Below are 113,941 nucleotides of genomic sequence, written 5' to 3' on the forward strand. Positions count from 1 at the left end.
CCGCGCTGTGCCAGCAGCGCGACTCGGCACGCCACGCGCTCGCGGTGCTGGTCGGCCGCACGCCTGACCAGCCGCCAGCCGATCTGACGCTCGCCGATCTGCACCTGCCCGAGCAGGTGCCCGTCGTCGTGCCGTCGGACCTGCTGCAAAGCCGCCCGGACATCCAGGCGGCCGACGCGGGGCTGAAGGCGGCCGCGGCCGAAGTGGGCCTCGCGACCGCGCAGATGTTCCCGCAGCTGTCGCTGTCGGCCGCGATGGGCAAAGGCGGCTTCAGCTGGCCGACGATGCTGTCGGGCGCCGGCGCGATCTGGAACGTCGGCGCGTCGCTGAGCCAGCCGATCTTCCATGGCGGCGCGCTGCTCGCGCAGCGCCGCGCGGCGAAGGCGACCTACGAGGCCGCCGTCGACCAGTACAAGCAGGCCGTGCTCGGCGCGTTCCAGAACGTCGCCGATTCGCTCGCCGCGCTCGAGCACGACGCGGAGGCGCTCGATGCGTCGTCCCGTGCCGCGCTGTCCGCGCGCGGCGCGTACGACGACGCGGCGGCCCGCGTGCGGCTCGGCGCGCTGCCGCCGTCGGCCGCGCGCGCCAGCGAGCTGCAGTATCGCAATGCACGGCTCGACGAGATCCGCGCGACCGGCGCACGGTTCGCGGACACCGCGCGGCTTTACCAGGCAATGGGCACGCCGCCGGTCGACAAGGCCGGCCAGTCCGGGAAGACCGGCAACGCGGCCGACGCTTCCGCCACCGGCCAGCAAGCGCGCGCCACCGGCGCCGACACCCCGCCGTTGCCGCAATAAGCCCGCCCTGCCATCGGGTGCGCGGAATTCCCCCGCGCACCCGATTCCCGATCTTCCGCTTGACCCTCACGTAGCGTAACGTTCGAGACTCCTGTGTGCGACCCGAATGGAGGAACGAATGCGACTGAAAGTGGGAGAACTGGCGAAACGCAGCGGGCTGACCGTCCGCACGCTTCATCACTATCACGCGATCGGTCTGCTGACGCCTTCGGCGCGCGCCGACAACGGCTACCGGCTGTACGACCGCCACGACATCGCCCGGCTCCATCAGATCCAGGCGCTGCGTCGCTTCGGCCTGTCGCTCACCGAAATCGGCGACCACTTGAACCAGCCCGACACGCCGCTCGTCGAGATCGTCGCGAAGCAGATCGCGCTGCTCGACCGTCAGCTCGCGCAGACCGCGCAGTTGCGCGAGCGGCTCGTGAACCTGCACGCGCAGCTCGCTGCGGGCACGGAGCCGGAGCTGGCCGATTGGCTCACCACACTGGAGTTGATGACCGTGTACGACAAATACTTTTCCGAGGAAGAACTCGCGCGCCTGCCGATGTACCAGAAGAGCCAGACGGGCGACGCCGAATGGATCGCACTCGTCGATGAAGTTCGCGCGCTGCACGACGCGGGCGTGCCCGCCGAGGACGAACGCACCCGTGCGCTCGCCAGCCGCTGGATGGCGCTGCTCGTGCGCGACACGAACAACGATCCGCGGCTGCTGGCGAAGCTGAACCTGATGCACGAACACGAACCGGCGATGCAGTCGAAGATCGGCATTTCGACCGCGCTGCGCGACTATGTGTTGCGCGCGTCGTCGGAAACCAAGATGAGGATCTTCGAGAAGTATCTTGCGCCGGACGAGATCCGCTTCATGCGGGCCCACTACGGCGAAAGCGCGATGGCATGGCCGCAACTGATGGGCGACGTGCGCGACGCGATCGATGCGGGCGCCCGGCCGGATTCACCGGAAGGCCGCGCGCTCGCGCAGCGCTGGCTCACGCTGTTCTGCAGCTATGCGGGTAACGATCCGGCCACGCATGCGAAATTCCGCCAGGCGATGATGAACGAGCCGTCGCTGACGAAGGATTCGTGGATCGACGACACGTTGATCGGCTTCGTGCGGGAGGCGATGGCGCAGCTGGCGCCGGCGCGCTGAGCAGGTTGAGCGCATGAGGTTGCGGGCGGCAGGCGGGTTTTCCGCGTGCCGCCCGCTTCACCGAGCGGCGCGCGTCGCACGCACGTCACCTCGGCACCTGGAAGTTGCGGTACGTCAGTCCACCTCGCCGACACCGTCATCGCTGAACGCGAGCAGGTCGCCTGGCTGGCAGTCGAGATAGCGGCAGATCGCCTCGAGCGTTGCGAAGCGAATGCCCTTGACCTTCCCTTGCTTGAGCAGCGACAGATTCTGTTCGGTGATGCCGACGGCCGCCGCGAGATCCTTCGAGCGGACCTTGCGCGTCGCGAGCATCACATCGAGCCTGACCACGATCGACATGGCGCGCCTCAGACGAACTGCCGATGCTCGGCGTCGAGCGTACTCGCCTGCCGGAGGATGTGTGCGATCACGGCAATGCAAGCCGCGGTGAATAGCGCGACGACGTACGGCAGACCGAAGCCGATGCTGACCATCCGCTGGCCGACCGGTTCGAGCATCGTCGCCCACATACTGAGAAGCGGTTCGCACAGTACGCTCAGCAATACCCACAGGCCGATCGCGCGGCCGGTCTTGCCGAGATGGCCGGCCGCTTGCGCGGAGAAGTAGTCGCGCTGCGCATACGTGCGGAACAGCAGACGCAGGTGACGCAGGCCGTTCGCAAGCGCGACGAGCGGTACGCCCGACAACAGAAAACCGCCGACCTTCTGCCACCACGGGAACGCAGCGACGTCGACGTTCAGGTTGGAGATCACCGAGTCGGACAAGCCGAATGCAAACCCGGGCCCAGTTCGACTCAGGATCAACGACGGAAAGGCCCAGAACGCTGCGTTAAGCACCAACAAGCCGACGATCAATGACAGCGTGACGGCAGCCATGCACTGGCTGATACGGGCAATACGATCGGAATGCATGCGAAGTCCTCGGCGGGAAATGAACGTGCGTTGAGTGTACACCGGAAATTATCGTAAAACGATAATTAATCATCGCACATCCATTATTTCTTATCGTACAGCACGCTCGATTCACCTCGACAGGCGCATGTCGAACGCACCGTCACGACCGCCGCGCGCGTCCCTACCGATAGTCGCGCACGCTGATCCCGTGCCAGTGCTTCGTCATGTAGCGCAGAAACTCCGGTTGGGCTTTCAGGTCCGCATTCGGCACGGGCGCCGCGCCGCCGTCCATGAACTTGCCGTTGACCGTGACCGTCTCCTCGCCGCGCAGGACGTACTTCGTGCCCTGGTCGATCAGGAAGTATTTGACCTGGTCGGCGCTCACGTCGCCGCGACAGCCGATCTTGTACGCGAACAGGAACCGCTTGCGGCCGTTGCCGAGCAGGTCGCGCATTTCGATCGACGCAGGTACGACGTGGAGAATCACGTCGACCGGGCAGGCCTTCACGTAATCGCGCACGGTCCAGTCGGGCCGGCCGTCGAGCGTCGCGGCGACCTTGAGTTCGACGTCGTCGCCGGACTCGGTTCTCGCGAGCGTCACCGCATGCACGCCGGCCGCGTCGGTCCACGTGTACTCGGCGGCGGCCTGCGCCAGGTTGCACAGTGCAGTGGCGGCAAGAAACAGGCAAGGCGAAAGGAAGCGGCTCTTCATCGGCGAAGTGGGGGCTGGATTGAACGCGTCATTATCGACAAAGCCGCGTGCCGCTGCCAGCCACCCGTCGCATGCGCACGCTCAGCGCTCGCGCGCCCCGAGCCCGAGCGCCTTCATCCGCCGGTACAACGTCCGCTCGCTCATTCCGACCTGCTCGGCGAGCGCCTTGCGCGTGCCGTCGAACGTGCGCGCGATCCGCACGAGTTCCGCATCCGACACGCCGCGCGCATCGACAGCCCGGTCCTGCGGCGCGGCCGATGCGGCGACCAGCTCGGCCGGCAGATGCTCGATGCGGATCGTCCCGTCGTCCGCGAACAGGCACGCGCGTTCGAGCACGTTGCGCAGCTCGCGGATGTTGCCCGGCCACGCATACGCATCGAGACACGCGAGCGCGCGCTCGGTCAGCACGAATGGCCGGGCCGCGAATGGCCGCGCGCCCGCGTCGCCCGCGCTGGCGCGCGTGTTCGCGATCCGCCGCAGGATCGATTCGGCCAGCAGCGCGACGTCCCCGCGCCGCTCGCGCAGCGCCGGCAACGGAATCGGAAACGCGTTGATCCGGTAGTAGAGGTCCTGCCGGAACCGGCCGTCGTCGATCATCTCGCGCAGCGGCTTGTGCGTGGCCGCGACCAGCCGGAAATCCGCGCGCAGCGCCTCGACGCCGCCCACGCGGCGGAACGTGCCCGATTCGATCAGTCGCAGCAGCTTCACCTGCATCGGCAGCGGCACGTCGCCGATCTCGTCGAGAAACAGCGTGCCGCCCTGCGCGGTCTCGACGAGGCCCGGCTTGCGCTGGTTCGCGCCGGTGAACGCGCCCTTCTCGTAACCGAACAGTTCGCTCTCGAACAGCGTCTCGGCGATCCCCGAACAATCGACGACGACGAACGGCCCCATCGCGCGGTCGCTCGCCTCGTGCAGCGCGCGGGCGAACAGCTCCTTGCCGGTGCCCGATTCGCCGAGCAGCAGCACCGGCAGCATCGAGGGCGCGACGCGCTGCAGTGCGCCGAGCGCCGCATTGAACGCGTCGGCGCCGCCGACGAGCCCTTCCGCACTCGGCTGCGCGGACGCGCTGCGCACCGTCGTCAGCCGCTCGACGTACGCGATCACATTGCCGTCGGCATCGAAGATCGGTCGCAATTCGACGTCGACATGCTCGGGGCCGCGCGGCGTGTGGTGGATGTGCAGCACGCGGTTCAGCCCGCGCGATTCGAGCGCCTGCTTCATCGGGCAATGCTCGCCGGCCTGGTCGCACGGCACGTCGTAATGATGCGAGACCTGGAAGCAGTGCCGGCCCACGTGCTCGACGCCCGCGACGCCGAACTGGCGCCGGTACGCATCGTTCGCCGCGAGGATGCGGTAGTCGGGATCGACGACGATCATCGGCTGCGGATCCTGCTCGAGATATGCGACGAGCGCGCGCACGTCGGGCATGGCGTCACGGCGCGGCGCGGGGACGATCGGGATGGTGTCGTGCGGATTCATGCGGACGCTCGGTGAAGGAGTGCCTGACGAACTGCCAGGCAGACTGCCAATTCTGCCACGACACTGCCAAACATGGCAGTCGGCAGCCGCAGCCGGGTGCCGCCAACACCCGCGCATCGCGGCAACCGCACCGAAAACCCGAGCCGAATCAAGTCCCTGGCGGATCGGCCAGTGCGTCGGCGCACGCTGGCACGCTTCTTGAATTACCCCTCCCGATTGCAGATGCAGAACCCGATCGAGGACACCCCGTGAGCGATGCCACCACGCTGTCGGTCGAAGGCTTTTTCGACCCGGCGACCCATACCGTCAGCTATCTGCTGCTCGATACCACGAGCCGCGCGTGCGCGTTGATCGACAGCGTGCTCGACTACGACCCGAAATCCGGCCGCACGCACACCGCGAGCGCCGACCGGCTGATCGCCCGCGTCGCCGAGCTCGGCGCGGACGTGCACTGGCTGCTGGAAACCCACGTGCACGCCGACCACCTGTCGGCCGCGCCGTACCTGAAGGAACACGTCGGCGGCCGGATCGCGATCGGCTCGCACGTGCGCCGCGTGCAGCACGTGTTCGGCACGCTGTTCAACGCGGGCCCCGGCTTCGCACAGGACGGCCGCCAGTTCGACCGGCTGCTCGACGACGGCGACACGCTCGCGCTCGGCGCGCTGACGATCCGCGCGTTGCATACGCCGGGCCACACGCCCGCATGCATGACCTACTGCATCGATGACGCGACACAGCGCGCGGCATTCGTCGGCGACACGCTGTTCATGCCCGACTACGGCACGGCCCGCTGCGATTTCCCCGGCGGCGACGCACGCACGCTGTACCGCTCGATCGCGCGCGTGCTCGGCCTGCCGCCCGACACGCGCCTGTACCTGTGCCACGACTACCAGCCGGGCGGCCGCGACGTGCAGTTCGAGACGACCGTGGCCGAGCAGCGCCGCGCGAACGTGCACGTGAAGGACGGTGTGACCGAGGACGATTTCGTCGCGATGCGCACCGCGCGCGACGCCACGCTCGCGATGCCCGTGCTGATGCTGCCGTCCGTGCAGGTCAACATGCGCGCCGGCCACCTGCCCGAGCCCGAAGACAACGGCGTGCGCTACCTCAAGATCCCGCTCGACGCGATCTGAGCGACACGCCCCGCCCCATCCGGAGACCTCGACATGACCATCCGCAAGCTGACCGACACGCTGTCGGTCTCGCCGCAGATCGCGGCGGCCGACCTGCCCGCGCTTCACGCGGCCGGCATCCGCGCGATCATCTGCAACCGCCCCGACGGCGAAGGCCCCGACCAGCCGACCGTCACCGAGATCCGCGCGGCCGCCGCGCCGCTCGGCATCGACGTGCATTACCTGCCGGTCGATACCGGCAAGGTGACCGACGATCAGGCCGCGCAGTTCGGCGCGCTCGTCGCGTCACTTGAAGGGCCGGTGCTCGCGTACTGCCGCAGCGGCACCCGCTCGGCCACGCTGTGGGCGCTGTCGCAAGCCGGCATGCGCCCGCTGAACGACATCGTCGCAACGGCCGCTGCGGCCGGCTACGACCTGCGCGCGCTCGCGTCGCGCGTCGCGCAAGGCGGCAGGCAGGCGGCACCGGCCGTCGACGCGCGGCACGACATCGTGATCGTCGGCGCGGGCGCAGCAGGCATCGCGGTTGCATCGAGCCTGCTCGCGCGTGACGCATCGCTCGACATCGCCGTAATCGATCCGGCCGACGTCCACTACTACCAACCGGGCTGGACGATGGTCGGCGCGGGCGTATTCCGGCCCGAGACCACCGCGCGACGGATGACCGACGTGCTGCCGCGCGGCGTGCACCGGATCCAGGCCGCCGTCGCGGGCTTCGAGCCCGACGCGCACACGGTCGTGCTCGACGGCTGCCGCCGCATCGGCTATCGCAAGCTCGTCGTGTGCCCGGGGCTCAAGCTCGACTGGCACGGGATCGAAGGCCTCGCCGATACGCTCGGCCGCAACGGCGTCACGTCGAACTACCGCTACGATCTCGCGCCGTACACGTGGGAACTCGTTCGCGCATTCCGCGGCGGCAACGCGCTCTTCACGCAGCCGCCGATGCCGATCAAGTGCGCGGGCGCGCCGCAGAAGGCGATGTACCTGTCGTGCGACCACTGGCGGCGCGCGGGCCGCCTCGAGGCCGCGAACGTCGAGTTCCTGAATGCGGGCGCCGCGTTGTTCGGCGTCGCCGACTACGTGCCCGCGCTGATGGAATACGTGAAAAGCTACGACATCGCGCTGTCGTTCGGCCACAACCTCGTGTCGATCGACGGGCCCGCGCGACGCGCGACGTTCGCGCGCGCGCTGCCGGACGGCGGCAAGGAAACCGTCGTGCGTGCGTTCGACATGATCCACGTCGTGCCGCCGCAGAAGGCGCCCGACTTCGTGCGGTCGAGCCCGCTCGCCGACGCGGCCGGCTGGATCGACGTCGATCCGGCGACACTGCGGCACAAGCAGTATCCGGACGTCTACGCGCTCGGCGACGCCACCAACACGACCAACGCGAAAACGGCCGCGGCCGCCCGCAAGCAGGCGCCGGTGGTCGCGCACAACCTGCTCGCATCGCTCGGCCGCGCGCACGGCGACGCCGCGTACGACGGCTACGGCTCGTGCCCGCTTACCGTCGAGCGCGGCAAGATCGTCCTCGCCGAGTTCCTGTACGGCGGCAAGGTCGCGCCGACCTTCCCCGCGTGGCTGATCGACGGCAAGCGCCCGTCGCGGCTCGCGTGGCTGCTCAAGGAACGCGTGCTGCCGCCGCTTTACTGGAAGGCGATGCTCAAGGGCCGCGAATGGCTCGCGAAGCCCACGATCGCACGTTGACCGGAGCCCGCTGACGTCATGCTGATTTCCCTCGTACTAGGCGGTTTCGTCGGTGCCGTGCTCGGCCTGACCGGCGCCGGCGGCGGCATCCTCGCGGTGCCGGCGCTCGTCGTCGGCATGAGCTGGCCGATGCAGCAGGCCACGCCCGTCGCGCTCGTCGCGGTGGCGGGCAGCGCCGCGCTCGGCGCGCTCGAAGGTTTCCGCCGCGGGCTCGTGCGCTATCGCGCGGCGCTGCTGATGGCCGTGGCCGGCGTGCCGCTGACCACGCTCGGCGTGCGGCTCGCGCACGTGCTGCCGCAACGCCTGCTGCTCGCACTGTTCGCGCTGACGATGCTGGTCGTCGCCGGCCGCCTGTTGTTGCAGGCGTTGCGGCAGGCGCCGGTCGACGCGGAAGCGTCGCCGCTGTGCGTCGGCCGCATCAACCCCGATACCGGCCGGCTCGTGTGGTCCTGGCCGGTTGGCGTCGCGCTGGCGTCGACCGGCGCGATGACGGGCCTGATGACGGGGTTGCTCGGCGTCGGCGGCGGCTTCGTGATCGTGCCGATGCTGCGCAAGTTCACGAACGTGTCGATGCACGGCGTCGTCGCGACGTCACTGATGGTGATCGCGCTCGTCGGCACCGGCGGCGTGTTCGCGACGCTCGTGTCGGGCACGCGCGCACCGCTCGACGTGACGCTGTGGTTCACCGTCGCGACCGCGCTCGGCATGGCCGCCGGCCGCGGCGCGGCGCGCCACCTCGCCGCGCGGCACGTGCAGGCCGGGTTCGCGGCCGTGCTCGTGTGCGTCGCGCTCGGGCTGCTGGCGAAGGCAGCGTTCGGCGCGTAAGGCGGCGCGCGACCGGGCGCGGGAATCGAACCCGCGTCCCGTCTACGATGCCGTTCATCTGTCGCAATCGCGTATAGACCGGCACCGATCCACACGCAGCGCCACCCAAACAAAACGCCCGGCCCGACTCGTCGTCGGCACCGGGCGTTTTTTACGGCAGCAATCACAACCCGAACGTCAGGCCGCGAACCCCGCCATCCGCTTGCGCTCCTGGCGCAGCATCACGAAGTTCGCGATCACGACCCCGGCCGTCACCGCGACGATGAACAGCGTCGCGAGCGCGTTCATCTCCGGGTTCAACCCCAGCCGCACACGCGAGAACACCACGAGCGGCAGCGTCGTCGAGCCGGGGCCCGACAGGAACGCCGACAGCACGAGGTCGTCGATCGACAGCGTGAACGACAGCAGCCAGCCCGCGATCAGCGCCTGCGAGATCAGCGGCAGCGTGATCGTGAAGAACACCTTCAGCGGTGTCGCGCCGAGATCGAGCGCGGCCTCTTCCAGCGACGGATTCAGCTCGCGCACGCGCGACTGCACGATGATCGCGACGTACGAGATGCACAGCATCACGTGGCCGAGCCAGATCGTGAACACGCCGCGCTCGGCCGGCCAGCCGATCCACTTCGCCAGCTCGATGAACAGCAGCAGCAGCGAGATCCCCTGGATCACCTCGGGAATCACGAGCGGCGCGTTGATCATCCCGCTGAACAGCGCGAAGCCGCGGAAGCGCCCCATCCGCGCGAGCACGAAGCCGGCCCACGTGCCGATGAACACCGACGCGAACGCGGTCAGCACGCCGATCTTCAGCGACAGCCACGCGGCCGTCAGCAGCTCGTCGTCCTCGACGAGCGCCGCGTACCAGCGGAACGAGAAGCCCGACCACACGGTGACGAGCTTCGACTCGTTGAACGAATAGACGATCAGGCTGATGATCGGGATGTACAGGAACGCGAAGCCGGCAAACAGCGCCGCGAACTGCAGGTAACGATTCGGCTTCATCGGCGGCCTCCCTGCTCCTTCGCCTGGAAGTGCTGGAACATCGCCATCGGTACGAGCAGCAGCAGCACCATCGCGCAGGTCACCGCCGACGCCATCGGCCAGTCTGCGTTGTTGAAGAACTCGTTCCACATCACGCGGCCGATCATCAGCGTGTTCGCGCCGCCCAACAGTTCGGGAATCACGTACTCGCCGACCGCCGGGATGAACACGAGCAGGCAGCCCGCGATGATCCCGTTCTTCGACAGCGGCAGCGTGATCTGCACGAACGCCTTCCACGGCTTGGCGCCCAGGTCGTACGCGGCTTCCAGCAGGCGCAGGTCCATCTTCACGAGGTGCGCGTAGAGCGGCATCACGAGGAACGGCAGGTACGAGTACACCATCCCGATGTACACCGCGTAGTTGGTGCGATACAGCTCGATCGGCGTATGCGTGAGGCCGATCCACATCAGGAAGTTGTTCAGCAGCCCGTTGTTCTTCAGGATGCCGATCCACGCATACACGCGGATCAGGAACGACGTCCAGAACGGCAGCATCACACCCATCATCAGCAGGTTGCGGGTCGCCGGGTTCGAGCGCGCGATGTAGTACGCCATCGGATAGCCGATCAGCAGACACAGCAGCGTCGTGATCGCGGCCACCCACACCGAATTCACGTAGGTCGCGAAATACAGGCTGTCCGTGAACAGGAACGCGTAGTGCGACAGGTTCAGCGCGACATGCACGACGCCGTCCGCGTACGACGCGAGCTCCGTGTACGGCGGGATGCCGAGCTGCAGCTCCGCGAAGCTGATCTTGACGACCAGCACGAACGGCACGAGGAAGAACAGCACGAGCCACGTGAACGGCCCGGCGACGACCGCCGTGGCGCCCGTCAGGTTGAAGCGCCGCACCGGCCACTCGAGCAGGGACTTGAACGCGGTCATGACGTCAGCACCACGCCGGCCGTCGCGCTCCAGCGCACGTAGATCTCGTCGCCGAGCGCCGGCGTCTCGAGCTCCGAAATCGCGAGGCTCGACACGTTCGCGATCACCGTCTTGCCGCCGTCGAGCTTCACGTGATACAGCGAGTAGCCGCCCATGTAGGCGACGTTGCTGATCCGGCCGCGCGCCCAGTTGAACGCGCCTTCGGGCGGCTTGCGCGTGAGCGCGATCCGTTCGGGGCGCACCGACACGGTGACCGGCATCCCGAGCGGGCCCGAGATCCCGTGGCTCACGTACAGCCGGCTCGGCAGCTCCGGCGACTCGATGTACACGTGGTCGGGCTCGTCCTCGACGGTCACGCCGTCGAACAGGTTCGTCGAGCCGATGAATTCGGCCGAGAAGCGGCTGTTCGGATATTCGTACACCTCGTTCGGCGAGCCGATCTGCACGATCTGCCCTTCGCTCATCACCGCGAGGCGATTGGCCATCGTCATCGCTTCTTCCTGGTCGTGCGTGACCATGATGCAGGTGACGCCGACCTTGTTCAGGATGTTGACGAGCTCGATCTGCGTGCGCTGGCGGATCTGCTTGTCGAGCGCGGACATCGGCTCGTCGAGCAGCAGCAGCTTCGGCCGCTTGACCAGCGAGCGCGCGAGCGCGACGCGCTGCTGCTGGCCGCCGGACAGCTGATGCGGCTTGCGCTTCGCGTACTTGCTCATCTGCACGAGTTCGAGCGCCGAAGCGACGCGCTCTTTCAGCTCGGCCTTCGGCGTGCCTTCCTGCTTGAGACCGAACGCGACGTTCGACTCGACCGACATGTGCGGGAACAGCGCATACGACTGGAACATCATGTTCACGGGCCGCTTGTACGGCGGCATCTGCGCGAGGTCCTCGCCGTCGATCAGGATCTTGCCCGACGTGACCGTCTCGAGGCCCGCGAGCATCCGCAGCAACGTCGACTTGCCGCAGCCCGAGCTGCCGAGCAGCGCGAACAGCTCGCCCTGGCGCACGGTCAGGTTGACGCTGCGCACGGCTTCGGTGTCGCCGAATTTCTTGACGACGTCGACGATCTGGACAAAGGACTCGGCGCGCGCATCGGCGCCGGAGGAGGAAACGGAGGACGGCGCGCCCGCGACCGGCGCACCCGACTGGCTATTCATGATGTGCTGCTTCTCTCCTGCGTTGAACGAACAAAGCCCCCGGGGGTACCAGGGGCTTCATGACTGCCGGGAACATCGGCTCGCGTCAGCGGCCCGACTTCAGCTCGGTCCACAGACGCGTCTGCAGACGCTGGATTTCAGGCGGCAGCGGCTTGAGCAGGAACAGCGTCTTCACGACGTCGGCCGGCGGATAGACTGCCGGGTCGTTCGCGACGTCGGGCCGCACGTACTTGCGGGCCTCTGCGTTGGCGCTCGGGTAGTACACCGCGTTCGTGATCGCCGCGTGCACCTTCGGATCCTCGATGTAGTTGATCCACTGCAGCGCGGCATCCTTGTTCTTCGCGTCCTTCGGGATCGCCATCACGTCGAACCACACCGGCGCGCCGCCCTTCGGAATGTAGTACTCGACCTTGTACGACTTCTTCGCCTCGATCGCGCGATGCTTCGCGATCACGACGTCGCCCGACCAGCCGAACGCGAAGCAGATGTCGCCGCCGACCAGGTCGTTGATGTAGCCCGACGAGTTGAATTGCGTGATGTACGGGCGGATCTTCTTCAGCACTTCCATCGCGGCCTTGTAGTCGGCCGGGTTCGTGCTCATCGGATCCTTGCCGATGTAGTGCAGCGTCGCCGCGAACATCTGGTCGGGGGCGTCGAGCACCGACACGCCGCAGGTCTTCAGCTTCGAGATGTTTTCCGGCTTGTACAGGATGTCCCAGTTGTCGAGCGGCACCTTGCCGAGCGCCTGCTGCGCCTTCGTCAGGTTGTACGCGAGACCGGTCGTGCCGTACGCCCAGGGCACCGAGTACTTGTTGCCCGGGTCCGCGCCGGCGACGAGCGCCATCAGTTGCGGATCGAGGTACTTGAGGTTCGGCAGCTTCGACTTGTCGAGCGGCGCGAAGATGCCGGCGGCGATCTGCTTGCCCGCGTAGTTGCTGGTCGGCACGACGATGTCGTAGCCCGAGCTGCCCGTCAGCAGCTTCGCCTGCAGCGTGTCGTCGCTGTCGTAGTTGTCGTAGCGGACCTTGACGCCCGTCTGCTTCTCGAAGTTCGGGATCGTGTCCTTCGCAATGTAGTCCGACCAGTTATAGACATTGAGCTGCGACTCCTTCGCCGCTGCCGCCGATGCACCCACGCACAGCGCGAGCGCTGCGAACCGGCCCACTACCTTTGCTTTCATCCCGTTCTCCCTCCGGCCGGACCGTGTGTCCGGCTGCCGTCTGCCTCGTCATGACGGCGCATTCTGGCGCGCCGCCCCTCGAAAACCCCGAAAACTACCATCATTCGCGCCCCGTCACAAAAAAATCATGCCGGTGTCGCGCAAACGGAACAGATTACCGCCGCCGGCCAGGCTGGCCGCCCGTGCGGCGGGGCGTTCCCGGGGAATTCTATCGGGTAATCGGCGGCTGTCCACCGGGAAAAACGGGCGGCGGCGCACCCGCGTCCGCCGGCCGGACGCGAACCGCCCGGCGGCCGTGCCCGAACCCCGCCGTACTGTCACGCCGCTGCACCGGTACGGCATGCCGGCGGCGCCCGTCCGACCGTTCGGCCGCGATGCATTAAAATGGCGGCTGACGATTCAACGGCGTGAACCCTTCCGATGGCCTCCAATCTCCACGACCTGCCCGACAGCCCCTGCATCGGCGTGTGCTCGACCCTCTTCGACGAAGTCTGCAAGGGCTGCGGCCGCACGGCTGCCGAAGTGTCGAACTGGGTGTTCCTGAGCGACGACGAAAAGCGCGCGGTGTGGGAGCGCATCTCGCGCGAAGGCACCGCGATGCGCTTCCAGTACGACAAGCTGTAAATCCGCCGCCGCCGCGCATAAAAAAAGCGGCATGCCGACCGACATGCCGCCAACCCCAACTCTGTTCTTTTCCCTTCGCGTCTAGAACTTCATCCCGACGCCCACGCCGACGATCAGCGGATCGATGTGCAGCGTGCCGATGCCCTTGTCGCCCAGCGTCGCATCGGTGCTCATCCAGATCTTCTTCACGTCGACGTTCATGAAGACCTTCTTCGTCAATTGCACGTCCACGCCGAACTGCAGCGCGGGGCCGAAGCTGCTCTTGTTGATCGACACGCCCTCGCCGCCCACGTTGAGCCCGTTGTTGTAGAAGTACGTGTAGTTCACGCCCGCGCCGACATACGGACGCACCTTGCCGGCATGGTTGAAGTGGTACTGCAGCAGCAGTGTCGGCGGCAGCACGCCCACGCCGCCGAGATTGCCGACGCTCGACGTCAACTGGTGCCGCGACGTACCCAGGATCAGCTCGACGCCGAGGTAGTCGCGGATCATGTACGTGAAGTCGAGCTCGGGCACGATCGCGTTGTTCACCCCGACGTTCAGCGCGCCCAGCGTATCGCTCGCGCGTTCGTTCGGTTGGATGCTGATCGCGCGCAGCCGGACCAGGACGTCGCCCTGGTTGATGCCGTCGCCCGGCGAGGCTGCGTGCGACAGCGAAGGCATTGCGGCGAAAGCGGCTGCAACAGCGGCAGCGGTGACACAAGTTCGAATCGTTTTATGCATGGTACGGACCCCCAAAGAATGGTTTCCATTCTCCCTGTAGGGTCTTTTCTTCATCTTGATATTCGTCAAGCCAGCGTAAACGTGGGGCGGTTTGCCGCAGGCTCCGTCGCAGCGCCCGTCAGCAACAGGTCGAGCAGATCGCGCACGCTGCGGATCGCACGGCCGAACGGCAACGCTTCGCGGCCGCGGAAGAACAGCCCGTTCGCGACGTCGCCGCGCAGCGCGGCCGCGAGCCGCGTGTCGATGCAGAAATGGCCGAACTTCTCGATGCCGTCGCGCAAGCCGCATACGCTCAGGCATTCGAGCGCGGTCGGGCAGCGCTGTTTCAGCGCGCCGAGCTTGGTGCGGATGCGCGTCTCGTTGCGCAGGTAACGATCGAGCCACGGCGTCTTCACCGCGCGCGCGGGCAACCCCGTCACGCTGACGAAGTCGACGATGTCCTCGGGCGTCGCGTCGGCCAGCACGCGCTTGAAGTGCGGATGCGCATCGCCCTCTTCCGTCACCGCGAACGGCGTCCCCACCTGCACGCCGTTCGCGCCGGCGTCGAACGCCGCACGCACCGCGTCGTGACTGTTGATCCCGCCCGCAACGATCAGCGGGATCGTTTCGCGCGCGAGGCCGAGCGTCGCCATCACCTGGGCGGTCTCGTCGAGCACGCGCGCGAAATCGAAGCGAGGGTCGTGCATGTCGTCGATCTGCGTGACGCCGAGATGGCCGCCGGCATGCGCCGGATGCTCGATCACGATCGCGTCGGGCAGGCGCCCCTTCTTCATCCACTTCTTCAGCACGAGCGCGATCCCGCGGCTGTCCGACAGGATCGGAATCAGCGCGATGTCGTGTCCCTGCGTGAGGTCGGGCAGGTCGAGCGGCAGGCCCGCGCCCATCACGATCGCGTCCGCCCCCTCGTCGCACGCCGCCCGCACGTAGTCGGCATGCGCGCTCACGGCCTTCATCACGTTGACCGCGATCATCCCGCGCCCTTCGCTGTAGGTCTTCGCGAGGCGGATCTCGCGTGCGAGCGCCTCGAGGTTCGCGGCCTCGAGCGTCGCGCGATCGGGTTGCGCGCGGCAACGCGCGAGCAGGTCCGCATGATGGTGGCGCAGGTCGATGCTCGCGATCGTGCCGACCGCGCCTTCTCGCGCGACGCTGCCCGCCAGCCGGTGCGCGGAGATGCCGACACCCATGCCGCCCTGCACGACGGGCAACAAGGTGCGGCCGCGAATCGTCAGCGGCGGAAAGGAAGTGCGTACGGTCATCTGAAACCTCGTCGGAACATCGGAACCGCGATGATCGACGATCCACCGACGCGCACCTTGACGGCCGTCAATAAAAAACGGCACGCGAGCGTGCCGTTTTCATGTCATGCCGCGAGAAACGCTCAGGCCGGCTTCGCGGGCTTGAGCTGCATCGACTTGTACTCGAGATATTCTTCGAGCCCGTACACGCCGTTCTCGCGGCCGTGCCCCGACTGCTTGTAGCCGCCGAACGGCGCGGCCATGTTCCAAGCGCCGCCGTTGATGTCGACCTGCCCGGTGCGGATGCGGCGCGCGATGCCCATCGCGCGTTCGTCGCTGCCGGCCCATACCGCGCCGCCGAGCCCGTACGGCGAATCGTTCGCGATCCGCACGGCCTCGTCTTCATCGCGATACGTGATGATCGACAGCACCGGCCCGAAGATTTCTTCCTGCGCGATCGTCGATTTCGGATCGACGCGGCCGAACACGGTCGGCTTCACGAAGAAGCCCTTCGTGAGCCCTTCCGGCAGGCCCATGCCGCCCGTCACGAGTTCGGCGCCTTCGTCGATCCCGCGCTGGATGTAGTCCTGCACGCGCTGCTGCTGCACGGCCGATGCCAGCGCGCCCAGGCGCGTCGCATCCTGCCGCGGATCGCCGGCGACGTAGGTTTCGGCCGCCGCCTTCGCGAGCTCACGTGCCTCGTCGTAGCGCGCTTCCGGCACCAGCATGCGCGTGTGCGCGGAGCAGGTCTGCCCCGCGTTCAGGTAGCACGCGTTGACCGTGCCCTTCACCGCCGTCGCGAAATCGGCATCGTCGAGGATCACCGACGCCGACTTGCCGCCCAGCTCGAGTGCAACGCGCTTGACGCCCGCGGCCGCCAGCTCGGCCACGCGCTTGCCGGCGCGCGTCGAGCCCGTGAACGACACCATGTCGACGTCCGGATCGGTGGCCAGCACTTCACCGACCACCGGGCCATAGCCGCACACGAGGTTGAACACGCCGGCCGGCAGCCCGGCTGCGTGAATCGCTTCGGCGAGCATGAACGCGTTCAGCGGCGCGACTTCGGACGGCTTCAGGACGACCGTGCAGCCGGCCGCGAGCGCCGGCGCAACTTTCAGCGTGATCTGGTTGAGCGGATAGTTCCACGGCGTGATCGCCGCGACGACGCCGACCGGCTCGCGCACGACGAGCGAGTTGCCGACCTGTGCCTCGAATTCGAACGACTCGGCGAGCTTCGCATACGCCTTCCAGTTGTAGATCGGGCCGCCGACCTGGATCGCGCGCGACAGCTTGATCGGCATCCCGACTTCGCCGGTGATCGACTGCGCGAGTTCCTCGCTGCGCGCCTGCAGATGCTCGACGATCTTGCGCAGGTAGCCCGCGCGTGTCGCGGGCGGCGTGGCCGCCCACGCGTCGAAGGCTGCGCGTGCCGCGCGGATCGCGTCCTGCGCGTCGGACGCGACGCCTTCCGGGATCCGGCCGATCACCGCCTCGGTGCCCGAGTCGATCACGTCGATCGTGCCGGTGCCGGCCGGTTTGCGCCATGCGCCGTCGATATAGAACTGGTCGTAGATTTTCATCGCTTTCCGCCTCCAGGAAAGCCGCCATTCTAGCGAGCGTTCCGGTCCGCCGGTGTGACGCGGCGTGACGATTGACAGCCATTCGAAAGGTCTTTAGCCTCGGCGCCTCATTCATCATAAGAAAGGAGAATGCCTTGAGCATCCTGACCAAAATCGAGGGCGGCTATCTTCAGGTATTGCGCGTGATCGTGCTGTTGTTCGCGACCGCAGTCCTGATCGGCGGGGTCATATTCGGCGTGGTCGCACTCGATGCGCGCCTGTCGAAACCGCCGAAGGTCGATTCGGCCATCCAGGTCGATCCTGCATCGTTCGCGTGGGAGAACGATGCGCCCGCCAAGGCCGCGCCGGCCGCCGCCGGCGCCGCAGCCAAGGACGACGATGCGTCGCCCGCGCTGCGCCTGTCGACGCAACTGTCCGGCATCGTGCAGAAGCACGGCCGGGCGGCCCTGTCGCCGGACTACGCGGTCGATCGCGACGCGTACGAGCCGTCGTTCCAGCGCGTGCTCGGCGACGACGACCATCCGGACGTCGCGTACTACGAGCAGCAGATCGCGTATCTCGACAAGGTGCTGTCGCGCACGGACGTCGCGGCCAGCGTCAAGAAGAAGGTCACCGGGCACGGCGACGAATATGCGCGCGAGCAGGCGTACACCGACGTCGTGTCGGCGGTCATGCGCGACTTCTCGCAGCGCTACGACGCACGCCGCACCGCGATCGACGACGAAAAGAAGGCCGCGGAAGAAACCGCTGCCGAGAACGGACAGACCGCGCGCTTCGCGGGCGTCGCCGCGCTCGTCGCGCTGTATTCGTTCGTGTCGCTCGCGGTGCTGATCATCCTGATCCGCGTCGAGCGCAGCATCCGCTCGATCGCGCGCGCCACGCACACGACGACCTGAGTTCGCTCATCGGCAGCCGGGCCCGCGCGCCGGGCTGCGGCGGGCCCGGCAACGGGCCCGCTTCATGGCGCCGGCGGCCGTTCCCCGGCCGCCTCATCCCGCGCCGCGCCTCACGCGCTTGCGCACTTTCCGTTCCCGCTGCCCGCTCACATCGCCGTCGGCGATCCTCGCCGGCGCGGCGTCCGTTTCACCACCGCCATGTCAGCATCCGCCCGGGTGCGCGGTCGGGCCCGCATCGTGCTATGTTTTTATTATCGGCACCGGCCCAATGCAACCGGCGCCGCCCGGAATCGACGTATTTCGTGAGCGCTGCCATGTCCGACGCACCCCATATCCTCGGCTCGCAAGACCGCCTGGAACTGCTTTGCTGGCTCACCTGCGGCAATCTCGGCGCGTTTTACCTCAACGAATCGTGGCCGGACGCCACGTTCCAGGTCCAGGCCGCTCACCGCTGGCTCGACCGCCATCATCGTCAGGCCGACTGGCTGGCCGTTGCCAAGCTCGCGGCGCTTGCGCAGGACATCGCGAAGCGGCATGCCGGGTTCGTCGATGCGTCATGGGCGCGCGACGCGGTCGAGGAAATCGTCGATACCGACGATCTCGACTATCGGGCGAAACTCGTGCAATGGGTCTACGAAGACTGCTGCAAGGCGCTCGCCGACAAGCGGCTGGCCGATTGAGTCCGTGCGTGCGGGCGTCGGCATCGCGCGGCCGCCCGCCTTCTCCTCGATGACGTGCGCGGGGCGGCCGGAATGGCCTGCGGAAGCGGTACGCATGGCACCGCCCTCTGCACCGCCCCGCGACGAATCGCTTACAGCAGTGACTTCGCCTGCGTCAGCACCTTGTCGCAGATCTGCTTGGTCACCTGCTGCTTCAGGCCGCCGCCGCTCAGGTCGAGCTTGCTGCCGTTGCCGGCATCGAGGACCCCGCTCGCGCCGCTGGTATAGCCGCTGTCGGACGATGCGTTGCCGCCGAGCTTGCCGATCAGCGCGTCCTTCACCGACGACGCACCGCCGGACGCCCCGCCGAGATAGTTGTTCTGGATGCAGAACTGCAACAGGCCAGCGACGTTCCCGGTGCTGCCCGGCGTCAGCGACGCACCGCCCCCGCCCGTCAATGCACCGCCGAGGCCGCCGAGATTGCCGAGCGCACCGCCCGCGCTGCCGCCTGAGTCGCCACCGCCGCCGACCTGCTTCAGGACATCGCCCAGCTGCGCATGCGCCACCGAAAACGGTGCGAGCAATCCGATCAGCGCGCCGGCAACGGTCGCGCGGTATAGACGTGCATTCATGTGAAGCCTCCCGGTTGTGATGGCATGAGTACCGCGAATCGAATCCAAGGATACTCAATCGAACCGTGCATGACAGCCTTCGAAGGCGGCCTGAAACGTCAGGCATCGTGATATCGCCGCAATTTGACAAAGCTTGACGGCGCACCGTGTGCGGAACGTCGGTTTGACGCAGGCTCGCGATCGCTGTGCCGGGTCGCCGGCGCACGTGAAGCGTCATAGAATCGTCGGGCCGGCCGTTCGGACCCTCCGGCCCGATCCCCATCCCGAACCTGAAGGATGCTCGCGTGATGCTTGCCCATCGACTTCTGCTGATCGCCGGCGCGTCGGCCGCGCTGCTTTGCGGTTCCGGCACCGCCCGCGCGGCGACGGCGACGGCCGCCGCCGCATGCCCGTCGCCTTCGTTCGACCGCTATCCGGCACTCGCGGCGAGCGCGCCACGCAAGCCGGCTGCGGCACCCCGCCTGACCACGAGAGAAACCCGCCTCTACCGCACCGTCATTCGCGACGAATTCACGCAACCGGCCAATTTTGCCGGCCACTACCGGGTCGCGATCTGGGGTTGCGGAACGGATTGCCGGAATTTCGCGATCGTCGACAAGTACACGGGCGCGACGTACACGATGCCCGGCGTGCAGGCCATCGCAGGCGTGATGGGCAACGACGAGGAGCGCGTCGATTTCCGTCCCGACAGCAGGCTGATGATCGTCGCGGGTTGCTTCAACGACGAATGCGACGACAACAGCGCGAAGGCCGCCCGGTTCTTCTACGAGTGGACCGGCACGCAGTTGCGTCGGATCGGCACCTGTCCGCTGGCGATCGAGCCGCTCCAGTAGCTGGCCGATGAGCGCGCCGGCCGCCACTCGCCGCGACTTGCGCTATCGTTGCTCCGGTATAACTTGAACGGCGCCCCCACCCGCAATGTCCATTCGCCTCAGTTTCGACGACGGGCCCGGTCCCTCGACACCCTTCTTGCTCGATGTTCTACATGCCGCGTCCTGCCAGGCGACCTTCTTCCTGCTCGGCCAGAATCTCGCAGGTGCACTCGACGTCGCGGCAAGAATGGCGAGCGAAGGCCACCTTCTCGGCAATCACACGCATTCGCACGCGAGGCCGGGCGCGCTGACAGACGACGCGCTAATCGACGAAATCGACGCAACCGACGCGCTGATCCGTGAAGCCTATCGTCGAGCCGGCGTTCCGGCGCCAGCCACGATTCCATTGCGCCTGCCTTACGGCCTGATGCCGGAGGACAGTCGCGCCGGCGTGCTGGCGCGGCTGCAGCGCGAACACACGGGCTGGACCGCGATACTGGACGACTGGCAGCGGCCGGCGCCGTCGCCGCAGGCGCTGTTCGACGCGATGTGCGCGCACGTCGACGCCAGCGCGGCACGGCAACATGACGTGCTGTTCTGCATGCACGACGGATCGCGGCGCGGCGAGGCGCGGCCCCATACGGTCGAAGCGGTGCGCCTGTTCCTGAATCGGCCGCGCTGACGAAGCAGCCGGTTAACGTCCCGGCGCCGCACCCTCCAGCAACTGCCACCAGCCGCCGAGAAAACCGATGCCCGGCCCCGGCGTCCACAGCCCGCGCTGTGCAGCTTCGAGATGAATCAGCGTCTGGTCCGCGCAGAACAGGGCCATCAGCGCATCGCGTCGGTCGTGCATCCAGTCCGGCACGTCATCGCGCCGCGTCGCCGCATAGGCTCGCAGGCCGGCGTCCCAGCGCCGTGCATCGAATACGAAGCGGTCGTCCCTGCCCGCATCGCGCGACAGCGCGAACAGCGCAAAAGCCGCTTCGAGCCACTGCGCGCCCTGCCCGACATCGTCGAAATCGAGCACGCCGTTCACCGCGTGCCCCACGTACAGCAAATTGCCCGCGTGATAGTCGCCGTGCAACCAATGCACCGTCCCCGTCAGCCAGCGGGCAGCACCGTCGAGATGCGCGCCGATCCGACGCATCGTCGTCTCGTAGTGGCCGCTCAAGCCACCCGGCAACGACGGCGCGGCACGCGCCGCTACACGTGCGTGGCGTGCCGACAGCCAGGCCAGCGGCGCCGATTCGGTCACGGGCATCACCGCCATCGCCGCATGCAGATGCGCGAGTGCACGCATCGCATCGATCGCGCCCGCCTCCGCATCGTCCGGCAGGCCGGGGCGGCCGTCGATATGCTCGAACAGATGCAGCCAGCTTCCATCAGGCAGTTGCACACCGGACTGGGCGTCCACGGTCGGCCGCAGCTTCGGCAGCACAGGCAGCGTCGGCGCCGTACGCGAGCGGCCGAGATGGCCGAGCATCGCCGCCTCGCGATGCACCTGCTCGATCGCCTTGCCGGGCCACGACACGCGCAGCACCGCGCGCCCCGCATCGCACTCGACGAGATACGTTTTGTTAGTATGGCCCGACGCCAGCGCCTGCAGGTGCGCCGGCCCGATGTTCCAGTACCGGTGAAGCCACGGTTCCAGCGTTTTCACGTCACTCCTACTCGTTGCATTGACCATGTCAGAGCGTCCCTCGGCCCGCATGCGGGACATCAATATCGAATGGCTGACGCGCGCTGCCGAATTCGACCATCTGTTCCAGACGCGCTGGCTCGGCGAGCGCTTCTTCCACCTGCCCGGCGACATGCTCGCGCTCCAGGAGCTGATCTGGCGCGAGCGTCCCGACTGCATCGTGCAGACCGGGATCGCGGCGGGCGGCGGCGTCGTATTCTCCGCGTCGATGCTGGAGCTCGCTGGCTTCAGCGGCCGCGTCGTCGCGATCGAACCGCGCCTGCGCGACGAGGTCAGGCAGCGCCTCCAATCGCACAGGCTCGCCCATCGGATGACGCTGATCGAAGGCGAATCATGCGCGGCCGACACGCTCGCATCGGTGCGTGCGCACATCGATGACGGCGCACGCGTGATGGCGATCCTCGATCTCACGCACACCCACACGCACGTGCTGCGCGAGCTCGAATGCTATGCGCCGCTCGTGACGCCCGGCAGTTACGCGATCGTGATGGACACCATCATGGAGTACCTGCCCGCGTCGATGTTCGACGGCAAGCCGTACGGCAAAGGCAACAACCCGGCCACCGCCGCGCATGAATTCCTCGCTCGCGACAAGCGCTTCGAGGTCGACTACGACATCGAGGACCGCGTCCTCATGACGCTGTCGCCCGGCGGCTTCCTGAAGCGAGTGCGCTGATCAGGCGCGCCGCCTCGGCAGAACCGTCGCACGACGCGTAGCTCGCGCGGATCCGCGCCGCCTGCTCGCGCAACGTCCCGGGCCGCAACAGGCGCTCGAGCGCAGCTGCGATGTCCGCCACGCCGGCCTGCTGCAGATCCAGCACGCACCCCGCGCCGGCCTGCTCGACGAAGTGCGCCGAATGGAACTGGTCATTGCAGAACGGCGACAGCAGCATCGGCACGCCGCACGCAAGCGACTCCATCACCGAATTCGCGCCGCCGTGACTGACGAACGCGTGCGTGCGCTGCAACAGCGCCAGTTGCGGCACGTAACGCACCGCGATCACACGCTCGTCGTCGGCCGGCAGCAGATCCGAATCGACCAGTTCGCCCACCGACAGCACCAGTTGCGCCGACGTCGCGCGCGTCGCCTCGATGACCTTCGCAAACACGTCGGGATGGTAGTAAAGCTGGCTGCCGAGCGACATGTAGACCAACGGACGATCCGCATCGACGCGATCCCACGGAAACGGCGTCTCGTCGCCGCGCGGGCCGGACGGCATTGCCGGGCCGACCAGCTCGACACCCGGCGGCGGCGCACCGACCAGCGCGTCGGTCGTGAACGCGAGCGTCAGGTGCGGCGAAAGGATGTCGCAACCGCGAAAGCGCGCATCGAGCCCGTAGCGCGCGAACAGCCGCGTGCGTTCCGGCGTGAGCCAGCGCACCGTGCGCAACAGTTCCGAATCGAGATCGTCCGGCAGCACCGGATTCAGCGAATTCGACATCGAGACCCACGGCAGCCCTTCCACCTCCGCTGCGATCGCCGCCGCATAGAGCAGCGGATCGATCACGACCACATCGGGCCGCCAGTCGCGCAGCACCGTGCGGATACCGTCCACCTGTGCGGGCGCGAGATCGATCAGCAGCGTGCGGATCCAGTGCCGCAGCCAGTCCGCGTCGCGGATGTTCGCGGCGAAGCTCGCGCCGCGCGACAGGTCGTGGCGCTCGGGCGTCTCGCGCGGCCCGACGAATTCGAAGCCGCCGGCACCGTCGAGCTGTGCGCTGAGATCGGCCGGCGCATAGAACGCGACGTCGCACCCGGCGGTACGCAGATGCTGGGCCGGGCCGATACACGGATTGACGTGCCCCTTTTCGGGCACCACGCAGAACAGGATGCGTTTCATGAACGATTCAGGTTGGGCGATGCGCGGCATCGAGGTGGTCGAAATGATCGAGGATCAGCGACAGCGTCGTCCACAGCACGCGTTCGGTATCCGCCTGCAGCGTGGGTGCGGCCAGGCCGAGCGTGTCGGCCAGTGCGTGTGTGCGGTCGCGATCGAGCAGCGCCGCGAGATCCATTGCCGGGGCGAGCCGCCCGCGCTTCGGGCCGTGCACGAGACGGTCCGGCAGGTTCAGGCGCGCACCCAGGTCGCGCAGGCATTGCTTGTCCGGGTCGGGCGCGATGCTCGTCAGATGCGCGACGACGGCAGCGTCGACGAACGGCGGATGCAGATCGACCGACGCCGCATCGAACAATGCATGGCATAGCGGCAGATAGTTGGCCGAATGGTCGCGTCGCAGCACCTGATCCGCGCCGTCGCCGGTGATGGCCACCTCGACGCCATCCCCGGCCATCGCCTCGGCGAGCAGCAGCTTCGCGACCGGATGCAGGTTGAACATCGGCTCCTCGACCGCATGCGTCGTTCTCGGCAGCGCCGCGACGAAATCGGCCTCGTTCGCGCGCACGATCTTCACGTTCGCCTGCATCTGCGCGGCCAGTTCAAGTGCGGCATCGCGCTCGCAATAGTCGGGCATGTCGGTCACGAGGACGTAGGACGTCACGTGCCGCTGTGCGCCGAGTTCGCGCAGCAACGCGAGCAGCAGCGCCGAATCGAGCCCGCCGCTCAGCGCCAGCGCAACGCGCTTGCCGCTGTCGAGCGCGCGCTGCAGCGATGCGCGCAGCACGGTTTCCAGATCGGCGTGATGCGGCTGCCCGGGTGCCGGCTGCACGGTCAGCCCTTGCGGCGAACGGATCAGCGCATGGCCGGGCGGCACCGCGCGCACGTCGCGCAACACGGTGCGGCCTACCAGCCGCTCGCCGCTCAGGTAACCGGCGATGGCCGCCGCGTCCGGCTCGCCGGCCGGTTGCCCCGACGCGTGCAGGACGGCCCGGATGCCGGACGCCGCCGCACCGCTGCGCGGATGGTAGTGAAGCCGGTCGAAGCCGAACCGGTCGCGCGTGCCGACGATCATGGATAACGCGCCTTCAAGGCGTCCACTTCAATACGTTTGAGGATGCGATGCGGCGCCACCGGCGCGCTGCCGCCCTGGCAATGCAGGCACGCTTCGAGCGGCGTCTCGCGTTGCAGATAGGCGAGCATCGCGTCGAGCATGCCAGCGTCATCGCGCAGCGGCAGGCCATCGGACTGAAAATCCTTCTCGCCCTGGTAGAGCGTATGGAAATGCGCGGGACGCGTGCACGTGTAGAACATGCCGTCGCGAATCATATGGCAGCGCTCGCGGATCCAGCAATCGTGATAAAGGCGCTGCGCTGCGTCACGATCGGTGCTGGGCTGCGCGCGGTTCATCGTCGTGAACACGTTCTGCACCTTCCAGTTCAGGCGCACGTCGAAGCGCGCGGCCTGGCGCTCGATGTGCGCGACCAGGTCGGGCGACAGCGACGGCTTCGGATAGCGCGAGATCGTCAGTGCGTCCACCGCCTGCCAGAACGCGTCGCTCATCTCGCCGAGCTTCAGGCCGTTCGTCGTGACGGAGATCACGGGCGCGATGCCCGTGGCGCGCACGCGCTGGACGAGTTCGACGAGTGCCGGATGCAGCAGCGGCTCGCCGCCGACCAGCTTGAACATGCGCGGGCGCAGCACCTTCGCCGCGCGGCGCAGATCGGCTTCGATCGATTCGGGGCTCGCATACCACTCGGGCAGCAGCGGCGACAGCGAGCAGCATTCGGCGCAGGTCAGGTTGCAGTGATCGACGATGTGCGCTTCCAGCGAGCGCGTCAGCACGCGCCCGTCTTCGACGCGGTAATCGCGATCCAGCGGCGGCGGAAACACATGCTGCCGCTCGGTGGGCGGCGTCGGCTTCGACATCCGGTTCAAATTCGCATTCACTTCAGCGTCCTGTTTCCACACAACGGGAAAAGAAATCGACCAGACGGTCGCGCGCATCCACCATCGCGGCGGCCATCGTCACCGCGCCGTTCAGATGCGATGCAAAGCGCGACGGATCGTCGAGCCAGCCTTGCACGATCCAGAGCTTGAGCGCGTGCTGCAAGCACGCGGCATCGACCGCCCACGCAATGCGCGCGGGATCGACCGGCCGCGTCCGCCGATAAGCCAGCACGAACGCTTCCGCCCGATGCGGCGCCTCCAGCGGCAGATGATTCAGGCAACGCACCAGCTCGTATTCGCGCGGCGCGCCGATCGACGCTTCCCAGTCGAGGATGAGCGGCGGCAGCGTGCCCGTGAACAGATAGTTGAACTGGTTGTAGTCGTTGTGGATCGGGTGCTGCGGATCGTCGGCGGGAAACGCGTCGATGCTGCCCGGATAGTAGCGGTCGAGCATGCGCAGCGCGAGATCGACGTAGCGGCGCAGGTTGTCGGCGGCGTGGTTCGAGCGTGCGCGATCGAGTGCGTCGTGCAGGCTGCGGCGCACCGCGTCCGCATCGATCGCGGTCAGGCGTGCGCGGATCGTGTCGAGTTGCGGCAAATGAAGCTGCTCGAGACTCAGATGCAACGCGGCCAGGCTCGCGCCGAGCGCATCCCATTCGGCCGGCGAAAACGTGTCGTAGGTTCTGAACTGCCCGGCTTCCCAGTGCGTCAGCATCGCGTGCGAGCCTTGTCCCGTCCACAGCGGCTCGCCGGACGTCGTGCGTTTCAGCGCCTGCACATGGAAACGCGCATCGCGATGCGTCTCGAAGTGCGCGAGCACGGCGGCCTCCTTGGCCGCACGCGCATGATGTTCGAGCGCGTAGAGCTTGACCGCGACGCCGCCGTCATCGGTCGGCAGGTGCCATACGCGTTCGCCGACCTGGCGCGGCGGCCCCATGCGGCCCAACGCGTAGGCCTCGCGGATCTCGTCGAAGGTCGCGGCGAGCGAGTCCATTCAGATGTGCTCGGCCGGCCCGTATCGATACGGATGACCGCTCAGGAACGTGTTGTGACCGACGTAGCGCACCTTGTACATCGCCGGGCGGAACAGCACCGAAGGGTCGTTGTTCGCGATGCCGAGCAGCGGATACAGGTTCTGCCGCACGAAGAACGCGTTGTTGCCCATGTCGTCGCAGCAGACGAGTTCATAGCCCTTCTGCCTGCCGAGATGGACGAGCGATTCGAGACTCGCGCCGTAATACGTCGAGCCGTCCCATTCGTGGTCCGGGTTGAAGCACATGACCCAGCGCTCGGGCGGCGTGTAGTACGGGTTGTATTCGATCACGACGATACGCGGCTGGAACGCTTGCAGGCCGCGCCAGACCCAGTAGTCGTTGCCGTCGATGTCGATCGACAGCAGGTCGAAGTCGGTTGGCGTGTTCGCATCGGCGAGCAACGTATCGATCGTGTCGGGCTGTACGCGGTCGTGGCGCAAGCGAACGCGGTCCACACCCGCGTAGTGGGCGGCCAGCTTGCCGAAGCGGTACGCACTCCCTTCCACCAGCACGCCGGACCAATCCCGTTCGCGCAGCAGCCGCGCGGTGTTGCTGTTGCGCAGCCCGTCGCTCGCGCCGATATCGACGCAGAAGCGGTTGGTCGGCGCGATCCGCTCCATCAGGCGCGACAAGATGCCTTCCTCGGTGCCCTGTGCATAGAGGCTTGGCGCAAGGCCGGATAAATCGAGCGGGAGAGGATGGTCCTGCATCGAGGGCGGCTCCGGGTCGGAATTGAGGGTGGTATCCGGAGCGTAATTTACCCGAAGTCGATTGCGAGGAGGAAACGGGAATGTGCGCCCCCGCGCTTCACCGGCACGGAAATGAAAAAGCCCGCATCGACAATACTGTCGATGCGGGCCCGATGCGCTTCTCGCGGCTTCGCGTTGCTATGCGCTCCAGCTTCGTACCACGGCCAGACCGCAACACATGAACGGAAGCGTCAGGACACTTACTCCTGCCCCTGACTCGTCAGGAACTCCTCGTAATTGCCGCCGAAGTCGAACAGCGTGCCGTCCGTACGCACTTCGATGATCCGGTTCGCCAGCCCGCTCACGAACTCGCGGTCGTGCGACACGAAAATCAGCGTGCCTTCGAACTGCTCGAGCGCGATCTGCAGCGACTCGATCGACTCCATGTCCATGTGGTTGGTCGGCTCGTCCATCAGCAGCACGTTGTGGCGGCCGAGCATCAGCTTGCCCCAGATCATGCGGCCCTTCTCGCCGCCCGACAGCACCTTCACCGACTTCTTGATGTCGTCCGACGTGAACAGCAGGCGGCCCAGCGTGCCGCGCACCATCGTTTCGTCGTCGCCGTCCTTGCGGTACTGGTCGATCCAGTCCATCAGCGTGATGTCGTTCGGGAACTCCTCGTACGTGTCCTGCGGCATGTAGCCGACGTTCGCGTTCTCGGACCACTTCACCGTGCCGTGCTCGAGCTCGAGCGCGCCGAGCAGCGAACGCAGCAGCGTCGTCTTGCCCGCGCCGTTCTCGCCGATGATCGCGATCCGCTCGCCCGGCTGCACCGACAGGTTGAAGTTCTGGAAGATCGTGCGCTCGTACTTCTTCGTGATCTCTTCAGCGACCACCGCGACGTTGTGCAGCTTCTTCTCGAACTCGAAACGGATGAACGGGTTCTGGCGCGACGACGGCTTGAATTCCTCGATCTTGATCTTGTCGATCTGCTTCGCACGGCTGGTCGCCTGACGGGCCTTCGACTTGTTCGCCGAGAAGCGGCGCACGAAGTCCTGCAGTTCCGCGACACGCTCCTTCGCACGCGTGTTCGCCGCGGCCTGGCGCTCGCGCGCCTGTGCCGACGCGAGCATGTAGTCGTCGTAGTTGCCCGGCCAGACCTTCAGCGTGCCGAAGTCCATGTCGGCCATGTGCGTGCACACCGAGTTCAGGAAGTGACGATCGTGCGAGATGATGATCATCGTCGAGTTGTACTCGTTGAGCGTTTGCTCGAGCCAACGAATCGAGTTGATGTCGAGGTTGTTGGTCGGTTCGTCGAGCAGCAGCACGTCCGGCTTCGAGAACAGCGCCTGCGCGAGCAGCACGCGCAGCTTCCAGCCCGGCGCGACGTCGCTCATCGTGCCGTTGTGGAATTTCTCCTCGATGCCGATGCCGAGCAGCAGCGCGCCCGCGCGCGCCTCGGCGTCGTAGCCGCCGTATTCGGCGAACTTGCCTTCGAGCTCGGCGGCGTGCATGTAGTCGTCGTCGGTGGCTTCCGGGTTCGCGTAGATCGCGTCACGCTCGGTCATGGCGGCCCACATTTCGGTGTGGCCCATCATCACGACGTCGAGCACGCGCACGTCTTCGTACGCGAACTGGTCCTGGCGCAGCTTGCCGAGACGCACGTTCGGCTCCAGCGCGACGTTGCCGGCGCTCGGCTCGAGGTCGCCGCCGAGGATCTTCATGAACGTCGACTTGCCACAGCCGTTCGCGCCGATCAGACCATAGCGGTTGCCCTCGCCGAATTTGACCGAGATATTCTCGAACAAGGGCTTCGGCCCGAATTGCATCGTGATGTTGGCAGTAGAAAGCACGGCAGGTCCCGTTAAAGGATAAATCGACGGAAAACCGTGTATTTTAGCAGGTGTCGGAGAAACTGCCGACCACGCCGTTCCGGCAGCGCATTTCCGGCCTCCCCGGCCTGGCGCCCGACGGCCCGCCAACACGACGGCACGCGCCCCACCGCCGCCTTACCGGAATCCCGCATGCTTGCCAGCCAGCTTCGCGAACAACTCGTCGGCGCATGGCGCCTCGTATCCTACGAAGTCCGGCCGCGCGACGGCAGCGCGGTCACCTATCCGCTCGGCCGCGACGCGCGCGGCTGGATCCTGTACACGCCGGACGGCTACATGTCCGCCCAGCTGATGGCCGCCGGCCGGCCGCCCTACGCGGACGGCGACCTGCAGGGCGGCACCGCCGACGAGCGCGCGGCGGCCGCCGGCGGCTACATCGCGTATTCCGGCCCCTTTCAGGTCGCCGACGACGGCACGCTGACCCACGAAATGGACGTCAGCCTGTTCCCGAACTGGATCGGCAACGTCCAGCAGCGCGCCGTCAGGCTCGACGGCGATCGCCTGCAGCTCGGCACGGCCGCCCCGGTACGGATCGACGGCCGGGAAGTCGATGCCGTGCTGCTCTGGGTGCGCGCGGGCCGCTGACGCGCACGCGCGTCACTTGCCGGCCTTCGCCGCTGCCCGCTGGGCCGCCTTCGCGTTCATCTGACCGAACAGCTCCGAACACGGCACGTCGCGGTTGTTGCTCGGCGCGATCAGCGGAATCAGGGCCGCGAACGGGTTGATCAGCCCGAGGCCGACCATCGCGCCGGCGCGCAGCGCGAGCGCGCCCGCATCGACGCCGACGTTCGGGTTCTTGAACGTGCCCTTCGCATACAGCGGCGAGCGCAGCGAGAAGATCCGGAAGCCCTTCGTGTGCGGGTGGATCTTCAGGTTCAGCGTTTCGTCGCGCAGGCTGATCGGGCCGTCGACGTTGATCAGCGCGTCGTCCGTATCGAGCGCGAACACCTTCGGGTCGAGAATGCCGTTGGTCGCGACGAAGTCGATCGCCGCGCAATTGATCTTCACGTCGTTGTTGCCGAACAGCTTCTCGTAGACGACGTTCGCGACGTTCAGCCCCGCCGCTTCCATCAGCAGGCGGCTGATGCGGCCGTCGGTCACGAGCGCCTTCACCTCGCCGGTCGACGTCGCGGCCAGCGCGGCCGGCGAGTTGCCGGTCGCCGACAGCGACGCATCGCCGTTGATCTCGCCGAGCGCCGACTGCATGACCTTCTGCGCCGGGAACAACTGCTTGAGCTTCAGGTGCCGCGCCGCCACCGTGAAGCGCCCCTTCAGCGGCGCGCCGCTGCCGTCGAGATGCGCGGTCGTGGCGAGCGTGCCGCCCGCGACGCCGAACTGCAGCGGCTCGAGCGACAGCACGCCGTCCGTCATCACGATGTGCGTGTACAGGTTGGTGATCGGCAGGTCCGAACTCTTGATCAGCTTGCGCCCCGTGAACTTGACGTCGGCGTCGAGCGCACGCCAGCGGTCGGTGCGGAACGTCTCGACCGGCAGCACGCGGCCCGACGGCTGCTTCGTCGTGTCGCCGCGCTTGGCCTTGCTCGCGGCCGTATCCGCGCCGATCACCGGCGCGAGGTCGGAGAACTGCAGCAGGTTCGACACGAGCTCGCCCGACAGCTTCGGCCGCGGCTCGCGCTGCTCGTAGACCAGCGTGCCGCCGAGATCGCTGCCGCCGACGCGGCCGTTGAAGTGCTCGTAACGGAACGTGCTGGCCTTGCGCTTGAAGTTGCCGATCAGTCGCCCTTCGGTCGCGTAAGGCGGCGTATCGGGCAGCGTGATGCCGGTCAGCTGGTAAAGGTGCGACATCGACGTGCCCTGCAGCCACAGTCGCAGGTCGATGGCCGCGAGATGCATCGGGTCGGTCAGCGTGCCGACGATCGCAAGCCGCGTGTCGCCGGCCTTCACGTCGGCCTGCAACGGGAACGGCCGCGACGCGTCCTGGATCGCGAGCACGCCGCCGAGCTTGCCGGTGCCGCTGATCGGCACGTTCTTGTAGCGGCCGTCGACCTTCAGCCCGAACGCATAGGTCGGGCCGGACGGCTTCGCGGGCGCTGCGACGCTGCTTGCGCCGCTTGCACCCGACGCGGCAGCAGCAACCGATGCCGAAGCGATGGACGAAGCAGCCGAAGCCGACACCACGGCAGCCCCGGCCGAAGCACCGGTGGCCGACGCCGCACTCGCAGCCTGCGCGGCGGAAGCACTCGACGCGGCCTCCGCGTTGGCCTTCGCGCTCAGTTGCGCGGCGCCATGCTTGCCGACCCGCTGCGCCGATGCCGCGCGCGATGTCTGCTCCTGCTCCTTCAGCACGTCGCCGAGCGGAATCGGCTGCCCGAGCGTATCGATCGCGATGGTCAGGTCGGCCTTCGTGATCGCGTCGCGGTACGTGACGGTGCCCTTCGCGAAGCCGAAGCTGTCGAGCCGCACCTTCCACGGCGACGGCTGCGACGATTGCTTGAACTGGAAGGTCCACGTGTTGCGGCCGTCGGCGAGCCGCTCGAGGTCGACGGCCGGATTCACGACGTCGATCGACGGGATCACGATTTCATGCGCGAGCAGCGGCAGGATCGCGAGATCGAAGTGCGCGGCGTCGAGCGTGACGAACTTGGGCATCTTCGCCCAGTCGGGGTTGCCGATCTCGAGCTGCGTGGCCGTGAAGCTCGGCCAGGGCACCCAGGCGCGCCAGCCGGTTTCGCCGTCGGGGCGGCGCCAACCGACCTTCAGGTCGCCGTTGATCGCGAACGGGCGGCCGAGCGCGGCCGTGACCTGCTCGTTGACCCACGGCTTCGCGCGGTTCCAGTCGAAGATAAAGAGAAAGACGCCGGCCGCCGCGATGAGCACCGCGACGATACCGACGATCCATGCAGCCGATTTGCCGATGGCTCGGGCTAGCGTCATGGCGGTTCCGTTGTTGTTCTGAAATGTTGCCGCACCATGCCGGGCCGCTTGCGTGGACGAACGGCGCACGACACCGGCGGCTTTTCAATCGGTATTATGACGCACGCCATGGTGACGTTTCGGCGCCATTAACGCTTTTTTTCATTTGTGACATGACAGCCCCCACCGGCCTCATCGATGCGGCGCGCATCACGCGGCGCGATGCCAGCAGCGGCAAGACCCTGCTCGCCCCGACCGATTTCAGCCTCGCGGCGGGATCGCGAATTGCTATCACCGGGCCGTCCGGGTCGGGCAAGAGCGTGCTGCTGCGCGCGCTCGCGCTGCTCGACCCGCTCGACGGCGGCCACATCCTGTGGCGCGGCAAGCGGATCCGGCGCAACGCGATCCCGCGTTACCGCCGCAGTGTCGCCTATGTGCGCCAGCGCCCCGCGCAGATGGACGGCACCGTCGAATCGCAGTTGCGCTACCCGTACTCGCTCGCGATCTATCGCGACGTGGCGTTCGATCGCGCGCGCGCCGAAGCGCTCGCCGCGCAGGCCGGCCGGGGTTCCGACTTTCTCGACAAGCGCGCGAGCGACCTGTCCGGTGGTGAAGCGCAGATCACCGCGCTGCTGCGCGTGCTGCAGCTCGACCCCGACGTGCTGCTGCTCGACGAGCCGACGTCCGCGCTCGACCCCGAATCGGCGCGCGCGATCGAGGCGCTCGTCGGCGCATGGTTCGACGCGGCGCCCGACGCCCGCGCGTACTTGTGGATCTCGCACGATCCGGCCCAGGCCGCGCGGATCGGCACGATGCGGCTCGTGATGCAGGCCGGCGTGATGCACGTGGCCAACCCGACGGAGGCCCCGCAATGAGCCCCGCCCTGCAGGATCTGAGCCTCGTCGACGTCGGCATCGCCGCCGCGCTCGTCGCGGTCAACGGCGCGATCTCGATGGCCCTGTCGCTCGGCCTCGGCCGCAAGCTCGCGCTCGCGGCCGTGCGCACCGTCGTGCAGTTGCTCGCGATCGGCTACGTGCTCGGCTGGGTGTTCGGTCATCCTCACTGGTACATCGTGCTGCCGCTCACCGCGCTGATGACGCTGATCGCCGGGTTCGCCGGCGCGGGGCGCGGCAAGCGCACGTATCGCGGCCAGCGCATCGACAGCATCGCGTCGATCTGGTTCAGCAGCTGGTTCGTCGCGGCGGTCGGCCTGTTCGTCGTGATCCGCATCCATCCGTGGTACGCGCCGCAATACGCGATTCCGATTCTCGGGATGATTCTCGGCAATACGCTCACGGGCGTGTCGCTCGGTGTCGAGCGGATGATGGAAGAACTCACGGCGCGCCGCGATCGCGTCGAAACCGCGCTGGCGCTCGGCGCGACGCGCTGGGAAGCCGCGCAGGACGCCGCGCGCCAGGCCGTGCGCGCCGGCATGCTGCCGACGCTGAACCAGATGGCCGTCGTCGGCGTCGTGAGCCTGCCGGGGATGATGACGGGCCAGGTGCTGGCCGGCCAGTCGCCGCTGCAGGCCGTGCGCTACCAGATCGTGATCATGTTCCTGATTGCCGCGGCCTCCGCGCTCGGCACGGTCGGCGCGGTGCTGATGACCTATCGCCGGCTGTTCTCGGCGGATCACCGCTTTCTCGCGGCGCGACTCGAAGAACGCGCGCACTGACACGCGGCGCCGTCGCGCGATGCGTGCGCGCGGTTCGCCAGTCAGCGCGCGCTGCGGCGCTTGCCGAGCGCCTGACGCAACGCGGCCGTGATGTCCGCGTCCGGCGCGAGCCCGTCGACCGACGCGACGAGCCTTACCGCGCGCGATGTCGTCACATAGGCCTGCGCGCCGACATAGCCGCCGCTGCCGGCCGAGCGCGTCGTCACGACGAGCGCCTGCGGCGCACGTGCACCGAGGTCGGCCGTGAATGCATCGGTGACCGTACCATCACGCGCATGCAGCGCACCCGTCACGTAATCGTCGGTATCGAAGCCGGGAGCGGCATGCGCGGTCGAATACACGCGCACCGCGTAGCTGCCGGTCGAGCACGGTTCGAGCGCGCCGCTCGACACGACCGCCACCTGCTGCCGCGACGACAGCTCGACTTTCTTCACGAAGCCGCAATCGTCGGCCGCGTGCGCGTGTGCGGCAACGAACGCAATGGCATACAGCAACGCGCGCATTCGGTATTTCATCGGGATGTCGTGACAGGAAGGTGATGACGCGGGCGAGCATAGCGTGACATGCTCATGACGTCACGCGGGTCGCTACGCGACGCCACCGCACGGCGAACGGCCGCCATGCCGCTGAAGCAGGTCGCGAGAAAGCACTGTGACGGCGACACGAAACGGTCACGTGTCGCCGCGTGGTACCGCAAGTCGAATCCGTTGCGCGCGCACCGGCTCCGACGCCGGCCCATGCGCACCGCTCAACGCTTGATCGACACCGTCACCTTCGAGCCATCGCTCATCGTGACGGACTTCGACCCGCCGTTGGTCGGGATCGACACCCACTTCACCTGGCTCACCGACACGACGTCCGGACACTGCAGCGACTTGCCGCCGGCCGTCACGTTGCGCGTGCCTTTCGGCGCGGCCGCCTGGAAGCTCAACTGCACGTTGGCGATCCCCTTCGCGTCGATCGACGGCGCGAGCCGCACCTGGGTCTGGCGCACCATCGCGCCGTTCTCGTCGCGCGGCAGGTTGTCGGCGTTCGGGCAACCGTCCGGCATCGCGACCGCCCCGCTCGGCGGCACCGACTTCCAGTTGAAGTCGTCCGTCTCGCCCGAGCGGATCTTGCGGGTCTCCTGCGTATTGCCGAAGCTCTTCGAGTCGACCTTGACGGTGTATTCGAGCTGTCCGGTGCCGCCCCCCTTCAGGCTGCCCTTGACCGGCGGCGCCGCGAATACGCTTGCGCTGACGCACGCCGCCGCGAACACGACCGACCACGTTGCGGCGACTGACAAGCTGCGTTGGCTCATGCTGACCTCCTTGGTATGCGGCGGCACGCGCGTGCCGCGCGGTTTTCGATGCATGATGCGCTGCCAGTCTACCGCCAAGCGGCATGCAATGCGCCGCAAACGCATCGGGTGTTACCCCGCTTGCGTTCGCGGCGCCGCAACCTTACACGCGAGGCCGGCTCAGAAGCCGCTCAGCACGAGCTTGCCGATCGAACGCCCGGCCTCGAGCAGTTGGTGCGCGCGCCGCACGTTCGCCGCGTTGATCGTGCCGAGCTGTTCGCCGATCGTGGTGCGCAGCGTGCCGCCGTCGACGAGCCGCGCGACTTCGCCGAGGATCCGGTGCTGCTCGATCATGTCCGGCGTCTCGAACATGGCGCGCGTGAACATGAATTCCCAGTGAAACGCGGCGCTCTTGGCCTTCAGCAGTTCGACCGGTACGGGCTTGTCGTTCTCGACGATCGTGCAAATGCCGCCCTGCGGCCGGATGACCTCCGCCGCGGCAGGAAAGTGACGATCCGTGTCGTTGAAAATCAGCACGTAGTCGACGTTCGGATACCCGGCCTCGCGCAGCTGCGCAGGCAGGTCGCCGAAATGGTCGACCACCGCGTCCGCGCCCAGCGAGCGCACCCACTCGGCCGACGCCGGCCGCGACGCGGTCGCGATCACGTGCAGCTTGCCGAGCGTCTTCGCGAGCTGGATCGCGATCGAACCCACGCCCCCCGCGCCGCCGATGATCAGCACCGACTTGCCGGCGTCCGCGCCCTGCGGCGACACACGCAGCCGGTCGAACAGCGCTTCCCACGCGGTCAGCGCGGTGAGCGGCAGCGCGGCGGATGCGGCGAAATCGAGCGTGCGCGGCTTCAGCGCGGCGATTCGCTCGTCGACCGTATGGAATTCGCTGTTCGCGCCCGGCCGCGTGATGCTGCCCGCGTAGAACACTTCGTCGCCGGGCCGGAACAGCGTGACGTCGGCGCCGACCGCGACCACCGTGCCGGCCGCATCCCAGCCGAGCACGCGCGGCGTGTCCTCGACCTGCGGCTTCGGCGCGCGCACCTTGAAATCCACCGGGTTCACGGAAATCGCCTCGACCTTCACGAGCAGGTCGCGCGGGCCCGGCACGGGCTGCGGCAGCTCCACGTCGAGCAGCGCTTGCGGGTCGTCGATCGGCAGATAACGGGTCAGTCCAACGGCTTTCATCACGACACTCCTTCAAGGAAACCTGTGGGCCGCGGCGCAGCCCCATGAACGTCATCGTAGGCAACCCGATCATTCGAGAAAAGCGCTATATTTCCTGAAACATTTTCAGGAATTTCAGAATAATGGCCTCCGATCCGATTCCGGCCCCCGACAAGCCGCTCGACCTGCTCGACGTCGCGCTGTTCGTGCGCGCGGCGCTGCTCGCGAACGTCACCGCCGCCGGCCGTGAATTCGGTGTCTCGGCCGCGGTCGCGAGCGCGCGCATCGCGCAGCTCGAACGCCAGCTCGGCGCGCGGTTGCTGCACCGCACCACGCGCCGCATCAGCCTCACGCAGGACGGCGAAGTCTTCATGGCGCACGCCGACACACTGCTGTCGGCCGCCGATGCCGCGCGCGCATCGGTCGGCCACGGCCGCTCCGAGCCGTACGGGCGGCTGAAGGTGTCGATGTCGTCGTCGTTCGGCCGCCAGCATGTCGCGCCGGTGATTCCCGCGTTCCTGCGCCGCTATCCGTCCGTGTCGCTCGACCTGCGGCTGTCGGACGAGATCGTCGACCTCGTCGACGACGGCTACGACGTCGCGATCCGCCTCGGCGCGCTGAAGGATTCGACGCTCGTCGCGCGCAAGCTCGCCACGAACCGCCGCGTGCTGTGCTGCTCGCCCGCGTATCTCGCCGAACACGGCACGCCGCGCCATCCGGCCGACCTCGCGCGGCACGAGTGCGTGATCCTCGGCGACCAGCGCGACTGGTCGTTCGCCACGCCGCAAGGCCCGCTCACCGTGCGGGTGGGCGGCCGGCTCGTCGCGAGCAACGGCGAGGCGATCCGCGAAGCACTCGTCGACGGCTTCGGGATCGCGATCAAGTCGACCTGGGACGTCGGCCCGCTGCTCGCGAGCGGCGCGCTCGTCACGGTGCTCGACGACTATCCGTTCGCGGAAGACATCGCGATCTGGGCCGTCTACCCGAGCCGCGCGCACGTTCCGCTGAAGACGCTCGCCTTCATCACGTTCCTGGCCGAGCATTTCGGCGATCCGCCGTACTGGGATCGCGCGGACGGGCCATGACCGCCCCGCCGCGCACGGTTTCGATCCGCATCCGACCGCCGCGTGCGGCCAACCGGCTACAATGACGCGTTCGCCACGCAAGGGCCCGACGCCGGACGGGGCCCGCTTCGGCAGGCGGCCGCCCGTTGGCCGCAGACGCATTTCATTCGCTTCCCAACCATCCCGTCATGACCCACAACCTCGTCATCCAGAGTCTTGCGCCGCTGTCGGACACCCATCACAAACCGCTGCTCGCGCTGTCGCGCGGCACCCGCATCGTGCAGACCGACGATCATGCGCTGCGGATCGACCACGCAAACCCGGCGCAGCGCCTCGACATCGATGCCTACTGCGGCACGCACGCGCTCGACTTCGCGTTCGTCGAGGCCGGCCTCTCGCTCGGCGATTTCGGGCTCGCCGTGATGGACATGGATTCGACGCTGATCACGATCGAGTGCATCGACGAGATCGCCGATTTCTGCGGGCTGAAAACGCAGGTCGCCGAGATCACCGAAGCATCGATGCGCGGCGAAATCCGCGACTTCAACGAAAGCCTCACGCGCCGCGTCGCCCTGCTGGCCGGGCTCGACGCGCACGCGCTCGAACGCGTGTACGAGGAACGGCTGCAACTGTCGCCGGGCGCCGAGAAGATGCTCGCCGGCGTGAAGGCCGCCGGCATGAAGACGCTGCTCGTGTCGGGCGGCTTCACGTTCTTCACCGAACGGCTGAAGGCGCGCCTCGGCCTCGACTACGCGCATGCGAACACGCTCGAGATCGTCGACGGCAAGCTGACCGGCAAGGTGCTCGGCGAGATCGTCAACGCCGACGTGAAGGCGCGTCTGCTGCGCGACACGTGCGCGTCGCTCGGCCTCGAGCCGCGCCGCGCAATCGCGATGGGCGACGGCTCGAACGACCTGAAGATGATGGCCGAAGCCGGGCTGTCGGTCGCGTACCACGCGAAGCCCGTCGTGCGCGATGCGGCGACGGTCGCGTTCGATCACGTCGGCCTCGACGGGCTGCTGCGACTGTTCTGATCCCGCGGCAGCCGAAATGAAAAACGCCGGCGCGATGCAACATCGCGCCGGCGTCTTGTTTTTCTGCCGAACGTTGTCGGCGCGCGATCAGCCCAGCGCAGCCTGCAGCGCGCGCTCGATGTCCGCACGCAGGTCGGTTTCGTCTTCCAGGCCGACATAGAAACGCACCAGCGTGCCGCGATGCGCCCAGTCCGGACGCATCGACGCGACGTCGTAAGGCATCGCGAGGCTACATGCGCCGCCCCAGCTCCAGCCGATCGCGAACAGCTCGAGCGACTCGACGAAGCGGTCGACCTGCTCCGCACTGTAGCGTTCGTCGAACACCACCGAGAACAACCCGCCCGCGCCGGTGAAATCGCGCATGAACGACGCGTGCCCCGGGCAATCGGCGATCTGCGGGTGCAGTACCGCCGCGATCTCCGGCCGCGCCTTCAGCCATTGCGCGAGCGCAAGCGCGCTCTTGCTGTGCGCGTCGAAACGCACCTGCATGCTCGGCAGGCTGCGCAGCACGAGCGAGCAATCGTCGACCGACACGCCGATGCCGCAGCGCATCCGCGCGAGCTTCAGCTGCGCATGCAGCGCCGCGTTCGCGGTGATCGTCGCCCCCATCAGTACGTCGCTGCCGCCCGACTGGTACTTGGTCAGCGCCTGCACCGAGATGTCGACGCCGTGTTCGAACGGCTTGAACGCGAGCCCGGCCGAAAAGGTGTTGTCGATCGCGGTGACGATGCCGCGCGCCTTCGCGGCCGCCGTGATCGCCTGCACGTCCGGCACTTCCATCGTCACCGAGCCGGGCGCCTCGATCCAGATCAGCCGCGTGTTCGGCTGGATCAGGTCGGCGATGCCGGCGCCGATCAGCGGATCGTAGAAGCGCGCGGTGATGCCGAAATCCTTCGCCAGCCAGTTACCGAAATCGGCGTTCGGCCCGTACACGTTGTGCGGAATCAGCACGTCGTCGCCGGCTTTCACGATCCCGAAGTAGACATTCATGATCGCCGCGAGGCCCGAAGGCTGCAGCAGCGCATGCGTGCCGCCCTCGATCTCGGCCAGCCGCTGCGCGAGCGCGAGCGACGTCGGCGTCGCATGCAGGCCGTAGCGCCAATGGTTGTCGTTGTGCCAGACGAGCGCACGCATCGTCGCGAGATCGGGAAACACGACCGTCGACGCGCGCGCGACCGGCGGCACGAACGAACGGAAGCCTTCCGGGATCACGTCGTCGGGTTGAACGATGCGGGTTTGCAGTGCGCGCTTGGGAGTGGATGCAGTCATGACGGGAAGCCGGGCACGAGGCCGTTCGGTTGCGGAATATGCAGCTAGATTAGCCAAAATCGGCGCAATTGGCCCGGTACAATGCGCGCCGCGCGCACCGAGCCAGCGCGGGTTCAGTCGTCGGTGCGCAGGTTGACGACGCCGCCCACCGTCTCGATTTCCTGCACGCGGCCGTCGCGCACCTGCAGCGCCGCACGCTTGCCCGGCGCGAGACGCAGCACGACGGGCTGCGGATCCGACTCGTCCGAATTCATCCGGTCGGCCTTCAGGGCACCCGTCGCGTCGAAGCGGCCGATCCACACGCCCGTGATGTTCGTGCCGTCGTTCGATTCCTCGATTTCGAGCGTGTCGCCGTCGCGATCGCCCGCGAGCAGCACGACCTCGCCCGTATCGGCGAACTGGTATTCGCCGTGCACGCCTTCCTCGTCCGTCTTCGGGCCGAGATGCACGACGATCGGCCGGTCACCGAGCGTGCCTTCGTAGCGCGGCAGGCGGGCGAACTCGGGATTCGGCTTCAGCGGCCGCGCCATGGCCGGTTCATCCTGCTGCGCGCCCGGCGTGGCGGCCTGCGCCGCCGAGACGCCCGGCATCGCCATGCCCGCCGCCAGCGCGCCCGCGACGACGAGCGCCCGTTGCCATTGCGAATATCGACCCACCGTGTGTTGCTCCTTGCTTCAGATTCGCTCGAAAACCGCGGCGATGCCCTGCCCGCCGCCCATGCACATCGTCACGAGCGCATTGCCGTGGCCGGCGTGCGCTTGCCGCGTCAGCCCTGCATCAGGCGCTCCACCGCATCGCGGTGCGGAATCGGCGCAACCGCGCCGTAGCCCGTCGTCGACAGCGCCGCCGCGGCGTTCGCATAACGCGCTGCCGCGAACGGATCGTCGCCCGCGACGATCCGCGCGACGAAGGCCCCGCCGAAGCAGTCGCCCGCGCCCGTCGCGTCGACGGCTTCGACCGCGAAGCCCGGCACGACGCGCCGTTCGTTCGGCGTCGCCACGTAAGCGCCTTCCTTGCCGAGCTTCAACGCGACGACCTGCGGCCCGTGTTCGAGCATCGCATCGACGATCGCATCGCGATCGTTCGCGCCCGTGAGTGCCGTCACGTCGTCCCAGCTGGGCAGGCAGATGTCGGTCTGGCGCAGCGCCTCACGCATCACCGCGCGGGCGCGCGGCAGCGGCCACAGCTTCAGCCGCAGGTTCGTGTCGAAGCTGACCTTCGCGCCGTGGCGGCGCGCGTGGTCAGTCGCCGCGAATGCGGCGTCACACGCAGCCGTGCTGATCGCCAGGCTGATGCCCGACAGGTGCACCGCTTTCGCGGCAGCCAGCGCGTCGAGCGGCAGATCACCGGTTGCATAACGGCTCGCCGCCGAGCCCGCACGCAGGTAGTCGAACTGGTGACCATCGGCGCCGTGCGTGACGAAGTACACGCCGGTCGGCGCCGTGCGGTCGATCCGCACGTACGTCGTGTCGACGCGTTCCGCGCGCCACATGTCGGCCAGCAGGCGGCCGAACGGATCGTCGCCGATCGCCGACACGAAACCCGTCGATGCGCCCTGGCGCGCGGCGGCGATGCAGAAGTTCGACGTGTCGCCGCCGAAGCCCTGCAGGAATTCAGGCCGACCTGGCTGCGACTGGTTGAATTCGATCATCGCCTCGCCGAGCGCGAGGATCTCCGGAAATGCGGCGGCCATCGCTTATACCTCGCCCCACAGATCGTGGCCGTCGGCGCCCGTGATCTTCACGGACACGAAATCGCCGACCTTGTAGCGCTTCGATGCCTTCGCTGCCGGCTCGACATAGACGACCCCGTCGATCTCCGGCGCATCCGCGGCCGTACGGCCGATCCCGCCTTCCTCGCTGACTTCGTCGATCAGCACCTTGAGCGTCTTGCCGACCTTGCGCTGGATGCGGTTCGCCGACACTTCCTCGGCGACTTCCATGAAGCGCGCGCGGCGTTCCTCGCGGACTTCATCCGGCAGCGCGCCGTCGAGTTCGTTCGCCGTCGCGCCTTCGACCGGCGAATACGCGAAGCAGCCGACGCGATCGAGTTCCGCTTCGCGGATGAAGTCGAGCAGCGTTTCGAACTGCTCTTCCGTCTCGCCGGGGAAGCCCGCGATGAACGTGCTGCGAATCGTCAGGTCCGGGCAGATCTCGCGCCACTTCTGCACGCGCTCGAGCACCTTCTCGGCGTTCGCCGGACGTTTCATGCGCTTCAGCACTTCCGGGTGCGCGTGCTGGAACGGCACGTCGAGGTACGGCAGCACGTGGCCCTTGAACGGGCCTTCAGCCATCAACGGAATCACTTCGTCGACGCTCGGATACGGATACACGTAGTGCAGGCGCACCCATGCGCCATACTGCGCGGCGAGTTCGCCGAGCGCGGCGACCAGGTCGGTCATGCGCGTCTTGATCGGCTTGCCGTTCCAGAAGCCCGTGCGGTACTTCACGTCGACGCCGTACGCGCTCGTGTCCTGCGAGATCACGAGCAGTTCCTTCACGCCCGACTTGAACAGGTTCTCGGCTTCCAGCATCACTTCGGCGACCGGGCGCGACACGAGGTCGCCGCGCATCGACGGGATGATGCAGAACGTGCAGCGGTGGTTGCAGCCTTCGGAGATCTTCAGGTATGCGTAGTGGCGCGGCGTGAGCTTGATGCCGGCGGCAGGCACGAGATCGGTGAACGGGTCGTGCGGCTTCGGCAGGTGCGAATGCACGGCCTGCATCACTTCGCCCACTGCGTGCGGGCCGGTGACGGCGAGCACCTTCGGGTGGACTTCCTCGATCAGGTTCGACCCGCTGGCGCTCGACTTGGCGCCGAGACAGCCGGTGACGATCACCTTGCCGTTCTCGGTCAGCGCTTCGCCGATCGCGTCGAGGCTTTCCTGCACGGCTTCGTCGATGAAGCCGCAGGTGTTCACGACGACGAGGTCGGCACCGTCGTAGGTGCCGGAGATTTCATAACCTTCGGCGCGCAGTTGCGTGATGATCTGTTCGGAGTCGACGAGCGCCTTCGGGCACCCGAGGGATACGAACCCTACTTTGGGGGATTGGGACATCTGGAATGTGGGGGCGTGGCAGCAAAAGCGTGAGTTTACAGCCATTTAGGGGTGGCGAGGCAAAACAGGCGATCGGCGGCGGCATCGACCGTCGAATCGGATGCACGGCGCGCCGGCGGGGGCGCCGTCATGCGACGGCTGCCCGATGCGCCCCTTTCACTTTGAAACGGTGCATTGCCGCGCGACCCGCTCACGCGATGTCCGAAACCAACGCATTTGAAGCGCTGATGGCGCCGCGCTTCCTTTGATCCCGGTGAGACTCTCGATCGAGCGGAAGGCAAAGCGCACCTGCATTCACGATCTTTCATGGCCGGGGCCTGCCGACGAGTGCGCCGGCTCTGCCCCAAACATTCGAACTCGTCTCATTTCACGATAATGGGGCGCAAAGTAGCATTGCGCATGCGTCGCCCTGCCCCTCGGCTGCACTGCCGCATGGGGTGAAATCTGGCGCATCGGCTTCCTCCCGACGTCGTTTGCCGGCAAACCCAAGGACGATGCGCCACTGAAGAAGTCCAGGCCCGACAATCGCTTTCAGGTGATCTGCACGTTCAACGGGGATCGCGCCGTCCGTCGCTACACGTCGACGGTCAAGCAACGTACGGCCGTCGACGAACGCATCACGGCTGCGACGCCCCCGCAACGCGCCATCGGTCAACACGCATCGAAAAGTATGAAAAACTCCACGTTCGCCGCGCTCGACGCATCGCAGTCAACTGACCGCCGAGCCGGCGCCCGATCTTCCGCGTTCATCCTGCCTATACAAAAGGACGCTACATGTCAGTACGACGTTTGATATGCACCTGGCTCTCGCTGTGCCCGTTGATTGCGGGCACGGCGATGGCCCAACCCGTCGAGGTACCGGGCTTTACCCACGTGCGCTCCCTGGGCGGCATCGACGAATACCGCCTGGATGCCAACGGCCTTACCGTGCTTGCCGCGCCCGATTCCGCCGCGACGGTGGTCAGTTTCCAGGTGTTGTACCAGGTGGGTTCACGCAACGAAGCCGCGGGCACGACCGGCGACACTCACCTGCTCGAGCACCTGATGTTCAAGGGCAGCCGGCACTACAACAAGGCGCTCGGCAATTCACTGAACAGCTATATGGAACGCGTGGGCGCGACCTTCAACGCCACCACTTCGATGGACCGCACCAACTACTTCGGCACGCTCGGGCGCGATGCGCTGGAAGGCTACATCGCCATCGAGGCCGACCGCATGCGCAACCTCCTGCTGCGCCCGGAAGACCTGGCCAGCGAGATGACGGTCGTACGCAACGAGTACGAGCGAGGCGAGAACAGTCCTTTCACCGCCTTGTTCCAGCAGGTCATGGCCACGGCTTACCAGGCACACCCCTACCACCATCCCACCATCGGCTGGCGTAGCGACATCGAGCATGCGAGCGTGGACAAGCTGCGCCGTTTCTACGACACCTTCTACTGGCCGGACAACGCCACCGTCATCCTGGTCGGCGATTTCCGGCCGGACCAGGCGTTGGGGTGGGTCAGGCAGTATTACGGCGGCATCCCGCGCGCGCCCAAGGCCATTCCCGCTGTCACGACCGAAGAGCCGCCGCAGCAGGGGCCGCGAAGGCTGGTGCTCAAACGCGCGGGCGCAACGGGCAGTCTGATCATCGCCTTCAAGGGGCCGCGCGCGCTCGACCCCGATGCGCCTGCGTTGACCGTACTGGGCCTGGTATTGAGCCAGGGCAAGAGCAGCCGGCTGTATCGCGCACTGGTCGACACCACGGTTGCCACGCAAGCCGGCGCCGGCTTCCATGCGCTGCGCGATCCCGGGCCGTTCGTCGTGACGGTTAGCCTGCCGCCCGACGCGAAACACGAGCAGGCCGAGAAAATCGCCTGGACCGAACTGGAGCGGATCAAGACCGAGGGCGTCACTCGCGAGGATATCCAGCGGGTGCTGGGCCCGTACCGGGCCGATCAGGTCTACCAGCGTGACGGCGTCCGCGCGACGTCCGCCCGATTGGGCAACGCGGTCTCGCTGGGCGACTGGACACGGTTCGTCACCGAGCTTGAAGAACTGGAAAAGGTGACGCCCGCCGATGTGCAGCGCGTCGCCCGCAAGTACCTCGTTGAAAACCAGAGCACCACCGGCTGGTTCGTCCCGGAGAAATCGTAATGAAGCAGGTTCGTTTCAACCCTCTGCGGACGTGGTTCGTGTGGTTCGCCGTGCTATGCCTGCCTGTCGCGGCTCAGGCAGGCATCGCCGAGCGCGTCGTGCGCGCCCAGGCCGGCAGCATCACGCTATTGACCTATTCGATGTCGCCGCAGGAGATGGTGTCCGTGACCGGGGTGATGCCCCTGGGCGATGCCGACACGGCCAGCAAGGCGGCCAATCCCGCCGTGCCGTTGCTGACGGGCATGTTGCTGCAGGAGGGCACCACCCGTCGCGACAAGGTGGCCATCTCCGCGCTGCTGGAAAGCCTGGGCGCCCAGTTGTCGTTCCAGACCGACGGTGGCTATGTCGGCATACACGGCCAAAGCCTGACCAAGGATTTGCCGACGCTGATCGACCTGATGGCCGAGCAGTTGCGCCTGCCGGCCTTCAAGCCGGAGGAACTGGCCAAGGCCAAGAGCCGACTGGAGGCCGCGGTCCGTCACGCCGGAGAAAACCCGTCGGTTCGGGCCACCGAGGCGCTGGATCGGTCCATTTACCCCGCTGCCCACCTCAACGCACCGGTGCCACGCGAACGGATGCTCGACGCAATCGCCGCTGCCACGCTGGACGACATCAAGGCCTTTCATCAAGCCTATTACGGGCCCGCCCACATGACGCTGGTCGTGGTCGGCGGCGCGGACCCTCGCGGCCTGCAGTCCATGGTGACCGAAGCCTTCGCGGGCTGGAGCGGGGGCCGGGCACTCGTGCGACAGGGCCCGCCACGCAAGGCAAGCCGGCCCGACACGCAGCGCATCGCCATGGGGGACAAGGAATCCGTCAGCGTGATGCTGGGTCAGGCCATCGACCTGCGCGCCAACGATGCCGACTATCTGCCCCTCAGCGCGGGTATCAACATCCTCGGCAACGGCTTCACCGGCCGCCTGATGGCAGGGGTCCGCGACAAGGAAGGCCTGACCTATGGCATCCGCGCCGGCCTGTCCGGGCTCTCCCTGATGGACGGCGGATTCGTCATCACGAGCAGCTTCGCCCCGCCCCTGCTGAACAAGGGCGTCGCCAGCACGCGCCGGATTCTGGATGCCTGGTGGAAACAGGGCGTGACCCAAACGGAACTGGATGCACGCAAGGACGGCATGATCGGCCGCCATCAAGTCGCGATGGAAACCACCGGGCAGATGGCCGCCATGATCGCCCAGACGGTACTCCAGGATCGCCCGCTGAGTGACCTGGACACCTATCCCGAGCGCGTCCGCGCGTTGACCGTCGAGCAGGTCAACACCGCCATCCGCAGGTACCTGGATCCCGACAAGATGACGTTGGTGGAAGCAGGCACGTTCGCGGAGAAATAACCGCCGCCTCGCTTCGTTCCGTGCCCCGCCCGGCTTCGGCCGGGCCGCTGCCATCGCACGATCGTGCGCGCGCCTGCGCTTCGCAGAACGCCACCGAATGCACCTTCGCGCCCACGGTCGCACTCACCGACCGGTTCTGATCATCCACGCCGATCGCCCAGTCCTCGCCCTGGCTGCCGATCCGCGCGCGATGCTGCACATGGACCGTGCCAAAACACGCATGGGCAACGTGCGTGCCGCACGCGTCGGTTTGAGGCGGGATGAGGGGCTGTCGGCTTACCGTCAACGCCATGTGCGGCAAGATGCGTGGCCACTTCCCGAACGACGAGGCGGCGATCAAGCTCCTCGGGCTGGGGCTGCACAACGTGCTGGCCAGGACCGTGCGGTCCGCCTCGACTGGAAATCGGCGAAGTGACGGGGATCCACGCGCACGCGTCGCTTCCCGACAATTCCGGCGGAACCGCGCCGTCGCTATGCGAAAATCGCAGCGTCCACGCTCTTCCCTCTCTTCCATTACCCAACGGGGCTCGCATGACCACCCACATCACGATCGAATTCACCGAACACGCAGCCGAAACCATTGGCGAGCAAACCAGCACGAGTTTCTCCTACGACCAGGGCGCGCACGTGCCGCAACCGGGCGACTTCGTCGAGCTCGAGAATTCGCGACAGACGTTCCTCGTGATCGGCCGCGTGTTTTCGCTCAAGGCGAACTACTGCGCGGTCAAGCTCGTGCTCGATCTGCCGCCGCACGACGACGAGCAAGGATTCCCGGCATAAGACAAGCCGGGCCGGTAACGTCGGCCATTGCGCACACCCGGCCCGCCTCGTAGTGAACCGCCAATCGCGAGCACGTAAAAACGCCCGCCGAAGCGGGCCCACACAACAGACCAATCCAATCCGGCGCTCACGGAAACTTCGCAGCGGTCAAGCAGCGCTCGAACCACAAAGCATCGTCGCCATCGCCGATCGGCCACATTTCCGCATCGAGTTGCGGCAGCCCCGCTACCGGCGCTGACGCGTGGTTATCGCCACCGGACGCCCCCGCACGCATCCACGCCGATTGCGCGCCACCGGTGTCGCACGCACTCCCATGGGCCTGCGCTTCGCAATACGCAACGGGTCGCACCTTCCCGCCATCGGCCGTGCTCACCGACCGGTACTGATAGACCGCCCCGGTCGCCCAGTCCTCGCTCTGGCTGCAGACCCGAGCACGATGCTGCACATGGACCGCGCCGAAACATGCGTAGGAAACGTGCGCGCCAGTCGCATCGTCGGGAATGAAGTCGCAGTTTGCATCGAAACCGGTAAGCGGGCCGCCCGTGTATTTCGCGAGCCACTGGCGCTCGGCCTGCGCACGCGCGATCAACCCTTTGTTCGATTGATCGGCCAGTACGGTGGTGCGCCGATCGATTGCCTTGCGCACTTCGTCGACGGCGAGCGGACGACCCTCGTAATCGGCGTCGAGACGATTGTTGCGCGCGCTGATCCAGCGGCGCTGGCTGCGTACCAGCATGTCGCGGGTCGCCGTGTCCGGTGCAGCCTTCAGCGCACCCGTGTACGCCGAATTCATCCGCGCGTCGGCTGCGCGCAGGATGGAGCTCGCGCAGATGCGCTTCTCGATCGACTGCACGGTTTTCGCGCAGTCCATCGCAAAGGCAGGCACCGCCATGCCAACGCCCAGCATGAACATCGAAGCTAAACCAGCCAGCCGGCCGGCTGGTGCCACTCGAATCCCACGCATGCTTTCTCTCAGTCGGTTTTTTCTTGGTCGCATTGCCTCGACGCGGCATCGCGCATCACGGCCTGTCGTGCCCGGGCGGCGTCATTGCATTTCGCCGAACGCAGCTTCCACGCCACACCGCGCAGCGCCGCTCATGGTACGCGTGCCCGCACGAACGCGCACCATGAGGCACGACACGCCCCGGTGTTTCTTCGCAAGTGACGGGATCTCGATCGACTGAACGACGGCCACGCACGCCCGAACCCGGGATGCGCATTCGGTGCCGACGGTCATGAACGACCGTCGGCGAGAGGATCCGGCAGGCGGCGGCCACACACATCGTCGCGCCCGAATGCACGATCGGCCGACCCGCGCCGCGCCGCTTCGCGGCACCGACGCCCGGCGGGTTGCCCGCCGCGGTCGGCCTGCCGCGAGACCGTTACTTCTTTTCCGGCTCCGACGCGCCCGGCTGCTTGAACGGGAACGTGCTGAACATCGACTTCGCCTGGTTCTGCATCTGCTCCTGCATCTGCACGAACATGTTCTTCGACTGCTCGATGTAGCTGGTCATCATCCCTTGCATCATCGGCGCCTGCATGTTCATGAACTGCGACCAGACTTCCGGATTCATCGCATTGCCTTCGTACAGGTTCTTCGACTGATCCGCGAGCTTGTTCTGGATGTCGATGAACGCCTGGATGTTCTTTTCCAGGTACGTGCCCATCATGCCCTGCATCGCATGCCCGTAGAAACGGATGATCTGCGACAGCATCGACGACGAGAACATCGGCACGCCGCCGCTTTCCTCTTCGAGGATGATCTGCAGGAGGATGCTGCGCGTCAGGTCTTCGTTGGATTTCGCATCGACGACCTTGAAGTCCTCCTGCTCCAGCACGAGTTGCTTCACGTCGGTCAGCGTAATGTACGTGCTTGTCTCGGTATCGTAGAGCCGACGGTTCGGGTACTTCTTGATGAGCCGTTCGGCCGTCTTCTTTGTAGTAGTCATGTAACGCCTTTGAGTGCAGCGTAGCGGAAGTGACGAATCCCCGCCGCCCGAATCCGGGAGGCGGGGGCCTTCGGAAAACGTCCGGCTGCGCGGCCACCCGGCCCGCGCAGCGCGGACGCTCAGCCCATGTGCAGGCCGCCGTTCAGCGAGAAGTCTGCGCCCGTCGCGAAACCGGAATCGTTCGACGCGAGCCACGCGACGATCGAACCGATTTCCTCCGGCCCGCCGAGACGCCGCACCGGGATCGTCGCGACGATCTTCTCGAGCACGTCCGGGCGAATCGCCTTCACCATGTCGGTGCCGATGTAGCCCGGCGACACGGTGTTGACCGTCACGCCCTTCGTCGCGACTTCCTGGGCGAGCGACATCGTGAAGCCGTGGATACCGGCCTTCGCGGTCGAGTAGTTGGTCTGGCCGAACTGCCCTTTCTGGCCGTTCACCGACGAAATGTTGATGATCCGGCCCCAGCCGCGTTCGACCATCCCGTCGATCACCTGCTTCGTCACGTTGAACAGGCTCGTCAGGTTGGTGTCGATCACGGCGGTCCAGTCTTCGTGCGTCATCTTGCGGAACACGACATCGCGCGTGATGCCCGCGTTGTTGACCAGCACGTCGATCTCGCCGACTTCGGCCTTGACCTTGTCGAACGCTTCCTTGGTCGAGTCCCAGTCGCCGACGTTGCCTTCCGACGCGATGAAATCGTACCCGAGCGCCTTCTGCTCCTCGAGCCATTTCACCCGGCGCGGCGAGTTCGGGCCGCAACCTGCGACCACCTTGAAGCCGTCTTTCGACAGGCGCTGGCAGATGCTGGTGCCGATGCCGCCCATCCCGCCCGTTACGTACGCAATTCGCTGAGACATAAATCTCACTCCATTTTTTGGTTTCGAGAGCTGCCGGAGGCCCCCTCTGACTTCACGTGACGCCGACCGAAGCCGCAATCGGCCGGCACACGAATTCGGTTCGCTTGTGGCGAATGACCGCTGACGGACAGCCGCTTACGGAGGGCCGCTTACGGACGCTCGACCGCGAGCGCGACCCCCATCCCGCCGCCGATGCACAGCGACGCCAGCCCGCGCTTCGCATCGCGCCTGGCCATCTCGTGCAGCAGCGTCACCAGGATCCGGCACCCCGACGCGCCGATCGGGTGCCCGATCGCGATCGCCCCGCCGTTCACGTTCACCTTCGACGTGTCCCAGCCCATCTGCTTGTGCACCGCCAGCGCCTGCGCCGCGAATGCCTCGTTGATCTCCATCAGGTCCAGATCGCCCGGCGTCCAGCCCGCGCGCTCCAGACACCGGCGCGATGCCGGCACCGGGCCCATCCCCATCACGCTCGGATCCACGCCCGCGTTCGCGTACGCCTTGATCCGCGCCAGCGGCGTCAGGCCCAGCGCCGCCGCCTTCTGCGCCGACATCACCAGCACCGCCGCCGCGCCGTCGTTCAGCCCCGACGCGTTCGCCGCCGTCACCGAGCCGTCCTTCGAGAACGCCGGCTTCAGCCCGGCCAGCGATTCCGCCGTCACGCCGTGACGCACGAATTCATCGGTGGCGAACTGCAGCGGCTCGCCCTTGCGTTGCGGAATCGCCACCGGCACGATCTCGTCGTCGAAGCGGCCGGCCTTCTGCGCGGCTTCCGCCTTGTTCTGCGACAGCGCCGCGAACGCGTCCTGCTCTTCGCGCGTGATCCCGTATTCCTTCGCGACGTTCTCCGCCGTGATGCCCATGTGGTACTGGTTGTACACGTCCCACAGGCCGTCGACGATCATCGTGTCGACCAGCTTCGCATCCCCCATCCGGAACCCGTCGCGCGAGCCCGGCAGCACGTGCGGCGACGCGCTCATGTTCTCCTGGCCGCCTGCGATCACGATCTCCGCGTCGCCCGCGACGATCGCGTTCGCCGCCAGCATCACGGCCTTCAGGCCCGAGCCGCACACCTTGTTGATCGTCATCCCCGGCACTGCCGTCGGCAGCCCGGCCTTGATCAGCGACTGCCGCGCCGGGTTCTGCCCGGAACCGGCCGTCAGCACCTGGCCCATGATCACTTCGCTGACCTGCTCGGGCTTCACGCCCGCACGCTCCAGCACCGCGCGGATCACCGTCGCGCCCAGCTCGGGCGCCGCAATCTTCGCAAGCGAACCGCCGAATTTGCCGACCGCGGTCCGCGCGGCCGATACGATCACTACGTCCGTCATTTCCCTTTCCTCCAGGCCCGCACGACACGGCGCATCGCTACCGGCCCTGTTAAAAAAACTGCGGTGCACCGGACAGCCTGCGCCGCTGTCCGGTTTTCGTCAATCGCGCTGCAATACGTAGCGGCCCGGCGCCGGCTCGATCACCGGGAACTGCGCGGTACCGGGCTGGGCAGGCGGCTCCACCTTGCGGCCGCCGTACTGGTCGAGCCATTCGACCCAGGTCGTCCACCAGCTTCCCGGGTGCTCGGTTGCACTGGCGAACCAGTCGTCCGCCGATTCGGGCAGGTCGCTGTCGTTGACCCAGTAGCTGCGCTTCTTCTTCGCCGGCGGATTGATCACGCCCGCGATGTGCCCCGACGCGCCGAGCACGAACTTCAGCGGGCCCGACAGGATCGACGTCGACGCATAGGCCGTCTGCCACGGCACGATGTGATCCTCGCGCGAACCGTAGATGAAGGTCGGCACGTCGATCAGCGTCAGGTCCACCGATTCGCCGCACACGGTCAGCGCGCCCGGTTCGCGCAACTTGTTCTCGAGATAGGTATTGCGCAGGTACCACGCGTACATCGGGCCCGGCAGGCTCGTCGAATCGCTGTTCCAGTACAGCAGGTCGAACGGCGCCGGCGTGCGGCCCTTCAGGTAGTTGTCGACGACGTAGTTCCACACGAGGTCGTTCGGCCGCAGGAACGAGAACGTGTTCGCGAATTCGACGCCGCGCATCAGCCCCGGCTGCGCGCCGTTCTTGCCGCCGATGGTCTGCTCGCGCATCTGCACGTGCGCCTCGTCGACGAACACGTCGAGAATGCCGGTGTCGGTGAAGTCGAGCATCGCGGTGAGCAGCGTCATCGACGCGGCCGGATGTTCGCCGCGCGCGGCAAGCACCGCGAGCGCGGTCGCGAGCATCGTGCCGCCGACGCAGAAGCCGAGCGTGTTGATCTGCTCGCGGCCGCTCACCTGCTGCACGGCGTCGATCGCCGCGAGCAGCCCTTCGTTCATGTAGTCGTCCCACGTCTTGTGCGCGACCGATGCGTCCGCGTTGCGCCACGACACGAGGAACACCTGATGGCCGTTCGACAGCGCATGCGCGACGAGCGAATTCTCGGGCTGCAGGTCGAGGATGTAGAACTTGTTGATGCAAGGCGGCACGATCAGCAGCGGCCGCTCGAACACCTTGTCCGTCTTCGGCGTGTACTGGATCAGCTGGATCAGGTCGTTCTCGTAGACGACCGCGCCTTCAGTACACCCGAGGTTCTTGCCGACCACGAACTGCGATTCGTCGGTCTGCGAAATCTTGCCGCGCTGCATGTCGCCGAGCAGGTTCATCATCCCTTGCCGCAGGCTTTCGCCCTGCGTTTCGAGGATCGATTTCTGCGCGTCGGGATTGAGTGCGAGGAAGTTGCTCGGCGCGGCTGCGGCCGTCCATTGCTGGACCGTGAAACGAATGCGCTCGCGCGTCTTCGGATCGGTCTGCAGTGCGTCGGCCAGTTCCTGCAGATAGCGCGCGTTGAGCAGATACCAGGCCGCCGCGAACGCATGCGCCGGCGACGCCTTCCACGCATCGCCGCTGAAACGGCGGTCCTTCAGCTCGGGCGACTCCAGCTTCGCCGCGGCCGCCTGCTGCATCAGCGCCATGCAATCGCGCGCGTAGTCGGCCTGCAACGCCTGCAGCCGCTCGGGCGGAATCGCGGCGGCCGGCAGCTTCAACCCGGCGAACGGCGACGCCATCGCGCCGAAATCGGGCATCGACGGCATCTGGAACGGGAACGATGTCGGAAACTGGAATGTGGCGAACGGATTCACGGTGGCCGACGCAGTCGCGGCGCGTGCCGGATCCGCAAAACCGCGCCACGCGTTCAACCACGACTCGAACATCTGCTGCATCGGCTGGGCGGCCGGATCGAAACCAATGCTGCCCGGGGAAGTGCCCGCCTGAGCGGACGTCGACGATTTTTTCGATGCTGTCATTACCTGCCTTACCGGTGATTCGTGAGCGTCTATCGTGAAATCCTGCTCGCGCGCGGCATGCCGGCTGCGAGCCGGGCCGTCATGCTCTGGAGAGGCGTCTCCAGATTCTGCCGCAGTGCGGTATTTTTATCATTATCGTTTTCCCCATGTGAAGCGCCATGTCAAACCACTGAACATTTCCGTACGGAGATAATCCTCGCACAACAGACGGGACAAGGGTTCCGGCGAAACATAAAACATTTTGGTTGACTTGACTTCGGGATTTTTCATTCAATCGCGCATGCAGCGCGGCATCGCGGCCGAAATATCGAGATAACCCGATTTTGCGGCGCAATAAACTCCACGCGCATGCGCATGCCGTCAATCGGCCAGCCAGATCGCAGCTGCCATGCGGCCCGTCACGCGATCGCGCCGGTACGAATAGAACCGTGTCTGTTCGGTGACCGTGCAGGCCGTCCCACCGCTCACGTGCGCAACGCCAGCACGCGCGAGACGCAGGCGCGCGAGCGCATAAAGATCGGCGAGAAACTTGCCGGGCGCGCCATCGATCGCGACGAACGCAAGCCGGGTTTCATCATGCTCCGACTGCGGGGCCGTGTCGAGAAACGCGTCACGCACGTCAGCGCCGACCTCGAACGCCCGCGGGCCGATCGCCGGCCCGAGGTATGCATGAAGCGTGTCCGTCGCACCGCCCGCGAGTGCCGCGACACGCGCCGCGGTCTGCTCGACGATGCCGGCCGCCAGCCCGCGCCAGCCCGCATGGGCGGCGCCGACGGCGCGGCCCTGCGTGTCGCACAGCAACACGGGCAGGCAATCCGCGACCATCACGACACAGACGGCACGCGCCCGGTCGGTGACGCTCGCGTCGGCCTGGACCGGCGCCGTCGCGATCACCTCGTCCGCACGCACGATCTTCGCGCCGTGAACCTGCTCGAGCCACGCAGCGCTCGACTGGCCTGCCAGCGCCAGCAAGCGTACGCGATTCCCTGCCACATGGGCCGGGTCGTCACCGGTATGCAGACCGAGATTCATCCCGCCCGGCAGCGCGTCTCCGCGCTGCCAACGCCCGTACGGGCCTTCGCTCACCCCGCCGTCGCGCGTCGTGATCAGCGCGCGCACGCGCGGCGACACCTGCCAGTCGGGCTGTATGCAGTCCTGCCACGTCAACGGCGCCAGGTTCGTCATCGGCACTCACTCCTCCTCATCGTCCAGGTCCGGCTCGTCGTCGTGATACTCGCCGCCGAAATCGTCATCCTCGTAGACACCGTCATCGTCGTCGAATTCCTCGTCGCCCTGCCCGAAGCCGAGCGCCGCGACGAGTGTGTTCAGGTCGTCCGGCAGCGGGCAACGCCACTGCATCGCCTTGCCCGTGACCGGATGCACGAGGCCGAGCCGCCACGCATGCAGCGCCTGTCGCGCGAACCCGTCCGGCAGCGGCGTGACCGAGCGCTTGCCGCGCGCACGTCCGTACACGGGATCGCCGAGCAGCGGATGCCCGGCGTGCGCGCAGTGCACGCGGATCTGGTGCGTGCGACCGGTCTCGAGATCGCACTGGATCGCTGAAACCGGCTGACGTTGCCACAGGCATGTGTCAACCGTGCGGAAATGCGTGCGCGCGGGCTTGCCCGATGCGCCCGTGACGACGGCCATGCGCGTGCGTTCGCGCGGATCGCGGCCGATAGGCGCGTCGATCGTGCCTTCCTCGGGCATCGTGCCCCACACGAGCGCGAAATAGCGGCGCTTCACCGTGCGCGCCTGCAACTGGCGTACGAGGTCCGTCTGCGCGGCCAGCGTGCGCGCCACCACCATCAGGCCCGACGTTTCCTTGTCGAGCCGGTGGACGATCCCCGCGCGCGGCAGGCCGGCCGCCGCGTCGCCGTAGCGATGCAGCAGCCCGTTGAGGATCGTGCCGCTCCAGTTGCCGGCGGCCGGATGCACGACGAGGCCGGCCGGCTTGTTGATGACGACGAGCGCGTCGTCCTCGTAGATCACGTCGAGCGGCACCGGCTCCGGCGTAAAGGCGAGCTGCTCGGGGAGCAGATCGGGCACGAGCTCGATCTTCGCGCCGAGCGGCACCGGCTGGCGGATCTTCGCCGGCGCGCCGTCGACGAGCACGCGCTTCGCCTCGATCCAGCTCTGCAGGCGGCTGCGCGAGAATTCGGGGAACAGTTGGGCGAGCGCCTTGTCGAGGCGTTCGCCCGCGAGCGACATCGGCACTTCGACGATGCGCGGCGCTTCATCGACCGCCGCGGACGGCACGACGGGCGGCTGCATTGCGTCGCCGGTCAGATCGTCATCGAGGGAATCCCCCGAGGCGGCGTCGGCGGGCCGATCGCTTGGGCTATAATCTTCGCGATTTGGTGTGCCCGGCTGGGCATTCTGCGAACTTGAACGGGTCATTTAGACTGGGTCACCGAGACTTGAAGCTAGGACATGCGAGCATGATGAATTCGACCAAACGCACGGCCAGAACCGTCGCCGCCCGGGCTGCGGCGGTAGCGGCCGCGGCCCTCATCGCCGGCTGCCACGGCTTGCCGCAGAAGCAGGACGAGACGGCTACCTGGTCGAACAACAAATTATACTCAGAGGCCCAGGACGCACTGTCCGGCGGCGACTGGGGCAAGTGCGCGAAATATTTCGAATCGCTGCAAGGTCGCGATCCGTTCGGCCATTTCGCGCAGCAGGCGCAGATCAACGTTGCATACTGCAACTGGAAGGATAACGAAGCGGCCGCCGCCGACCAGGCCGTCGATCGCTTCATCCAGCTCCACCCCGATCATCCGGATATCCCGTACGCGTACTACCTGAAGGGGATGATCCACTTCAACGACGATCTTGGCCTGTTCGGCCGCTTCTCTGGCCAGGACATGAGCGAGCGCGATCCGCAGGCACTGCGCGAATCGTACGATGCGTTCAAGGTCGTCGTCGACCGCTTCCCGAAGAGCAAGTACGCGCCCGACGCCGCCGCGCGGATGCGCTACATCGTCAACGCGCTCGCATCGCACGAAGTGCACGCGGCCGACTACTACTACCGGCGCGGCGCCTACGTCGCGGCCATCAACCGTGCGCAGCTCGCGATCAAGGACTACAAGGGCGCCCCGGCGATCGAGGACGCACTGCACATCATGATCCTGTCGTACGGCAAGCTGAACCAGCCGGAACTCGCCGAGGACACGAAGCGCGTGCTCGCCGGCACGTTCCCCGACAGCCCGTACGTCACGGGCCACTCGCGCCCCGGCGCGAAGAAGTCGTGGTGGCAGTTCTGACGACAGCACCGTGCGGCACGCGCTGCACGCACAAAAAACCCGGCCATCGAGCCGGGTTTTTTTATGGGCGCCACACTCAGGCGGCGCCGGTGCGATCGCGCGACGATCGCCGCACGCACCGTCACGTGCGCTTTGCCGAACGGTGCTCGTCGAAGAAGTCCTGGACGACCGCGATCTCGCGGGTCCGCTTGAACGGCGGCAGGCTCTGCCAGATCCGGCGCCCGTAGGGCTTGTCGACGAGCCGCGTGTCGCAGATCATCAGCACGCCGCGATCCGTCTCCGCACGAATCAGCCGGCCCGCGCCCTGCTTCAGCGTGATCACGGCCTGCGGCAACTGGTGCACGGCGAACGGGCTCAGCCCCTTCTTCGTCAGCGCGTCGAGCCGCGCGGCCAGCACCGGATCGTCCGGCGGCGCGAACGGCAGCTTGTCGATCACGACGAGCGACAGCGCGTCACCGCGCACGTCGACGCCTTCCCAGAAACTCTGGCTGCCGACCAGGATCGCGTTGCCATACGCCCGGAAACGGTCGAGCAGTTCGGTGCGGCTTGCATCGCCCTGCACGAGCAGCGGCATGTTCCAGCCGCGCGATTCGATCACGTCGCGCAGCTTCGACGCGATCCGGTCGACCGCGCGCAGCGTCGTGCACAGCATGAACACGCCGCCGCCGGACGCCTCGATCGCCGGCAGCGCGGCATCGAAGACGGCATCGGTAAACGCCGGCGAAGACGGTTGCGGCAGGTTGCGCGGCACGTACAGCAGCCCTTGCGACTGGTAATCGAACGGGCTCGCGAGCGTCATCGAGCGACGCGAGCTGAGGCCCATTTGCGCCGCATAGTGCGTGAAGTCGCCGCGCACCGACAGCGTGGCCGACGTGAACACCCAGGCACGCGGCACGCCCGCGCGCTGCTTGGCAAAGATCGGCGCGACCGACAGCGGCGTTTCGTGCAGCTGGACCGTATGCGCGAACACTTCGACCCAGCGCACCTTCTCGTTCGGATCGCCGTCGGCGGCCGCCTTGTCGCCGGCCGCCGTTGCGTCGGCCTTCGCCGCCGCTTCCGTCGCGCCGGGTGCGACCCAGCCGGCCAGCAGGTCCTGCAGCTCGCGTGCGCGCCGCAGGCATGCGCCGAGCGATTCCGCCCGTTCGGCCTGGCTGGCAAGCGCCGACGCCAGCGCGTCGAGCGCAGCCTCGAGCGCGTCGAGCGCACCGAACATCGGGTGATCGTCGCCGAGCTGGGCGAGCGACATGCGGACGATCTGGTCGTTCGCGAACGCCAGGCGCAAGTCGCGCGCCGCGCGCTCGAGATCGCCGCCGAGCTTCACCCACTCGACCGCGTCGCGTGCATGGCTCAGGCCTTCCGCCACCGTGTCGCGGGCGAGCTCGAGAATCTGCGTCGTCGACAGCGTTTCGCCGAAGAACAGCGTCGCCGTTTCCGGCAACTGATGCGCTTCGTCGAAGATGACCGTGTTCGCGTTCGGCAGCAGCTCGGCCATCCCCGTATCGCGCAGCATGATGTCCGCGAAGAACAAGTGGTGGTTGACGACGACGACGTCGGCCTGCTGCGCCTCGCGCCGCGCCTGCATCACGAAGCAATCCTTGTAATGCGGGCATTCCTGGCCGAGGCAGTTGTCGCGCGTCGACGTGACCATCGACCACACGGGTGCCGTTTCCGGCACGCTCGCGAGCTCGGCCTTGTCGCCGCTCTTCGTGATCTTCGCGAAGCGGACGATTTCCTGCAGATACGCCGTATCCTGCCGCGACGGCAACCGGCCGTTGTCGGCCGTGCGCTGCAGGTAGTAGTGGCACAGGTAGTTGGCGCGGCCCTTCAGCATCGCGACCGACACCGGCACCGCCAGCGCGTTGCGCACGGTCGGGATGTCGCGCGCGAACAATTGGTCCTGCAGGTGTTTCGTGCCGGTCGACACGATCACTTTGCCGCCCCACAGCATCGCAGGCACGAGGTACGCATAGGTCTTGCCGGTACCCGTACCGGCCTCGACGATCAGCGTGTTGTCGCCGGCATCGCCGTCGACTTCGGCTGCCGCGGCGGCGTCCGCGCCCGTTTCGGCCGCCTTGTCGCCGTCGCCGAGGCGACGCGCCGGCCGCTTGCGGGTTTCGAAGATCTCGGGTTCGGGCATCCGGCGCGCGGACGCTTCCATCGCGGACGCGACGGCGCGCGCCATCTCGATCTGCGACTGTCGCGGCCGGTAGCCGTCGAGCGCACGCGCCAGCAATCCGCCTTCGCCGAAGATCGTGTCGAGTTCGTCGACGCGCTTGCGGCTCAGCTCAAAGGTGCCTTCGGGCGCACGAGCGCGCCCGGCGGGCGACACGTCGCGCCGGGCATCGGGGGTGGCTTCAAGCGGTGAATTCAAGGCAAGCGTTCCTGTGTCCAGCGCCCGGGCGGCGCCGGCGCTTGCCAGGCCGCGCTCAGGCGCGCTTATCCGGTTCCAGCTGCGATTGCAGCAAAATGATTTTGTCCTTGGCCGCCAGCTTTTCCTTCTTCAGCCGGTGCAGCGTGATGTCGTCGATGTCGGAGTGCCCTTCCTTCAGCTCGATCTCCCGAGCGAGCTGCTGGTGCTGCTCCTGCAATGCAGCCAAACGGTTGTGCAATTCCTGCTGCTGTTCCGTGTGACGGTTTTGCATACTTGCCTCCTCATCGAAGCAGCGCGCCGACTGGCGTGCCAGCGCGCCCGAGACTGATCTCGATCAATCCAACACGTTACTGCCCCTGCTGTTGCTTCTGCTGCGCCTTCTCGGCCGCTTCCTTCTGACGCTGCTCGACATCGGCCTTGTGCTGCACGGCTTCCTTCTGCTTCTGCTCGTAGCGCGCGGCGTTGTCCGCCCGCTCCTGCGCCTTCTGCGCGGCCTGCTGGTGCGCCTGGTCGAGCTTGCGCTGGAAGTCGCCCTGCTTCTGGTCGTATGCCTGCTTGTTCGCCGCGCGCTGTGGCCCTTCCGCACCACGCTGCGCCTGCTTCAGCGCATTCTGCTCCTGCTTGTCGCGGAACGCAGCCGCGTTTGCCGCGTCGTTCGCCGCGCGCTGCGGTGCTTCCGCCGCGTTCTGCGCCGCCTTCAGCGCCTGCTGCTGGTCGCGCTGCTGCGCATGCACCGCCCGCTGCTCGTCGTTGAGCGCGAGTTGCTCCTGGCGGATGCTCGCCCGCTCGTCGCGCATCTGTTCACGCGCCTTGCCGAGACAGTGATTGACGAAGAACTTGCTGTAGCAATCGTGCTCGGCCACCGCATAACGATAATCGTTTTCTGCGGAGCGTTGATTGAGCACTTTTTGACGGGCGTCGAAATCCGGTGCGGCCGTGGCCGTCACGGGCGCAGCCGCGGCGGCGGCCGGCGCGGTGGCGTCCGACGCTTGCGCGAACGCGCCGGAAGGCCCTGCAGACAAAGCCGCGGCGAGCGCTGCGCCGAGCGCGACGAGAGAAATTCGGGAAGTTGGCAACGTCGTAGGAAAGCTGCGGGACATGTGTCAAATTCTATCACCCCCGGCTGGGCGCTCCGCCATTTATGGCAAAATGCCCCGCTTCACTCACCCGCGGCATCCGGCCCGTCGGGCCCGCCACGCAGCCCGCCGCCTCGGGCCTGCCGGCCCCCGCCGCGATTTCAGCAGGCAGATCATCCACGACATGACGGAAACCGTAGCACTCAAGATCGTACAGCGCATCGCCACCGAACTGTCCGTCCAGCCGCGCCAGGTCGCGGCGGCCGTGCAACTCCTCGACGAAGGCTCGACCGTTCCGTTCATTGCCCGGTACCGCAAGGAAGTGACCGGCAACCTGGACGACACGCAGTTGCGCCAGCTCGAGGAACGCCTCCTGTATCTGCGCGAACTCGAGGATCGCCGTGCGTCGATCCTGTCGAGCATCGACGAACAGGGCAAGCTGACCGACGAACTGCGCGCCGCGATTGACGCGGCCGACAGCAAGCAGGTGCTCGAAGACCTTTATCTGCCGTACAAGCCGAAGCGCCGCACGCGTGCGCAGATCGCCCGCGAAGCCGGCCTGGAGCCGCTTGCCCAGGCGCTCCTCGCGAACCCGCTGCTCGACCCGCAGGCCGAGGCAGCCGCGTACGTCGACGCCGAGAAGGGCGTGGCCGACGTAAAGGCCGCGCTCGACGGCGCGCGCGACATCCTGTCCGAGCAGTTCGGCGAGACGGCCGAGCTGCTCGGCAAGCTGCGCGACTATCTGCACAACCAGGGCGTCGTGTCGTCGGCCGTCGTCGAGGGCAAGGAAAACGAGGAAGGCGAGAAATTCCGCGACTATTACGACTACGCGGAAACGATCAAGACCGTGCCGTCGCACCGCGCCCTCGCGCTGTTCCGCGGCCGCAACGCGGGCGTGCTGACGATCAAGCTCGGCCTCGGCGAAGAACTCGACGCGCAGGTGCCGCATCCCGGCGAGGCGATGATCGCGCGCCATTTCGGCATCGCGAACCAGAACCGCCCGGCCGACAAGTGGCTGTCCGACGTATGCCGCTGGTGCTGGCGCGTGAAGGTGCAGCCGCACATCGAAAACGAGCTGCTCACGCAATTGCGCGAAACGGCCGAAACGGAAGCGATCCGCGTGTTCGCGCGCAACCTGAACGACCTGCTGCTGGCCGCGCCGGCCGGCCCGAAGGCCGTGATCGGTCTCGACCCCGGCCTGCGCACGGGTGTGAAGGTCGCGGTCGTCGACCGCACCGGCAAGGTGCTCGCGACCGACACGATCTACCCGCACGAGCCGCGCCGCGACTGGGATGGCTCGATCGCGAAACTCGCACGCATCGCCGCACAGACGCAGGCCGAGCTGATCAGCATCGGCAACGGCACGGCGTCACGTGAAACCGACAAGCTCGCGGGCGAACTGATCGCGAAGCACCCGGAGCTGCGCCTGCAGAAGATCGTCGTGTCCGAAGCCGGCGCTTCGGTCTATTCGGCATCCGAGCTGGCCGCGAAGGAATTCCCGGAGCTCGACGTGTCGCTGCGCGGTGCCGTCTCGATTGCACGCCGCCTGCAGGATCCGCTCGCCGAGCTCGTGAAGATCGAGCCGAAGGCCATCGGCGTCGGCCAGTACCAGCACGACGTGAACCAGCGCGAACTCGCCCGCTCGCTCGACGCGGTCGTCGAGGACTGCGTGAACGCGGTCGGCGTCGACGCGAACACCGCGTCGGCCCCGCTGCTCGCCCGCGTATCGGGCCTGAACGCGACGCTCGCGCGCAACATCGTCGACTACCGCGATGCGAACGGCCCGTTCCCGTCGCGCGAGCACCTGCGCAAGGTGCCGCGCCTCGGTGACAAGACCTTCGAACAGGCCGCGGGCTTCCTGCGCATCAACGGCGGCGAGAATCCGCTCGACCGCTCGTCGGTGCACCCGGAAGCGTATCCGGTCGTCGAGCGGATGCTCGCGAAGATCAGCAAGCGCATCGACGACGTGCTCGGCAACCGGGAAGCGCTGTCGGGCCTGTCCCCGACGGAATTTGTTGACGAACGTTTCGGCCTGCCGACCGTGCGCGACATCCTGTCCGAACTGGAGAAGCCGGGCCGCGATCCGCGCCCCGAATTCAAGACCGCGACGTTCCGCGAAGGCGTCGAGAAAGTGTCGGATCTCGTGCCCGGCATGACGCTCGAAGGCGTCGTGACGAACGTCGCCGCGTTCGGCGCGTTCGTGGACATCGGCGTCCACCAGGACGGCCTCGTCCACGTATCCGCGATGTCGACCAAGTTCATCAAGGATCCGCACGAAGTCGTGAAGGCCGGCCAGGTCGTCAAGGTGAAGGTGCTCGACGTCGACGTGAAGCGCCAGCGCATTGCGCTGACGATGCGCCTCGACGACGACGCGGCGGCACCCGGCACGTCGTCGCGCGGCGGCCAGGATCGCGGCAGCGCGGCGCGCGGCGCGGCCCGCCCGCAACGTTCGCGCGAGCCGGAACCGGCAGGCGCGATGGCCGCGGCGTTCGCGAAGCTGAAGCGCTGAGCACCCGCAAGCTTTCGCGACAGACAAAAAAGCCCGCCGAAAGGCGGGCTTTTTAACGACTACAGCAAACAGGCGCGCGGCCCGCGCGCCACACCTTGTGTCAGATCTCGATCTTCGTCCCGAGCTCGACCACGCGGTTTGCGGGAATCGAGAAGAAGTCGGTCGGCTTCGCGGCATTCTGGTGCATCCATGCGAACACACGCTCGCGCCAGATCGACATCCCGGGCAGATGCGTCGGCACGACCGTTTCGCGCGCGAGGAAGAACGACGTATCCATCAGCTCGAACGTCATGTCGTGCGTGCGGCCGAATTCCTCGAGCACGGCCTTCACGTCCGGCGTCTCGTTGAAGCCGTACTCGGCCTTGACGATATACAGCCCGCCGCCCGCATCACGCGAGGACTGACGCTTGTCGTCGCGCACGTAAGGAAAGTCGCGCGTGACGAACGTGAGGAAAATGGTGCGCTCGTGCAGCACCTTGTTGTGCTTCAGGTTGTGCAGCAGGCTGACGGGCACGAGCTTGTCGTTGCCGGTCAGGTAGATCGCGGTACCCGACACGCGATGCGGCGGATGCGCGAGCAGCCCCTGCAGGAACGGCTCGAGCGGGATACCGTCGGCCGCCGTGCGCTCCTTGACGATGTGACGCCCCTTGTACCAGGTCATCAGCAGGAAGAACAGCAGCGCGCCGATGCCGAGCGGCAACCAGCCGCCCTGCGCGACCTTCAGCAGGTTCGCGCCGAAGAAGCCAAGGTCGACTGCGAGGAACACCGCGATGATCGCGCCGACCAGCAGCCGGTTCCAGTTCCACACCTTCACCATCACGACCGCGGCGAGTACGGTCGTGATCACCATCGTCGCCGTCACCGCGATACCGTACGCGGCCGCGAGGTTGTCGGAGCTCTTGAAGCCGATGACGATGCAGAGGATCACGAACAGCAGCAGCCAGTTCACGACCGGCACGTAGATCTGGCCGATCGCGAGTTCCGACGTGTGCAGCACCTTCATGCGCGGCACGTAGCCGAGCTGGATGGCCTGCGACGTCAGCGAATACGCGCCCGAGATCACTGCCTGCGACGCGATCACGGTCGCGACCGTCGACAGCACGACGAGCGGCAGCAGCCCCCATTCGGGCGCCAGCAGGAAGAACGGGTTCTCGATCGCCTTCGGGTTCTGGATCAGCAACGCGCCCTGGCCGAAGTAGTTCAGCACGAGCGACGGCATCACGAGCCCGTAGGCGGCGATGCGGATCGGCTTCGCGCCGAAGTGCCCCATGTCCGCGTAGAGCGCTTCCGCGCCGGTCAGCACCAGCACGACCGAGCCGAGCACGACGTACGCCTGCAGCAGGTGATCGGCCATGAACGACGCCGCGTAATACGGGTTGATGGCGGCCATGATGCCCGGCACGCGCACGATGTGGTAAACGCCGAGCGCTGCGATCACGACGAACCACAGCACCATGATCGGGCCGAACAGCTTGCCGACCAGCGCGGTCCCGTGACGCTGGATCCAGAACAGCGCGATCAGGATCACGATCGTGATCGGCAGCACGAGATGGGACAGGTGTGGCGTCGCGATTTCGAGACCTTCGACCGCCGACATCACCGAGATCGCCGGCGTGATCACCGCGTCCCCGTAGAACATGCACGCGCCGAAGATCCCGAGCGCCATCAGCGCGCCCGCGACGCGGGTCTTCGAGTCGAGCGGCCGCAACGACAGCGCCATCAGCGCGAGCACGCCGCCTTCGCCGTTGTTGTCCGCGCGCATCACGAACAGCAGGTACTTGATGCCGACCACCAGGATGATTGCCCAGAACAGCAGCGAGATCACGCCGAGAATCGATCCTTCGGTGAGCGGAATGCCGTGTGCGGGGCTGAACGCCTCCTTGAGCGAATACAGCGGGCTGGTGCCGATGTCGCCGAACACGACGCCGATGGCTGCTATCGCTAGCGCCCGCATCGAGTGTTGTTGCGTCGAATGCGGCGCGTGTGCTGCGTCGGTCGCGTGGATCGTGTCGTTCATATGAAGCGTAATAATCGGGTCCGGGTCGGACAAAACGAGCGCTATTCTACTCGCGCCCCCGTGAAACGCCGCCCTGCTCTGTTGCCTTGTCACCACGTGATCCACGCTGCGCATGCAATCCGGCGCGAGCTGTGGCAGGGCTGCCAATCATAGCCGGGGCAGCGGCGCCTGCCTACCGGATCCACGGTTCGCGCGGTGCCGGCAAGGATGGCGCCCCAATGAAAAACGGCGCCGCAAGCGGCGCCGTACAAGGCTTTCCTTCGATTGGCCAGCCGCTTACGCGCCCGAGCCGTCGCGCTGTGCGCGACCGCGCTTGATCCACGCCTCGAGGTTGTGCGGGCGAACCGTGTCCCACTCTTCGAACGGCTGATGAATCCACGGATTCGTCGGCAGGAACTGCGTGTGATAGTCGGGCTTGACCTTCGAGCAACCCTTGTACCAGAGTACCGCCGAGCGCACGGCGGTCACCGACGGATAGCGCTCCTTCAGGTGCTCCTGCACGCGCGCAAGCGTGACGCCCGAATCGACGAGATCGTCGACCAGCAGCACGTTGCCCGCCAAGTTGCCGCGCGTCATCGTGATGTACTGCGCGATGTCGAGGTCGCCCTGCTCCGTGCCGGCCGCTTCGCGGTACGAACTCGTCGCGAGAATCGCGAGTGGCACGTCGTAGATGCGCGACAGTTGATCGCCGACGCGCAGGCCACCGCGCGCGAGGCACAGGATCTGGTCGAACTTCCAGCCCGATGCATGCACCTGGAGCGCGAGCAGCTCGATGAGACGGTGATACTCGTCCCAGCCTACCCACAGGTTCTTGTCGTCGTTGCGCGGATCGGTCATCAAGTCTGCCGCCGTCATCGTGATTTGCTGCGTCATCTGAAAATTACACCTTGAACGGATGGCGGAGCAGGATCGTTTCGTCGCGGTCCGGACCCGTCGACACCATGTCGACCGGCACGCCAGCCACTTCCTGGACGCGGGTCAGGTAAGCCTGCGCATTCGCCGGCAGTGCTTCCCACGTCTTGATGCCGACCGTGCTTTCCTTCCAGCCGGCAAACGTCTCGTAAACAGGCTCGCAACGGGCCACATCAGCGGCGCCGCGCGGCAGGATGTCCGCATCCTTGCCGTCGATCTTGTAGCCGACGCACAGCTTGACTTCGTCGAGGCCGTCGAGCACGTCGAGCTTCGTCATGCACAGGCCCGACACGCCGTTGATCTGGATCGAGCGGCGCAGCGCGGCTGCGTCGAGCCAGCCGGTGCGGCGCGGACGGCCGGTGACCGAACCGAATTCCTTGCCGACGTTCGCGAGCGTAACGCCAACCTGGTCCTGACGCTGCGGATTGTCCGCATCGTACAGTTCGCTCGGGAACGGGCCCGAGCCGACGCGCGTGCAATACGCCTTCGTGATGCCGAGGATGTAGTTGAGCTTCTGCGGACCCACGCCCGCGCCAGCCGACGCCGCACCTGCCACGCAGTTGCTCGACGTGACGAACGGATAGGTGCCGTGGTCGATATCGAGCAGCGTGCCTTGTGCGCCTTCGAACAGCAGGTTCTGGCCCGCATTGTTCGCGTCGTACAGGCGGCGCGACACGTCGGCCACCATCGGCTTCAGGCGGTCGGCATAACCCAGCATCGTGTCGAGCGTGGCCTGGAAATCGACAGCCGCGCCGCCCAGGTACTGGGTCAGCACGAAGTTGTGGAAATCGAGGTTTTCACGCAGGCGGTCGGCGAAGGTCTTCGCGTCGAACAGATCCTGAACGCGCAGCGCGCGGCGGCCCACCTTGTCTTCGTACGCGGGGCCGATGCCGCGGCCGGTCGTACCGATCTTGCCCGCGCCCTTGCGCGCTTCACGCGCCTGGTCGATCGCGATGTGGTACGGCAGGATCAGCGTCGTGGCTTCGGAAATGAACAGGCGGTCGCGCACGTTCACGCCCGCTTCTTCCAGCTCGCCGATTTCCTTGAACAGTGCTTCGGGGGACAGGACGACGCCGTTGCCGATGTAGCAGGCGACGCCTTCACGCATGATGCCCGACGGAATGAGGCGCAAGATCGTTTTCTTGCCGCCGATGATGAGGGTGTGGCCGGCGTTGTGACCGCCCTGGAAACGCACGACGCCCTGAGCGTGGTCCGTCAGCCAGTCGACGATCTTGCCCTTGCCTTCATCACCCCATTGCGTTCCCACGACGACGACATTGCGCCCGGGAGTCACGTTCACTGCGCTGGCAGACATGTTGATTCGTTAGCTGGTTAAAAACGTATTCTACCTATGTTCGCGGGCGATTCCGAATTTTTCCGTTTCGCTTCAACGATATGCACGCCGAAGCACGTCCCGCGAACGCCTGTTTATCGGGGTTCGACCACCCATGCGCCGTTGCGCTCGACGAGCGAACGGTCGCACGCGAACTCGTCGAGCACATGATCGTGGCCCGGCAGCGCCTGGATCACGACCTCGCCCGCATCACGCAGCGCCGCGACGGCCGCGCTCAGCGCATCGTCCTGCGCCCACGGCGCGAGAATCGCGGTGCCGCGCGCCTCGACCGGCGAAATCCGCGCGAGCTCGCGCAGGTCGAGCGAGAAGCCCGTGGCGGGACGGGCACGCCCATATGCCTGGCCGACGTGGTCGTAGCGGCCGCCCCGCGCGATCGCGTTCGGCACGCCGTCGATGTAGGCGCTGAACATCGCGCCGCTGTGATATGCATAGCCGCGCAGGTCGCCGAGATCGATCGCCACTTCGGCACCTTTCGCCTGTGCCGCGAGCTGCGCCAGATCGTCGAGCGCCCGCGTGATTTCGGGCAGCACCGGCAAGCGTGTGCGCGCCTCCGCGAGCACGCTTGCGTCGCCATAGAGATGCGGCAGCGCGCGCAGCGCGGCGCGCGTATCGGCGCCGAGATCGTCGGTGAGTTCGTTCAGCAGCGGCACGTCCTTGCCCGACAGCGCGTCGTACAGCGACTCGCCGCGCTCGGCGGCCTGCGCATCGCGCGCCAGCAGCGCCGCGAGCACGCCCGCATGGCCGAGGTCGAGACGGATGCGCGACAGGCCTGCGAGATGCAGCGCGTCGAGCATCAGCTGCTGGATCTCGAGGTCGGCTTCCAGTCCGGCATGCCCGTAGATTTCGGCGCCGATCTGGATCTGCTCGCGCGTCGCGTGCAGACCGCGCGGACGCGTATGCATCACGTGGCCCGCATAGCAGAGGCGCGTCACGCCCTGGCGGTTCAACAGGTGCGCGTCGATCCGCGCGACCTGCGGCGTGATGTCCGCACGCAGGCCGAGGGTGCGACCCGACAGCTGGTCGACCAGCTTGAAGGTGCGCAGGCGCAGGTCTGCACCGCCGCTCGTCAGCAGCGATTCGAGATACTCGAGCAGCGGCGGCATCACCATTTCGTAGCCATACGAACGGAAGCGGTCGAGCAGCCTGCGGCGCAGCTCCTCGATCTTGCGCGCTTCCGACGGCAATACGTCGGCGATATTCTCGGGAAGTAACCAGGTCGACATCGGTACGGTCCTACGACGGGAAACAGCGCGCGACACGCGCGCCGCGATGTGAATCGGAAATTCTGAATTCGGGCGGGACGAACGGCGGATGAGCCGTCCGGATCAGGTCTCCGGTCAGGTGGCGAGCAGCAGCAGTATGAGCCCGAGCACCATCACGATCAGCCCGCCGATCCGGATATGATGCGGCGGCCGCTCAGCTATTCTACGAAACGTGTCGCGCCAGGCGACGGGAAACACGAAGGGGAACGCCCCCTCGATGATCAGCATCAGCGCTACTGCGAGCAACAACGAGCCAGCCAGGTCCATGCGAGCGACGGCGCCGCTCGACGCGGCGCCCCAAGGTCAGTGTTTGCGGGGAGCAGGCGCCGCCGGTGCGGCACCGCCCGTCGGGCTGCGCATGAAGCGGAAGAACTCGCTGTCGGGATCGACGACGATGATGTCGTTGCGCTTGAACGTGTTCCGGTAAGCCTGCAGGCTCGCGTAGAACTGGTAGAACTGCGGATCGCGGCCGAACGCGTCGGCGGCAATCGTCGCGGCCTTCGCGTCGCCCTCGCCCTTGATCGTCTGTGCGGACTTGTACGCGTTCGCGAACACGGCCTGCTGTTCGCGTTCGGCGTCCGCCTTGATCTGCTCGACGTCGGCCGCGCCTTGCGCACGCACCTGCGCCGCCTGATCTCGCAGCGCGCCGATCATCCGCTGATAGACGGCATCGGTCTGCGCGGCCGGCAAATCGACGCGCGTCAACTGGACGTCGACCACGTCGACGCCGAAACCGGACGCCTTCGCCTTCACTTCGTCACGGGCCGCATCGGCGATCGCACGCTGGCCGCCGAGCGCGTCGTCGAGCGCGCGCTTGCCGAACGCGTCACCGAGTGCGCTCTTCAGCGCGCCGGCGAGACGATCGCCGGCTGCCGACGGGTCACCGCCCGTCGTCGTGAAATACTTCATCGGATCGCTGATCCGGTACTTCACCGCGTAGGCGACGAGCAGGTCGCGCTTGTCTTCCGTTGCCAGTTGCAGCGGATCCGACGACTCGAGCGATTGCAGGCGCGTGTCGATCAGCGTGGCCGTCTGCAGCGGCGGCGGCAATTTGAAATGGATGCCAGGGCCCGCCAATTCGGGTTGCGCGCCGTCGCGCCCCGACAGCACGGCCGCATGGCGCGGATCGACGGTAAGGACGGTCGACGATGCCGCGAAGGCAACGATCACGATTGCGACGACGAGCGCAATGATTCGGTTCATGTTCTGCGCTCCCCGTTACTTCAGATCGTCTTCGCGCGACCGGCTGCGAAACGCCTCGCGCGATCGCAGCACGTCGGTGCCCGACGCCGCCACGGCCGACGCCGCACTTGCGGGCGCCGCTGCAGCCGCCGGTGCCGACGCGGCGTCGGGTGCGGATGCGCCCGTGGACGTCGCGGCGTTTTGTCGCCCCTGCTCGACGAGCTTGTCGAGCGGCAGATACACGACGCTGTTGCCGCCCTTGTTGCCGACGAACACCTTCGTCGAATTCGAATAGATTTCCTGCATCGTCTCGAGATACATTCGCTCGCGGATCACCGCGGGCGCCTTCGAGTACTGCGCATAGACCTGCTTGAAGCGGTCGGCATCGCCTTCGGCTTCCGTGACCACGCGATCGGCATACGCCTTCGCTTCGTCGACGAGCTTCGCCGCATCGCCCTGCGCCTTCGGCAGCAGGTCGTTTGCATACGCTTGCGCGGCGCGCTTCGCGGCCTCGCGCTCGTCGCGTGCCTTCGCGACTTCACCGTACGCGGCCTGCGTCTGCTCGGGCGCCGCAACGCTCTGCATCGTGACGGCCGTCACCTCGAGCCCCGACTGGTAGCGATCGAGATCGCGCTGGATCGCGGCCGCGAGCTGCTCGCGCAGCGCGTCGCGGTCCTGGTTCAGCACGTCGGCCGCGCTGCGCGTGCCGACGATCGCACGTACCGCGGCCTGGGCGGCCTGCGAGACACTGCGCTCGGGGTCGACACTGCGGAACAGGTAATCGGTCGCGGAACGGATGCGGTACTGCACGATGAAGCGCACGTCGACGATATCGGCGTCGCGCGTCAGCATCGCCGCTTCCTTCACGTTCGCGAGACGCACGACGTTGTTGCGGCCGATTTCGATCGAGCGGACCTGCGACGTATCGACGATCTCGTGCGACGCGAACGGATACGGCGCGCGCCAGTGCACGCCCTGACCGACCGTGCCCGACAGCTTGCCGAGCTGCAGCACGACGCCCGTCTGCCCTTCCTGCACGACGAACAGCCCGCTGCCTGCGTAGACCGCGACCAGCACGCCGATCACGATGCCGACGCCGACGCGCGCGGCTCGCCCGTTGTCAGGACGGAAGCCGTTGCCGCCCTTGCCGCCGAACAGGCCGTTCAGGCGCCGGTTGAAGTTGCGCCACATCTCGTCGAGATCGGGCGGACCATCGCCGTCGCCGCCTTGCGGACGCTTCGATTCGTTCGGGCGGGGACGGGATCCGTCTTTGCCATTGCCTTCGCCGCGTCCCCAGCGGGGATCGTTGATCGACAGCAAGGCGCGCATCCGCCGCCAGGTACTCCGCTCGTTGTATTCGTTCACCAGAGTTTGTTCACCAGATTAGACGCCGACGAACCGGCCGGGACCGGTTAGCGCCCGTGTTCGGAAATCGTGTGGTCTTCGTGTGGTTCAGCGGGGGCGCCGTCGAGCGCGCCGTTGGGTAACGTCGCGCTGGAAAGGTGTTCCGCGGAGGCGATTTCGGCGATGGCGGCACGCAACGCGTCAAGACCCTGACCGGTGCGCGCGCTCAAAAAGACGCGCGAAATATTACCATACTCGTCCCGCTCGACCGCGTCGCCGCGGGCCGCCAGTTCAGGCACGGCGTCGATCTTGTTGAACACCAGCACCTGGCGGATCGTGTCCGCGCCGATCTCGTGCAACACGCCATTGACCTGCTCGATCTGTTCAAGCCTGACCGCGCTCGATGCATCGACCACGTGCAGCAGCAGATCCGCGTGGATCGTTTCCTCGAGGGTCGCGCGGAATGCGGCGACCAGCTGGTGAGGCAACTCGCGGATGAACCCGACCGTATCCGACACGACGATCTGGCCGACCTCGTCGCCGAGGTACACGCGCCGCGACGTCGTATCGAGCGTGGCGAACAGCTGGTCGGCCGCGTAGGCCTGCGCTTTCGTCAGCGCATTGAACAGCGTCGACTTGCCCGCGTTCGTATAGCCGACGAGCGACACCGACATCGTGCCGCTGCGCGCACGCTGGCGGCGTTGCGTGCTGTGTTGCCGGCGCAGCCGGTCGAGCCGCGACTTCAGCATCTTGATGCGTTCGCCGATCAGCCGACGGTCGGTTTCGAGCTGGGTTTCACCGGGGCCGCGCAGGCCGATACCACCCTTCTGCCGTTCAAGGTGGGTCCATGCGCGAATGAGCCGCGTCGACAGGTACTGAAGCTGCGCGAGCTCGACCTGCAGCTTGCCTTCATGGCTGCGGGCACGCTGGGCAAAGATGTCGAGGATGAGGCTGGTGCGATCGACCACGCGCCTGTTAAGTGCCTGCTCCAGATTACGTTGCTGGGCGGGCGCCAATGCGTGGTTGAAGATGACGATTTCGACGTTGTGCGCGTCGCAGGCGAGCCGGAGTTCTTCGGCTTTGCCGCTGCCGATGAACATCTTGGCATCGGGACTGGAACGACGCCCCGTGAGGGTGACTGCGGGACGGGCTCCCGCGCTGGAGGCGAGAAGACTGAGTTCTTCGAGGCTGGCTTCGAAATCGGTCTTGCCGAAATCGATGCCGACGAGCGCTGCGTTGATCAAATTTTCAGGTGTCAAGATAAGGCGGCTGGCATCGGTCGCTCGCGGCGACCGGATGCCGGCCGCTGCGATAGGTTAGGACGAGGCTTCCGCGTCCGGGTGGAAATTCACCGGGCGCGCCGGCACGACCGTCGAGATGGCGTGCTTGTACACCATCTGGGTCACCGTATTACGGAGCAACACGACGTACTGGTCGAACGATTCAATGTTCCCTTGAAGCTTGATGCCGTTGACGAGGTAGATCGAAACGGGAACGTGCTCTTTGCGCAGTGCGTTCAAAAACGGGTCTTGTAACAATTGCCCTTTGTTGCTCATGGCGTACTCCATCTTTTTTTGCAGGTTGATCTGGACTGGCGGCGAAGAAAAAGAGATCCGGCGCCAATCGCTACACTATAGCCGATTTTGCCTGGCCCGCCGGGGGCATAGGCCTTGCGGCCAACCCCTTGCGTGACGCGTGTAACAGACGTCTTCAGCTCTTGTCCGCGTACGGATTGTTCGACGAACGGAACTCTATGCGCAATGGAGTCCCTGTCAGCGAGAAAGTTTCGCGGAACCGGTTTTCCAGGTAACGCTTGTACGTTTCCGTCACGGCGTCGAGCGCGTTACCGTGGATGACGATGATCGGCGGATTCTGGCCGCCCTGGTGCGCGTAGCGCAGCTTCGGACGCACCGGGCCGCGACGGCGCGGCTGCTGGAATTCGACTGCCTCGATCAGCGCGCGCGTGAGCTTCGGCGTCGGCAGCTTCGCCATCGCCGCGGCGTACGCGTCGTCGACCGAGCGCATCAGCGTGCCGATGCCCGTCTTCTTCGTTGCCGAAATGAAGTGTGATTTCGCGAAGTCGAGGAATTTCAGCTTGCGGGTCAAATCCGCTTTCGCGCGATCGCGCGCATGCTCGTCGAGCCCGTCCCACTTGTTGACGCCGATCACGAGCGCGCGACCCTGTTCGACGACGAAGCCGGCGATGTGTGCGTCCTGGTCGGAAATGTCCTGCTGCGCATCCAGCAGAAGAATGACCACGTTCGCGTCTGAGATCGACTGCAGCGTCTTCACGACCGAGAACTTCTCGATCGCCTCGAACACCTTGCCGCGGCGGCGCAGGCCGGCCGTGTCGATCAGCGTGTACTTCTTGCCGTTGCGCTCGAAGTCCACGTAGATCGAATCGCGCGTCGTGCCCGGCATGTCGAACGCGATCACGCGATCCTCGCCGATCAGCGCGTTCACGAGCGTCGACTTGCCGACGTTCGGGCGGCCGACGATCGCGATCTTGATACCGCGCGAAGGATCGTTCTCGTCCTCTTCCTCCGGACGGTCCGCGTACGCGACATCCAGCGCCTCGTTGATCATGTCGGTGACGCCGTCACCGTGCGCAGCCGAGATCGCACGCGGATCGCCGAGCCCGAGCTCGTAGAAGTCCGTCGCGACCGCCGTGTACTTCATCCCCTCGGCCTTGTTGACGACCAGGAAGATCGGCCGGCCGGTCTTGCGCAGGTAGTCGGCGATCGACTTGTCCTGCGGCGCGAGGCCGTTACGGCCGTCGACGATGAACACGACGACGTCGGCTTCCTCGACGGCCTGCCGCGTCTGGCGCGCCATCTCGTGCAGGATGCCGTCCTTCGCGACGGGCTCGAAGCCGCCCGTGTCGACGACCAGGTACGGCCGCTCGCCCACGCGCCCTTCGCCGTAATGGCGATCGCGCGTCAGGCCCGGCAAGTCGGCGACCAGCGCATCGCGCGAGCGCGTGAGCCGGTTGAACAGCGTGGATTTCCCCACATTGGGGCGCCCAACGAGGGCAATGACCGGTTTCATCTGTGTTTTCTACGGTGAAGCGCAGCAGCGGGAGGCCCGCTGCTGCGGGCGGCTGCGCTGAATGAAAATATCACGAATTCGCGCCGCGCCGGATGCGCGCGCCTGGCGCGCGCTGCGCGCCATCGTCTTTCGTCTCGAACTGCCTTTCAAATACCGAGCGGCCGGGAGCACCGGCCGCCTTCAAGTCACGCGGCCGCGGCGCACGGGACAAGCCCGTCGCGCCGCGGCCGCGCATGTTTCCTGCGCGTCAGCGCGGACGGAATCCGTACAGGCCGCCGTCCTTCGTCTGCACGACGAGCGTATTGCCCGCGAGGACCGGCGCCGCCGTAATCGCGCTGCCGTCGGTCTTCATCCGTGCGATGAAGCTGCCGTCTTCACGCGACAGGAAGTGCACGAAGCCCTTGTAGTCGCCCAACACGACCGCATGCCCGAGCAGATACGGCACGCCGACGTCACGGCTCTTCAGCTTGTCGTTGCGCCACAGCTGGTTGCCCGACGCAGCATCGTACGCGGTCACGACCGACCAGTCGTCGCCGCCGGCGACCACCGAATCGTCCTGCGCGAGGCCGCTGCGGCTCGAGAACGCCTTTTCCCACAGCGGGCGGCCCGAGTTCGCATCGAAGCAGCCAAGCTGCCCCTGGAACGTCACCGCGCAGGCTTCCGCGCCCACGAGCGTCGGCGGACCGCTGACGTCGTTGATGCGCTCGACCTCGGTCACACCCTTCGGGAACGACACCGGCGTCTGCCAGAACGGCTCGCCCGTCTGCAGGTTGATCGCGACCAGCCCGCCGCCGGGGAAGCCCGCCAGCACCGCCGCGTCACCCGCGAACGTCATGCCGGCCGACACGCGCAGGTTCAGCGGCACCGCACGGTTGCGGTAGTTCCACTTCTGCTCGCCCGTCTGCGCATTGAACGCGATCACCTGGCCGTCGATCGTGCGGACGACCACGAGGCCGTTGCCGACGAGCGGCGGCGAGAAGATCTCGCCCTGCACGGTGGTCTTCCACAGTTGCTTGCCGTCCGGGCCCAGCACGAACACACCGCCCTTCAGCGCGCCGACCGCGGTCAGGTTGCCGTCGCTGCCGACACCGGCCGACAGGTCGGAGCCGACCTTCGCGCGCCAGAGCGTCTGGCCCGTCTTCGCGTCGATCTTCTCGACCGAACCGTTTTCGCCCGCTGCATAGACGGCGTCGCCCACGGCTACCGGCGAGAACAGGTAGCGCCCGCCCTTGCCGACGCTCGCCTTCCAGACCTGTTGCACGTCCATCACGGGCTTGAACTCGGTGAGCGGCGTCGGCACGCGGCGCGCGTCCTTCGACGACGAGCAGGCCGCCAGTGCAAGGACAGCCGCCGCGCAGGCAACGGGCACAGCGTAACGTTTCAGCAAATTCATCGGTTAGCGAAGCAGAGTTAAGAGGTTGAGGGGACCGGGGTTCAGCCGCCGAGCGCGTCCAGCTTGAACTGCACGAGCTGACGCGCGGACTGGTCGTCCTTCGACAGGCCGTCGAGCGCGAGCTTGTACGCCGCGCGCGCATCGTCGGTCTTGCCTTGCGCGGCAAGCAGATCGCCGCGGCGATCGGCCACGAGGCCCTTGAATGCATCGACCGGCGTACCCGACAGCAGCGCGAGGCCCGCATCGTACGCCTTCTCGTCGAGCAGCAGCGACGCGAGACGCAGCTTCGCGATCTGCTTGTACTCGTCATCCTTGGCGTGATCGACGGCCCATTGCAGCTGCGCCTTCGCACCGGCCGAGTCGCCGGCTGCGTACAGCGTCTTCGCAGCGGAGAGTGCGGTCATCTGCGCATACGGCGTGCTGCCGAACTTGTCTTCCATGTCGGCGGCCGCGCGCGCGATCGTCGCCTTGTCGTTCGCGGCGGCGGCCTTCTGGACCTGTTCGTACAGCCCGGACGCCTCGGCAGCCTGACGGCGCTGCCAGTAGTTCCAGCCGTTGAAACCGGCCGCGACGACGAGCGCCGCGAGCACGATCCACGTGGTGAGGTTGCCCCAGCGGGCCCACCACGCCTTGACACTTTCAATCGATTCTTGTTCGTCGTGGTAACTCATCGGCGAGCGATTCCTTCCTGTTCAGGCTTTTCTTGTCGAGCGGATGCCAGCGCGATCAGTCGTCGCCGTCTTCGGCGGATGCAACCATCGCATTGATTAGGAATTCGGTCAAGCCTTCGACCGGTACGGTCTGCTGAACGTTCTTTTCCCCGTCTCCGCCCGCACCGCGCAGCGCTTTCACGCCCACCGTGCCGTTTGCAACCTCTTCTTCACCGAAGATCACCGCGAACGCGGCGCCGCTTGCGTCGGCCCGTTTCATCTGCGACTTGAAGCTTGCCGGCGCGCCGTCGGCGCTGCAGTGGAAGATCACGTCGAGGCCCGTGTCGCGCAGGCGCTCGGCCGCGATGAACGCCTGTTCACGCGCGGTCTCGCCCTGGTGCACGACGTACACGTCGACGCCTTCCTGCTCGGGTGCGAGATCCTCTTCCTTCAGTAGCTCGAGGATCCGCTCGATGCCCATCGCCCAACCGCATGCGGCGGTCGGCTTGCCGCCGAGCTGCTCGATCAGCGGATCGTAGCGGCCGCCGGCTGCGACCGTGCCCTGCGCGCCGAGCTTGTCGGTGACCCACTCGAACACGGTCAGGTTGTAGTAGTCCAGGCCACGCACGAGACGCGGGTTGATCTTGAACGGAATGTTGTTCGCGAGCAGCAGGCGCTGCAGCCCTTCGAAGTGCGCGCGCGATTCGTCGCCGAGGAAGTCGATCAGCTTCGGCGCGTTCTGCGCGATTTCCTGCAGCGCGGGGTTCTTCGTGTCGAGCACGCGCAGCGGGTTCGTATACAGGCGGCGCTTCGCATCCTCGTCGAGCACGTCGGCAAACTGCTCGAGGTACTTGATCAGTTCGACGCGATGCGCGGCACGCTCTTCGGCAAGGCCGAGCGAGTTGATCTCGAGCTTGATGCCGGTCAGGCCGAGGTCGTCCCACAGGCGCTGGCACATCATGATGATCTCGGCGTCCGCATCAGGACCCGCGAAGCCGAGCGCCTCGACGCCGACCTGGTGGAACTGACGATAGCGGCCGCGCTGCGGACGCTCGTGACGGAACATCGGCCCGATGTACCACAGGCGCTTCGGGCCGTCGTACAGCATGTTGTGCTCGATCGACGCCCGCACGACGGCCGCGGTATTTTCCGGGCGCATCGTCAGGTTTTCGCCGTTCAGCGCGTCGGTGAAGCTGTACATCTCTTTTTCGACGATGTCGGTGACCTCACCGATGCCGCGCGTGAAGAGCTGCGTGTGCTCGACGATCGGCGTGCGGATGTTCTGGTAACCGTAGGCGCGCAGCAGCGATTTCACCGTAGCTTCGAAGAACTCCCAAAGGCCGGCATCCTGCGGAAGGATGTCGTTCATGCCCTTGACGCCGGTGAGCTTCTCGATCTTGCGTTTTTGTTCAGTCATCGTGTGTGTGGACGAATTAGTTCGTGGCCTCAGCGCGGCCGTAGTTGCGTTCGACGTAGTCGCTGACGATCTGCTGGAATTCCTCGGCGATCCGCTCGCCGCGCAGCGTCTTGACCTTCTCGCCGTCGATGAAGACAGGCGCGGCCGGGTTCTCGCCCGAGCCCGGCAAGCTGATACCGATGTTCGCGTGCTTCGATTCGCCCGGGCCGTTGACGATGCAGCCCATCACCGCGACGTTCATTTTCTCGACGCCCGGATACTCTTTGCGCCAGACCGGCATCTGTTCGCGCAGGTAGGTCTGGATCTGCATCGCGAGTTCCTGGAACAGCGTGCTCGTCGTACGGCCGCAGCCCGGGCACGCGATCACCATCGGTGCGAACGAGCGCAGGCCCATCGTCTGCAGGATTTCCTGGCCGACGATCACTTCGCCCGTGCGCGACGCGCCCGGTTCCGGCGTCAGCGAGATGCGGATCGTGTCGCCGATCCCTTCCTGCAGCAGCACGCCGAGTGCAGCCGTCGACGCGACGATGCCCTTCGAGCCCATGCCGGCCTCGGTCAGCCCGAGGTGCAGCGCGAAGCCGCAGCGGCGGCTGAGTTCGCGGTACACGGCGATCAGATCCTGCACGCCGCTGACCTTGCACGACAGAATGATGCGGTCGCGGCCGAGACCGAGTTCGACCGCACGCTCGGCCGAGCCGATCGCCGACTGGATCAGCGCCTCGTACATCACGCTCTGCGCATCCCACGGCTGCGAACGCGCACCGTTCTCGTCCATCATGCGCGCGAGCAGGTCCTGGTCGAGGCTGCCCCAGTTCACGCCGATCCGCACCGGCTTGTCGTACTTGGCCGCCGCCTCGATCATCTGCGCGAACTGCGTATCGCGCTTCGCGCCCTGACCGACGTTGCCCGGGTTGATCCGGTACTTCGACAGCGACTCGGCGCAGCCCGGGTAGTCGCGCAGCAGCAGGTGGCCGTTGTAGTGGAAATCGCCGACGAGCGGCACGGTCACGCCCATGCGATCGAGCTGCTCGCGGATCGCCGGCACGGCGGCCGCGGCCTCCGGCGTGTTGACCGTGATGCGCACCAGTTCGGAGCCCGCGTTCGCGAGTTCCTTGATCTGGATTGCCGTGCCGATCGCGTCGGCCGTGTCGGTATTCGTCATCGACTGCACGCGCACGGGCGCGTCGCCGCCGATCGTCACGAGCTGCCCGCCCCAGCGGACATCCACCGCATGCGATACGCGGCGCGGCTGGTGCCCGCCGAACACCGGCTCGGTTGAACAAATCTGACTGCTGCGTGGGGATTGAGCTTCGGATTGCATCGATAGATCCATTTACGCGGAATGCGCCGCGACGCGGCGCATGAATTGAAAAAGCGCCGTGCCCTCGCGGCCTGTCGATATCGACGACAGGCCTTCGCCACGGCGCTTGACGTCAGGGCAACGTGAACCGCGCCACATTACCCCGCGCTGCCGAATATTTTGCCGGATCGACAGGTTTTCCGTCGAACGCGATCGCGTCGAGGCCCGCCTTGTTGCCGATCGTGACCTTGAACGGGCCGTCGCCGGCGACCTGCTTCGCCTCGCCGCCGTGCACCAGCCCGGAGAACAGTTCCTTGCCGCTCTTGTCGCGCACGCTGAACCAGCTGTCCTGCTTGACCTTCAGTTCGATCAGCGACTGGCCGGCCGCCACCGCGACGCTCGCCGGCTGGGCCGGCACGGCGGCGCTTGTCGCCGTCGTTGCCACGACGGGCTGCGATGCGGCTGCCGTCACGACCGGTGCCACGGGCGCAGGCGCCGGAGCAGCCGACGCAACCGCCGGCGCCGGGGCTGCAGACGCAACAGCCGGGGCCGGAACCTCATTCGCGACGACGGCAGACGCACCGCTCGAGGCCGCCTCTTCGACGGAAGACGATGAGGCGGCAGGCGCGCTCGCGGCCGACGCATGCTCGGCATCGCCGCTCTTGAAGCGCGCGAGCAGGCTCGACGAATCGCCGCCAGTGTGCCACATCAGTACGGCAACCACCGCGACGACGACGATCCCCGTGCCCCAGAGCCACGGGTGATGCCGCGACGACCCGCCCAGCGGAATCGACACGCGACCGCGCGGCAGATCCGTGCCCGACGACGCGGGCATCGACAGGTCGACTTCCGGCACCCCGCGCTCGCGGCGCAACGCCTGCGCGAACGGTTCCGGATCGACGCCGAGCATCTTCGCGTAGCTGCGCACGACACCGAGCGCGAACGTCACGCCGGGCAAATGGCTGATGTCACCAGCCTCGAGTGCCCGAAGCTTCTGCGGTGCGACCTTGAGTCGCGCCGACACGTCGTCGACGGTCCAACCCCGTGTCTCCCGAAGCTGCGCCAGTCGGCTGCCGACTGCCGCAAGCGATTCCAACCCTGCCGGTGCCGGCTTCGCGCCATTCGTCTCTGCGCCGTTAGACGGCTGCGGCTCACTCATCCTTGTCCTCGCGTCGATTCTTCTTCACTGGCGGCCGCCGCCGGTTCCCGCCGGCCGGCACCCGCAACTGTCCATACCATGCGCGACGCCGAGGCGCCGCGACCGATCGCTATTCGCGTGTTGTACCGCTTAAAGACCCTGGCATCCCCGGCCAGGCATCCCTGTCAAATCGCCCGAACTTCGATGATTTTTCCTGCTGCGCCCGTCCGTTCCGCGAGGCGCGTGCGGTCCTTCACTGCGCCGGCCAGCTGACCGCACGCGGCATCGATGTCGTCGCCGCGCGTCTTGCGCACGGTCGTGACGACACCCGCGTCGATGAGGACCTGTGCAAAGCGCTTGATCTGCTCCGGCTTCGAGCGGATGAGGCCCGATTCCGGAAACGGATTGAACGGGATCAGATTGAACTTGCACGGCACGTCGCGTGTGACGGCCAGCAGTTCGCGTGCATGCGCTTCGGTGTCGTTGACGCCGTCCAGCATGCAGTATTCGAAAGTGATGAAGTCGCGCGGCGCGACTTTCAGATAACGCTGGCAAGCCGCCATCAGCTCGCGCAGCGGATACTTCTTGTTGAGCGGCACCAGCTCGTCGCGCAGCGGATCGTTCGGTGCGTGCAGCGACACGGCCAGCGCAACCGGCAGCTCGGCGCCGAGGCGGTCCATCATCGGCACCACGCCGGACGTCGACAGCGTGACGCGGCGGCGCGACAGGCCGTACGCGTTGTCGTCGAGCATCAGCCGCATCGCCGGCACGACCGCGCTGTAATTCAGCAGCGGCTCGCCCATGCCCATCATCACCACGTTGGTGACGACCCGTTCGGCCTTGCCGTTCGGGCCGGGCGCGCGGCCCAGGGACGCTCGCAACGCAAATTCGGCCATCCGGAGCTGGCCGATGATTTCGGCTGTCGACAGATTGCGGGAAAAGCCCTGCTTGCCCGTCGAACAGAAGCGGCAGTTGACCGCGCACCCGGCCTGCGACGACACGCACAGCGTGCCGCGCGTCTCTTCCGGGATGAACACGGTTTCGACCGCATTGCCGTTTCCGACATCGATCAGCCACTTGCGCGTGCCGTCGGTGGAAACGTGATCGCTGGCGATCTCGGGCATGCCGATCGACGCGCGGCCCTTGAGTTTTTCTCTCAAGGACTTCGCGAGATCGGTCATGCCGTCGAAGTCGCCAGCGTTGTACTGGTGGATCCAGCGCTGCAACTGCTTGGCGCGGAACGGCTTCTCGCCGAGGCTGCCGCAGTACGCGACAAGACCCTCGGCATCGAAGTCGAGAAGATTGACGGAAGTTTCGCTCGTCATGATGTGCTGCCTTGCCGCGTGCGCTGAATCCTGCCTACTTGCTGCCAGCCAGGGCTTAGCGCGAGTAAACGTTCATTTCCGGGAAGAAGAACGCGATTTCGACCGCTGCCGTTTCAGCAGCGTCCGAGCCGTGCACGGCGTTCGCGTCGATGCTGTCGGCGAAGTCGGCGCGGATCGTGCCCTTTTCTGCCTTCTTCGGATCCGTTGCGCCCATCAGGTCGCGGTTCTTCAGGATCGCGCCTTCACCTTCCAGAACCTGGATCATCACCGGGCCCGAGATCATGAAATCGACGAGGTCCTTGAAGAACGGACGCGCTGCGTGAACCGCGTAGAACTTCTCTGCGTCAGCACGCGACAGGTGCGCCATGCGCGATGCGACGATCTTCAGGCCGGCGCCTTCGAAACGGCTGTAGATCTGGCCGATCACGTTCTTTGCCACCGCATCCGGCTTGATGATCGACAGGGTGCGCTCGATTGCCATAAAAACTCCAAAAAATTAAGAAGTTACAGGTTCAAATGAATCCGCTATTGTAGCACGATCCCGTGTATCATTGCGATTGAACCCTTACACACGTGAAAGGTTCCGAATCCATATGTTTTGTGCTGCCTGGCCATTGAAACCTCCCGGCACGGAACGTATCTTAGCCATAGCTGCTCCGGTTTGCTGCGCCGCACACCGCGTGTGCCGAACCGGCCCCGGACGCCCACGCGTTCAATGTTAGGAGAAACCATGAACGACTATCCGTACAATTTCGGCCGCGGCGGTTCCGTCAGCACCGCCGAGGTTCGCAACCGCGTGCTGCGGAACACGTACTGGCTGCTCGCGCTGTCGATGGTGCCGACCGTGCTGGGCGCCTGGGTCGGCGTCGCGACGGGCTTCTCGCTGTTCGCGGCCACGAGCCCGATGATGAGCCTGCTCGCGTTCTTCGCGATCGCGTTCGGCTTCATGTTCGCGATCGAGCGGACCAAAAACAGCGCGGCCGGCGTATTCGTGCTGCTCGGCTTCACGTTCTTCATGGGCCTCATGCTGTCGCGGCTGCTGAGCTTCATCCTCGGCTTCTCGAACGGCCCGTCGTTGATCATGCTCGCGTTCGGCGGCACCGGCATCATCTTCGCCGCGATGGCGACGATCGCCACCGTCAGCAAGCGTGACTTCTCGGGGCTCGGCAAGTGGCTGTTCATGGGCGTGATCGTGATCCTGCTCGCCTCGGTCGCGAACATCTTCCTGCAACTCCCGGCGCTGATGCTCACCGTGTCGGTACTCGCGATCGCGATCTTCTCCGCCTACATGCTGTTCGACGTCCAGCGCGTCGTGAACGGCGGCGAGACGAACTACATCTCGGCCACGCTCGCGATCTACCTCGACCTGTACAACGTGTTCACGAACCTGCTCGCACTGCTCGGCATCTTCGGCGGCAACCGCAACTGACGTTCGCTACACCCCATGAAAAAACCGGCCCGCGGGCCGGTTTTTTTACGTCCGCCGCCTGACTCAGTCGCGCTCGAACAGCGCGATCGATTCGACGTGCGACGTATTCGGGAACATGTTCACGACACCGGCGCCCTTCAGGCGGTAGCCGGCCTCGTGCACGAGCAGGCCCGCGTCGCGCGCCAGCGTCGACGGGTTGCACGACACGTAGACGATGCGCTTCGGCAACGGGCCTTTACCGCTCTGCGCGATCTCGGCCAGCGCCTTCGACACCGCGAGCGCGCCTTCGCGCGGCGGGTCGATCAGGAACTTGTCGAATGCGCCGAGCGCACGCATGTCGTCGCCCGTCACTTCGAACAGGTTCCGGCATGCGAACGTCGTGTGGCCGTCGACACCGTTCTCGCGCGCATTCGCCAGCGCGCGCGTCGTCAGCGTATCGCTGCCTTCGATGCCCATCACCTCGCGCGACAGCCGCGCGAGCGGCAGCGTGAAGTTGCCGATCCCGCAGAACAGGTCGAGCACGCGGTCGTCGCGCGACGGCGCGAGCAGGCGCAGCGCGCGCCCCACCAGCACGCGGTTGATTTGATGATTGACCTGCGTGAAATCGGTCGGCTTGAACGGCATGCGGATGCCGAATTCCGGCAGCGTGTAGTCGAGCGATACGTCGAGCGGATAGAACGGCGTCACCGTGTCCGGCCCTTTCGGCTGCAGCCAGAACTGCACCTTGTGCTCGTCCGCGAACGCGCGCAGCAGCGCTTCGTCGTCCGCGTTGATCGGCTCCAGCACGCGCAGCACGAGCGCCGTGACTTCTGAACCGACCGCGAGCTCGATCTGCGGCATCCGATCGCGGATCGACAACCCCTCGACCAGCCGGCGCAGCGGCACGAGCATCGCCGACACGTGCGGCGGCAGCACTTCGCAGCTCGTCATGTCGGCGACGTAGCTGCTCTTCTTCTCGTGGAACCCGACCAGCACGCCGCCCTTCTTCGCGACGTTGCGCACGGTCAGGCGCGCGCGGTAGCGATAGCCCCACGACGGGCCGTGAATCGGCGCGAACATCGTTTCCGCGCGCAGCTTCGCGAGGTGCCACAGGTTGTCTTCGAGCACGCGCTGCTTGACCGCCACCTGCGCCCGCATGTCAAGATGCTGCATCGAGCAACCGCCGCAGGTGCCGAAGAACGCGCATTTCGGCTTCGTGCGCATCACGCTCGGGCGCAGAATGTCGACGACCGTCGCCTGCTCGTAGCTCGGCTTGCGGCGGAAGCTCGAATAGGTCACACGCTCGCCCGGCAGCGCGCCCTCGACGAAGATGACCTTGCCCGGCTCGCCGTCCGCGGTGATCGTGCGGCCGACACCGCGCGCTTCCATGTCGAGCGATTCGATCTCGAGGACCGGGGCGATTCCGGGCGCGACGGGCGCGTTTCTTGATTTGCGCGCAGAAGTGGGGACGGCTTCGGACACCAGCTTTTCCTGACAAACGTTGAAGAAGGCGAGATTGTAGACGACGCAGGCCCGCATCGCCCGCTTTGCATGCGCCAAGCGCCGATACTTAAGCATAGACGGCCCGGCATTGCGCCGGAACGGCCAGACAGGCGGGCCCCCGAGAGCGCCAGCGGCCACGTGGCCCGTGGCGCCGACTCAGGTAAGCCCGGGCCCGAGATCCGCCCGACAGGAGATTCGACCATGCAACTGATCGACTGGAACATCCAATGGGGTCGGGACGCGGACGGCGGCGTCGATCTTTCGCGCACCGTCGCCGCGATCCGCGCGCTGGGCGACTTCGACGTGCTGTGCCTGCAGGAAGTCACGCGCGGCTTCGGCGCACTGCCCGGCCGGCCCGGTGCCGACCAGTTCGCCGAACTCGCGGCGCTGCTGCCCGGATATACGATCGTCGAAGCGATCGGTGCCGACTTGCCGCCCATTGAAACCGGCGCACCGCGCCGCCAGTTCGGCAACGCAATCGCGACCCGCATGCCGGTCGGGCGCGCACTCCGCCAGTTGCTGCCGTGGCCGGCCGACGCCGGCGCGCCGTCGATGCCGCGCGTCGCGCTCGACGTCGCGTTGCAGGCGCCCTTCGGGCCACTGCGGGTGGTCACCACGCATCTGGAATATTATTCGGCGCGCCAGCGGCTCGCGCAGGTCGACGCATTGCGCGACCGGCACCGCGAGGCCTGCGCGCACGCGGCACGACCGGCGCCCGCCGAAACCGCCGAGGGGCCGTTCAGCGCAACCGGCCAGCCACGCGATGCGATCATCTGTGGCGACTTCAACAGCGCGTTCGGCAGCGACGCCTATTGCCGACTCCTGGAGCCAATCTCGGACGCACCGTGCTTCATCGACGCATGGGTCGCGCGACACCCGGGCCGCATGCCACCGCCGACGGCGGGTGTCTACGATACGGTGCAATGGTCGGAGGGGCCGCTCGCGTGCGACTTCGTGTTCGTGACCGATACGCTGCTGCCGCGCGTCATGCGCTGTGAAATCGACGGCGACGTGCGCGCGTCCGATCACCAGCCGGTGCTGCTCGAACTGGCCTGATCGCGCCGCCGGCCGCAGCGCACTCGCCCTCGCTATGCGTCGAAACCGGCCAGGTATTCGGCCCAGTGCGACGCAGGCTCCTGTGCAAGCGAGTTCTTCACGAGCAGGATCTCGTCCGCATACTCGCTCGGCGTCAGGCCGCCGCGCATCAACTGGAACCGGCAGTACAGCAGGTAGGTATTGACGACGTCGGTTTCGCAATAATTGCGGATTTCCTCGATTCGCCCGGCCTGGAACGCCGGCCACACCTGGCTGCCGTCCATGCCGAGCTTGCCCGGAAAGCCGCACATCTTCGCGAGCGCGTCGAGCGGCGCATTCGCGCGCGCCTGATACATCGCGAGCACATCCATCAGGTCGGTATGCCGGGAGTGGTAACGCGAGATGTAGTTGTTCCACTTGAAATCGCGGTCATCCTCGCCGAGATCCCAGTAGCGGCTCGCAGGGATACCGTGCACGAGCGCGCGGTAATGGAGCACCGGCAGATCGAAGCCGCCGCCGTTCCACGACACGAGCTGCGGCGTGTATTTCTCGATCACGCGGTAGAACGACTGGATCAGCGTCGCTTCGTTGTCCTGCGGCGTGCCGAGCGAGCGCACACGAAAACCGTTGTTGTCGCGGAACACGCAGGAAATCGCCGCGATGCGCTGCAGGTGGTGCGGCAGGAAATCGCCGCCGGTCTTCTCGCGGCGGGCGGCGAATGCATGCTCGGCCACCGCGGCATCGTCGAGCGTCGCGGGCAGGTCTTCCAGACGGCGAATGCCGTCGACATCGGGAATCGTCTCGATGTCAAACACAAGAATCGGAGTCATCAGTTACAGAACGGCGTCCTTGCGCACACCGTTGGAGGCGAAAAACCGCTTGAGGCGCACCAGCGCTTCCTGCTGGATCTGGCGCACGCGCTCGCGCGTGAGCCCCATCTCGTCGGCCAGCTCCTCGAGCGTTGCCGGTTCGATGTGGTTCAGGCCGAAGCGGCGCTCGATCACATGCCGATGCTTGTCGGACAACCGCGACAGCCACGCGCGCGTCAGCGTCTCGAGCTCGCGGTGCTGAACCTCCGCGTCGGGCGACTGGCTCTGGTCGTCAGGCAGCAGGTCGAGCAGGCTGCTCGCGGGATCGAGGTCGAGCGGCGCGTCGAGCGACGCCGTGTGCTCGTTGAGCGCAAGGATGTCGGTGACTTCCTCGGCGGTCTTGCCGGTGAGATAGGCGATGTCGTCGATGCTGGCTTCGCGACGCTCGGCCGCCTCGCCCGTCGACATCGAGTTCTTTTCGAGGTGGCGCTTCGCGCGCAGCACCTGGTTCAGTTCGCGGATCACGTGCACCGGCAGGCGCACCGTGCGGGCCTGGTTCATGATCGCGCGCTCGATGCTCTGCCGGATCCACCACGTCGCGTAGGTCGAGAAACGGAAGCCGCGCGTCGGGTCGAATTTCTCGATGGCGTGCATCAGGCCGAGGTTGCCTTCCTCGATCAGGTCGAGCAGCGGCACGCCACGGTTCAGATATCCCTTCGCGATGCTGACGACGAGACGCAGATTGCGCTCGATCATCACCTGCCGCGCCTCGAATTCGCCGGCCTTGGCCAGACGCGAATAGCGCTGCTCCTCCTCGACGGTGAGCAGCGGCTTCACGCTGATGCGGTTCAGGTAATGCTGGATCGTGTCGGCCGTGAGCTCGGCCTGCAGCATCGTGCGGAAATCGTCGACATCGGGCGCCGCCTCGACACGGCCTTCGCGCTCGTCGTCGCCACCGTCCGCGTCGGCGTCGCGTGCATCGAGATCACGCTCGTTGTCCGCGACGTCGTCTTCGTCGTCCGTCGAAGCACCAGCTCGCCCCACCGATGCTTGCGTGGCTCGACTGATTTTCTCAGACTCGGCTTGCGGCTCGTGGCGCTTCGATTTCGGCATGGTCGTCTCGGTTATTGAGGCGGCAAATACTTCAGCGGATCGACAGGTTTACCCTGCCGGCGAACCTCGAAATGCAGCATCACGCGGTCGGAATCGCTGTTCCCCATCTCGGCGATCTTCTGCCCCTTCGTTACCGCGTCCCCCTCTTTTACCATCAAAGCGCGATTGTGTGCATACGCCGTGAGGTAAGTTGCATCGTGCTTGATGATAATGAGGTTGCCGTAGCCGCGCAGGCCATTGCCCGAGTAGACGACGCGACCGTCGGCCGCCGCCTTCACGGTCTCGCCGGCCGACCCGCCGATATTGACGCCCTTGTTCTTCGCGTCGTCGAAACCGTTCAGCACGGGACCGCGCGCGGGCCATGCGAACGTCACGGGGCCGCTCGGCGCGGCTGCCGTATCGCTCGATGCGGCTGCCGCGGCAGGCGGCGTCGCGACCGACGACGACGTGCCGGCGGCCGGCGTTGCCGGGCCGCTGCTGAGCGGCGCGGTCGCAACAGCGGCGCCCGCGATCGGTGCGGCGACCTGCGTGCCCGTAACGGCGGCACCAGCCTGCGGCGAAACGCGCAGCAGCTGGTCGACTTCAATCTGATTCGGGTTCGCCAGGTTGTTCCACGCGGCGATGTCGCGATAGTTCTGCCCGTTTTCGAGTGCGATCCGGTACAGCGTGTCGCCCGGCTTCACCCGGTAGTAACCCGGCGGCGCCGGAGGAAGCGGCGCCGCGGGCTGCGCGGTGCCGGTCGTGCCGAGCGAACCGGAGCGATCGACGACGGGCGCGTTGTCGAGCCGCGTCGCACAGGCGGCCAGAAGCGTGGAGAACGCAGCTACGCAGATCGCCCGCTGGGCGAGCGTGAGCGGTTCCCTGGAACGGTTGTTTTGCATCGCGCGCAACATACTCATCGGTTTCAAATTACTCCGGATTTTAAAGGGACAAAGAAAACGCGATCAAGCCGTGACTCTCGCCATTGCGCGTGCGCGACGCGCTCGACGAGCGTGAGCACCTGGTGCTGTCCGCTCTGCGCGCCGACCGGCGCGACGAGCCGCCCGCCGATCGCGAGCTGCTCGAGCAGCGCCTGCGGCACGTCGAGCCCTGCCGCCGCGATCACGATCGCGTCGAACGGGGCTGCGGACGGCAAGCCGACACGCCCGTCGCCGTAGTGCAGACGGATGTTCGGCACGCGCAGCGGCCGCAGGTTCAGCTTCGCGCGCTCGTAGAGCGGCTTGATGCGTTCAATCGAATACACGTCGCGTGCCACGTGGCTCAGCACGGCGGCCTGATAGCCGCAGCCCGTGCCGATCTCGAGAACGCGCTCGAGCGTGCGGCCGGCCATCGCGAGCTCGATCATGCGCGCGACGACCGACGGCTTTGAAATGGTCTGCTGGTGGCCGATCGGCAACGCCGAATCCTCGTAGGCCTGCGTCGCGAGCCCCGGATCCACGAACATGTGTCGCGGCACCGCGGCCATCGCTTCCAGCACACGCGCGTCGGTCACACCGTTCGCGCGCAGCCGTTCGACCATCCGTTCGCGCACGCGTTCCGACGTAAGCGCGAACGCGCCGGCCGGCGCGACGCTCGGTGCGGCCGGCTTCGGCATCGCCGGCTTCAGTGCGGTCGGCTTCGGCGCGGTCGCCGGCTTCGCGGCGGCGGAGCCGGGCAACGCCGATCGCGTCGCAGCGGGCTTCACCGCAACCGGTTTCAGCACGGCCGCAGGCTTGTCGGCGGCCTTCGATGCCGCAACCGCCGCATGGCGTTCGCCGGCCCGACCTTCCGACTTGCGTGGCGCTCGCTTGAGATCTTCGAGCGCGAGCGGGAACCGCTTCGCGCGCTCGCCGCTCATGAAGCCCGCCCTCCGGCGCGCGCCCATTCGCGCGTCGCGGACAGCATCTGCGTGTGCGTGAGGTCCAGCTGCAGCGGCGTGATCGACACGAAACCGTTTGCCACTGCATGAAAATCGGTGCCGTCGCTGGCGTCCAGCGCTTCGCCCGCCGCGCCGATCCAGTAGATCGGTTCGCCGCGCGGGTCGGTCTGGCGAATCACCGGCTGCGACGGATGACGCTTGCCGAGGCGCGTGACCTTCCAGCCTTTCAGTTCGTTATACGGCAGGTTCGGAATATTGACGTTGAGCAGCGGCTGGCCCGGCAGCGGATGCGCGAGAGAGTGCTCGACGATTTCCGCGGCGACGCGCGCGGCGTCCGCCAGATGGGCCCAGCCCTTGTCGACCAGCGAGAATGCGATGGCCGGCACGCCGAACATGATGCCCTCGGTGGCGGCCGCAACTGTCCCCGAATAGAGCGTGTCCTCGCCCATGTTCTGGCCGTTGTTGATCCCGGAAACGACGAGATCCGGCCTGGCGTCGGCCATCCCCGTCAACGCGACGTGTACCGAATCGGTCGGCGTGCCGTTCACGTAGAAGAAACCCGTACTCGCCGCGCGCTGCACCGACAGCGGCCGCGACAGCGTGAGGGAATTCGACGCGCCGCTGCAGTTCTGCTCGGGCGCGATCACCGTGAGCTCGGCCAGCGGCTGCAGCGCGTCGCTGAGCGCGGCGAGACCGGGGGCGAGATAGCCGTCGTCGTTGCTGAGTAGGATTCGCATCCGGCGATTGTAACCGAGGAAAGATGGCGCGAGAGCGACAGTCCGGCGACTGCGGAGCGACGGCTGCGGGCACCCGGACACGCTGCGCCGCCGCGTTGCGGCGCGGCGTTCCGCGTGCTCAGGAAAACGTCGCGCCGCCCCGGGTTTCCCCCCGCCAACGGAGCGCCCTGGCAGAATGCGCCGTTCCGGAAGCCCGGCGCGAAGCGACAGGCCCGAGGGTGGTCAAATCGCGCCCGCTTCGCGCAGTGCGGCAATCGCCGGCGCGTCGTAGCCGAGGCCGCGCAGCACCTCGTCCGTATGCTCGCCGAGCTCGGGCCCGAGCCAGCGCGTTTCGCCCGGCGTGTCGGACAGCTTCGGCGTGATGTTCGGCAACGGAATGTCGGTGCCGTCGGCCAGCTTGAAGCGCTGGATCATCTGCCGCGCGACGAACTGCGGATCGGTAAACATGTCGGCGGCGCTGTAGATGCGGCCGGCGGGCACGTCGGCCGCGTTGAGCACGACGAGAGCTTCTTCGATCGTGCGCGGCGCAAGCCACGCGGCAATCGCGTCGTCGATCTCCTGCGTGCGCGGCACGCGCCCGTCGTTTTGCGCGAGCGCAGGATCGTCCGCGAGGTCGTCGCGCTCGATCGCCTTCATCAGCCGCTTGAAGATCGGGTCGCTGTTGCCGCCGATCACGATGCTGCCGTCGCGGCACGCATACGTATTCGACGGCACGATGCCCGGCAGCGACGCGCCGGTGCGCTCGCGCACCATCCCGTACACGCCGTATTCGGGCACGACGCTTTCCATCATGTTGAAGACGGCTTCATACAGTGCAACGTCGACCACCTGCCCCGCCCCGCCGTTGACCTTGCGGTGATGCAGCGCCATCAGCGCGCCGATCACGCCGTGCAGCGCGGCGATCGAATCGCCGATCGAGATGCCGATGCGCGGCGGCGGCAGTTCGGGATAGCCGGTAATGTGACGCAGCCCGCCCATCGATTCGGCGATCGCGCCGAAGCCGGGCCGGTCGCGGTACGGGCCGGTCTGCCCGTAACCGGACAGGCGCACCATCACGAGGCCCGGGTTCTCGGCCGACAGCACGTCGTAGCCGAGCCCGAGCTTTTCGAGCAGGCCCGGGCGGAAATTCTCGATCACGATGTCGGCCTCGCGCGCGAGTTGCCGCGCGATCGCCTTGCCGGCGTCGGCCTTCAGGTTGAGCGTGACCGATTTCTTGTTGCGCGCCTGGACGGACCACCACAGCGACGTGCCGCCCTGCTCCGGATGGAGCTTGCGCCACTTGCGCAGCGGGTCGCCCCCGTTCGGATCCTCGATCTTGATCACTTCCGCGCCGAATTCGGCGAACAGCCGCGACGCGAACGGTCCCGCGATCAGCGTTCCGAATTCGAGCACTTTGACGCCCGCGAGCGGGCCCTGGCTGGTGCTCATGTGTCTCCTAGGGTCTGTTTACATATGGAACGTGCATGCGTTGCCACGAGAACGGCCGCTCGCGAGGCGCGCGACGCCGCGAATACCGACGTATCGCCAAGGAGCGCAACGCGGCGAGCGGCCGGCGGCGCCCGGCTTACATCGTGCGGCGGTCGAGCATTGCGCGGGCGATGGTGCCCGCGTCGACGTATTCGAGCTCCCCGCCCACCGGCACGCCGCGCGCGAGGCGCGTGACCGCGAGCCCGCGCGCCTTCAGCGTCTGGCCGAGGTAGTGCGCGGTGGCTTCGCCTTCGTTCGTGAAGTTGGTCGCGAGCACGACTTCCTTGACGACACCATCGGACGCGCGCCGCACGAGGCGGTCGAAATGGATTTCCTTCGGGCCGATCCCGTCGAGCGGGCTCAGCCGGCCCATCAGCACGAAATACAGCCCGCGGTAAGTCATCGTCTGCTCGAGCATGATCTGGTCGGCAGGCGTCTCGACGACGCACAGCAGCGTCGGATCACGCTCTTCGTCGCTGCAGACCTCGCAGATCTGCGCTTCGGTGAACGTGTTGCACTTCTCGCAGTGCTGCAGGTGCTCGGTCGCGAACAGCAGCGACCGGCCGAGCCGCTCCGCACCCTCCCGATCGTGCTGCATCAGGTGGACCGCCATGCGCTGGGCGGATTTCGGCCCGACGCCGGGCAGCACGCGTAACGCTTCGACGAGCGCGGACAGGGCGGACGGCTGTTTCATACGGCAGCAAAAAGTGACACGGACGCTACGCTCAGAACGGCAGCTTGAAGCCCGGGGGCAACGGCAGGCCCGACGTCATGCCGCTCATCTTTTCCTGCGACGTCGCTTCGGCCTTGCGCACGGCGTCGTTGAACGCAGCCGCGACGAGATCCTCAAGCATGTCCTTGTCGTCCGCGAGCAGGCTCGGGTCGATCGACACGCGACGCACTTCATTGCGGCACGTCATCGTCACCTTGACGAGGCCGGCGCCCGACTGCCCTTCGACTTCGATCAGCGCAAGCTGCTCCTGCATCTTCTTCATGTTTTCCTGCATTTGCTGCGCTTGCTTCATCAGTCCGGCGAGGTTGCCTTTCAACATGGGAATACTCCTTCTTGATCGTGTGAAAACCGGCACGCGGCGCGTGCCGGCCAATGTGTGGGCGTGATTGTGCCTGTCGCGGGGCGCTCAGTTCAATGCAGCGTCGGCGGCGGTCCGTCCGGCGCCGCGTCGGCGAGCGGGCGCACCGAACCCTCGACGATACGCGCACCGAAATCGCGCACGAGCTGCTGAACGAACGGATCGCCGTGAATCTCCTGCTCGGCCTCGCGCTGGCGTGCCGCGCGCGCGGCCGCATCGAGCGCCGCCGCCGTACGCCGTGCCGGCCCGACTTCGACGGCCACCTCGACCGGCTTGCCGAGCGCATCGGCCAGCGCGGCCTTCAGCTTCGCCACCTGCGCGGCGTCCGCATATTGCGGCACCGGCACGGAAAGTTTCAACGTGGTCGCATCGACCGCCGTCAGTTCACTGTTGAACGCGAGCTGGTAGGCGACGCCCTTGAGCGGCAGCTGTGCGGCCAGCGCCGGCCATTCGCCGTCGAAACCGACCGGATCGAGTGCGATCGCGGGCGGCAACGGACGCGTGTCGACCGGTGCGGACGGACGGGTTTCCGCCGGATTCGGCGTGACGCGCACGTCGTCGGGGCCGCTGTCGAACACCGGCACGAAGCCATCGTCGGGCGGGCCGCCGAACATTTCGTCGGCACTGAGCGGCACGTAGTCGTCGGGGGGAATGTCCTCCCACGGCGGCGACGCCTGGCGCGAATCGGCCGCCTGCGGCGCACGGGCCGCAGCGCGCGGCGTCGGCACCTGGACGGCGGCGGGACGCGGCACGGCCGGCTTCTCGGCGGCCGGCTGGGCTGCCGGTTTCACGGCGGCGGCGCCTGCGCGCCCGCGGTCGGACGACACGCGCATCCCCGCATTGCGCAACACGTCGAGCGCGGCGGCGGCGCCTCCGGAACGTGCCGCCGGACGCGCGGCAGGCTCAGGCGGCGCAGCACGCGGCATCGGGTCGACCGGCACAGCCGGCTCGTCACTTCGCTGCGCAACGGCAGCAGGCGGCTCGGGCTCCTTGCGGACAGGCGTCGGGTGATCGCCGGCCGGTTCCGCTTGCGGTGCTGCAGCCGTCTGCGGCTGCGGCGTTTCGATGACTGGCGCGTCAACCGGGGCCGGTGCGGCTGCTTCGACGGCAGCCGGTTTCACGGCCGGCCGGTCTGTTTCGCCGCCGGACTGCACCGGCGCCGCACGCACAACCGGTGCCGCGGGTGCTACCGGGGCAATAGCCTGCGGCCGCACTGCTTCGGCAGGTGCAGCCGATACCGGCTTCGCCGCAGCGGCCGATGCCGCCGCCACGCGCGAGCCCGGCACCGCACGCGGCGCGGACGGCTGGCCGACCGGCGCACTGCCGGCGGCAACCGCCGGCTCGAACGCAAGCATCCGCAGCAGCGTCATCGTGAAACCGGCGTACTCGTCCGGCGCCAGGCCGAGCTCGGCGCGACCGACCGTCGCGATCTGATAGAACAACTGGACCTGCTCGGGGCTCAGCGTCTCGGCGAAGCGACGCAGGTCGCCCGCTTCGGGCCATTCGTCGAGCACCGAGCCCGGCGCGAACTGCGCCCACGCGATGCGATGCAGCAGGCTCGCGAGATCCTGCAGCGCGGTCGAGAACGACAGGCTGCGCAGCGACATCTCGTCGGCAATCGCGAGAATTTCCGGGCCGCCGCCTGCGGCGAGCGCGTCGAGCAGACGCACCATGTAAGTCTGGTCGAGCGCGCCGAGCATGCCCGACACGGCCGACTCGGTCACCTCGTTCGCCGAATAGGCGATCGCCTGATCGGTGAGGGACAGCGCGTCGCGCATGCTGCCCTGCGCGGCGCGCGCGAGCAGGCGCAGCGCTTGCGGCTCGAACGTGATCTGCTCTTCGCCGAGGATCCGCTCGAGATGCGACACGATGTGCCCGGCCGGCATCTGCTTCAGGTTGAACTGCAGGCAGCGCGACAGCACGGTGACGGGGATTTTCTGCGGATCGGTGGTCGCGAGGATGAACTTGACGTGCGGCGGCGGCTCTTCGAGCGTCTTCAGCATCGCGTTGAACGCGTGATTCGTCAGCATGTGCACTTCGTCGATCATGTAGACCTTGAAGCGCGCATCGACGGGCGCGTACACCGCGCGCTCGAGCAGCGCGGCCATTTCGTCGACGCCGCGGTTACTTGCGGCATCCATCTCGACGTAATCGACGAAACGTCCTTCGTCGATCTCGCGACAGGCGCGACACACGCCGCACGGCTGCGACGTGACGCCGGTTTCACAATTGAGTGCCTTGGCGAAGATCCGCGACAGCGTCGTCTTGCCGACACCGCGGGTTCCGGTAAACAGATAGGCGTGATGGAGACGCCCGCCGTCGAGCGCGTGCGTAAGCGCCCTGACGACGTGCTCCTGGCCGACGAGCGAAGCGAAATCCTTCGGACGCCACTTGCGTGCGAGAACTTGATAGGTCATCGGGAAATTGTATCAGTAACGCTGCGTCGCGCCGACACGCGAAACGGTGCGGAAGACAGGCAAACGCGCAGGGAAACCGGAGTGGGGTGCAGAAATAAAAAACGCCCGGCGAACGGGGCGAGAGGGAAGGTGACGAGCCCAACCCTCGGCACTGGCGGAAAACGATTGTGGCTGCTTCGTTCCCGACCTGACCAGGTTCACCGCCCCACCATGCGAGGAGGCCCGTCACGGCATATTCTATCACCGCTTCCGGATGAATGCGACCGTTTGTTCGCACCAAAGCGAATATGACCGGACAAACCGACGCGCACCGGGCCACGAAGCTCACCCGACGCGAATGGCCCGCGCGCCCACCCCTTGTAATTTGCGAGCCGGCCTCCACCTGCTGGACACAACGGTCGAACGTCGCGTCGTACCCCTACTCGCGTAGCGACTACTATCGCCGCCCGCAGCAGATAGCAATTTAGGCTAATATGACGCCCGAACGACCCGCGAGCCGCGGCATGCAGCGCTTACACGCCTCCTTTCCGGAGAGTGGAGTGACCTGCCGCAGCGGCCGGCCGCCCACGGCAGCCGGTACGCCGCAACGCGCAAGCAGGCAGTCCCCGAACCGTAAGAGGTATTGACCCAATGAGCGAACAGATCAAACACATCAGCGACGCATCGTTCGAACAGGACGTCGTCAAATCCGACAAGCCCGTGCTCGTCGATTTCTGGGCCGAATGGTGCGGCCCGTGCAAAATGATCGCCCCGATCCTCGACGAAGTCGCGAAGGACTACGGCGACAAGCTGCAGATCGCGAAGATCAACGTCGACGACAACCAGGCGACGCCCGCGAAGTTCGGCGTGCGCGGCATCCCGACGCTGATCCTGTTCAAGAATGGCGCGGCCGCCGCGCAGAAGGTCGGCGCGCTGTCGAAGTCGCAGCTCACCGCATTCCTGGACAGCCACCTGTAATACAGGCCGTTCCGCGGACGTGTTGTCAGCCGGCAACACGTCCGTCGACAAGCCGCCGATCGCTCGCTCAAGCGCGAATCGGCCTATGCTAGAATTAAAAAACGTCTACAAGACGCATTTAAGTCTCTGAGCGCTTCCGCTCGCCCTCCTCCCTTTATTTCTTTCGTCGTCTCCTCCCTGGCGGGTTCTCCGTATGCATTTATCCGAGCTCAAGTCTCTGCACGTCTCCGAACTGATCGAAATGGCCAATGGCCTGGAGATCGAAAACGCGAACCGCCTGCGCAAGCAGGAGTTGATGTTCGCCATTCTCAAAAAGCGCGCCAAGACGGGTGAGACGATCTTCGGCGACGGTACGCTCGAAGTGCTGCCGGACGGCTTCGGCTTCCTGCGCTCGCCGGAAATGTCGTACCTCGCGAGCACCGACGACATCTACATCAGCCCGTCGCAGATCCGCCGCTTCAACCTGCACACCGGCGACACCATCGAAGGTGAAGTCCGCACGCCGAAGGACGGCGAGCGCTACTTCGCGCTGGTGAAGGTCGACAAAGTCAACGGGCAGCCGCCCGAGGCCTCGAAACACAAGATCATGTTCGAGAACCTCACGCCGCTGCACCCGAACAAGCCGCTGTCGCTCGAACGCGAAATGCGCGGCGAGGAAAACGTCACGGGCCGCATCATCGACATGATCGCGCCGATCGGCAAGGGCCAGCGCGGCCTGCTCGTCGCGTCGCCGAAGTCGGGCAAGACCGTGATGCTCCAGCACATCGCACACGCGATCAAGCAGAACCACCCGGACGTGATCCTGTTCGTGCTGCTGATCGACGAGCGCCCTGAAGAAGTGACCGAAATGCAGCGCTCGGTCGCCGGCGAAGTGATCGCATCGACGTTCGACGAACCGGCCACGCGCCACGTCCAGGTCGCCGAAATGGTGATCGAGAAGGCCAAGCGCCTCGTCGAAATGAAGCACGACGTCGTGATTCTGCTCGACTCGATCACGCGTCTCGCACGCGCATACAACACCGTGATCCCGGCATCGGGCAAAGTGCTGACGGGTGGTGTCGACGCGAACGCACTGCAACGTCCGAAGCGCTTCTTCGGCGCGGCGCGCAACATCGAGGAAGGCGGTTCGCTGACGATCATCGGCACCGCGCTGATCGAAACCGGCAGCCGCATGGACGACGTGATCTACGAAGAGTTCAAGGGCACCGGCAACATGGAAGTGCACCTCGAGCGCCGTCTCGCGGAAAAGCGCGTGTATCCGTCGATCAATCTGAACAAGTCTGGCACGCGTCGCGAAGAAATGCTGATCAAGCCCGAGATCCTTCAGAAGATCTGGGTGCTGCGCAAGTTCATCCACGACATGGACGAAGTCGAAGCGATGGAATTCCTGCTCGACAAGATCCGCCAGACGAAGAGCAACTCCGAGTTCTTCGACCTGATGCGCCGCGGCGGCTGATCACCGTCGCTCCGCGCCCCAAAAACGGCCGCCCGCGCATCTTGCCCGGCGGCCGTTTTTCGGCGCCAACCTGAACGTGAACGTACAGGTTGATCTATAATCGCGCCATCGCTCGAACCCCATCCTCCTCCCGATGCCGAATGACACCTCCACCCCGCTGCTGACCGTGAGCGATGCGGCGTCACGGCTCGGCGTCACGCCGCGCACGCTGAAGTATTACGAAGAGCGCGGGCTCGTCACGCCGTCGCGCAGCGAAGGCCGCTACCGCCTGTACGACGAGGCCGACCTCGAGCGCTTCGCACGCATCCTGCGGCTGCGCGCGCTCGGTTTTTCGCTGCACGGCATCACCGAGATGCTGAAGCGCCCGCTGGAAGAAACGGGCGACGGCCGGCGCCGCTATTCGGACGCGTCGCTGCGCGAGATCCGCGCCGGCCTCGCCGAGCAGGTCGACACGCTCGACCGGCGGATCGCGGCCGTCCAGCGCGAACTGAAGGAAGCCGTCGCGCTGCGCAAGGAACTGCAGCACGACATCGACTACGTCGAACGGCGTCTTGCCGGCGAAAACGCCGATGCGCTGATCGCGCAGCGGCAGGCCGAAGCCGGCACGCGGCGCGCGCGCAAGGCGCGCGAGTGAGCGCGATGCCCGGTCGCTCGCCACTGTGGAGCCGCGCGAACCTGCGTGCGGACCTGTTCCCGTGGGCGCTCGCACTCGTTACCGGCATCGACTACTTCGACAACGCAATCTTCTCGTTCTTCGCGAGCTACATCGCGGGCGGCATCAACGCATCGCCCGATGAACTCGTGTGGTCGTCGAGCGCCTACGCGGTCACCGCCGTGCTCGGCATCCTGCAGCAGCAATGGTGGGTCGACCGGCTCGGCCATCGCCGCTACGTCGCCGGCTGCATGCTGATGTTCTCGTTCGGCGCGATCGCGGCCGCGCTCGCCGACACGTCGCTCGAGCTCGCGTTCGCGCGCGGCTTTCAGGGTTATTTCATCGGCCCGATGATGGGCGCGTGCCGGATCCTGATCCAGATCAGTTTCAAGCCGCAGGAACGGCCGCCCGCAACGCGCGCGTTCCTGATCATGATCCTGCTCGGCAGCGCGCTCGCGCCGATCGTCGGCGGCCTGCTCGTCGCACATTCGACGTGGCGCGCGCTGTTTGCGTGCTCGGCGCCGGCCGGCATTGCGTTCGCGATCCTCGCGCTACTCACGCTGCCCGATTCGGGCCGGACACCCGACGACGAACGCGGCTCCGGACACTTCTGGCCGTATGTCGTGTTCGCGCTCGCGCAAGGTGCGCTGCAGATCGTGCTGCAGCAGGTGCATTACCAGCTCTATAGCGGCTCGCCGATGCTGATCCTGCTGACGATCGCAGGGATCGGCGCGCTTGCGTGGTTCGCGTATCACCAGTGGCATCATCCGACGCCGCTCGTGCGCCTGCACGCGTTCCGCGAGCGGACGTTCCAGGTCGGGCTGCTGCTCTATATGTTCTATTACTACGAGTCGACGGGCTTCAGTTACCTGACGTCGCGTTTTCTCGAAAGCGGGCTCGGCTATCCGGTCGAGAACGCCGGGCGACTGGTGGGCACGATGTCGCTGATTTCGGCCACCGCGCTGTTCGCGTACCTGCGTTACGCGAAATTCGTCACGCACAAGAAGTGGTTCGTCGTGCCGGGGTTCGCGATCGCGATCACGGCCGCGCTGTGGATGACGCGGATGACGCCGCAGGTCGGCGAAGCCGCGTTGATCGTCCCGCTGCTGCTGCGCGGGTTGCTGCTGCTCTTCATCGTGCTGCCGGTGGCCAACCTGACGTTCCGGATCTTCGCGATCGACGAATATACGCACGGCTACCGGTTGAAGAACATCGTGCGGCAACTGACGATCTCGTTCGCGACGTCGTCGGTGATCATCGTCGAACAGCACCGCGTGGCCGTGCACCAGACGCGGCTCGTCGAGCGTGCAAATGTGTTCGATCCGCTGTTCCAGCAGACCGTCGATGCGCTGACGCACAGCTATGCCGCTGCCGGCCATGCGCTGAGCGAGGCGCACGGCCTGGCGATCGCGTCGATCGCGCGCATGGTCGCCCAACAGGCGTCGTTCCTCGCGTCGCTCGACGGCTTTTACTTCCTGGCGGGCGTGGCGCTCGTCGGCGGCCTTTTTGCGGCATGGCAAAAAGAGATCGATTGAGTTAAAAGACAGGCTTTGGATTTCCGCGAGCCGCCTTCATGCTCTCGAAACTGACCCGCTGGTTCGACGACCGCCGCCGCGACCGCGCGCTGCGCAGCCACCCGATTCCCGACGCGCTGTGGCAGGACACCGTCGAGCGCCTGCCGTTCCTCGCGGCACTGCCTCCCGACGCGCTCGGCCGGCTGCGCGAACTGACGAGCCTGTTCGTCGCGAAGAAATCGTTCTCGACCGCGCACGGGCTCGAGTTGACCGACGCGATGATCGTCGCGATCGCCGCGCAGGCCTGCCTGCCCGTGCTGAATCTCGATCTGTCGCTGTATGACGGCTGGGTCGGCGTCGTCGTGTATCCGGGCGAATTCGTGATCCGCAAGACGGTGCAGGACGAGGACGGGGTCGTGCACGAAGTCGAGCAGGATGCGAGCGGCGAAGCCTGGGAAGGCGGCCCCGTGATCCTGTCCTGGGAAGACGCGCAGATGACGGACGGCCACGACGCGTACAACGTCGTGATCCACGAGTTCGCGCACAAGATCGACATGGTCAACGGCGCGGCCGATGGCTATCCGCCCCTATTTCGCCGCTGGCACGCGCCGCACCTCGATGCGCAGGCCTGGGCCGACGTGTTCGAGCACGCGTACGACCAGTTCTGCGCGCGCGTCGACGCGGTGCCGGACCGCGCGTGGGCGCGCTTCGAGCGGGATTCGCTGATCGATCCCTATGCCGCCGACCACCCGTCGGAATTCTTCGCGGTATGCAGCGAAGCGCTGTTCGTCCGGCCGAAAGCGTTCGAGTCCGAATTTCCGGAGTTGTACCGGCTGCTCGCGCGTTACTACCGGCAGGATCCGGCCGGCACCGGCGCACTCGACGCACCGTGAAAATTATTCGTCAACCATCTGATTTTCTGGCATAATCGCCGTTTTTCGACCTTAGGCAAGTGGCTCGCGCCGGGCTTGGCGTCCTCCGGTTTGCGCAATATGCGCGTTCCGGCACGGCAAGCGGCGGGTTGGCTACCGCTCTCACCAAGGAAAGACCATGAAAGAAGGCATCCACCCGAACTACCGCGAAGTCGTCTTCCAAGACATGTCGAACGGCTTCAAGTTCATCACGCGCTCGACGATCCAGACGCGCGAAAACATCGAACTCGACGGCAAGACCTACCCGCTCGCCAAGATCGAAGTGTCGTCGGAATCGCACTCGTTCTACACGGGTCAGCAAAAGATCATGGACACGGCAGGCCGTGTCGAGAAGTTCAAGAACAAGTTCGGCGTTCGCGCCAGCGGCAAGGCGAAGTAAGCTTCGCACTGCATCCGGTGGTTGCATTGCACCGGTACCGCACAAAAGGGCAGCCCAGGCTGCCCTTTTTTGTCTCTGCTCGCCCGGCAGGCGCCAGCCGGCGCCCGGGCATCGACCTGACGCGCAACAGCGGGCGCGTCTACAATGCCGGATGCTCGAAACCGGCTCGACCGCGCGCATCCGCGCCGGCCACCCGCCCATAACAAATCGCTCATCTGCATGAAGCCTGTCGTCCGTCTCACCGCCTCCGCCACGCGCGCGCTGCCGCGCTGGCTGCTGCTCACGCTCTGCTTCGTCTACGCCGCGTTCGGCCTGTTCGGCCGCGACCCGTGGAAGAACGAGGACGCGGCAGGCTTTGGCGTAATGTGGACGATGGCCAAGGGCGGCTGGCACGACTGGCTGCTGCCGAACGTGGTCGGCAAGTTCATCACGACCGACGGCCCGCTCGGCTACTGGCTCGGCGCGCTGTCGATCCGCGGCCTCGGCCCGTGGGTCGACGCAAGCAACGCGTCGCGCGTCGATACCGGCGTGCTGTTTTGCGTCGCGTGCGCATTCGTCTGGTATGCCGCCTACCTGCTCGGCCGGCGTGCCGAGGTCCAGCCGTTCAAGTACGCATTCGGCGGCGAGCCCGAGCCGCGCGACTACGGCCGCACGCTCGCCGACGGCGCGCTGCTGGTGCTCGTCGCCTGCTTCGGTCTCGCGGAGCGCGGGCACGAAACGACGCCGCAGCTTGCGCAGTTCGCGTGGATCGCGATGCTCGTCTACGGGATCGTGCGCGGCATCGACAAGCCGATGCAGGGCGCGCTGTGGTGGGGCCTCGCGATGGGCCTCGTCGCGCTGTCCGGCAATCCGGTGCTGGTGGTCGCGCTGCTCGCCGGCACGGCCGTGCTGTGGCTCGTCACGCCCGAGATGCGCAACCTGCGCCTGCCGCTGGTCGGCGTGCCGCTCGCGGCCGCGATCTTCGCGCTGTGGCCGCTGGCCGCGTTCGTCGCGGCGCCCGACGATGCCGCATGGTTCTTCAACCAGTGGATTCACGGCAGCCTGATGCGCTTTTCGGGCCCGCCGACCGCGGTGCTCGGCTATGCGGCGAAGAACCTGCCGCTGTTCACCTGGCCCGCGTGGCCACTCGCGATCTGGGCATGGTGGAGCTGGGCCGGTATGCGCCGCCGTGCGCACGTCGCGATTCCGCTGTCGGTCGCGGTGCCGCTCGTCGCGCTCGTGATCCTGCAGAGCCAGCAGTCGAACCGCATGTACATGCTGCTGCTGCCGCCGCTCGCGGTGCTCGCGACGTTCGCGCTGCCGACCCTCAAGCGCGGCGCAATCAATGCGATCGACTGGTTCGCGGTGCTGAGCTTCACGATCCTCGGCACCTTCGTGTGGCTCGTGTGGCTCGCCTCGATCACGGGCTTCCCGCATCCGCTCGCGCGCAACCTCGCCCGCCTCGTGCCCGGCTACGAGCCGCACTTCAAGATCCTGTCGTTCATCTGCGCGGTGATCGCCACCGTATGCTGGTGCTTCCTGGTGCGCTGGCGCATCTCGCGGCAGCCGAAAGTGCTGTGGCGCAGCGTCGTGCTGTCGGGTGCGGGCACCACGCTGATGTGGGTGCTGCTGATGACGCTGTGGCTGCCGATCGTCAACTACGGCCGGACCTATCGCGACGTCGCGCAGCAGATCGCGGTGCACCTGCCGTCCGACTACGAGTGCATCTCGCCGGTGCGGCTCGGTGACGCGCAGATCGCGACCTTCGCGTATTTCGGCAACATGCGCTTCGATTTCTCCGGCGACTGCGACGTGATCCTGCGCCAGGACCGCTCGGACTTCGGCGAGCCGAGCTCGATGTCGCAATACGTGTGGCGTCTCGTGTGGGAAGGCCGCCGCGCCGCCGACCGTGACGAGCGGTTCCGCCTGTACGAGCGCATCGAACGGCCGAAGACGCCCGTCAAGCGGCGTCCGCCGCGCCGCCAGCCGGCCGATTGACGATGTTCGGCGACATCCGCCGGATCGTCGGTCTCGCGTGGCCGGTGCTCGTCGGCCAGCTCGCGATCATCGCGTTCGGCGTGATCGACACCGCGATGGTCGGGCGCTACTCGGCCGTCGATCTCGCCGCGCTCGGGCTCGGTTCGTCGATCTACATTTCGATCTATATCGGCCTGACGGGCATCCTGTCCGCACTGCAGCCGATCACCGGGCAGCTGTACGGCGCGCGCCGCTATGCCGAGATCGGCGAGGAAGTGCGCCAAGCACTGTGGCTCGCGCTGCTGCTCGCGGTGCCGGGCTTTCTCCTGCTGCATTTTCCCGAACCGCTGCTGCGTGTCGCGCACACGCCTGCCGCGCTGCACGACCGCACCGTCGACTATCTGCGCATCCTGTCGTACGGGCTGCCCGCCAGCCTCGTCTTCCGCATCTACAACGCGCTGACCAACGCGGCCGGCAAGCCGCGCCTCGCGATGATCCTGCAGATCGGCGCGCTGCTGCTCAAGTTTCCGCTCAACGTGTGGTTCATCTTCGGCGGGTTCGGCGTGCCGGCCCTCGGCGGCCCCGGCTGCGGGCTCGCCAGCACGCTGATCAACTGGGCGCTCGCGCTGATCGGCTACACGCTGCTCGCGAAGCTCGACGTGTTCGCGCCGCTCGCGATCTTCTCGCGCTTCTGCTGGCCGGTCTGGGAACGCCAGAAGGCGATCCTGAAACTCGGCGTGCCGATGGGCCTGTCGTACCTGATCGAGGTCACGTCGTACACGTGCATGGCACTGTTCATCGCGCAGTTCGGCACGACGACGCTCGCCGGCCATCAGATCGCCGGCAACATCGGCGCGGTGCTGTACATGACGCCGCTGTCGATCGGCGTAGCGGCGTCGACGCTGGTCGCGCGCGCGCTCGGCGCCGGGCGGCCCGAGGAAGCCCGGCTGCTCGGCCGGCACAGCGTGATCTTCGCGTGCGGCATTGCCGCGACCTACGGCCTGCTCGTGTTCGTGCTGCGCCCGCTGATCATCGGTGGCTATACGCCGAACCCGGCCGTCGCCGCGGCCGCGATGCCGCTCGTCGCGATCGTCGCGTGCTACCACGTCTTCGATGCGCTGCAGGTCACGTCGGCGTTCGTGCTGCGCGCCTACAAGGTCGCGGTCGTGCCGACCGTGATCTATGCGGTCGCGCTGTGGGGCGTCGGGCTCAGCGGCGGCTACGCGCTCGGTTTCGACGTGGGCGGCATCGCGCCCGCATGGCTGACCGGCGCGCGCGGCTTCTGGTTCGCGAACACGATCAGCCTGATGCTCGCGGGCGCCGGGCTCGTGCTGTACCTGCGGCGCGTCAGTCGTGCGCATGCCGCCGCTTCCACGTCCGCCTGACGCGCCGCCCGTTACGTCTCCTCCAGCACGTCGGCCGCGTGATACGACGACCGCACCAGCGGGCCGGCGACGACTTCCCTGAAACCGAGCAACAGCGCCTCGTCGCGCCACGCGGCGAATGCGTCCGGGCTCACGTAGCGCCGCACGGGCAGATGGTGCGCGGACGGCGCGAGATACTGGCCGAGCGTCAGCACGTCGACGTCATGCGCACGCAGGTCGCGCAGCGTGTCGCGCACTTCGTCGTCGCACTCGCCGAGCCCGAGCATCAACCCCGATTTCGTCACCAGCTCAGGCCGTGCCCGCTTCGCCCGCGCGAGCAGTTCGAGCGAGCCGCGATAGTCGGCGCCCGGCCGCGCCGTGCGATACAGCGACGGCACCGTCTCGATGTTGTGGTTGAACACGTCGGGCCAGGCCGTCGACAGCGCATCGAGCGCGCGGGCCACGCGACCGCGGAAGTCCGGTGTCAGCACTTCGACGCCGATGCCCGGCACGCTCGCGCGCACCGCCGCGATGCAGGCGGCGAAATGCGCGGCGCCGCCGTCGCGCAGGTCGTCACGATCGACCGACGTGATCACGACGTAGCGCAGCCCGAGCGCCGCGGCCGCGTCGGCTAGCCGCGCGGGCTCGTCGGCATCGAGCGGTTCGGGACGGCCGTGCGCGACGTCGCAGAACGGGCAGCGCCGCGTGCACAGGCCGCCCATGATCATGAAGGTCGCCGTGCGCTGCGCGAAGCATTCGCCGATGTTCGGGCACATCGCCTCCTCGCAGACGGAATGCAGCCGATGATCGCGCAGCACGGCCGCCATGTCGGCGACCGCCGCGCTCATCATCGGCCGCGCGCGCAGCCACGGCGGCTTCGGCAACGCCGCACCGGCCGCGGGCTCGACGCGCACCGGAATGCGCGCGAGCTTGTCACGGCTTCTCGCGCCCGGCTGGCCGAGCGCCGTGAGGCTGGGTCGTTCGAGCGCGGCGGCCATCGTCAGTCTCCGAGAAACGCGACGATCAGGCGGTTCACGTCGGCGGCCGCCTCCATCTGCACCATGTGCCCGCTGCCGGCGATCACCTCGGCACGCACGCCGTCAGGCAAGCCCTGCGCGTGCTGCGCGGGGATCACCTGGTCGCGCTCGCCCCAGATCACGAGCGTGCGCGGCGCAAGCGTCGCGAGCCGGTCGCGGAACACGCGCCGCTGCGCGGCACCGTCGAACGCGGCATGCGCGATCTTCTCCAGCGCGGCCTGCACGCCTTCGAGCCGCTTGTACTTGACGAGATCCTCGACGAGCTGCCGCGTGACCAGCGCGTTGTCCGCGAACAGCGCGCCAAGGTGCGGCTTCAGCGTGTTGCGGCTGTTGCCGGCGACGAAGCCGTCGATGTAAGCACGGTTGATGTCGGTGCCGAGCCCCGCGCTCGCGATCAGCGTCAACGACGCGACCCGTTGCGGCGCGCGCTCGGCCGCCGCCATCGCCACCGCGCCGCCCATCGAATGGCCGATCAGGTGGGCCTGGTCGATGCCCTTCGCATCGAGCAGCGCGAGTACCGCGTCGGCCAGTTCATCGAGGCTGCCCGTCTCGACCGCCTTGCCCGACTCGCCGTGACCGGGCAGGTCGAGCGCCCACACCGGCCGGTGCGCGGCGAGATCCGCGTGATTGAACAGCCAGTTGTTGAGATCGCCGCCGAAGCCGTGGATCAGCACGGCGGGTGTGCCGCTGCCTTCGCCGAGCTTCAGGAAACGCACCGTCCGGCCGCCGATCTGCGCCTTCTCGGGCTGCGGGCCCGCGACTTCGTCGGACGCCGCGCTCGGCACGAAATCGCGCTGGAATTCGGCGATCGCCGCGTCGATGTCGGCATCGCTCGCGTCGGCGGCCGCGACGACGCCGAGCAGCGCGCCGACCGGCAGCGTCTCGCCTTCCTGCGCGACCTGCCGGCGCAGCGTGCCGTCGAACGCGCATTCGACGCCCGACGAGATCTTGTCGGTCTCGACGTCGAGCACTTCGTCGCCCTTCGTCACGCGTTCGCCGAGCGCCTTCAGCCAGCCGTTGACCTGCCCCTGCTCCATCGACAGCCCCCACTTGGGCATCGTGATCATGTGAATCGACATCGTGTCAGCTCCTCGTTTTCAGGACCGCCTGCGCAATCGCATCGGCGGACGGGATATACAGGTCTTCCAGCACGCTCGCGAACGGCGCGGGCGTATGCGGCGCGGTCACGAGCTCGATCGGCGCCTTCAGCGCATGGAACGCACGCTGCGCGACGAGTGCGGCAATATCGGTCGCGATCGAGCAGCGCGGATTCGCTTCGTCGACGACCACCAGGCTCCCGGTGCGCTCCGCGCTTTCGAGGATCGTGTCCTCGTCGAGCGGCGACGTCGTGCGCAGGTCGATCACGTCGACCTGGATCCCGTCCTTCGCGAGTTTCGCGGCCGCGTCCATCGCGAGATGCACCATCCGGCCGTACGTGACGATCGTCGCGTCGTCGCCGTCGCGCATCACGTTCGCTTCGCCGAACGGAATCGCATAGGACTCCTCCGGCACGTCGCCTTCACGGGTATAGAGCAGCTTGTGTTCGAGGAAGATCACGGGATCGTTGTCGCGGATCGCCTGGATCAGCAGCCCCTTCGCGTCGTACGGCGTCGACGGGCACACGACCTTCAGCCCCGGAATGTGCGTGAACAGCGACGTCAGCATCTGCGAATGCTGCGCGGCTGCGCGCAAGCCGGCACCGTACATCGCGCGGATCACGACCGGCGTCACGGCCTTGCCGCCGAACATGTAGCGGAACTTGGCGGCCTGGTTGAAGATCTGGTCGAAGCACACGCCCATGAAATCGATGAACATCAGCTCCGCGACGGGCCGCATCCCGCACGCGGCGGCGCCGACCGCCGCGCCGATGTAGCCGCCCTCCGACAGCGGCGTATCGAGCACGCGGCCCGGAAACTTGTGGAACAGCCCCTTCGTCACGCCGAGCACGCCGCCCCACGCGTCGTCCTCGCCCGGCGCGCCCGCGCCGCCCGCATTGTCCTCGCCCATCACGATCACGCTGTCGTCGCGCGCCATTTCCTGCGCGAGCGCCTCGTTGATCGCCTGCGAATAAGTGATTTTCCTTGCCATGTCTGTCTCCTGGAATGTTCGGTTCGCCGTGTCGGCCGTGGTATCAGGCCGCGCTCACGGGTACGACACGTAGACGTCGGTCAGCAGGTCGGCGGCGTCGGGTACCGGCGCGGCCTTGGCCTGCGCGACCGCATCGTCGATCAGCGCCTTCACCTGCGCATCGACCGCGCGCAGGTCGGCGGTCGTCAGCGCTTCGGCCCGCACGACGCGCGTTTCGAAATGCTTCAGGCAGTCCTTCTCGTCACGCAGCTTCTGCACCTCGCCGGGTGCACGATAGGTTTGCGCATCGCCTTCGAAGTGGCCGAAATAGCGTGTGAATTTCACCTCGACGAGCGTCGGGCCGCCGCCGTTGCGCGCGCGCTCGACGGCTTCGCCGAGCGCTTCATGTACCGCGAAGAAGTCGAAGCCGTCGACGATCACGCCCGGCATCCCGAACCCGTTCGCGCGATCGGCGATGTTGTCGGTCGCGACCGACCAGCTCGACGACGTCGCTTCCGCATAGCCGTTGTTCTCGGCCACGAAGATTGCGGGCAGCCGCCACACCGACGCGAGGTTCATCGATTCGAAGATCACGCCCTGGTTCGATGCGCCGTCGCCGAAGAAGCACACGCCGACGCCGCCGGTCTTCCTGTGCTTCGCCGCGAGCGCCGCGCCGCAGACGAGCGGGCCGCCCGCGCCGACGATCCCGTTCGCGCCGAGCATCCCCATCGACAGGTCGGCGATGTGCATCGAACCGCCCTTGCCGTGGCAGACGCCCGTCTTCTTGCCGTAGATCTCGGCCATCATCCCGTGTACGTCGACGCCCTTCGCGATGCAATGGCCGTGGCCGCGGTGCGTGGTCGCGACGTAGTCGTCGAGACCGAGGTGCAGTATCGTGCCGACCGCGGACGCCTCCTCGCCCGCATACAGGTGAACGAAGCCGGGGATCTCGCCGGTCGCGAATTCGACGTGCAGGCGCTCCTCGAATTCGCGGATCGTGCGCATCAGCCGGTAGGCGTCCAGCAGCTTGTCCCTGCTGAGCTGTGTCGAAGCGGTCATGTGTGTCTCCTGAGTAGGTCTGACTGCGAATGCCGCCGCAGCCGGGCCGCGGCGACGGATTGCACGGCCGGCGGCCGTCAGTGGAACGTGAAGCCGCCGTCGACGTTCACGGCCTGGCCCGTCACGTTGTCCATCGTCGCGAAGAACAGCGCGAGCCGGCCCATGTCCTCCGGCGTCTGCGCACGGCCCTGCGGAATCAGCGTCAACTGGTGCCGCTGCCACGATTCCTCGACCGATTCACCGTCGGTCTTCCATTCGTCGGACAGCCGGTCCCACATGTACGTCCGCACGATGCCGGGGCAGATCGCGTTGACGGTCACGCCGTCGCGCGCGACCTCCTTCGCGAGCGCGTTCGTGAAGCCGACGACCGCGAATTTCGATGCGCTGTAATGCGCGAGATTCGGAAAGCCCTCCTTGCCGGCGATCGACGCGACGTTGATGATCCGGCCGCGGCCCTGCGCCTTCAGCGGCGCGAGCGCCGCCCGGCAGCCGAGGAACGTGCCCTTCGCGTTCACGTCCATCACGAAATCCCAGTCGCGCTCGGTCAGTTCGCCGACCGGATGAATGCTGATCACGCCCGCGCAGTTCACGAGGATGTCGAGCCGGCCGAGGTCGGCGAGCGCCTGCGCAACCATCGCGTCGACCTGCGCGGCCTGCGTGACGTCGACCTTCGCAACGGCCGCCCGGCGGCCGAGCGCGCGTACTTCGCGCGCGGTGGCGTCGAGTGCGTCGTCGAGCAGGTCGGCCAGCAGGATGTCGGCACCCGCGCCGGCAAGCGTCAGCGCAATGCCGCGGCCGATGCCGCGCGCGCCGCCCGTGACGATGGCGACCTGTCCTTCGAGTGGGGCTGTCATGGCGATGTCTCCTTGATGATCGTTATGGATGTCGAAATGTCACTCGGTAAAACATTGCTCAATAGCGCCACTCGCCGGCATCGCGCAGCAGCTGGCGTGACGACGCGTAGCGCAGCGTGCGCCCGACGTCGACCGTCAACGGCCCGCGCCAGTCGAGCGAGATCTCGTAGCGATCGCCGCGCGCGACCTCGATCTCGCGCTCGCCGTCGAACGCGAGCGTGCCGTGCTCGAACGGAATCGTCTGCCATGCACCCGGCTCGAGCCGCTCGCAGCTGCGCATCACGACGCGATCCACGCGGCCCGGTGCAATCGGCGCGACGAGCGGCGTGCCGGCGGTCTTGCCTTCGGCCGCGAAGCGCATCGCGAGCCCGTGCGGCGCGCTGCGCTCGAGCGGCGCCCACGCGCCGCCGAGCGCGGACAGGCCGATCCCGTCCGGTTCCGCAAACGTCAGGTACAGCGAATCGATGTCGTCGGACCCCGAGATCGCGCGGGCGCCGATGAAGCGCTGCCGCGCGGCGCACACGTCGACGAGTGCGATCTCCTCGCGCCCCGGCTGCGCGCCCGCCACGCAGCGCACGACGAGCCGCTTGTTGCGCGTGAACGCGACTTCGGCCGGCACAGCGCCAGTCGCGGCGAGTCCTGCCGCGACGCCGGCGACGGTGGCTTCGCGATGTTCGGGAAATGCGTTGTTGGTGCCGGTGGACAGCGCGACGAGCGGCGTCGCGCCGCAATGTGCGGCAACCGCACGATGGGTGCCGTCGCCGCCGAGCACGACGATCAGCGCGACTTCCATCCGGTGCAGGTACGCGGCGCCGGCCTGGGTATCGGCGACGGTGTCGGTGATCGGCAGGTCGACGAATTCGACCTCGGGCCAGCGCTCGTGCGGCGCGACCGCACGGTGCGTGTCGATCGCACGCAGCAGCAGCGTCGCGATGCCGGTCCGGTCGCGCAGCGTCAGCACGCGTTCGACGCCCATCGCGCCGAGGCCGGCCAGCAGGCGCACGATCATGTTCGCCTTCTCCGCCGTCGGAAACACGGAGGCATGCGTCGTGAGGCGGCGGATGTCGCGCCCCGATGCGGGGTTCGCGATCACGCCGACGGTAACGGGCGTCGTCACGGGTTCGTCTCCATCCAGTTGGCCTGTCGCGACGCGTGGGCGTGCCGCGGCTCTGCCTGTCTCGTCCGCTGCCATCGCCGGGCGGCGGATCGTCGTCGACGCGACCGCGCCGACTTGCCCGTGATCTCTGCAAGCGGCGTGCCACCCTACGTGCGATGAACGTGAAACCCTTGTGAATGCTGACGCGACTGGGATGCCCGTGATCCGGAATCGCTGCTGGAAGGACGGCGCGCGCGGCCATTCGGCCCGCTCGTCTCACGGCGTCGATACGACGAAACGGTCACCGCGACGCCGGTGCAAGCGCACCGCCCTGCCCGCAAACCCCGCCATGTCGCGGCGCCGCGCAGGCCGCGTCATGCCGGACGATCTCCGCCTGTCGCACACCAACGCGTCTCAACGACACGAGACAGCCCGCGATACCGTGAGACGAACGTCTCAGGCTCGCCGCGTGCTGCGATGCAATGTGATCCGTCGAACGGGATGTGCTACAAGAACATCGCATCCCCGCCGTACGGAACCGGAGCCGACCATGCCCTACGCCGTCCCCCAGGCCCAGCACGCCGACCGCGTGCTCGGCGCGCTCGCCGGACGCCTGCCCGCGCCGGCCGACTCCACGCGCCTCGTGTCGTCGTGGCAGCGGTCGCTGGAGCGTTACAGTCTCGACCCCGCTTCGTCGATCGGCCCGCGCGTGCTGACCGCGGCCGAGCTGCGCGAAGTACGCGACAAGGAGGAGGCCTTCCTGCGCGCGTCGGGCCAGTGCCTGACGCGGCTGCACGACATGATTCGCGTCGCCGACTACTGCGTGATGCTGACCGACGCGCACGGCGTGACGATCGACTACCGGATCGACCGCGAGCGCCGCAATGACTTCCGCCACGCGGGGCTGCACATCGGCTCGTGCTGGTCGGAAAGCGAGGAAGGCACCTGCGGCGTCGCGAACGTGCTGACCGATCTCGCGCCGATCACCGTGCACAAGACCGATCACTTTCGCGCGGCGTTCACGACGCTCACCTGCAGCGCGGCGCCGATCTTCTCGCCGGGCGGCGAGCTGATCGGCGTGCTCGACGCGTCGGCCGTTCATTCGCCCGACGGCCGCGACAGCCAGCGTCTCGTCTATCAGCTCGTGCGGCAGAGCGCGGCGCTGATCGAGGACGGCTACTTCGTGCACAGCACCACGCAGCACTGGATCCTGTTCGGGCATCCAAATCGTCACTACGTCGAAGCGCAACCCGAGTGGCTGATCGCGTTCGACGAATGCGGCAACATCGTCGCCGCCAACCGGCAGGCGCGCGACGCGCTGCCGGCGCTGCGCGAACCGCGCCATATCGACGAGATCTTCGATGCGACCGAGATGCCGCTGCGCGATGCCGCGCGGCTCGATGCGATCGTCGCGCTGCGGCTGCGCGCGACCGGCGCGCCGCTCTATGCGCGGCTGCGTGCGCCGCTACGGCGCACCGGCCGCGAGCCCGGCACGGCCTCGCGCCGCCCGGGAAGCGCGCAACGCCACGTCGGCGCACTGACGCCGTTTCTGCACAGCAGCGACGCGCATATCGCGCAGCAGGCCGAACTCGCGCTGCGTGTCGCAAGCAAGCGGCTGCCGATTCTCGTGCTCGGCGAAACCGGTGCGGGGAAGGAAGTATTCGCGCGCGCGATCCACGATGCCGGCGCGCGGCGTGCGCGGCCGTTCGTCGCGGTCAACTGCGGCGCGCTGCCGGAAGCGCTGATCGAGAGCGAACTGTTCGGCTATGCAGCCGGCGCGTTCACCGGCGCACGCAAGCATGGCGCACGCGGCAAGATCGCGCTCGCCGACGGCGGCACGCTGTTCCTCGATGAAATCGGCGACATGCCGCTCGCGCTGCAGACGCGCCTGTTGCGCGTGCTCGCTGACGGCGAAGTCGTGCCGCTCGGCAGCGATACGCCCGTCCGCGTCGATCTCGACGTGATTTGCGCGACGCACCGCGATCTCGCGCGGATGGTGGCCGAGGGCACGTTCCGCGAGGACCTGTACTACCGGCTGAGCGGCGCGACGTTCGAACTGCCGCCGCTGCGCGAGCGTGCCGACGTGCGCGACGTGATCGCCGCCGTGTTCGCCGAGGAAGCGCAGGCCACCGGCCACGTGCTGACGCTCGATGCGACGCTCGCCGAACAGCTCGCCGCGTATCCGTGGCCCGGCAACGCGCGGCAATTGCGCAACGTGCTGCGCTATGCGTGCGCGGTGTGCGACGCCGCGCGCGTGACGCGGCGAGATCTGCCGGCCGAGATCGCCGCGCAACTCGGCGGCGTCGTACCCGGCACGCTGCCCGACGACGAACGCGGCCGCATCGTCGCGGCGCTCACCGCGCATCGCTGGCGGCCCGACGCGGCCGCGCAGGCGCTCGGCATCTCGCGCGCGACGCTGTACCGACGCATCGCGAAGCACCGGATCGTCGCGCCGCACCGCGCGTGACGCGCCGGCGCGCGCTTCGTCATGCGGGCTGCCCGGCCGCTTCGTTCGCGCCTGCCGCGTTGCCGGCCGCCTCATCGCGCCGCGTGAACACTTCATGCGCGGCGAACAGCGCGTTGAGCGCGGCCGGCATCCCCGCGTACACGGCCATCTGCATGAACACCTCGACGATCTCGTCGCGCGTGCAGCCGACGTTCAGCGCGGCCTCGATATGCACCTTCAGCTGCGGTTGCGCGTTGCCGAGCGCGGCCAGCGCCGCGATCGTCGCGATCTCGCGCGCTTTCAGGTCGAGTTGCGGCCGGCTGTAGATGTCGCCGAAGCTGAATTCGACCAGGAGCCGCCCGAAGTCCGGCGCGATCGGCGCGAGCGCCGCGATCACGCGCTCGCCCACTTCGCCGTCGATTTCCTTCAGTTTGTTCCAGCCACGCGTGTAGCGGTCTTCAACGAGTCGTTCCATTGTGTCCGTCCTGTTCCGATAGAGAGTGAGAAAGTCTTGCCCGTCGTGCCGTCTCCCGCTCCTGTGCCTCATAGTTCACGATCTTGTCGCTGATCACATCGAGGCTCGCCTGCAGCTCCGCGATATGCGCGCGCACTGCCTCGTAATGTGCGACGAGCAGGCTGCGCCGCGCCCCGAAGGTCGACTCGCCTTGCGCGCGCAGCGCCGCGAACGCCTGCATTTGCGCGATCGGCATGCCGGTCGCCTTCAGGCGCATCACGAAGGCCAGCCAGTCAAGGTCGGCCGGTGCATAGAGCCGGTGCCCGGCCGCCGTGCGCGAAATCGCGCGCAGCAGGCCGGCCTGCTCGTAGTACCGCAGCGTATGCGTCGACAGGCCGGTCATTTCGGCGACCTGGCCGATCGTCAGCGGGCCGGCGGGGGCAGAGGAAAGTCGGGTTACGGTTTTCGACATGGCAGGAACAAGGTTAGGAGTTAGAGTTCACTCTAAGTCAAGCCCTGTCGAACAGCCAGTGCAACGTCCATCGGCGACACCGTAAAGAATGGTCAAAACCGCCGCCCGGCGCAGGTTTCGGTCTTTACAGCGCCGCAAGCCTTCAGCAAGATTCGGTCAGCCTGTCTTAAAAAGGGCACGCATTTGTCCTATGCTTAACGGCGACGCCCGGCCGGGCGTCACGCCGCCGTCCGTTGCAACAGCCATTCATCCGTCAGAACCAGGGAGCCTTTGCCATGCTGAAAAAGCTGCTGATGCTGTTCGTCGCGCTATCGCTGTCGCTCGCCGCAGGCCTTGCCGCGGCCGTCGAAGTCAATACGGCTGACCAGGCCGCGCTCGAATCCGTGAAGGGTCTCGGACCCGTGAAGTCGAAGGCGATCATCGACGAACGCACCAAGAACGGCCCGTTCAAGGACGCGGACGATCTCGCGAATCGCGTCAAGGGCCTCGGCACGAAGTCGGTCGGGCATCTCGAGGAAAACGGCCTGACGATCGGCGGCGCGTCGACGCCGCCGAAGGGCGTGAAGCTGTCGAAGCCGGCCGCGACGACATCGACCACCACGTCGGCCACGACGTCGGCAGGCACGGCGTCGACGTCCACGACCGCGACGGCCGGCACGACGGCCACCGCACCGGCACCGGCCGCAAGCGCGCCGGATACGGCGGCGAAGCCGGCCAAGACAAAGCGCCTGACGAAGAAGGAAAAAGCGGCCGCAGCAGCGGCGGCATCCGCCGATGCGGGTGCGAGCGCACCGGCCGCCGCGTCGTCGGCAAAAGCGACGAAGGGTTCGAAGAAGAAAAGCAAGAAGGACAAGGCAGCCTCCGCCGCCGCGGCGTCGGGCGCCTGATGTGCGCCGCGCGCGCGACGGCGTGCGCGCGGCATTCGTTCAACGGGCGCCCACGGCGTGGCGCCCTTATCGGTAAAGGTGAAGAACCATGGGTCTCCTCGACATCGTTGGCGGTCTGCTCGGCGGCCAGGCCGGCGGCAACTCGCAAAGCGCGCTGATCACGACCGCGCTCGAATTCATCAACAACCAGCCGGGCGGCCTGAATGGCCTGATCGAGAAGTTCAAGGCCGGCGGCGCCGGCGACATCATCGGCTCGTGGGTCGGCACCGGCCAGAACCAGCCGATCTCGCCGGACACACTGCAGAACGTGCTCGGCTCGGACGCGATCGGTGCGCTCGCGAGCAAGTTCGGTGTC

General features: G+C 66.8%; 107 protein-coding genes and 1 other RNA gene (2 of these 108 only partly in view). 35 read left to right on the plus strand and 73 right to left on the minus strand.

The window, feature by feature from the left end; all coding sequences use genetic code 11:
- Positions 1–797 carry the 3' portion of an efflux transporter outer membrane subunit gene (locus tag LGM56_RS30930; RefSeq protein ID WP_226207661.1) on the plus strand. It extends 769 nt beyond the left edge of the window, so only the last 797 of its 1,566 coding nucleotides appear in the window; the start codon falls outside the window, past its left edge; the stop codon is at positions 795–797.
- Between the two features lie 118 nt (positions 798–915).
- The gene (locus LGM56_RS30935) at positions 916–1,944 is read left to right on the plus strand and encodes a MerR family transcriptional regulator (RefSeq protein WP_089494944.1); all 1,029 of its coding nucleotides are present in this window, start codon (positions 916–918) and stop codon (positions 1,942–1,944) included.
- Positions 1,945–2,058: 114 nt separating this feature from the next.
- On the opposite strand, the gene LGM56_RS30940 is transcribed toward LGM56_RS30935, so the two are convergent.
- The 4 genes from LGM56_RS30940 to LGM56_RS30955 form a co-directional block, all read right to left on the minus strand.
- Positions 2,059–2,283: a helix-turn-helix domain-containing protein gene (locus LGM56_RS30940; RefSeq protein WP_089440179.1), complete on the minus strand. Its 225-nt coding sequence runs from the start codon at positions 2,281–2,283 to the stop codon at positions 2,059–2,061.
- Between the two features lie 8 nt (positions 2,284–2,291).
- Positions 2,292–2,855, minus strand: a complete 564-nt coding sequence (locus LGM56_RS30945; protein ID WP_089472885.1) for a DUF2975 domain-containing protein — start codon at positions 2,853–2,855, stop codon at positions 2,292–2,294.
- 163 nt (positions 2,856–3,018) lie between these two features.
- On the minus strand, positions 3,019–3,549 hold the full coding sequence (locus tag LGM56_RS30950; RefSeq protein ID WP_226207662.1) for a M949_RS01915 family surface polysaccharide biosynthesis protein: 531 nt from the start codon (positions 3,547–3,549) through the stop codon (positions 3,019–3,021).
- An 81-nt stretch (positions 3,550–3,630) separates the two neighbouring features.
- Positions 3,631–5,028, minus strand: coding sequence for a sigma-54 interaction domain-containing protein (locus tag LGM56_RS30955; protein WP_226207663.1), 1,398 nt, complete (start codon positions 5,026–5,028; stop codon positions 3,631–3,633).
- Between the two features lie 72 nt (positions 5,029–5,100).
- Between LGM56_RS30955 and LGM56_RS30960 the strand changes: the two genes are divergently transcribed.
- From LGM56_RS30960 to LGM56_RS30975, 4 genes are read left to right on the plus strand one after another with little or no spacing between them, the layout of a single operon-like run.
- Positions 5,101–5,280 (plus strand): hypothetical protein, encoded by a 180-nt coding sequence (locus tag LGM56_RS30960; protein ID WP_226207664.1) that lies wholly within the window; start codon positions 5,101–5,103, stop codon positions 5,278–5,280.
- On the plus strand, positions 5,277–6,161 hold the full coding sequence (locus LGM56_RS30965; protein ID WP_226207665.1) for an MBL fold metallo-hydrolase: 885 nt from the start codon (positions 5,277–5,279) through the stop codon (positions 6,159–6,161). The genes LGM56_RS30960 and LGM56_RS30965 overlap by 4 nt, the downstream gene beginning before the upstream one ends.
- A gap of 33 nt (positions 6,162–6,194) precedes the next feature.
- The gene (locus tag LGM56_RS30970; protein WP_226207666.1) at positions 6,195–7,862 is read left to right on the plus strand and encodes a bifunctional protein tyrosine phosphatase family protein/NAD(P)/FAD-dependent oxidoreductase; all 1,668 of its coding nucleotides are present in this window, start codon (positions 6,195–6,197) and stop codon (positions 7,860–7,862) included.
- 18 nt (positions 7,863–7,880) lie between these two features.
- On the plus strand, positions 7,881–8,687 hold the full coding sequence (locus LGM56_RS30975; protein WP_226207667.1) for a sulfite exporter TauE/SafE family protein: 807 nt from the start codon (positions 7,881–7,883) through the stop codon (positions 8,685–8,687).
- A gap of 177 nt (positions 8,688–8,864) precedes the next feature.
- On the opposite strand, the gene LGM56_RS30980 is transcribed toward LGM56_RS30975, so the two are convergent.
- The 4 genes from LGM56_RS30980 to LGM56_RS30995 form a co-directional block, all read right to left on the minus strand.
- Positions 8,865–9,686 carry an ABC transporter permease subunit gene (locus LGM56_RS30980; RefSeq protein WP_089431135.1) on the minus strand — a complete coding sequence of 274 codons (822 nt, stop codon included), beginning with the start codon at positions 9,684–9,686 and terminating at the stop codon, positions 8,865–8,867.
- Positions 9,683–10,609 (minus strand): ABC transporter permease subunit, encoded by a 927-nt coding sequence (locus LGM56_RS30985; RefSeq protein WP_089425520.1) that lies wholly within the window; start codon positions 10,607–10,609, stop codon positions 9,683–9,685. Before LGM56_RS30985 ends, LGM56_RS30980 begins: the two co-directional genes overlap by 4 nt.
- Entirely contained in the window at positions 10,606–11,766 is a 1,161-nt protein-coding gene (locus LGM56_RS30990; protein WP_089456287.1) for an ABC transporter ATP-binding protein, read from the minus strand. The genes LGM56_RS30985 and LGM56_RS30990 overlap by 4 nt, the downstream gene beginning before the upstream one ends.
- A gap of 85 nt (positions 11,767–11,851) precedes the next feature.
- Positions 11,852–12,946: a polyamine ABC transporter substrate-binding protein gene (locus tag LGM56_RS30995; protein WP_226207668.1), complete on the minus strand. Its 1,095-nt coding sequence runs from the start codon at positions 12,944–12,946 to the stop codon at positions 11,852–11,854.
- 420 nt (positions 12,947–13,366) lie between these two features.
- Between LGM56_RS30995 and LGM56_RS31000 the strand changes: the two genes are divergently transcribed.
- A complete protein-coding gene (locus tag LGM56_RS31000; RefSeq protein WP_010095552.1) occupies positions 13,367–13,570 on the plus strand; it encodes a DUF1289 domain-containing protein in 204 nt (67 codons plus the stop codon).
- An 81-nt stretch (positions 13,571–13,651) separates the two neighbouring features.
- Here the strand turns inward: LGM56_RS31000 and LGM56_RS31005 are convergent, their stop codons facing one another.
- The 3 genes from LGM56_RS31005 to LGM56_RS31015 form a co-directional block, all read right to left on the minus strand.
- Positions 13,652–14,293, minus strand: coding sequence for an OmpW/AlkL family protein (locus tag LGM56_RS31005; RefSeq protein ID WP_085039142.1), 642 nt, complete (start codon positions 14,291–14,293; stop codon positions 13,652–13,654).
- 65 nt (positions 14,294–14,358) lie between these two features.
- A complete protein-coding gene (locus LGM56_RS31010) occupies positions 14,359–15,549 on the minus strand; it encodes an NAD(P)H-dependent flavin oxidoreductase (RefSeq protein WP_226207669.1) in 1,191 nt (396 codons plus the stop codon).
- A 122-nt stretch (positions 15,550–15,671) separates the two neighbouring features.
- Complete coding sequence (locus LGM56_RS31015; RefSeq protein WP_226207670.1) at positions 15,672–17,108, minus strand: aldehyde dehydrogenase family protein; 1,437 nt, start codon at positions 17,106–17,108, stop codon at positions 15,672–15,674.
- A 134-nt stretch (positions 17,109–17,242) separates the two neighbouring features.
- On the opposite strand from LGM56_RS31015, the gene LGM56_RS31020 reads away from it, so the two are divergent.
- Positions 17,243–18,004 (plus strand): hypothetical protein, encoded by a 762-nt coding sequence (locus LGM56_RS31020; protein ID WP_226207671.1) that lies wholly within the window; start codon positions 17,243–17,245, stop codon positions 18,002–18,004.
- Between the two features lie 314 nt (positions 18,005–18,318).
- Positions 18,319–18,684 (plus strand): hypothetical protein, encoded by a 366-nt coding sequence (locus tag LGM56_RS31025; RefSeq protein ID WP_069248063.1) that lies wholly within the window; start codon positions 18,319–18,321, stop codon positions 18,682–18,684.
- A 131-nt stretch (positions 18,685–18,815) separates the two neighbouring features.
- Here the strand turns inward: LGM56_RS31025 and LGM56_RS31030 are convergent, their stop codons facing one another.
- Positions 18,816–19,295, minus strand: coding sequence for a DUF2501 domain-containing protein (locus LGM56_RS31030; RefSeq protein WP_089440193.1), 480 nt, complete (start codon positions 19,293–19,295; stop codon positions 18,816–18,818).
- A 284-nt stretch (positions 19,296–19,579) separates the two neighbouring features.
- Here LGM56_RS31030 and LGM56_RS31035 point away from each other — a divergent pair, with 284 nt between their 5' ends.
- Entirely contained in the window at positions 19,580–20,128 is a 549-nt protein-coding gene (locus tag LGM56_RS31035) for a hypothetical protein (protein ID WP_226207672.1), read from the plus strand.
- Between the two features lie 85 nt (positions 20,129–20,213).
- Positions 20,214–20,789, plus strand: a complete 576-nt coding sequence (locus tag LGM56_RS31040) for a polysaccharide deacetylase family protein (RefSeq protein WP_226207673.1) — start codon at positions 20,214–20,216, stop codon at positions 20,787–20,789.
- A gap of 12 nt (positions 20,790–20,801) precedes the next feature.
- Here LGM56_RS31040 and LGM56_RS31045 read toward each other — a convergent pair whose 3' ends face one another.
- On the minus strand, positions 20,802–21,767 hold the full coding sequence (locus LGM56_RS31045) for a phosphotransferase (RefSeq protein WP_226207674.1): 966 nt from the start codon (positions 21,765–21,767) through the stop codon (positions 20,802–20,804).
- 25 nt (positions 21,768–21,792) lie between these two features.
- On the opposite strand from LGM56_RS31045, the gene LGM56_RS31050 reads away from it, so the two are divergent.
- Positions 21,793–22,482, plus strand: coding sequence for a cephalosporin hydroxylase family protein (locus LGM56_RS31050; protein WP_226207675.1), 690 nt, complete (start codon positions 21,793–21,795; stop codon positions 22,480–22,482).
- Here LGM56_RS31050 and LGM56_RS31055 read toward each other — a convergent pair.
- From LGM56_RS31055 to LGM56_RS31080, 6 genes are all read right to left on the minus strand, one after another.
- Complete coding sequence (locus LGM56_RS31055; protein ID WP_226207676.1) at positions 22,439–23,647, minus strand: glycosyltransferase; 1,209 nt, start codon at positions 23,645–23,647, stop codon at positions 22,439–22,441. The genes LGM56_RS31050 and LGM56_RS31055 overlap by 44 nt on opposite strands.
- A 7-nt stretch (positions 23,648–23,654) precedes the next feature.
- Entirely contained in the window at positions 23,655–24,716 is a 1,062-nt protein-coding gene (locus LGM56_RS31060) for an asparagine synthase-related protein (protein ID WP_226207677.1), read from the minus strand.
- Entirely contained in the window at positions 24,713–25,570 is an 858-nt protein-coding gene (locus tag LGM56_RS31065) for a 4Fe-4S cluster-binding domain-containing protein (protein WP_319000784.1), read from the minus strand. The genes LGM56_RS31060 and LGM56_RS31065 overlap by 4 nt, the downstream gene beginning before the upstream one ends.
- Positions 25,571–25,592: 22 nt before the next feature.
- Positions 25,593–26,585 carry a phosphotransferase enzyme family protein gene (locus LGM56_RS31070; protein WP_226207679.1) on the minus strand — a complete coding sequence of 331 codons (993 nt, stop codon included), beginning with the start codon at positions 26,583–26,585 and terminating at the stop codon, positions 25,593–25,595.
- Complete coding sequence (locus tag LGM56_RS31075) at positions 26,586–27,335, minus strand: FkbM family methyltransferase (protein ID WP_226207680.1); 750 nt, start codon at positions 27,333–27,335, stop codon at positions 26,586–26,588.
- Between the two features lie 239 nt (positions 27,336–27,574).
- Positions 27,575–29,167 carry an ABC-F family ATPase gene (locus LGM56_RS31080; RefSeq protein WP_069248073.1) on the minus strand — a complete coding sequence of 531 codons (1,593 nt, stop codon included), beginning with the start codon at positions 29,165–29,167 and terminating at the stop codon, positions 27,575–27,577.
- A 171-nt stretch (positions 29,168–29,338) separates the two neighbouring features.
- On the opposite strand from LGM56_RS31080, the gene LGM56_RS31085 reads away from it, so the two are divergent.
- Positions 29,339–29,791 (plus strand): lipocalin-like domain-containing protein, encoded by a 453-nt coding sequence (locus LGM56_RS31085; protein ID WP_089494962.1) that lies wholly within the window; start codon positions 29,339–29,341, stop codon positions 29,789–29,791.
- 12 nt (positions 29,792–29,803) lie between these two features.
- On the opposite strand, the gene LGM56_RS31090 is transcribed toward LGM56_RS31085, so the two are convergent.
- Positions 29,804–32,101, minus strand: coding sequence for an AsmA family protein (locus LGM56_RS31090; protein ID WP_226207681.1), 2,298 nt, complete (start codon positions 32,099–32,101; stop codon positions 29,804–29,806).
- A 152-nt stretch (positions 32,102–32,253) separates the two neighbouring features.
- Here LGM56_RS31090 and LGM56_RS31095 point away from each other — a divergent pair, with 152 nt between their 5' ends.
- Positions 32,254–32,955, plus strand: a complete 702-nt coding sequence (locus LGM56_RS31095; RefSeq protein ID WP_089494964.1) for an ATP-binding cassette domain-containing protein — start codon at positions 32,254–32,256, stop codon at positions 32,953–32,955.
- Entirely contained in the window at positions 32,952–33,755 is an 804-nt protein-coding gene (locus tag LGM56_RS31100; RefSeq protein ID WP_039357836.1) for an ABC transporter permease, read from the plus strand. Before LGM56_RS31095 ends, LGM56_RS31100 begins: the two co-directional genes overlap by 4 nt.
- A 41-nt stretch (positions 33,756–33,796) precedes the next feature.
- Here LGM56_RS31100 and LGM56_RS31105 read toward each other — a convergent pair whose 3' ends face one another.
- The 3 genes from LGM56_RS31105 to LGM56_RS31115 all read right to left on the minus strand — a co-directional run bounded on the left by LGM56_RS31105 (position 33,797) and on the right by LGM56_RS31115 (position 36,231).
- Positions 33,797–34,270, minus strand: coding sequence for a PliI family lysozyme inhibitor of I-type lysozyme (locus LGM56_RS31105; RefSeq protein WP_226207682.1), 474 nt, complete (start codon positions 34,268–34,270; stop codon positions 33,797–33,799).
- A 233-nt stretch (positions 34,271–34,503) separates the two neighbouring features.
- Positions 34,504–35,055 (minus strand): DUF6013 family protein, encoded by a 552-nt coding sequence (locus LGM56_RS31110; protein ID WP_175240945.1) that lies wholly within the window; start codon positions 35,053–35,055, stop codon positions 34,504–34,506.
- A 159-nt stretch (positions 35,056–35,214) separates the two neighbouring features.
- Complete coding sequence (locus LGM56_RS31115) at positions 35,215–36,231, minus strand: zinc-binding alcohol dehydrogenase family protein (protein ID WP_226207683.1); 1,017 nt, start codon at positions 36,229–36,231, stop codon at positions 35,215–35,217.
- Positions 36,232–36,353: 122 nt separating this feature from the next.
- On the opposite strand from LGM56_RS31115, the gene LGM56_RS31120 reads away from it, so the two are divergent.
- On the plus strand, positions 36,354–37,295 hold the full coding sequence (locus LGM56_RS31120) for a LysR family transcriptional regulator (RefSeq protein WP_089494968.1): 942 nt from the start codon (positions 36,354–36,356) through the stop codon (positions 37,293–37,295).
- A 167-nt stretch (positions 37,296–37,462) separates the two neighbouring features.
- On the plus strand, positions 37,463–38,308 hold the full coding sequence (gene serB, locus LGM56_RS31125) for a phosphoserine phosphatase SerB (RefSeq protein ID WP_226207684.1): 846 nt from the start codon (positions 37,463–37,465) through the stop codon (positions 38,306–38,308).
- A gap of 87 nt (positions 38,309–38,395) precedes the next feature.
- Here serB and LGM56_RS31130 read toward each other — a convergent pair whose 3' ends face one another.
- From LGM56_RS31130 to rimO, 4 genes are all read right to left on the minus strand, one after another.
- Positions 38,396–39,577, minus strand: a complete 1,182-nt coding sequence (locus tag LGM56_RS31130; protein WP_226207685.1) for a cystathionine beta-lyase — start codon at positions 39,575–39,577, stop codon at positions 38,396–38,398.
- Positions 39,578–39,690: 113 nt separating this feature from the next.
- The gene (locus tag LGM56_RS31135; RefSeq protein ID WP_089494971.1) at positions 39,691–40,233 is read right to left on the minus strand and encodes a hypothetical protein; all 543 of its coding nucleotides are present in this window, start codon (positions 40,231–40,233) and stop codon (positions 39,691–39,693) included.
- Positions 40,234–40,343: 110 nt separating this feature from the next.
- Positions 40,344–41,270, minus strand: a complete 927-nt coding sequence (locus LGM56_RS31140; protein ID WP_089440212.1) for a sugar kinase — start codon at positions 41,268–41,270, stop codon at positions 40,344–40,346.
- 3 nt (positions 41,271–41,273) lie between these two features.
- A complete protein-coding gene (gene rimO, locus LGM56_RS31145) occupies positions 41,274–42,635 on the minus strand; it encodes a 30S ribosomal protein S12 methylthiotransferase RimO (RefSeq protein WP_027787268.1) in 1,362 nt (453 codons plus the stop codon).
- 774 nt (positions 42,636–43,409) lie between these two features.
- On the opposite strand from rimO, the gene LGM56_RS31150 reads away from it, so the two are divergent.
- The 3 genes from LGM56_RS31150 (at position 43,410) to LGM56_RS31160 (ending at position 46,897) form a co-directional block, all read left to right on the plus strand.
- Positions 43,410–44,771 (plus strand): M16 family metallopeptidase, encoded by a 1,362-nt coding sequence (locus LGM56_RS31150; RefSeq protein ID WP_226207686.1) that lies wholly within the window; start codon positions 43,410–43,412, stop codon positions 44,769–44,771.
- A complete protein-coding gene (locus tag LGM56_RS31155) occupies positions 44,771–46,117 on the plus strand; it encodes a M16 family metallopeptidase (protein ID WP_226207687.1) in 1,347 nt (448 codons plus the stop codon). The genes LGM56_RS31150 and LGM56_RS31155 overlap by 1 nt, the downstream gene beginning before the upstream one ends.
- 531 nt (positions 46,118–46,648) lie before the next feature.
- Positions 46,649–46,897: a hypothetical protein gene (locus tag LGM56_RS31160; RefSeq protein WP_089440216.1), complete on the plus strand. Its 249-nt coding sequence runs from the start codon at positions 46,649–46,651 to the stop codon at positions 46,895–46,897.
- Positions 46,898–47,024: 127 nt separating this feature from the next.
- On the opposite strand, the gene LGM56_RS31165 is transcribed toward LGM56_RS31160, so the two are convergent.
- The 7 genes from LGM56_RS31165 to LGM56_RS31195 form a co-directional block, all read right to left on the minus strand.
- Positions 47,025–47,804 (minus strand): lysozyme inhibitor LprI family protein, encoded by a 780-nt coding sequence (locus LGM56_RS31165; protein ID WP_226207688.1) that lies wholly within the window; start codon positions 47,802–47,804, stop codon positions 47,025–47,027.
- Between the two features lie 475 nt (positions 47,805–48,279).
- Positions 48,280–48,846, minus strand: a complete 567-nt coding sequence (phaR, locus tag LGM56_RS31170) for a polyhydroxyalkanoate synthesis repressor PhaR (RefSeq protein WP_006485265.1) — start codon at positions 48,844–48,846, stop codon at positions 48,280–48,282.
- Between the two features lie 119 nt (positions 48,847–48,965).
- Complete coding sequence (locus tag LGM56_RS31175; protein ID WP_027784565.1) at positions 48,966–49,706, minus strand: 3-ketoacyl-ACP reductase; 741 nt, start codon at positions 49,704–49,706, stop codon at positions 48,966–48,968.
- A gap of 149 nt (positions 49,707–49,855) precedes the next feature.
- Positions 49,856–51,037, minus strand: a complete 1,182-nt coding sequence (locus LGM56_RS31180) for an acetyl-CoA C-acetyltransferase (protein WP_226207689.1) — start codon at positions 51,035–51,037, stop codon at positions 49,856–49,858.
- A gap of 99 nt (positions 51,038–51,136) precedes the next feature.
- The gene (locus LGM56_RS31185) at positions 51,137–53,002 is read right to left on the minus strand and encodes a PHA/PHB synthase family protein (RefSeq protein WP_089494978.1); all 1,866 of its coding nucleotides are present in this window, start codon (positions 53,000–53,002) and stop codon (positions 51,137–51,139) included.
- A gap of 360 nt (positions 53,003–53,362) precedes the next feature.
- The gene (pgeF, locus tag LGM56_RS31190) at positions 53,363–54,187 is read right to left on the minus strand and encodes a peptidoglycan editing factor PgeF (protein ID WP_226207690.1); all 825 of its coding nucleotides are present in this window, start codon (positions 54,185–54,187) and stop codon (positions 53,363–53,365) included.
- Between the two features lie 6 nt (positions 54,188–54,193).
- Positions 54,194–55,402, minus strand: a complete 1,209-nt coding sequence (locus LGM56_RS31195; protein ID WP_226207691.1) for an RluA family pseudouridine synthase — start codon at positions 55,400–55,402, stop codon at positions 54,194–54,196.
- Between the two features lie 41 nt (positions 55,403–55,443).
- Between LGM56_RS31195 and LGM56_RS31200 the strand changes: the two genes are divergently transcribed.
- A complete protein-coding gene (locus LGM56_RS31200; protein ID WP_011549700.1) occupies positions 55,444–56,268 on the plus strand; it encodes an outer membrane protein assembly factor BamD in 825 nt (274 codons plus the stop codon).
- A gap of 121 nt (positions 56,269–56,389) precedes the next feature.
- Here LGM56_RS31200 and LGM56_RS31205 read toward each other — a convergent pair whose 3' ends face one another.
- The 3 genes from LGM56_RS31205 to LGM56_RS31215 all read right to left on the minus strand — a co-directional run bounded on the left by LGM56_RS31205 (position 56,390) and on the right by LGM56_RS31215 (position 59,739).
- Complete coding sequence (locus tag LGM56_RS31205) at positions 56,390–58,639, minus strand: ATP-dependent DNA helicase (RefSeq protein ID WP_226207692.1); 2,250 nt, start codon at positions 58,637–58,639, stop codon at positions 56,390–56,392.
- Positions 58,640–58,694: 55 nt separating this feature from the next.
- Positions 58,695–58,910 carry a YdcH family protein gene (locus tag LGM56_RS31210; protein WP_006478692.1) on the minus strand — a complete coding sequence of 72 codons (216 nt, stop codon included), beginning with the start codon at positions 58,908–58,910 and terminating at the stop codon, positions 58,695–58,697.
- Between the two features lie 76 nt (positions 58,911–58,986).
- Entirely contained in the window at positions 58,987–59,739 is a 753-nt protein-coding gene (locus tag LGM56_RS31215) for a hypothetical protein (RefSeq protein ID WP_089494980.1), read from the minus strand.
- Positions 59,740–59,899: 160 nt separating this feature from the next.
- On the opposite strand from LGM56_RS31215, the gene LGM56_RS31220 reads away from it, so the two are divergent.
- Positions 59,900–62,224, plus strand: a complete 2,325-nt coding sequence (locus tag LGM56_RS31220) for a Tex family protein (protein WP_226207693.1) — start codon at positions 59,900–59,902, stop codon at positions 62,222–62,224.
- Positions 62,225–62,324: 100 nt separating this feature from the next.
- Here LGM56_RS31220 and LGM56_RS31225 read toward each other — a convergent pair whose 3' ends face one another.
- The 17 genes from LGM56_RS31225 to ndk all read right to left on the minus strand — a co-directional run bounded on the left by LGM56_RS31225 (position 62,325) and on the right by ndk (position 81,047).
- Positions 62,325–64,241, minus strand: a complete 1,917-nt coding sequence (locus tag LGM56_RS31225) for a potassium transporter Kup (protein WP_069248096.1) — start codon at positions 64,239–64,241, stop codon at positions 62,325–62,327.
- A 276-nt stretch (positions 64,242–64,517) separates the two neighbouring features.
- Positions 64,518–65,114: a phosphoribosyltransferase gene (locus LGM56_RS31230; RefSeq protein WP_011352251.1), complete on the minus strand. Its 597-nt coding sequence runs from the start codon at positions 65,112–65,114 to the stop codon at positions 64,518–64,520.
- Between the two features lie 7 nt (positions 65,115–65,121).
- Positions 65,122–66,468, minus strand: a complete 1,347-nt coding sequence (locus tag LGM56_RS31235; RefSeq protein WP_011352252.1) for an adenylosuccinate synthase — start codon at positions 66,466–66,468, stop codon at positions 65,122–65,124.
- A gap of 113 nt (positions 66,469–66,581) precedes the next feature.
- Positions 66,582–67,730: an ATP phosphoribosyltransferase regulatory subunit gene (locus LGM56_RS31240; RefSeq protein ID WP_011352253.1), complete on the minus strand. Its 1,149-nt coding sequence runs from the start codon at positions 67,728–67,730 to the stop codon at positions 66,582–66,584.
- 114 nt (positions 67,731–67,844) lie between these two features.
- Positions 67,845–68,036, minus strand: coding sequence for a DUF2065 domain-containing protein (locus tag LGM56_RS31245; protein ID WP_011352254.1), 192 nt, complete (start codon positions 68,034–68,036; stop codon positions 67,845–67,847).
- 36 nt (positions 68,037–68,072) lie between these two features.
- Positions 68,073–68,972 carry a protease modulator HflC gene (gene hflC, locus LGM56_RS31250; RefSeq protein ID WP_226207694.1) on the minus strand — a complete coding sequence of 300 codons (900 nt, stop codon included), beginning with the start codon at positions 68,970–68,972 and terminating at the stop codon, positions 68,073–68,075.
- Between the two features lie 15 nt (positions 68,973–68,987).
- Positions 68,988–70,316: an FtsH protease activity modulator HflK gene (gene hflK, locus LGM56_RS31255; protein WP_226207695.1), complete on the minus strand. Its 1,329-nt coding sequence runs from the start codon at positions 70,314–70,316 to the stop codon at positions 68,988–68,990.
- A gap of 47 nt (positions 70,317–70,363) precedes the next feature.
- Positions 70,364–71,539: a GTPase HflX gene (hflX, locus tag LGM56_RS31260; RefSeq protein WP_174946413.1), complete on the minus strand. Its 1,176-nt coding sequence runs from the start codon at positions 71,537–71,539 to the stop codon at positions 70,364–70,366.
- 72 nt (positions 71,540–71,611) lie between these two features.
- Positions 71,612–71,851 carry an RNA chaperone Hfq gene (gene hfq / locus LGM56_RS31265; protein ID WP_006399927.1) on the minus strand — a complete coding sequence of 80 codons (240 nt, stop codon included), beginning with the start codon at positions 71,849–71,851 and terminating at the stop codon, positions 71,612–71,614.
- Between the two features lie 154 nt (positions 71,852–72,005).
- A complete protein-coding gene (gene der / locus LGM56_RS31270) occupies positions 72,006–73,343 on the minus strand; it encodes a ribosome biogenesis GTPase Der (protein WP_046197066.1) in 1,338 nt (445 codons plus the stop codon).
- A 247-nt stretch (positions 73,344–73,590) separates the two neighbouring features.
- Positions 73,591–74,736, minus strand: a complete 1,146-nt coding sequence (gene bamB, locus LGM56_RS31275; protein ID WP_089425558.1) for an outer membrane protein assembly factor BamB — start codon at positions 74,734–74,736, stop codon at positions 73,591–73,593.
- A 41-nt stretch (positions 74,737–74,777) separates the two neighbouring features.
- Positions 74,778–75,407, minus strand: coding sequence for a tetratricopeptide repeat protein (locus tag LGM56_RS31280; protein ID WP_039360256.1), 630 nt, complete (start codon positions 75,405–75,407; stop codon positions 74,778–74,780).
- A 55-nt stretch (positions 75,408–75,462) separates the two neighbouring features.
- Positions 75,463–76,803: a histidine--tRNA ligase gene (hisS, locus tag LGM56_RS31285; protein ID WP_039360260.1), complete on the minus strand. Its 1,341-nt coding sequence runs from the start codon at positions 76,801–76,803 to the stop codon at positions 75,463–75,465.
- A 16-nt stretch (positions 76,804–76,819) separates the two neighbouring features.
- Positions 76,820–78,124 (minus strand): flavodoxin-dependent (E)-4-hydroxy-3-methylbut-2-enyl-diphosphate synthase, encoded by a 1,305-nt coding sequence (ispG, locus tag LGM56_RS31290; protein ID WP_089494984.1) that lies wholly within the window; start codon positions 78,122–78,124, stop codon positions 76,820–76,822.
- Between the two features lie 112 nt (positions 78,125–78,236).
- Positions 78,237–79,262: a helix-turn-helix domain-containing protein gene (locus LGM56_RS31295; RefSeq protein WP_089494985.1), complete on the minus strand. Its 1,026-nt coding sequence runs from the start codon at positions 79,260–79,262 to the stop codon at positions 78,237–78,239.
- Positions 79,263–79,426: 164 nt separating this feature from the next.
- A complete protein-coding gene (rlmN, locus tag LGM56_RS31300; protein WP_069248105.1) occupies positions 79,427–80,566 on the minus strand; it encodes a 23S rRNA (adenine(2503)-C(2))-methyltransferase RlmN in 1,140 nt (379 codons plus the stop codon).
- 55 nt (positions 80,567–80,621) lie between these two features.
- Positions 80,622–81,047, minus strand: a complete 426-nt coding sequence (gene ndk / locus LGM56_RS31305; RefSeq protein WP_006478674.1) for a nucleoside-diphosphate kinase — start codon at positions 81,045–81,047, stop codon at positions 80,622–80,624.
- A 249-nt stretch (positions 81,048–81,296) separates the two neighbouring features.
- Between ndk and LGM56_RS31310 the strand changes: the two genes are divergently transcribed.
- Complete coding sequence (locus LGM56_RS31310; RefSeq protein ID WP_006761414.1) at positions 81,297–81,995, plus strand: Bax inhibitor-1/YccA family protein; 699 nt, start codon at positions 81,297–81,299, stop codon at positions 81,993–81,995.
- Between the two features lie 63 nt (positions 81,996–82,058).
- Here LGM56_RS31310 and rlmD read toward each other — a convergent pair whose 3' ends face one another.
- Positions 82,059–83,513: a 23S rRNA (uracil(1939)-C(5))-methyltransferase RlmD gene (gene rlmD / locus LGM56_RS31315; protein WP_264171036.1), complete on the minus strand. Its 1,455-nt coding sequence runs from the start codon at positions 83,511–83,513 to the stop codon at positions 82,059–82,061.
- Positions 83,514–83,678: 165 nt separating this feature from the next.
- Here rlmD and LGM56_RS31320 point away from each other — a divergent pair, with 165 nt between their 5' ends.
- The gene (locus tag LGM56_RS31320) at positions 83,679–84,533 is read left to right on the plus strand and encodes an endonuclease/exonuclease/phosphatase family protein (RefSeq protein WP_226207724.1); all 855 of its coding nucleotides are present in this window, start codon (positions 83,679–83,681) and stop codon (positions 84,531–84,533) included.
- A gap of 32 nt (positions 84,534–84,565) precedes the next feature.
- Here LGM56_RS31320 and LGM56_RS31325 read toward each other — a convergent pair whose 3' ends face one another.
- From LGM56_RS31325 to ffs, 10 genes are all read right to left on the minus strand, one after another.
- Positions 84,566–85,342 (minus strand): 3'-5' exonuclease, encoded by a 777-nt coding sequence (locus tag LGM56_RS31325; RefSeq protein WP_039360281.1) that lies wholly within the window; start codon positions 85,340–85,342, stop codon positions 84,566–84,568.
- Between the two features lie 3 nt (positions 85,343–85,345).
- A complete protein-coding gene (gene rpoS / locus LGM56_RS31330) occupies positions 85,346–86,434 on the minus strand; it encodes an RNA polymerase sigma factor RpoS (protein WP_226207696.1) in 1,089 nt (362 codons plus the stop codon).
- Positions 86,435–86,445: 11 nt separating this feature from the next.
- Positions 86,446–87,333, minus strand: coding sequence for a peptidoglycan DD-metalloendopeptidase family protein (locus LGM56_RS31335; protein WP_089494988.1), 888 nt, complete (start codon positions 87,331–87,333; stop codon positions 86,446–86,448).
- 5 nt (positions 87,334–87,338) lie between these two features.
- Entirely contained in the window at positions 87,339–88,271 is a 933-nt protein-coding gene (locus tag LGM56_RS31340; protein WP_089494989.1) for a protein-L-isoaspartate(D-aspartate) O-methyltransferase, read from the minus strand.
- Positions 88,268–89,029 carry a 5'/3'-nucleotidase SurE gene (gene surE, locus LGM56_RS31345; protein WP_089494990.1) on the minus strand — a complete coding sequence of 254 codons (762 nt, stop codon included), beginning with the start codon at positions 89,027–89,029 and terminating at the stop codon, positions 88,268–88,270. Before surE ends, LGM56_RS31340 begins: the two co-directional genes overlap by 4 nt.
- Before the next feature lie 222 nt (positions 89,030–89,251).
- Positions 89,252–90,457 (minus strand): CaiB/BaiF CoA transferase family protein, encoded by a 1,206-nt coding sequence (locus LGM56_RS31350; protein ID WP_089425563.1) that lies wholly within the window; start codon positions 90,455–90,457, stop codon positions 89,252–89,254.
- Positions 90,458–90,593: 136 nt separating this feature from the next.
- Entirely contained in the window at positions 90,594–91,190 is a 597-nt protein-coding gene (gene recR / locus LGM56_RS31355) for a recombination mediator RecR (protein ID WP_006478665.1), read from the minus strand.
- 31 nt (positions 91,191–91,221) lie between these two features.
- Positions 91,222–91,548 (minus strand): YbaB/EbfC family nucleoid-associated protein, encoded by a 327-nt coding sequence (locus tag LGM56_RS31360; protein ID WP_006482124.1) that lies wholly within the window; start codon positions 91,546–91,548, stop codon positions 91,222–91,224.
- A 92-nt stretch (positions 91,549–91,640) separates the two neighbouring features.
- Positions 91,641–94,004 (minus strand): DNA polymerase III subunit gamma/tau, encoded by a 2,364-nt coding sequence (locus tag LGM56_RS31365; RefSeq protein ID WP_226207697.1) that lies wholly within the window; start codon positions 94,002–94,004, stop codon positions 91,641–91,643.
- 128 nt (positions 94,005–94,132) lie between these two features.
- Positions 94,133–94,231: signal recognition particle sRNA small type (gene ffs / locus LGM56_RS31370), an RNA gene on the minus strand.
- Positions 94,232–94,634: 403 nt separating this feature from the next.
- On the opposite strand from ffs, the gene trxA reads away from it, so the two are divergent.
- From trxA to LGM56_RS31410, 8 genes are all read left to right on the plus strand, one after another.
- Positions 94,635–94,961 carry a thioredoxin TrxA gene (gene trxA, locus LGM56_RS31375; protein WP_006402348.1) on the plus strand — a complete coding sequence of 109 codons (327 nt, stop codon included), beginning with the start codon at positions 94,635–94,637 and terminating at the stop codon, positions 94,959–94,961.
- Between the two features lie 193 nt (positions 94,962–95,154).
- Positions 95,155–96,417, plus strand: coding sequence for a transcription termination factor Rho (rho, locus tag LGM56_RS31380; protein WP_006478662.1), 1,263 nt, complete (start codon positions 95,155–95,157; stop codon positions 96,415–96,417).
- A 133-nt stretch (positions 96,418–96,550) separates the two neighbouring features.
- Positions 96,551–97,051 (plus strand): MerR family transcriptional regulator, encoded by a 501-nt coding sequence (locus LGM56_RS31385; protein WP_226207698.1) that lies wholly within the window; start codon positions 96,551–96,553, stop codon positions 97,049–97,051.
- The gene (locus LGM56_RS31390) at positions 97,048–98,604 is read left to right on the plus strand and encodes an MFS transporter (RefSeq protein ID WP_226207699.1); all 1,557 of its coding nucleotides are present in this window, start codon (positions 97,048–97,050) and stop codon (positions 98,602–98,604) included. The genes LGM56_RS31385 and LGM56_RS31390 overlap by 4 nt, the downstream gene beginning before the upstream one ends.
- Positions 98,605–98,642: 38 nt before the next feature.
- Complete coding sequence (locus LGM56_RS31395) at positions 98,643–99,476, plus strand: zinc-dependent peptidase (protein WP_046545861.1); 834 nt, start codon at positions 98,643–98,645, stop codon at positions 99,474–99,476.
- A 157-nt stretch (positions 99,477–99,633) separates the two neighbouring features.
- A complete protein-coding gene (locus tag LGM56_RS31400; protein ID WP_006753671.1) occupies positions 99,634–99,894 on the plus strand; it encodes a type B 50S ribosomal protein L31 in 261 nt (86 codons plus the stop codon).
- A 144-nt stretch (positions 99,895–100,038) separates the two neighbouring features.
- Positions 100,039–101,871, plus strand: coding sequence for an ArnT family glycosyltransferase (locus LGM56_RS31405; RefSeq protein WP_226207700.1), 1,833 nt, complete (start codon positions 100,039–100,041; stop codon positions 101,869–101,871).
- Between the two features lie 2 nt (positions 101,872–101,873).
- Positions 101,874–103,235: an MATE family efflux transporter gene (locus LGM56_RS31410; protein WP_089473006.1), complete on the plus strand. Its 1,362-nt coding sequence runs from the start codon at positions 101,874–101,876 to the stop codon at positions 103,233–103,235.
- A gap of 11 nt (positions 103,236–103,246) precedes the next feature.
- Here LGM56_RS31410 and lipA read toward each other — a convergent pair whose 3' ends face one another.
- From lipA to LGM56_RS31440, 6 genes are all read right to left on the minus strand, one after another.
- The gene (gene lipA, locus LGM56_RS31415; RefSeq protein ID WP_226207701.1) at positions 103,247–104,212 is read right to left on the minus strand and encodes a lipoyl synthase; all 966 of its coding nucleotides are present in this window, start codon (positions 104,210–104,212) and stop codon (positions 103,247–103,249) included.
- A gap of 2 nt (positions 104,213–104,214) precedes the next feature.
- A complete protein-coding gene (locus LGM56_RS31420) occupies positions 104,215–105,330 on the minus strand; it encodes an acetoin dehydrogenase dihydrolipoyllysine-residue acetyltransferase subunit (protein ID WP_226207702.1) in 1,116 nt (371 codons plus the stop codon).
- 4 nt (positions 105,331–105,334) lie between these two features.
- On the minus strand, positions 105,335–106,339 hold the full coding sequence (locus LGM56_RS31425; protein WP_226207703.1) for an alpha-ketoacid dehydrogenase subunit beta: 1,005 nt from the start codon (positions 106,337–106,339) through the stop codon (positions 105,335–105,337).
- A gap of 54 nt (positions 106,340–106,393) precedes the next feature.
- Positions 106,394–107,377, minus strand: a complete 984-nt coding sequence (locus LGM56_RS31430) for a thiamine pyrophosphate-dependent dehydrogenase E1 component subunit alpha (protein WP_089440245.1) — start codon at positions 107,375–107,377, stop codon at positions 106,394–106,396.
- Positions 107,378–107,454: 77 nt separating this feature from the next.
- On the minus strand, positions 107,455–108,231 hold the full coding sequence (locus LGM56_RS31435; RefSeq protein ID WP_089456336.1) for an SDR family NAD(P)-dependent oxidoreductase: 777 nt from the start codon (positions 108,229–108,231) through the stop codon (positions 107,455–107,457).
- Positions 108,232–108,289: 58 nt separating this feature from the next.
- Positions 108,290–109,348: an ATP-NAD kinase family protein gene (locus LGM56_RS31440; protein WP_226207704.1), complete on the minus strand. Its 1,059-nt coding sequence runs from the start codon at positions 109,346–109,348 to the stop codon at positions 108,290–108,292.
- 529 nt (positions 109,349–109,877) lie between these two features.
- Between LGM56_RS31440 and LGM56_RS31445 the strand changes: the two genes are divergently transcribed.
- Positions 109,878–111,794, plus strand: coding sequence for a sigma-54-dependent Fis family transcriptional regulator (locus LGM56_RS31445; protein ID WP_226207705.1), 1,917 nt, complete (start codon positions 109,878–109,880; stop codon positions 111,792–111,794).
- A gap of 19 nt (positions 111,795–111,813) precedes the next feature.
- Here the strand turns inward: LGM56_RS31445 and LGM56_RS31450 are convergent, their stop codons facing one another.
- Both LGM56_RS31450 and LGM56_RS31455 read right to left on the minus strand, forming a co-directional pair.
- Positions 111,814–112,248 carry a carboxymuconolactone decarboxylase family protein gene (locus tag LGM56_RS31450; protein ID WP_089495000.1) on the minus strand — a complete coding sequence of 145 codons (435 nt, stop codon included), beginning with the start codon at positions 112,246–112,248 and terminating at the stop codon, positions 111,814–111,816.
- Positions 112,232–112,699 carry a MerR family transcriptional regulator gene (locus tag LGM56_RS31455; RefSeq protein ID WP_226207706.1) on the minus strand — a complete coding sequence of 156 codons (468 nt, stop codon included), beginning with the start codon at positions 112,697–112,699 and terminating at the stop codon, positions 112,232–112,234. The genes LGM56_RS31450 and LGM56_RS31455 overlap by 17 nt, the downstream gene beginning before the upstream one ends.
- A gap of 275 nt (positions 112,700–112,974) precedes the next feature.
- Between LGM56_RS31455 and LGM56_RS31460 the strand changes: the two genes are divergently transcribed.
- Positions 112,975–113,586 (plus strand): ComEA family DNA-binding protein, encoded by a 612-nt coding sequence (locus tag LGM56_RS31460; RefSeq protein ID WP_226207707.1) that lies wholly within the window; start codon positions 112,975–112,977, stop codon positions 113,584–113,586.
- Positions 113,587–113,674: 88 nt separating this feature from the next.
- Positions 113,675–113,941: the 5' portion of a YidB family protein gene (locus LGM56_RS31465; protein ID WP_069248127.1), read on the plus strand. 171 nt of this gene lie beyond the right edge of the window; 267 of the gene's 438 nt are visible here — the first part of the coding sequence; the start codon lies at positions 113,675–113,677; its stop codon lies off the right edge, out of view.

It is taken from the genome of Burkholderia sp. AU38729, assembly GCF_020419725.1.
In the GTDB taxonomy this organism is placed as follows: domain Bacteria; phylum Pseudomonadota; class Gammaproteobacteria; order Burkholderiales; family Burkholderiaceae; genus Burkholderia.

Bases quoted from the DNA above. Each gene is read 5' to 3' on its own strand.
- rpoS (WP_226207696.1), bottom strand. From the start codon at position 86,434: ATGCCGAAATCGAAGCGCCACGAGCCGCAAGCCGAGTCTGAGAAAATC.
- rlmN (WP_069248105.1), bottom strand. From the start codon at position 80,566: ATGACGAGCGAAACTTCCGTCAATCTTCTCGACTTCGATGCCGAGGGT.
- LGM56_RS31105 (WP_226207682.1), bottom strand. From the start codon at position 34,270: ATGAAATACCGAATGCGCGCGTTGCTGTATGCCATTGCGTTCGTTGCC.
- LGM56_RS31450 (WP_089495000.1), bottom strand. From the start codon at position 112,248: ATGGAACGACTCGTTGAAGACCGCTACACGCGTGGCTGGAACAAACTG.
- hflC (WP_226207694.1), bottom strand. From the start codon at position 68,972: ATGAACCGAATCATTGCGCTCGTCGTCGCAATCGTGATCGTTGCCTTC.
- recR (WP_006478665.1), bottom strand. From the start codon at position 91,190: ATGAAACAGCCGTCCGCCCTGTCCGCGCTCGTCGAAGCGTTACGCGTG.
- LGM56_RS31435 (WP_089456336.1), bottom strand. From the start codon at position 108,231: ATGACAGCCCCACTCGAAGGACAGGTCGCCATCGTCACGGGCGGCGCG.
- LGM56_RS31000 (WP_010095552.1), top strand. From the start codon at position 13,367: ATGGCCTCCAATCTCCACGACCTGCCCGACAGCCCCTGCATCGGCGTG.
- LGM56_RS31460 (WP_226207707.1), top strand. From the start codon at position 112,975: ATGCTGAAAAAGCTGCTGATGCTGTTCGTCGCGCTATCGCTGTCGCTC.
- LGM56_RS31335 (WP_089494988.1), bottom strand. From the start codon at position 87,333: ATGAGTATGTTGCGCGCGATGCAAAACAACCGTTCCAGGGAACCGCTC.
- LGM56_RS30960 (WP_226207664.1), top strand. From the start codon at position 5,101: ATGGCAGTCGGCAGCCGCAGCCGGGTGCCGCCAACACCCGCGCATCGC.
- LGM56_RS31225 (WP_069248096.1), bottom strand. From the start codon at position 64,241: ATGAACGACACGATCCACGCGACCGACGCAGCACACGCGCCGCATTCG.
- LGM56_RS30945 (WP_089472885.1), bottom strand. From the start codon at position 2,855: ATGCATTCCGATCGTATTGCCCGTATCAGCCAGTGCATGGCTGCCGTC.
- bamB (WP_089425558.1), bottom strand. From the start codon at position 74,736: ATGAATTTGCTGAAACGTTACGCTGTGCCCGTTGCCTGCGCGGCGGCT.
- LGM56_RS31405 (WP_226207700.1), top strand. From the start codon at position 100,039: ATGCCGGATGCTCGAAACCGGCTCGACCGCGCGCATCCGCGCCGGCCA.
- LGM56_RS31350 (WP_089425563.1), bottom strand. From the start codon at position 90,457: ATGAGCACCAGCCAGGGCCCGCTCGCGGGCGTCAAAGTGCTCGAATTC.
- LGM56_RS30980 (WP_089431135.1), bottom strand. From the start codon at position 9,686: ATGAAGCCGAATCGTTACCTGCAGTTCGCGGCGCTGTTTGCCGGCTTC.
- LGM56_RS30940 (WP_089440179.1), bottom strand. From the start codon at position 2,283: ATGTCGATCGTGGTCAGGCTCGATGTGATGCTCGCGACGCGCAAGGTC.
- LGM56_RS31425 (WP_226207703.1), bottom strand. From the start codon at position 106,339: ATGGCAAGGAAAATCACTTATTCGCAGGCGATCAACGAGGCGCTCGCG.
- LGM56_RS31235 (WP_011352252.1), bottom strand. From the start codon at position 66,468: ATGTCTGCCAGCGCAGTGAACGTGACTCCCGGGCGCAATGTCGTCGTC.
- LGM56_RS30990 (WP_089456287.1), bottom strand. From the start codon at position 11,766: ATGAATAGCCAGTCGGGTGCGCCGGTCGCGGGCGCGCCGTCCTCCGTT.
- LGM56_RS31430 (WP_089440245.1), bottom strand. From the start codon at position 107,377: ATGACCGCTTCGACACAGCTCAGCAGGGACAAGCTGCTGGACGCCTAC.
- LGM56_RS31100 (WP_039357836.1), top strand. From the start codon at position 32,952: ATGAGCCCCGCCCTGCAGGATCTGAGCCTCGTCGACGTCGGCATCGCC.
- LGM56_RS31005 (WP_085039142.1), bottom strand. From the start codon at position 14,293: ATGCATAAAACGATTCGAACTTGTGTCACCGCTGCCGCTGTTGCAGCC.
- LGM56_RS31085 (WP_089494962.1), top strand. From the start codon at position 29,339: ATGCTTGCCAGCCAGCTTCGCGAACAACTCGTCGGCGCATGGCGCCTC.
- LGM56_RS31320 (WP_226207724.1), top strand. From the start codon at position 83,679: ATGCAACTGATCGACTGGAACATCCAATGGGGTCGGGACGCGGACGGC.
- LGM56_RS31180 (WP_226207689.1), bottom strand. From the start codon at position 51,037: ATGACGGACGTAGTGATCGTATCGGCCGCGCGGACCGCGGTCGGCAAA.
- serB (WP_226207684.1), top strand. From the start codon at position 37,463: ATGACCCACAACCTCGTCATCCAGAGTCTTGCGCCGCTGTCGGACACC.
- LGM56_RS31025 (WP_069248063.1), top strand. From the start codon at position 18,319: ATGTCCGACGCACCCCATATCCTCGGCTCGCAAGACCGCCTGGAACTG.
- trxA (WP_006402348.1), top strand. From the start codon at position 94,635: ATGAGCGAACAGATCAAACACATCAGCGACGCATCGTTCGAACAGGAC.
- LGM56_RS31445 (WP_226207705.1), top strand. From the start codon at position 109,878: ATGCCCTACGCCGTCCCCCAGGCCCAGCACGCCGACCGCGTGCTCGGC.
- LGM56_RS31240 (WP_011352253.1), bottom strand. From the start codon at position 67,730: ATGTCGACCTGGTTACTTCCCGAGAATATCGCCGACGTATTGCCGTCG.
- LGM56_RS31410 (WP_089473006.1), top strand. From the start codon at position 101,874: ATGTTCGGCGACATCCGCCGGATCGTCGGTCTCGCGTGGCCGGTGCTC.
- LGM56_RS31115 (WP_226207683.1), bottom strand. From the start codon at position 36,231: ATGAAAGCCGTTGGACTGACCCGTTATCTGCCGATCGACGACCCGCAA.
- LGM56_RS31200 (WP_011549700.1), top strand. From the start codon at position 55,444: ATGATGAATTCGACCAAACGCACGGCCAGAACCGTCGCCGCCCGGGCT.
- LGM56_RS31055 (WP_226207676.1), bottom strand. From the start codon at position 23,647: ATGAAACGCATCCTGTTCTGCGTGGTGCCCGAAAAGGGGCACGTCAAT.
- LGM56_RS31220 (WP_226207693.1), top strand. From the start codon at position 59,900: ATGACGGAAACCGTAGCACTCAAGATCGTACAGCGCATCGCCACCGAA.
- pgeF (WP_226207690.1), bottom strand. From the start codon at position 54,187: ATGACGAACCTGGCGCCGTTGACGTGGCAGGACTGCATACAGCCCGAC.
- LGM56_RS31165 (WP_226207688.1), bottom strand. From the start codon at position 47,804: ATGCTGGGCGTTGGCATGGCGGTGCCTGCCTTTGCGATGGACTGCGCG.
- rlmD (WP_264171036.1), bottom strand. From the start codon at position 83,513: ATGCGGGCCTGCGTCGTCTACAATCTCGCCTTCTTCAACGTTTGTCAG.
- LGM56_RS30975 (WP_226207667.1), top strand. From the start codon at position 7,881: ATGCTGATTTCCCTCGTACTAGGCGGTTTCGTCGGTGCCGTGCTCGGC.
- LGM56_RS31400 (WP_006753671.1), top strand. From the start codon at position 99,634: ATGAAAGAAGGCATCCACCCGAACTACCGCGAAGTCGTCTTCCAAGAC.
- lipA (WP_226207701.1), bottom strand. From the start codon at position 104,212: ATGGCCGCCGCGCTCGAACGACCCAGCCTCACGGCGCTCGGCCAGCCG.
- LGM56_RS31365 (WP_226207697.1), bottom strand. From the start codon at position 94,004: ATGACCTATCAAGTTCTCGCACGCAAGTGGCGTCCGAAGGATTTCGCT.
- LGM56_RS31095 (WP_089494964.1), top strand. From the start codon at position 32,254: ATGACAGCCCCCACCGGCCTCATCGATGCGGCGCGCATCACGCGGCGC.
- LGM56_RS31150 (WP_226207686.1), top strand. From the start codon at position 43,410: ATGTCAGTACGACGTTTGATATGCACCTGGCTCTCGCTGTGCCCGTTG.
- LGM56_RS30970 (WP_226207666.1), top strand. From the start codon at position 6,195: ATGACCATCCGCAAGCTGACCGACACGCTGTCGGTCTCGCCGCAGATC.
- ndk (WP_006478674.1), bottom strand. From the start codon at position 81,047: ATGGCAATCGAGCGCACCCTGTCGATCATCAAGCCGGATGCGGTGGCA.
- der (WP_046197066.1), bottom strand. From the start codon at position 73,343: ATGAAACCGGTCATTGCCCTCGTTGGGCGCCCCAATGTGGGGAAATCC.
- LGM56_RS31065 (WP_319000784.1), bottom strand. From the start codon at position 25,570: ATGTCGAAGCCGACGCCGCCCACCGAGCGGCAGCATGTGTTTCCGCCG.
- LGM56_RS31360 (WP_006482124.1), bottom strand. From the start codon at position 91,548: ATGTTGAAAGGCAACCTCGCCGGACTGATGAAGCAAGCGCAGCAAATG.
- LGM56_RS31155 (WP_226207687.1), top strand. From the start codon at position 44,771: ATGAAGCAGGTTCGTTTCAACCCTCTGCGGACGTGGTTCGTGTGGTTC.
- LGM56_RS31245 (WP_011352254.1), bottom strand. From the start codon at position 68,036: ATGGACCTGGCTGGCTCGTTGTTGCTCGCAGTAGCGCTGATGCTGATC.
- LGM56_RS31230 (WP_011352251.1), bottom strand. From the start codon at position 65,114: ATGACGCAGCAAATCACGATGACGGCGGCAGACTTGATGACCGATCCG.
- surE (WP_089494990.1), bottom strand. From the start codon at position 89,029: ATGCGAATCCTACTCAGCAACGACGACGGCTATCTCGCCCCCGGTCTC.
- rho (WP_006478662.1), top strand. From the start codon at position 95,155: ATGCATTTATCCGAGCTCAAGTCTCTGCACGTCTCCGAACTGATCGAA.
- LGM56_RS31120 (WP_089494968.1), top strand. From the start codon at position 36,354: ATGGCCTCCGATCCGATTCCGGCCCCCGACAAGCCGCTCGACCTGCTC.
- LGM56_RS31090 (WP_226207681.1), bottom strand. From the start codon at position 32,101: ATGACGCTAGCCCGAGCCATCGGCAAATCGGCTGCATGGATCGTCGGT.
- LGM56_RS30955 (WP_226207663.1), bottom strand. From the start codon at position 5,028: ATGAATCCGCACGACACCATCCCGATCGTCCCCGCGCCGCGCCGTGAC.
- LGM56_RS31040 (WP_226207673.1), top strand. From the start codon at position 20,214: ATGTCCATTCGCCTCAGTTTCGACGACGGGCCCGGTCCCTCGACACCC.
- LGM56_RS31215 (WP_089494980.1), bottom strand. From the start codon at position 59,739: ATGTCCCGCAGCTTTCCTACGACGTTGCCAACTTCCCGAATTTCTCTC.
- LGM56_RS31110 (WP_175240945.1), bottom strand. From the start codon at position 35,055: ATGAGCCAACGCAGCTTGTCAGTCGCCGCAACGTGGTCGGTCGTGTTC.
- LGM56_RS30950 (WP_226207662.1), bottom strand. From the start codon at position 3,549: ATGAAGAGCCGCTTCCTTTCGCCTTGCCTGTTTCTTGCCGCCACTGCA.
- LGM56_RS31455 (WP_226207706.1), bottom strand. From the start codon at position 112,699: ATGTCGAAAACCGTAACCCGACTTTCCTCTGCCCCCGCCGGCCCGCTG.
- ispG (WP_089494984.1), bottom strand. From the start codon at position 78,124: ATGCAATCCGAAGCTCAATCCCCACGCAGCAGTCAGATTTGTTCAACC.
- LGM56_RS31210 (WP_006478692.1), bottom strand. From the start codon at position 58,910: ATGCAAAACCGTCACACGGAACAGCAGCAGGAATTGCACAACCGTTTG.
- LGM56_RS31140 (WP_089440212.1), bottom strand. From the start codon at position 41,270: ATGGCCGCCGCATTTCCGGAGATCCTCGCGCTCGGCGAGGCGATGATC.
- LGM56_RS31075 (WP_226207680.1), bottom strand. From the start codon at position 27,335: ATGCAGGACCATCCTCTCCCGCTCGATTTATCCGGCCTTGCGCCAAGC.
- LGM56_RS31050 (WP_226207675.1), top strand. From the start codon at position 21,793: ATGTCAGAGCGTCCCTCGGCCCGCATGCGGGACATCAATATCGAATGG.
- LGM56_RS31385 (WP_226207698.1), top strand. From the start codon at position 96,551: ATGCCGAATGACACCTCCACCCCGCTGCTGACCGTGAGCGATGCGGCG.
- hfq (WP_006399927.1), bottom strand. From the start codon at position 71,851: ATGAGCAACAAAGGGCAATTGTTACAAGACCCGTTTTTGAACGCACTG.
- rimO (WP_027787268.1), bottom strand. From the start codon at position 42,635: ATGTCCCAATCCCCCAAAGTAGGGTTCGTATCCCTCGGGTGCCCGAAG.
- LGM56_RS31015 (WP_226207670.1), bottom strand. From the start codon at position 17,108: ATGAAAATCTACGACCAGTTCTATATCGACGGCGCATGGCGCAAACCG.
- LGM56_RS31310 (WP_006761414.1), top strand. From the start codon at position 81,297: ATGAACGACTATCCGTACAATTTCGGCCGCGGCGGTTCCGTCAGCACC.
- LGM56_RS31295 (WP_089494985.1), bottom strand. From the start codon at position 79,262: ATGAGTGAGCCGCAGCCGTCTAACGGCGCAGAGACGAATGGCGCGAAG.
- LGM56_RS31325 (WP_039360281.1), bottom strand. From the start codon at position 85,342: ATGACTCCGATTCTTGTGTTTGACATCGAGACGATTCCCGATGTCGAC.
- LGM56_RS31175 (WP_027784565.1), bottom strand. From the start codon at position 49,706: ATGTCTCAGCGAATTGCGTACGTAACGGGCGGGATGGGCGGCATCGGC.
- LGM56_RS30995 (WP_226207668.1), bottom strand. From the start codon at position 12,946: ATGAAAGCAAAGGTAGTGGGCCGGTTCGCAGCGCTCGCGCTGTGCGTG.
- LGM56_RS31185 (WP_089494978.1), bottom strand. From the start codon at position 53,002: ATGACAGCATCGAAAAAATCGTCGACGTCCGCTCAGGCGGGCACTTCC.
- LGM56_RS30935 (WP_089494944.1), top strand. From the start codon at position 916: ATGCGACTGAAAGTGGGAGAACTGGCGAAACGCAGCGGGCTGACCGTC.
- LGM56_RS31420 (WP_226207702.1), bottom strand. From the start codon at position 105,330: ATGTCGATTCACATGATCACGATGCCCAAGTGGGGGCTGTCGATGGAG.
- LGM56_RS31130 (WP_226207685.1), bottom strand. From the start codon at position 39,577: ATGACTGCATCCACTCCCAAGCGCGCACTGCAAACCCGCATCGTTCAA.
- LGM56_RS31395 (WP_046545861.1), top strand. From the start codon at position 98,643: ATGCTCTCGAAACTGACCCGCTGGTTCGACGACCGCCGCCGCGACCGC.
- phaR (WP_006485265.1), bottom strand. From the start codon at position 48,846: ATGACTACTACAAAGAAGACGGCCGAACGGCTCATCAAGAAGTACCCG.
- LGM56_RS31060 (WP_226207677.1), bottom strand. From the start codon at position 24,716: ATGATCGTCGGCACGCGCGACCGGTTCGGCTTCGACCGGCTTCACTAC.
- LGM56_RS31010 (WP_226207669.1), bottom strand. From the start codon at position 15,549: ATGACCGTACGCACTTCCTTTCCGCCGCTGACGATTCGCGGCCGCACC.
- LGM56_RS31280 (WP_039360256.1), bottom strand. From the start codon at position 75,407: ATGAGTTACCACGACGAACAAGAATCGATTGAAAGTGTCAAGGCGTGG.
- LGM56_RS31030 (WP_089440193.1), bottom strand. From the start codon at position 19,295: ATGAATGCACGTCTATACCGCGCGACCGTTGCCGGCGCGCTGATCGGA.
- LGM56_RS31160 (WP_089440216.1), top strand. From the start codon at position 46,649: ATGACCACCCACATCACGATCGAATTCACCGAACACGCAGCCGAAACC.
- LGM56_RS31195 (WP_226207691.1), bottom strand. From the start codon at position 55,402: ATGACCCGTTCAAGTTCGCAGAATGCCCAGCCGGGCACACCAAATCGC.
- hisS (WP_039360260.1), bottom strand. From the start codon at position 76,803: ATGACTGAACAAAAACGCAAGATCGAGAAGCTCACCGGCGTCAAGGGC.
- LGM56_RS30985 (WP_089425520.1), bottom strand. From the start codon at position 10,609: ATGACCGCGTTCAAGTCCCTGCTCGAGTGGCCGGTGCGGCGCTTCAAC.
- LGM56_RS31340 (WP_089494989.1), bottom strand. From the start codon at position 88,271: ATGAGCGGCGAGCGCGCGAAGCGGTTCCCGCTCGCGCTCGAAGATCTC.
- LGM56_RS31070 (WP_226207679.1), bottom strand. From the start codon at position 26,585: ATGGACTCGCTCGCCGCGACCTTCGACGAGATCCGCGAGGCCTACGCG.